Source organism: Dyadobacter sp. CY347 (assembly GCF_021502655.1).
Taxonomy (GTDB): domain Bacteria; phylum Bacteroidota; class Bacteroidia; order Cytophagales; family Spirosomataceae; genus Dyadobacter.
In genome coordinates, this window is sequence record NZ_JAKFFT010000002.1 from 692,057 (window position 1) to 807,399 (window position 115,343).

Sequence of the window (115,343 nt, forward strand, 5' to 3'; positions counted from 1 at the left end):
TGTGCAGCGGCGTGCTGCAGCATTGAATGAAAAGCTTTTGAAGGACTTCGTCTGTGCGGGCTGCGACGATTGGATGGACGCGATCAGGCGTGGAGGCGCTGGTTTCAGTTACACATTAGACTGGGTAAGCTGCTTTGCCTTAGCGGTTAACGAAGAAAATGCCTCATATAGTCGGGTTGTTACGGCGCCTACAAATGGTTCGGCTGGGGTAATCCCGGCGGTGATTCAGTATCACCTTACTTTTTGTGGTGGGACGGAGGAAGATGTATTTAAATTTTTGCTGACAGCCGGCGAAATCGGCAGCATTTTTAAGAAAGGGGCCACGCTTTCGGCTGCTATGGGCGGTTGCCAGGCTGAAATTGGTGTTTCGTCGGCGATGGCGGCGGCGGGATTGGCGCAGGTTTCGGGCGGGACGGTGGAGCAATGTTTGATGGCTGCGGAAATTGCTATGGAGCACCATTTAGGCCTTACATGTGACCCTGTGGGCGGTTTGGTGCAGATTCCCTGCATTGAGCGGAATACAATGGGGGCGATTAAGGCGATTACGGCTTGTCAGCTGGCGTTGCAAAGTAATCCGGATAATGCAAAGGTGTCGCTCGACAATGTAGTGCACACGATGTGGGAAACGGCGCTGGATATGAACAATCGTTATAAGGAGACTTCGGAGGGTGGGTTAGCGGTGAATATTCCGATTAGTTTGAGTGAATGTTAGAGATTCAATAGCAAATGCGCCAATCCGAAATATACGCCGTAACCGATCAGGTCATTGGCTGTGGTGATGAATGGGCCGGATGCTACTGCGGGGTTGATTCCGATTCTTTCCAATAAAATCGGCGTCATGGTTCCCATAAATGAGGCGAGAAAAACGACGGACATTAATGCTGCTGAAACGACTAGCGCTAATTGTATATCGTTGCCAATGAGTAAATTAAATCCAAAAACAATCGTGCTGATGATAATGCCATTGATGAACGCAACGGCAAACATTCTGATCAGGCGCTGACCAACCGTGGTGTCCAAACCTGTCTTATCAGCCAGACTTTGAAGAATAATAGAAGAAGTCTGAATGCCCACATTTCCGCCGGTGGATCCGATAATAGGGATAAAAGCCGCCATGGCCGGGATAATCTTTAAATCTCCCTCAAAAAAACTGATAAATTTCGCCGCCAGAATTCCACCCATCATGCCGACCAACAGCCACGGCAAACGCGCTTTGGTTTGCTGCCAGATCGTGTCATCTTCTTCCACATCCCCAGTAATACCCGCCATAGCAAGCGTATCAGAACTGGCTTGTTCGGTGATAACATCAATCACGTCATCAATGGTGATCCTTCCTAAAAGCTTTCCCTGGACATTCACAACAGGCAATGCATCAAGGTCATAGCGCTGCATCAGTTCAGCAACTTCTTCGGCTGGACGATAGGTTTCTACGAAAATAACATCCTTATCATACAGACTTTCAATGCGTGTATTTTTATGAGCCAGGACGATTTTTTTCAGGGAAAGAAGACCAAGTAATTTGCCAAAATTATCAACGACATAAACAGCGTACACTTTTCCAACATCTTCCGCCTGCTGACGTAATTCTTCAATGCATTGATTTACAGTCCAGTTCACATTGGCCTTTACCAATTCTTTCTGCATCAGACCACCTGCCACATCTTCGTCATAATGCAGCAGATCGAGAATAAAACGCGCTTGTTCGCGGTCTTCCAGCAGGGCAATTACTTCTTCACGAACGCGGATAGGCTGTTCATTCAGCAAATCCACCGCATCATCTGAGTCAAAAAGGTTGACAAAATGCGATATTTCTTCTGACGTGAATGCTTTCAGGAACTCGCGGCGCTCGTTAGGGTCCATGTCCGCAAGGATCTCCGCTCCGCGTTCCACATCCAGCTGCGTGATCAGGAATTTAGCACTCTCAGTTTCCAGCTCCGACAAAAGACCAGTAATGTCTGCCGGAAAAAGGCTCTCCGTCTCTGATCTTATCGAAGCAGAATCTTCTTTTTTAATCAGTTCCTGAATGTGCTCTACGTATTCCTTGGTTAATTCAAACGTCATTGGTCACTTTGCTTTTAGCAATTAGCAGAATGGCTCATGGCCATAGTATATACTTTTTAAAGGCAATTTCAGATCTGCGGCTGCAATTCTTGAGCAAGTTTTGTAAGCTCCACGAATTGCGCTACGCTCAACTGCTCGGCCCGTTTGGTCAGCAACGGATTTTCCGGGAATTCACCGATAGGTTTCAACGCATTCCGAAGCGTTTTTCTCCTTTGGTTAAACGCCGTTTTCACAACCCGGAAAAACATTTTTTCATCACAATCTAATGCTGCAACCGCGTTTCTGCGCAACCGGATCACGCCCGACTGGACTTTGGGAGGCGGATCAAATGCGCCCGGCGGCACCGAAACGAGGTAATCTATATCGTAAAATGCCTGTAATAGAACGCTCAGAATGCCGTAATCCTTGTTTCCCGGCGGGGACGCAATGCGCATAGCCACTTCTTTTTGAAGCATACAAACGATCTCGGGGATCTGATCGCGGATTTGTAATGCGCGGAAAAAGATCTGTGAAGAAATGTTATAGGGAAAATTGCCAATGATGGCAAAAGGCTCGGAAAAATAATCGGCCGGATTGAATTTCAAAAAGTCACCTTCGATGATCCTGGGCGTCAGATTCTCGTAATGTTTTTTTAAGTAGGCGACAGATTCGGTGTCAATTTCGATCACATGCGTGGTGAATGCATCTTTCGTAATCAGAAACTGAGTCAGGACGCCCATGCCCGGGCCTATTTCCAAAACCTTACTGTAACCATTATGCCCGGAGAGGCCGTCAACGATCCGTTGAGCAATATTTAAGTCTTTCAGAAAGTGCTGGCCCAAATGCTTTTTGGCCCTCACTTTGGAGTCGTCGCGCTTTTTATAATTTATTTTCACGAACCAAAATTACGGCTTAATTCGTAGATTTATCGAATAAAGAATAGGAAGGAATCTTAAAAGTGCGATTATCGAGATACTATGGAAATGATCTTGTCCCAGACCGATTGGCAGACTATACACGCTACACTTCAGCATCTGAACCTAATTGGAATTACCTTTTCTCCGGACTTCATCATCCGTAATATCAGTGCGCATGCTTTGATGAAAACGGGCTGGCAGGAGTCGGATTTGGTGGGGCATAGCATATTTGACAAACTGATTCCCAAAGAAGAAGAGCACGAAATAAGGCAGATGCTGGAAGAGGGAATCCAGGGAAAACGGAAACTGGAACAGCGCGAGGTTCCTTTTTTAGCTCAAAAAGGCACATTAAGGACGTTTTCGATCAATAGTGTGCTTATGCATAGCGAGCAGGACGAGGTGGAATGTGTGACCTTGGTAGGTGACGACATTACGCGCCGCCGTCGGATGGAATCGTCCATTGCCAAATCCAATTCGCAATTGCAGGATCTCGTCGATAACACAAGCGATCTGATCCAGCTCGTTGCGATCGACGGAAAATTCATATTTGTAAACAAAGCCTGGCGCGAAGTGCTGGGTTATGGGCTCGACGAAATTGCGTCCATGCGGATGGAAGACATCCTGCACCCGCAGCATAAGGAACAAGCCCTCGCACAATTAAAGTTGATCGAACAAGGCCATTCCAATCCTAATTTCGAGGCGGTTTTCGTGAGCAGGGACGGTAAAAAAGTGTTTGTTGCCGGAAGTGTCAATTGCCGGTTCGATAATGGTAAGCCTACCGCATTTCGCTGTATTTTAAATGATTATACGGAGAAAATAAGGGCTGAAAAGGCCCAAAATCTATATTACAGCATTGCTAACTGGACGGTTAACACGCAAAATCTGGACGATTTTTACCATAGCATTCACGAAGCACTGGGTAAGATCATCGACATTAAAAACTTCTTCATCGCGCTTTACGACCCGAGCAAAAGCTACATTTATTTCCCTTATTATGTCGATCAGTATTTTCAGGGAAATGTGAAGTTTACCAAAAGAAAATTGGGCAATGGTGTGACGGAATATGCCATTGCATCCAATAAACCGCTTTTTTTATCAGGTGAAAAAATAGAAGAACTGGCTAAAACCAACAGCCTTTATTTATACGGTGTAACGCCAAAATTGCTCCTATGCGTGCCCCTGCGCGTAGGCGACCGTGTGACAGGGATCATTGGCGTAAAATCCTATGACGACCCTAACATGTTTGATGCCAGGGATTTGGAGTTGCTGGAATTCATTTCCGGGCAGGTCGCTATGGCCATTGCAAGGAAACAAAGTGAAGAAGAGCTAAGCAAATATCTGGCGCGCTTGAATGCAATTTTCGACAGCAGTTCTCACTTGATATGGTCGGTGAATAAATCTTTGCAGCTGACTTCATTTAACAGAAACTATGCGGATCTTATTCAGAATCAGCTGGGTGTGAGGCCATCGCTGCAATCCAGCGCGGAAAAATTCGGCTGGCGAATGGTTGGTAACAGCAACCGCAGAACGCTGGAAACGAAATACAGACAGGCATTAAAGGGCGAACCGCAATATTTCGAGTTTAAAATAGACCGCAAAGACCAGGGTGAAATGTGGCTGGAATTTTACCTGAACCCAATCCATTATGCAGATGGCGTGATTGAGGAAGTTTCAGGCATTGCGCGCGACATTACGCGCAGGAAAGAAGCTGAGTTATCGTTAAGGCATAGCGAAGAACTTTTCCGGGGGATTTTTGAAAACCTGCAAGACATTTATTGCCGGATCAACCGTTTGGGCGAGATCACCATGATCAGCCAATCGGTGCTGAAAAGGCTTGGTTACCTGCCTAGCGAAGTGATCGGGCACAAAATCCTCGAATTTTTTCCGGACAGAAAACGGATACATTCTGCATTGATCCGGCTGCGGCGGAGCAAGAGCCTGCGTAACTTCGAAATTTCGCTTTACCGCAAAGACGGGACTGAAAGGCAGTTTATGATCAATATGCTGATGTTCACCAACGACAAAGGCAAGCCGACAGAGATCGCCGTTCTCGCGCGTGACATTACCGAATTGAAACGCAATGAGCAGGAATTGCTCAAAGCCAAGGAACACGCGGAACGCTCATTGAAGGTTAAGGAAGGCTTTTTGGCAAACATGAGCCACGAAATCCGTACGCCGATGAACGGTGTGATCGGGATGATCGACTTGCTGGGTGAAACGCCGCTCGATGTGGAGCAGAAGGATTATGTGATGACGATCAAACGGTCATCGGAAACATTACTAAACATTCTGAACGACATCCTGGATCTTTCCAAAATTGAAGCCGGAAAGATGGAACTGCACGAAGCACCGATTGCGACCGAAGAATTGTTGCTCAAACTCGTTTCCCTTTTCGGGCAGACGGCCAAAAGCAAGGGAAATACGCTCACCTATCACATTGCACCCGACATTCCGAAGTACATCATTGCGGATCAGACGAGATTACTTCAAATCCTCTCGAACCTGACTTCCAATGCATTGAAATTCACTGAGAATGGGGCAGTTACAGTGTTCCTGACATTGGTTCAAAAAGACGGATTGTTTCATAAAATCAAAGTGGAGGTTCAGGACTCGGGCATAGGGATCAGTCCGATGGACCGGCAGATATTGTTTACTTCATTTACGCAGCTCGATAATTCTTCACGTAAATCTTTTGGCGGAACCGGACTTGGATTGGCCATTTCCAAGCAGTTGTGCGAGCTGATGCACGGGGAAATCGGCGTGGAATCTACTGTTGGAGAGGGGAGTACATTTTGGTTTACATTTGAAACAAAAGAAACTTCCATCGCCCAGGCCAGCACCATTGTGCAAATGGAGGAAACGCCGATTGAGAATGTTTTCAAGGATTACCATCCCACGATCCTGCTTGTGGACGACAATGCGGTGAACCGGAAAGTGGCCAATGAAATCCTGAAGAAATCGGGTTGTTACGTGGATCTGGCGGAAAGCGGTTTCAAGGCGATTGAAATGGTGGAGGCCAAAAGGAAGGTTTCAGATGTGAGTTACGACATTATATTCATGGATATCCAAATGCCGGATATGGATGGCGTGGAGACTTCCCAGGAACTCAAAAAACGCTTCCCGGATTCTATGCCGCCGATTGTTGCTATGACGGCCTATTCCATGAAAGAAGATCGCGACCGCTTCATGAGCCAGGGCATGGACGATTACATTGCCAAACCGATCCGCGCGCAAACATTGCTCCTCAAAGTGAAAGACTTACTAGGCAATGTGGAGAGCCGCAAGCTGGAATCAAAACAGCGCGAAATTGCACAGGAGATTATTTTGCCGGTTCTGGACAAAGAAATTATCGATCAGCTGAACGGCATAGGCGGGCCGGACCTGGTGTGGTCTGTGTTTGAGGATTTTGTTACGGAATCCAATGAACTTGTTTCGGGTGCGGTGGAGGCTTACGCGACTGGCGACATCAAAACGGTTAAAAGTAATTTGCATACATTGAAAGGAAGTGGCGGAACTGTGGGCGTGGCGCAGGTTGCGGAAATAGCCCGTGATGCGGAATGGCGTTTGAAATCGGATGATACAAGCACACTGGCCGAAGCGCTTCCGCAGTTGGAAAAAGCATATCAAAAGTTCCTGGATTCGTATGAAGGGCTTTTAAAAGACTGGTTGAAGTGAGTTTTTCTCGTCGGGTAAATCCCGGCGTTGATCTATAAGTGCGGTGGTTTTATCGATTGTAGGGGTTTATTGCTGAGCGGGATTAAACTATAATCAAAAAGGAGGCTCTAAACTGCAATAAACCTTTACAGAAACCATGAAAAGATTCGCATCCCTACTCTCGCTGCTGATATTATTATCGTTATCAGCATTTGCACAACAACCAACAGGCCGGATAACAGGCGTGGTCAAAGACAGCGTAACCAACGAGCCGGTCGTTGGTGCATATGTGGCGGTGAGCAGGAACCTGCCGGATGCGAAGCCTGAATATGTAACAACGGATATCGACGGCAAATTTTCCTTTAATGGTCTGGCCAAACAAGCGGCTTACCTGGTAAAGGTTTCTTATCTAAGCTATAAAGATGCTTCCCGCACAATTACATTACAGGATGATATCCAGGATGTTGGCACATTCCAATTGAGTGAAGCGGTTGCCAATTTGAAAGAAATCAAAGTTGTAGGACAGGTTACGGCCATGGAACAAAAGGGTGATACGACCCAATTCAATGCGGCTGCTTACAAAACCAATCCCGACGCAACTTCCGAGGATCTTATCCAGAAAATGCCTGGCATCACCGTCACAAACGGAACTGTAACTGCTCATGGTGAGACCGTTAACAGGGTTTTAGTGGACGGAAAGCCATTCTTCGGGGAAGATGCTGCATTAACATTAAAATCCCTTCCTGCCGAGATTGTTGATAAAATAGAAGTTTTTGATAAACTAAGCGATCAAGCCCAATTCACAGGTTTTGACGACGGTAACGGACAGAAAACGATCAACATTGTAACCAAAGCTGATCGTAAAATGGGCCAGTTTGGTAAGGTTTTCGCAGGTTATGGCTTGGATAACCGTTATCAGGCGGGCGGTAATGTGAGCTTTTTCAAAGGCAATCAGCGTATATCGGTGATCGGGCTGAGTAATAACATTAATATGCAAAACTTTTCAAGCCAGGATCTGATCGGTGTTTCCGGTGTCGGAGGCGGAGGAAGAGGTGGCTCGGGCGGCAATTTCCTGGTTGGGAATCAAAGCGGAATCACCGGGACTAATTCCTTCGGTTTAAATTATGCCAATAAGTTTGGTAAAAAGGTGGATGTTACGGGCAGCTACTTCTTCAACCGCACCGGCAACAGCAATCTGCAAAGTATGCAGCAGCGCTTTATTCTGCCAGGAGATACGGACTCAACGGATCAGATTTACGATGAAAACAGCCGCACCAACAACACCAACGCCAATCACAGACTCAATTTTAGAATTGAATATAACATTAATAAAAACAACTCGCTGATCATTACGCCGCGTTTGAGCTTTCAGGACAATAGTGCGGTGAGTACAAAGGTGGGGCTTAACACATTGAATGGCCTGCGGATCAACAGCCTGGATAACAGCCAGCGGAATGCGACCAATGCTTACAACTTCAATAACGACGTTTTGTTCCGTCATTCATTTGAAAAGAAAGGCCGGACGTTGTCTGTGAATCTGAATACGCAACTGAATGACCGTAACGGCATTGGTAATCTTTATTCCAGAACCATGTTTTACGATAGCCTAGGCCTCGCCGCAAGAGGCGATACGCTTGATCAGGAGAGCTTTACATATTCCAACGGCGTAACATTGGGAGGAAACCTGATCTACACCGAGCCCATCGGCAAAAACAGCCAGTTACAATTCAACTATGGCCTTACAGTAAGCAACAGTGATTCCAAAAAGGAAACTTATAATATGAGTTTTGACGAAAATACGTATTCAGACCTGGATTCGCTGCTTTCCAACACATTTGATAATCGTTATGTGACGAATCGCGCGGGCGTCGGCTATCGTTATCGTAAGAATAGCTGGACTGCGAATTTTGGGCTGGACTTTCAGAATACGGGCTTGTATAGCCAGCAATTGGCGCCCATCAATGCGAAAGTGGATCAGTCATTTACCAATCTGCTGCCGAATTTCATGCTGAGTTACAGATCCAAAACGGGCACGCAATTCCGTACATTTTTCAGAAGCTCAACAAACCAGCCGTCCATTTCCCAGTTGCAGAATGTGATCGACAACAGCAACCCGTTAGCATTAACCGCCGGTAACCCGGATTTGAAGCAGGAATACCGAAACAGTTTTAATGTGCGCTATTCGCTGGCCGGTGCCGAGCGACCTTATAACCTGAATGCAATGGTTTTCGTAACACAAACCAACAATGCGATTGTCAACTCAACATTGATCGCACAAGAGCCGACCGAAGTGGCTAACGGCATTATTCTGGAACGCGGAGCGAAATTTACGAAACCTGTGAATGTGGATGGAAGCTGGAATGCGAGGACTTTCCTTGCTTACGGAAAACCGGTTGCGCCGCTGAAATTGAATGTGAACCTGACAACCGGCTTCAATTATGTGCGTTCGCCGGGTCTGATCAACAACATTTCCAATTTTTCCAACACTTACGCAGTTTCGCAGGGTTTGGTTATCAGCAGCAATGTGAGCGAGAGGCTTGATTTTACGCTTTCTTATTCAGGCAATTACAACATGGTCCGCAATACGATCCAGCCGAATCTGAACAACAATTATTATACGCAGGGAATCACCGGCCGCGTGAACTGGATTTTCGGAAAAGGATTTGTTGTTCAAAGTGATATCAGCAAGCAGTCATACAGAGGTTTGGGAGAAGGTTATAACCAAAATTTCACCTTATGGAACGCAAGCATTGGCAAGAAATTCCTGAAAAACAATGCAGGTGAATTGAAACTGACGGTTTTTGATATCTTGAAACAAAACAACAGCATTACCCGGAACGTGACGGAAACTTATGTGCAGGACGTTACAAACCGTGTTTTGACACAATATGCAATGCTGACATTCACTTACACGCTGAGGAATTTTGGTAAAGCTCCGGCTCCGGAAAACAACCGTCGCAGAGATTTTGACAGCGGTGAGATGCCTGGCGGCAGGGGCGGAAGAGGAGACAGAGGTGGGTTTAATTAAGCATTTACTTAAAACAGGATATTAATGCCAAAAAAAGCCCGGAACGAGGCATCGTCCCGGGCTTTTATCTATCTCTGTTTGAAATTCTATTTTCTGGATGCAAAAGGAATGATCAGTTTCTCACCTCTTTCCGAGAAGTCCTTTGTTCTGCCATTTGCTTTCATAAGTGCTTCCTTGGTAACCCCATATTTGCCGGCAACAACCCTTAAAACATCACCAGGGCCCACTGTATGCACAGCTTGCACCTGAATTTTAAGCCTGGTTACATCCGATTTTAATTCGGGAGTAGAAGCATTCAAACCTTTTAATGTTTCCAATTTCAAATTATAGCGCGATGCAATGCTTGAAAATGTTTCACCGCCTTTCACTGTATGCGTAATTTGCTCACCGCCTACTGAGGACGCCGAAACAGAAGGTGTTGTTTCTTTTTCAGCCTCTTTGGGTTTATCCTTAGCCGCGGCAGGCGTTTCCGTTGCCGGTGTTTCTAATGCCTCGGCAGGTTCGTCGGTAATTGGTTCACCTACACTGGGTTCATCAAGTGTTGAGTCCACTACAACCGAAGTAAGTTCTTCGGAGTTGGAAGAACTGTCGGAAATGTATTCATACCCCACGTATAACATTGCTAATACCAAAAGAACCAACACAAGCAGGGTAACGATAGGGAGGTTGGACTTTTCGGTCGGACGGACATTTCTTTTCTTAGGGAATTCGTCTTCCATAGCCGGTAATCGATGTTTTTGTGGTGCTAATTAATTTTACGAAAATACTAAAGACCTTCTAACTTCCAAGGTGATTTCTCAATTCCTCATTCATCACCGCCACTTTTTCTTTGAGGCTTTCTTTAAATAAATCAAGCCGTTTTCCGACCTCCTGATCGCTGGCTCCAATGATCTGAGCGGCTAAAATCCCGGCATTTCTGGCGCCGTCCAATGCGACTGTGGCAACCGGAACGCCCGAAGGCATTTGCAGAATGGACAGAACTGAATCCCAGCCATCAATCGAATTACTCGACAGAACCGGGACGCCGATAACCGGCAGTGAAGTAAGCGAAGCAACCATTCCAGGCAAGTGGGCTGCGCCGCCTGCACCGGCAATGATCACCTGTAACCCGCGGCTTCGGGCCGATGAGGCGTATTCCAGCATGCGTTCAGGAGTCCGGTGTGCGGAAACGATTTCCATTTCGAAAGCGATCCCAAGCTCGGAAAGTGCATCAGCTGCCTGCTGCATAATTTTCCGGTCTGAAAGGCTTCCCATTATGATTCCAACCATTACTATAACGAAGATTACTTACTGATTACTCTGATATTCTTTTTAACAAAATCAACCTTTCTCTTTAAAGACGCGATATCGGCATCCATAATGGTAATATGGCCCATTTTTCTGAATGATTTTGTAACTGCCTTCCAGTAAAGGAACGGGAAAACCTGTTCAGTAGCCAACAATTTCTCCATTCCTTCATAAACTGCCGGACCTTCGTAACCTTCTTCGCCCAGCAGATTGACCATTGCGGAGGGCCCATACGCGTGCGTACTGCCCAGCGGCAAGTCCAGAATCGCCCGCCAATGTTGCTCATATTGCGAAGTCGCATTGGCGCGAATGGTGTGGTGCCCGCTGTTGTGCGGCCGTGGAGCCACTTCGTTGATCAGGATCTCGCCATCTGCCGTCATAAAAAGCTCCACAGCCAGCAACCCCACGATCTGAAATGCCTCTGCTGTTTTTCTGGCTATTTCCTGCGCTTTTTCGTCAATTGATTTTTCAATTTCTGCCGGAGCAAAAAGATATTCTACGAGGTTCAGTTCGGGATGAAAAACCATTTCCACGGTGGGGAATGTAGTAATCTCACCTTTCACATTGCGCGCCACAATCACCGCCAGTTCTTTTTCAAAAGGCACTGCTTTTTCCAGAAGCCCGGGCTGCTCAAAGGCTTTTTCGATATCCGCTTCGGAGGTTAGGCGCTGCACGCCGCGGCCGTCGTAACCGTCTTTTCCGAGCTTGTGAAATGCGGGCAAAAAGGAAACATTTCTGTAAACATCCTCCCGGTTTTCTGTCAGTATAAAGTCGGCAGTAGGGAGATTATTTTCTTTGTAAAACTGCTTTTGAATTCGCTTATCCTGTATCTGGCGGATTACAGATGGCTGAGGGAAGATTTTCTTGCCTTCCTTTTCCAGTGTTTCCAGAGCCTGAACATTGACTTTTTCGATTTCTATTGTAATGACATCCAGGTTTTTACCAAAATTATAAACCGTGTCATAATCCTGTAATGAGCCTTGCTGGAAGTGAGGGGCAATTTGTTTGCATGGAGCTTCTGCGTCGGGATCAAGGACGTGAATGTCCAGATTCCAGTCCACAGCAGCTTGTAAAAGCATCAGTCCTAGTTGGCCGCCGCCAAGAATTCCTATTCGCGATGAAAGCATTTAAAAGATTCGGTAGTGTCACACAAAATTGGTGTAAAAACCGCTAACATAAAACTGAACGGGGATCTTTTGATAAGAATTCTGCTTTGGTTTCACCAATCATTTCAAAAACCGGATCAATGCCACTTCGACCAGCAGGAAGAAAAGGGCTCCGTATAGGAAGTATTTCCAAAGGTTGGTGCCCATGTTTAGTTGCTGGAAGGCTGTGGAAAAGGCGTCGTCGTCGATGCGGTCGAAGATCTGGACGTTTTTTTGGCCGGCGAAGATGGTCCTTAATTCGTCCGGGGAATAGTACTGTAGTTTAGACTCCGCATTGTTGTGGTTTAATGCGATGATCTGTTCTACTTTGTTGTCTTTTATCAGCTCAAAATATCCTGCATCCAATCCTTCGCCAAGCTGGTCGCCTTGCGGGATTTCCAGTAAAAGCTGGTTGCCGGCAATTCGCTGCACCGGGATAACTTCTGTTTTGTTTTTTCTTAATTTATAAACCGTGTTAGGCTGCGCTTTTTCAACATTCAGACTAATTGGATTTTCATCAAACTTAAAAGATGTTCGCTGCGCGCGGACGCTGGATGCGGCGATTTTATACATGATCGGCACAAAAATGGCATGTTGCGCAATGTTACCGTATTCCGGATTTAAAGGTGCGGCAAGTAGATAAACTTTGCCCGTTCCGGAGGTTACCTGGTTCAGATACGTCTGGCCATTACGCAATGCGAGCACCATTTGCCCAGCATTGGCCCAACTCCACACCGGGGAGGCTGAGGGCAAATTAAGGTTCAGCTCCTGCCGGACAGATTCTTCGAACACATCGCTGAAAAACGGATTGTTACGATCCGGCGCTGCCATGGCAACCGGCGCAGGTTGAGCATTCTGCGTGCCGGTAAGGCCATTGATGCCAACGCGTGACAAAAAACCATTGTAACTTTCTGTATTCGGAGCAGCGGGAGGGATTACGGTAACGCTTCCACCGTTTCGGACAAGCTCCTGCAAATCCTGCGGCAAGGAGCCCGAAAGTGAGGTAACTCCTTCCAAAACAACGAGATCCGTGTTTTTGATCAAGCCCGGATCCACATTGTTGGCGCTGTAACTTTGCAGGGAAAACAAGCTGTCGTTCGCATAGACGTTTTCAATGTAGTTACCGGCTGATTTTTGTCCATAAATGTGCAGCACGCGGATCAGCGGCGAAGCATTGAGCACAAAATAATAGTTGTTGTCAAACGTGACAGGGAAATCATCGAATGTGATCTGGCCTTTTTTATAACCCTTTCCTTTTAAATTAAAGTTGAATTTCGCTGTCGCGCTGCCGTTCGCAGGAACATTCACGGAGGCCGTAGAAGCTTGCGTATTGTCCAGATTCAGCTTTAAAACAACATTACGCGCTGTTTCCGATCCGGAATTGCTGACCTTGACAAAGAGAATGTTATTCTGCAACTCACGGATAAACGGCGTGTTAAGCCAGGCTGAATCCACGAAAACGTTCTTCTCCGCCGCTGCCTGAACGGGCACCAGAAACAGCTGGTTGGTCGTGTCGGTTTTTAATCCCGAAAGATTGCCGGAGGTGCTTTTTTGAAAATCTGAAAACCAGAAAAGCTGATTTTTGCCTGCCTGCTGATGGCGGGACATAAGGTTTTCCTGCCTTTTGTAAACCTGCTCAAAAGTGCGCGGCGTGTTTGATAACCCAATGGTTGTGAGCCTGTCGCGCAGTTTTTCGGACGCATATAGTCCTTGTTCCTGTGCTGAAAAATCGTTGGTGACGAGTTGTAGGGAAGTTGCATTTCTGAAAAGCCCCAGTAACTCGCTCAAACGCGCGTTAGCAATGTCGAGATAGCGTTTGTTGTTGAGCTCGCTTTCCATGCTCAACGAATTGTCGAGATACAGGCTGGTAATGCCTTTGCGGTTTGCGGCAACGTTATTTTGGGCAGGTAAAAATGGCTGCGCAAATGCGAGCGCAAGACAGATGATCGCTAAAATGCGCGCCGCCAGGACCAGCCAATGCTTCACCTGCCTTACCGAACGCGTTTTGGTATCAACTGCTTTTAGAAATGCTACGTTGGTAAAATAGACCTTTTTAGTACGACGGAAATTGAAAATATGAATCGCAATTGGAACCGAAACTGCCAGAAGACCCCACAAAAATGATGGAAAAAGGAAACCCATTTAGTTATGAATATTTTCGTGTTTCATGTTCAACGCAGTTAAGAAAGACAAATTACACTAAAATCTCATAACAGTTTTTTATTTCAACAGCATTCTGATATGTCGACTCCTTTTTTTCTAACTTTGCACTTCATTTTCCGAGGGCATCGTGGTGTTCATCTTGCATAAAGGAAATCAAGAAATTGTTAATTTAAACTGAATTATGGCCAAAGTTTCGGTGAATAAACACCAACCCGTGTATCAAATGCCAACGAACCCTGCGGCGGTCCGTACAAAAAGATACGCATTACCAACCAAGAAATACATTGCCCTTGCCATGCGTTACTTTTTCAAAACGCAGCTGAAATGGGGATTAATACCACTGGCACTCATCCTGATCAACGCCGTATTGAACCTTACCGGCGTGTATCCGAATTTGTGGATCTACATTACTGTGTTCGTGGGGGCGTTGCTTTACGTGCTGTTCTGGCTGGTGCAGTTTACAGGCATTACACAGCTTGCGCAGTACAAGCCCATGTTCGAGAAATTCTCTTATGAGATTGATAACCGCCAGATCCTGATGAAGTTGAACCAGAAGGAGGGAAGCGTAATGAAGTGGGAGCAGATCATGGACGCTTATAAGGATAAGGAAGCTTATGTGCTTGTTATTTCCAAAGGACAGTTTTTGTATCTGCCTTTCAGCATTTTTACTTCCGAGCACGATGTTAAAGTTTTCGAGCGCATTATGAAGCAAAAGGAATTTTTGAAAGCATAAAATTTCAGGTAAATAAAAAATCCCGGTCTGAGCAGATCGGGATTTTTTTATGCTATTTCAGTTGCGCTTGCTGATGATCTTTTCCGAATTTCTTTTCTCCGGCTGTAATCGCGATCGGCAAATGGTTGGGCGCCGGCGGGATCGGGCAGTTGTAGCCATCGCTGTATGCGCAATATGGATTGTATGCTTTATTAAAGTCCAGCACCAATGTGTTGTTCTTTATGTCAGTGGTTTTGAGATCCAGATAGCGACCGCCACCGTAGGATTCGTCACCATTGGTTTTGTCTTTAAAAGGTATGAAAAGATAGTCTTTATACTTTGCAAGTTGCTGTAAGCTAAGACTTCTGTAAACGGTCAATGTTTGCTTTCTGCCATTAATGCGAAATTTTACCTTGCCATATTTTACATAGGTCTTATTTACACCGCTGTAAGTCGGCATTTCGAAAGACTGTCCGCGGCTTTTTTCAAATTTAGCCACAACCCTGTAAGCCGAATCGGGTTCGTAAAATTGTAAAAACGGCAAATCGGCTTCTTTCAAGGGGGAATTGGCAGAACTCAGAAATTCTTCTTTGTATTTCTTTCTGTACTTATTAGTCTCCTTCTTAAAATCCTGCGCACTTGCCAGTGAAACTGCAATCAGCAGTAAACCGAGTGTGTTTAAAACGCTTTTCATACTTGTAAAAGTAAATCCGGTAAAAAATTACCGGATTTTATTAAAAAATATCCGGATAGCCTAGACAAACTAAAATACTGTGCCTATTTCGCTGAGATCTTCCGAATTTTTGATTCGTCAATGTTGAATGCTTTTACAACAGCATTATAATCGTTAAAATCCACAGCTGCATTTCTGCGTTGTACAAAATCGGCTGGGATGATGATCACGCGGAATTCCTGATCTCTTGTATACCGGCTATCTACTGTTGCAAAGTTGACGGTTCCATCCAGGAAAATAGAGAAATCCTGGACAGTGCGGTCAAAATTGTAAGTCAGGATGCCCTGATCCAGGAATGCAGTCTGTGGCAAAGGCCGGTATGCTGTGAGTGGCTGGCCGTTTACATTCTCACTGCCCCAATTGATGTACACCAATACCGCGTCCGATTCAAGCACCTCAAAACCAAGGTCGGCGGCTGCGAAAGTGAGGCCGAACTGATATTTGTCTGCGGCAGTAAAATCCACATCTGTAAGGTCAAATGTATGTCCGAGCGCTTGAACTTCCGGCCCCGGAGGTCCCTGCGGCCCTTCCGGTCCTTTGCAGCTTTGAAACAAAACAGCTACAACCAGCAGAAGAGGCATTATTATCTTTTTCATGATTAAATAGATTAAGTTGAATGATGGTTTTTATTTTGGTTTTTAGATTGCTGCGCAATAATAAAGTTTAATCCCCGATCCGCTATTAACAATCCTTAACTAAAACAGTTGCCGGCGGATAAGGAATGCGCATAGTCTGGAACAGGCAAAAGTGGCCATTTATTGCACATTATATTAATTTAATAATTTGCGTAAATCGGCGATGCTTGTTACTTTTCGATGAAACGATCCGATAACAGAGGGTCTCATGTTAACTTATAAATCAAAATTGATATGATTAATCGTAAAGCAACAGCCGTTTGGAAAGGCACTGGTAAAGAAGGAACAGGGACTGTAAGTACACAAAGCACTGTGTTGGAAAACACGCAATATTCATTTAACACCCGTTTTGCAGAGGGCAAAGGAACAAATCCTGAGGAATTGATCGCAGCGGCGCATGCCAGCTGTTTTGCAATGAAACTTAGCTTTGAGCTTAATGCAGCAGGATTTACAGCCGATGAGCTTAATGCAACTGCTACTGTAACATTGGATCCTGCAAAAGGACAAGTTACAAAGAGCGCAATCGAATTGAAGGCGACTGTTCCAAGCGTTTCGGCTGAACAATTTGCTGAAATCGCTGAAAAGGCGAAAAAAGAATGCCCGATCTCACAATTGCTGAATGCAGAGATCACATTGAACGCAGAATTGGTTTCCTAAGCCAGCATTGCGATTTTGAGTTATCGGGCGAATGTAATTGAGCGCCCGGTAACTCATTTTTTATAACTACTCAATAAAAAGATCGCTGGCGATCCGGTCTGCAAAAAGCTTTCCCGAATCGGTCAAATACCAGTTGTACGCATCTTCCCTGATCCAGTTTTTCGCCGTCATTTGTTGCAGATCCGGTGAATGGATTGAGGAAAAAGACTTACCGGATAGCATTTCCAGCTTCTCCTTGTTCACGCCCCATTTCGTTCGCAAGCCGGTCAGCAAATATTCATTGGTCTGGTCAGCAGGGGACAATGTTTCCACAGTTGCAGGAATGATCTGTTTTTGAATGGCTTCGACATAGCGCGCATTGTTTGCAACATTATATTCACGGCTTATGCCATTATAGGAATGCGCACTCGGGCCTACACCTAAATATGGCCTTTGCTTCCAATAGGAGCTGTTATGCATGCTATAATGTTCATCGCGGGCAAAATTCGAGATCTCATATTGTTCATAACCATTTTCTGCAAGGGTTTTTACAAGAAGCTCGAATTGCTGCGCAGCATACTCTTCATCAATGGGTTTGATCTTCTTCTTTTTTAACCAACTTCCGAATGCAGTTTGTGGCTCAATAGTAAGGCAGTAAGCAGAAATATGTGCAATGTCCAGTGCGAATGCTTTTTGCATATCCTGCATTAAAATGCTGTGATCCGGGGCAGGAATTGCATATATCAGGTCAATTGAAATGTTATGAATGCCAATTTCCTGTGCGGTTCTTACGCAGATCTCGCCTTCATAAGCGGAATGTATCCTGTTCAGGAATTTTAAATGCGGCTCGTGAAAAGATTGTATTCCAATGCTCAGCCTGTTGATTCCTGCATTATAAAATTGCTGCAACTTCTCCCGCTGCAAATCATCCGGATTGGCTTCTAATGTTATTTCTGCATTAGGAGCGACTGTAAAATGCTGATTTATAGTATTAAGCAACCAATGCAGCTCCGCCTCGTCCAGCATTGAAGGCGTTCCGCCGCCGAAGTAAATGGTTTCAATGTCCGCTTTTGGCAGGTAATCTTTTCTTAAAATGATCTCATTGGCAATGGCCTCAACGACAGCGCGTTTGTTGGCTGTGTTTGTGCTGAAATGAAAATCACAGTAATGGCAAGCTTGTCTGCAAAAAGGAATATGAATGTATAAATGCATTATTTGGAATTTTTCTGCCACTCCCAGCCGATCTTCACGCCAGCCCACAAATTATCTTTTGGTGCACTGTTATAATAACGGTTGCCAAAAGCATTGAGGTCGTAACCAAGGCTGTAAATGCCCGCATTAACCTGCTCTGCGGATGCTGAAAGCTCACTGTAAAAATGCTGGCCCCAGCTTTTCTTCCAGCTTATGCGCGCAATCCATTGATTATAAGGCGTGTTTTCAACCGTGTTGGCATCGTTCAGATAAAACGAACTTCCATGCTGATAAGTTACAAATGCCGCGAAGCCATATCTGAAAAGCGCATCCAGGCCGGAAGTCTGCGAAAATTTAGGGATTCCGGGAATCCGTTTGCCGGTCAGATCGACATCCGCTTGCTGGAAATCTTCAAATGTATATTTCGTCGCCGTGCCCGTGTTCCACAATTTCAGCATGACCGGAAGTTTGGGATCAGACAAAATATCATAAGCCACAGTCCATTCCAGTCCATTCTGACGGGTTTTTCCTGCATTAATAAAAAACTCGGCGCCCGCTTCATTGGTCCTCCGAACAATGGTTTCACGCAATCCAAAATGATACAAGCTGATTTCCCCCGTGATCACCTTTCCCGTTTTTCTGATCCCGAATTCTGTATTCATGCCTTTTTCCGCTTCCAGGTCGCGGCGGAAACCACCTGCTGATGGCCGCACTTCCTGCAATGTGGGTGGTGAATAACCGCCGCTGTATGAGGCTACAACCGCCCAGTTTTTGGATATCACCTTGTTTGCAGCAAATCTTGGGACGAAAATGCCGTCGAATTTCCGCTCTTCCTTGCTATATGGAAGGGCGAAGAACCTTTCATATTTGTATTTAAATGTATTGTAACTCGCGCCGGCGCTCAATGTAAGGTCTGTAAAAAGCACTGCTTCCAACTGGCTGAAAACTGAAAGACTGGTTGTCCTGATGTCTTCCACAGTTTGCTGCTTGTCCGCCCGGCCGCCGATATTATCGTAATTCCGCTGCGCAGATTTGCCATATTGCCATTCAAATCCGGAAGTCCAGCTCGTTTTAACATTGCCGATCTGCGAGCGGTTTTGCCAGATGTTCCTTCCGCCTATGCCGTTCTCGTCGCGTTTTTCATAATTTGAAATAAAAGGATTGGCGAAATCCGTGAATGTTAGATACAATGCATTCGATTGCGTCCAGGAATCTGAAAGTTGTAATGTATAATTTCCGCCGATTAATGCGAGTTTCGTGTAAATGGCGGCTTGCTGTGCTTCACTTCCAGGCACCGTAGGGGTTGATTGCCTGGCCAGTTTCGGGTTGCTTTGATATTGCGCCAGGTTAATGCCGCCCGGCGTCTCGTATTTCAGGTCTGAGAACATTCCCAAAATGGATAATGTGCTGCGTTCTCCGAGTCGGGATAAGGAAGTGAAGCGGATCGCATCTCTTACCATATTGCTGTGATCGCGATAGCCATCCTGCTCACTATGACCATATTGTACCGAAATGTCGCCAACCTGAATGGTCGAATTTCTGCTTTGAAAACCATATTTTCCAAAACTTACGCTTTGTTCAATGCGGTTCGTAAAATCATTGTCCGGCTGACTTTGCATCAGCACTACGCCGCCCGTTCCTGCTCCGTAAATGCTGCTTCCCGGGCCCTTAATGATCTCCATATTCTGCACAGCGCCGTAATCAACCGAGTTAAGCGGTGTATTTCCGCTGGCATCCGTGAACGGGATCCCGTTCCAGTAAAATTTCACATTACGCACCCCAAACGGCGAACGGATCAGGCTTCCCCGGACGGAAAAGCGATAGCTTCCCGGCGAACGTTCTTCCATTTTCACGCCGGGAACGGTGTTCACGGCATTGGCCCAGGTATAAGTCGAAAATCTTTCCAGCGAACGTGAAGTGATCAGCCCCACGGTCGCCGTGGTTGTCAGGGGATCTGTTTTGGATTCAAATGCATTCACAGTCACTTCTTCCAGTTGCCTTGCGTTCAGCGAATCGCTTTGCGCCATTGACTTTCCCGGATTAGTAAAAATTAGTATCGATAATAAAAGGCTAGGAATATAAAATTTGCGCATGTTGGGTTGAACGGCTATCAATAAAATACAAAACTGATTATTAAAAGGAATACTAGCAAGCGTTATACCAACCTTAACCTTTAACACAAAGATCAAGTTCTTATCAAATGACCTTAACTGTGAGCATAAAATTCTACAACCACCTTGCTCAACCGCGTATAGTGGTCTGGTAAGATTTTTGATGAGTTATTTTTTGAATGGACTAAACGTTCTTTTTTAATTAAAAATTAAACACCCAATTATGAAAAAGATCACTTTGATGGTTGCTGCAATGATGACCATGGGCATGCTGAGCCTAACAAGCTGCTCCGAAAAAACAAAAGACTCTGCTAACGAGACCGTTGAAGAGGCAAAAGAAGACATGGATGAAAATGTTGACGAAGCCAAATCGGATATCAAAGAAGCTGGCAACGATTTCGAAGCGAAGGTGAAAGAGGATAAAGAATCGTTGAAAACAGAGATAGATGAGGCTGTTGCCAAGCTCGACAAGAAAATAGAAGATGCGGACGCTAAAATGGAAAAAGCCACTGACAAGGAAAAAGCAAAGTGGAGAGACCGCAAAAAAGAATTGAATGAAGAAAAGGAAGACCTTCAAGCTTCCTGGAAGGATGCCCAGAATGAAACCGCTGATAAGTGGGATGCATTCAAAGCTGAAACCAAGGAGAAAATCGCAAAAGCGAAAGCCGATATTAGGGATTAATTGTTTTTATGAGGGTTACGAATTACAAAAATGCTCCCCGCTGAGGAGCATTTTTGTTTTGTAAAGCCCTTTATTTTCTGGGCAAATGGATTTCGGTCATCATACACCGCGCCGAGCCGCCGCCGTTGCCCTCGATGACGCCGAGGTCTGTATGTAAAATACGTGCATAGTCGCTCAATGCTTGCCGTTGGTGGCTGGTCAGCGAGTCATAGGCTTGCGTGGACATGATCAAAAACTTGTCCTGTCTCGTATTTCGCACCATGAGCATGTTCCCTGCAAAATGCCGCACCTGGTCAAATGAGATTTCGATAATGTATTTTTTGGTTTCTTCCAGCGCCGCCCGGACCATTTGCCGCTCGTCGGGATTTTTGATCGCTTCCAGGCAAACGACCGCGAAAACATCGCCTACGCACATGATCACATTGGTATGGTAAACAGGCTTATCATTTTCATCCGAAGCAGAAAAAGCAACAATTTCATAACCCAATGCATCCGCAAAAGCTTCCAAAACCTCCGGATGGGTGCGGGGTGAAAGGCAGGCATATGCAATTTTATAGCGGCGGTCGAGCACCATACTGCCGGTCCCTTCAAGGAATTTGCCTTGCTCTTCGAAATAGCTGAGGTCTACAATTTCCTCAATTTTAAAATCTTCTCTTAACCGTTCTATAATATCCAGCCTGCGTTCAGCCCGGCGGTTTTCGGCCATCATCGGATACAGAACCACTTTTCCGCTTTGGTGGAAAGACACCCAGTTGTTGGAAAAAACAGCGTCCGGCCTCAGAATGTCCTCATTATCATCGAAAATGTGAAGATCAACACCCGCTTTTTTCAGCTGGTCGATCATCAGGTCAAATTCTTCCTTAGCCAGGTCGCCGGCGGTTTCCTGCGTGCTTTGCGCAAATGCTTTCTGCTGAAACTCGTTGCTTTCAGCGGTTTCTGCATTAAAGCCAAATTTTACCGGCCTGATCATCATGATCCGGGAGGTGGATTGGGGTTGGATCTGGGCGGATGAAGTGATTACGCGCATAGGAGTATCGGGAATGGATGTCTAGTGCAATTTACAACTGAAACGCCGCGATTACAATATAAAATTTACTGCGCAGCCACACGCAAAATAGGCATACTCATGCAATGCGAGCCGCCACGCGCCCGTGAGAGCTCAGCGGAAGGAAGCGTGATAAAAGTATCTGTTAATGTCTCCACAGACAACTCGTCATCTTCCAGTTTTTGTATCAAATCCTTAGCACTGATCACATGATAACCATGCTTTCTGAAAGCATCCAGCGTTTTGTCATTCCGGTCGTAACCTACGACCACGCCGTCTTTCAATGCTAAGAGGTTGCAGGAATCCGTCCATTGCTCCCGCTCACCGTAAGGAAACTCATTATCGCCGGAATAAATGAATTGGACAGGTTCGGTAACACCTAAATCATTGACACTAATTGAAGTAAGAAGATCTTCCAGGTTTTCTATCTCGACCGGATTATTTTCTTGACCTTTTACAAACTGCAAAATCCTGAATTCCCTGTTTGTATCCTGCGGGCCAAAAAAATGCAGCACGTCTTGCTTTTTTGCTTCATCACCTAACCTCGCCAGCGAACCCAGCAGGACCCAGACGTTCCTCTTAACCTGCGTGAAAATGGTGTCAATGTGCATGTAGTCCCGTTTTTTCGGAATCTTCACAATGGTAATGGTGCTCACAACATTTTTTTCAAACAGCAATTTCATCACCTGTTGCGCTGCATAAAGCGAGGTCCGCTCACTGCAACCGATCACCAAATGGTTCGGCGCGACCATCATAACGTCGCCGCCTTCGAGCGTGCAGCGGTGGTAATCGCTGGCTTTTTCATCGTCCGGCAACAAGAAGTGGCGTTCATTTTCAGGTATTTCAATGATGCGGCTTTTAATGTCGGCGAACATGGGATGGTAAAAGAAGACAAACTGCGCCAGGATGGATTCCCGCGTCCGCGCATTTTTCGCAGGCTTGTTCAACAAAATATGATCATTGATCACAATGCCGATATCCCGCATGAAAATGAGATTGGGCAGCGGAGCAAAAAGCATTCTTTTATCGGAGTACGAACCCGAAATGAAGATTTTCGCCAGCTCGTGCGGATCGTATCGGTTCAGTTCTTCCTGCGTATGATAGGAACATCTTTCAATGCCGCAAATTGCTGCTGTGAGTTTGACACGAACCTCACCGTTTTCCAAAATTTCTCCCAGCAGTTTTTGAATGTCAACCACACAGTCCGAATCGAAGTATTTTTCGGAACCGGGGATGAAAAAGGAGCGGGTAGGATCATTGTCAACGTTGGCCAGTTTTCCTTTGATTTTTTCCGGGTCGAGGAAGTAAAGCAGCAGTTTTACATAGTAATCATATTCTCCCCGACGCATGGTATCCAGGTGAACGATATCTTCAAAAAGCCAGTCCTGCGCTTTGCTGGGCACCACTTTGCCGAGGCCGCGGTCCGGGCTGTGGATCAGGAGGCGTTTTAATGTGCCGGTTTCGGAAGCCACGTTTATGGTGGTTCCTGCGGTGATTTCTGTATGCATAAATGATTTATTGACGTGTGTTGTGCGCAAAGTAAATGTTTCTTTTCCAATTAAAAACCGGCTTACGGCGTACGTGCTTACAGGCAGGGTTTTAACATTAGAAATATCCAAATCCGGGGAACAAGGCCGCCTTTAAAAAGGTTGTAGATTATATGCAGTATATCACTGCACACATTTACCGCTATTTTCTTTTACGCGCAAAGCGTGTTACTTTTGCGGTAAATTTACCACGAACTGTATTTTAAGTATAAATAAGTTATGCTCTCTATTAATGACTTGCGTGCCTCAATTGAAGGTAAGGAAATATTAAAAGGCATCAACCTGGAAGTGAAACCCGGTGAAGTGCATGCGATTATGGGACCTAACGGGTCTGGTAAAAGCACTTTGGCATCTGTTCTGGCTGGAAGAGAGGAATATGAAGTTACTGGCGGCTCGGTAGTTTTTGACGGAAAAGATATCCTTGAAATGGCGCCCGAGCATAGAGCTGCCGAAGGTATTTTTCTGGCATTCCAATATCCTGTCGAAATTCCTGGTGTTACGACCATTAATTTTCTTAAAACTGCTGTAAACGAAATCCGTAAATATAGAGGCGAAAGCCCGCTGGACGCTGCACAATTTCTTAAAATGGTGCGTGAAAAAGCGAAGCTGGTCAGCATGAACGATTCGTTATTGAAACGTGCTTTGAACGAAGGATTTTCGGGCGGTGAGAAAAAACGCAACGAAATCTTCCAGATGGCCGTGCTTGAACCAAAACTGGCTATCCTCGACGAAACCGATTCTGGTTTGGATATTGATGCATTGCGTATTGTTTCAGAAGGAGTTAACTCATTGCGTTCTCCTGAGCGTGCAACCATTGTGGTTACGCACTATCAACGCCTTTTGGATTACATCGTTCCCGATTACGTGCACGTGCTTTACAGGGGCAGGATAGTAAAATCCGGTCCGAAAGAGCTTGCGTTGGAATTGGAGGAAAAAGGTTACGACTGGATCAAGGCGGAAGTAGAAGCCGTTGGTTAAGAATACATTAAGGATTGAACCTTGATTTTCTTAACATTTAAAGTACCATACTAATACATCAATGAGTACCGAAACAATAGATTTAAAAACCAGGCTGATCGCGGATTTCCATGCCCGCGAGTCCGTAATGAATGGGGAGGCTTCATCGGCTTTTCACCAGAAAAAACGTGCAGCACTGGCTGAATTTGATAAGTTGGGTTTCCCGACAACCAGAAACGAAGAGTGGAAATATTCCAACGTTAAGGATCTGGTCAGCGTTTCTTATAATTTCAATGCAGACAGTTCGCTCGAACTGGCAGACCTGGAAGATTTGAAGATCCCGGCGCAAGATGCGAACATTATCTATTTTGTAAACGGACATTATAATGCCGAGCTGTCCCGCGTCATTTCGACTCAGGATCAGATCACGATCAGCTCACTTTCAGAAGCGTACAAGAGCAATCCAGCTTTGGTCAATACTTATTTTAATGAATTGGTAAAAGACCAGGACGATGCATTTACGGCCTTGAACACAGCTTTCGCGCAGGATGGTATTTTCATTCACATTGCTGATAATAAAGTAGTTGAACACCCTGTAATTCTTCGTTTCCTTAGTGATGCAAGGGTTGAAAATGTAGGTAGCCAGCCGCGGAACATTATTTCTGTCGGTCGCAATGCACAGGTGAAGCTTGCAGAAGCGTTCCGGACATTGGGGACACAGCATTCTTTTACCAATGCAGTTACAGAAATTTACGTCGCAGAAGATGCGAATGTTGAATATTACAAAGTTCAGAATGAAAGCGACAATGCTTACCATATAGGCACGACGCAGGTTCGGATGCTCGACCGCTCGCATTTTTATGCAGGAACGGTTACGCTTAACGGCCGTTTTACGCGTAACAACCTGAACATTATCCTGGACGGAGAACGTTGCGACGCGCATATGTACGGACTTTATTTTCCCGACGGAACGCAGCACGTTGATAACCATACGGTTGCCGATCACCGCAAACCAAATTCCGAAAGCAATGAATTGTATAAAGGGATTTTGAGGGATAAATCGAAAGGTGTTTTCAACGGAAAAATATTCGTTCGCGAAGACGCCCAAAAGACCAATGCTTTTCAATCCTGCAAGAACATTGTGCTTTCTACGGAAGCTACAATGAACACCAAACCGCAGCTAGAAATTTTTGCTGACGACGTAAAATGTTCACACGGGACCACGACCGGCCAGATTGACGAAGAAGCGCTATTTTACATGCGTTCACGCGGAATTTCCAGACCGGAAGCGATGGCCTTGTTAATGTTTGCATTCTGCGCTGACGTAGTTTCGCAGATCAAAATCGAGTCGGTCCGTGAATATCTTGAAAACGTAATTGCTCAGAAATTAGCTTCAAAATAATCGTCTGACATTACTCAGCCCCATCTTATTGCTACCCAACCTGTCATTCATTGGGTTGGGTATTTTTCTAAAATCCCTGTAACAATGAGCAACAACCTTGATATAGCATCCATCAGAAATGACTTTCCGATCCTGAATGAAATCGTGAACGGAAAGCAGCTGGTTTACTTTGATAATGCAGCAACAACGCAAAAGCCGCGTCTGGTTTTGGATGCGCTGTCGGGTTATTATGAGCATTATAATGCCAACATTCACAGGGGAATCCATCATTTGGCAGAGAAAGCAACTTCTGCATTTGAACTATCGCGCCGCCGTTTGCAGACATTTCTAAATGCGCCGCTTTCGGAGGAAATCATCTTTACATATGGAACGACCGACGGGATCAATCTTGTAGCATCCAGTTACGGCCGCACATTCCTGAAAGCGGGTGATGAGGTGATCATTTCCACCATGGAGCACCATTCCAACATCGTTCCCTGGCAGATGCTTTGCGAGGAAAAGGGTTGTATATTAAAAGTAATTCCGATCAATGACGAGGGTGAATTGCTGATGGATGAATATGAGAAATTGCTGACGGAGCGGACAAAATTTGTATCTGTTGTGCATGTTTCTAATTCTCTCGGCACCATTAATCCTGTCAAACAGATCATTGCAAAAGCACATGCCGTTGGTGCGAAAGTGCTGCTGGATGGCGCGCAGGCCAGTTCACATTTGCATCTGGACGTTCAGGACCTGGATTGCGATTTTTATTCATTGTCCCTGCACAAAATCTACGGCCCGACGGGAATGGGGATCTTGTACGGAAAAAAAGAGTTATTGGACGCCATGCCTCCTTACCGCGGTGGCGGGGAAATGATTAAGGAAGTGACTTTTGAGAAAACAACATATAATGAGTTGCCCTATAAATTCGAAGCCGGAACGCCTAACATTGCGGACGTTGTGGCCGCAAAGTATGCATTGGATTATGTGGATACGTTAGGTAAACCGAAGATTGCAGCGCACGAGCACAAGTTGCTGGAATATGCAACGGAAGCTGTAAAGGATATACATGGATTGCGGATAATTGGTCAGGCAAAGGAAAAAGTTAGCGTGCTTTCGTTCGTGATTGACGGCATTCATCATCAGGATATGGGCGTGTTGCTGGATCAGCAAGGCATAGCCGTTCGTACAGGTCACCACTGCACACAGCCTTTAATGCGCCGCTTCAACATTACCGGAACCACCCGCGCCTCATTTGCTGTTTACAACACAATTGAAGAAATTGATCTTTTGATCCAGGGCTTGCACAAGGTGAAAAGAATGCTCGGATAATATCATTAAATTAACCTCCGAATTTTAAACCAAACCTATATACACCTATGCCAAACACAGTACAAGAAGCAAAGCGTTATCTGGATAATGCGAAGGAGATTTTGAAAGAGAAAGCGAAGAAGGAAGACGGATTTTATCAGGATAAAAAATATGTAAAGCTGGCTGGGCATGCAGCTTATACCGGGGTTCTAGTGGCTTTGGACAGTTTACTTGGTAAGAAAACCAAAGGCCGCAAAAGCGTTGAATGGTATCAAAACGAATTGAGCAAGGTTGACAAGAAAGTACTTACGACTTTTAATGATGCTTATGATACGCTGCATCTCGCGATGAGTTATGATGGGAACCGTTCAGCTGATGTATCAAAGACAGGTATAAAGTTGGCAGAGTCACTGATCAATTGGGTGGAAACCAGAACAGCCGTCGCATAATTTTAAAAATACAATGACCATAAACGAGATACAGGACGAACTAATTTCAGATTTTGAATTGTTTGATGATTGGGAGAGTAAGTACGAGTACATAATCGATCTCGGAAAGCAGTTCCCGCCGTTGGAAGAGCAATATAAAACGGAGGACAACATTATAAAGGGCTGCCAGTCCCGTGTGTGGCTGAATGCTTTCATGGAGGGCGATTTGCTGAAATTCGAGGCGGATAGCGACGCAATCATTGTTCGCGGATTGGTTAGCATGCTTGTGAAAGTTTTATCAGGACATACACCAAGGGAAATTGCCAGTGCGGATCTTTATTTCATGGAACGCATCGGATTACATCAGCATCTGGCACAAACCCGTTCGAATGGCCTGGCGTCAATGTTGAAGCAGATGAAGGCTTATGGTGTCGCTTTTCAGGCAAATTCTTTTAATACAGCGAAATAATTCAGATTAGTAAAATTTATAGAAAATGTCAGAGTCAGAGTTAAGGGAAGAAGTTGTTAAAGCCATTAAGACCGTGTACGATCCGGAAATTCCGGTGGATGTGTATGAGCTTGGGCTGATTTACGATTTGAAAATTTTCCCTGTCAATAATGTATTTGTATCCATGACCCTGACATCGCCTTCCTGCCCATCCGCGGGAACATTGCCGGGCGAAGTAGAACAGAAGATCCGTGAAGTGGAAGGGGTGAATGATGTAAGTCTCGAACTGACATTTGATCCTCCCTATACAACAGAAATGATGTCGGAAGAAGCAAAGCTTGAACTGGGTTTCATGTAATTTTCTCCGGTTGAGAAGAATATAATTTTATCATAAACTTTAATTTTTAGAAAATATGTATCCACCACAATTAGTGGCCCCGATGAAAGCTGAACTAGTTAATGTCGGTTTTCAGGATTTGACAACGGCTGAGGAAGTTGACAATTTTATGCAAACTACAAAAGGCACGGCTTTGGTTGTGATCAATTCGGTTTGCGGATGTGCGGCAGGAGCGGCCCGTCCGGGTGTAACGGCAGCTTTGTCTCGCAGCGAGATTAAGCCAGATCATTTGGCAACTGTTTTCGCAGGAGCTGATCTGGAAGCAGTCGCTAAAATGCGCGAATATACATTGCCATATCCCCCGTCTTCACCAGCAGTAGCGCTTTTCAAAGATGGTGAACTAATCCATTTTGTAGAGCGTCATCACATCGAAGGCCGTTCGGCTGAGATGATTGCACAACATTTGCAAATGGCATTTGAAGAGTTCTGCGCGGAAGAAGCGTAGTCTTTTAAAATATGAATGAATATGCGGCTACTTTCGATTAAATTTGAAAGTAGCCGTCTCTTTTTGAGATCTTTTTAAGCCTGATTTTTTATGCGAGGACATCGTTTTTCTAAATTTATACCAGCCGAACAAGGCCCAAACAGCAAGTTTGACCAATTGTTCGACATCTTTCAGCAGTTGTTGTTAATGACTTCCGGCGATGTTTCTGAGGCAATGTCATGGCTTAGCGAACTCGACCGTCAATATAATCTCACCAACGATTCCTACGGTATCGGCGACTTTTTTGATGACCTGAAAAAGAAAGGTTACATCACCGAAGAAAAGCAAGAGGGCGAGAGTAAGCTCATTATGACGCCCAAAGCCGAAAAGAGCATTCGTAAAAGTGCTTTGGACGAGATTTTCGGCAAATTAAAGCGCTCAAAATCGGGTGGCAACCATCACACGCCGCATATGGGTGTTGGTGATGAGCTGAGCAGTGACATTCGCCAATTTCAGTTTGGTGACACGCTGGATCAGATCGCGATGACGGAATCCATCAAGAATGCGCAGGTTAACCACGGAATAGGCGATTTTATGTTGATGGAAAACGACCTGGAAGTCGTTGAACGTGAGCAAAAAACGACTACTGCAACGGTTGTAATGATCGATATCAGTCATTCCATGATCTTATATGGGGAAGACCGCATTACACCGGCCAAAAAAGTGGCGCTTGCACTGGCTGAACTCATCAGAAGTAAATATCCGAAAGACTCGCTGGACATTATCGTGTTTGGAAATGATGCCTGGCAGATCCAGATCAAAGATCTGCCTTACCTGGAAGTCGGCCCTTATCACACGAATACTGTGGCTGGTTTAGAGCTTGCTATGGACATTTTGCGTCGTAAAAAAACGCGAAATAAGCAGATTTTCATGATTACGGACGGAAAACCGACTTGCCTGAAAGAAGGGATCCGTTACTACAAAAACAGTTTCGGCTTGGACCGCAAGATCATCAACAAAACGCTGACCTTGGCCGCACAATGCAGAAGACTGGACATTCCGGTTACGACTTTCATGATTGCGACGGATCCATATTTGAAACAATTCGTGCAGAATTTCACGCAAGTGAATAACGGGCGCGCTTATTACAGCAACCTGCAAGGCTTAGGCGGATTTGTGCTCGAAGATTTTCAGCGTAACCGCCGGAAAAACGTTAAATAATGCTTTCTACTTTTTGCCAGCAGAAATCATGTTGGCAAAAAGTCGGTAAGCTCCGGTTACACCTGCCGGAAGCTCGCGGAAAAAGGACAGTCCCGTGTAAATGTAATGTCCCTTGCCATATTGGGCATATAGCACGCTGCCTTCCTTCAAAGTTTCATCTTTATCATTGGCTGAAAACAAGGCCTGATAATTCTTTTTATCCCAGGTTTGCGCAAAATATAAGCCGCGTTCCTGGATCCAGCCGTCAAAATCTTTCTCTGTTATCTTGTTAGGATAGTTAAGTAAAGGGTGCTCCGGCAGCAAAAAGCGCATTTCCGCATCTTCTTCCGCTACGCGGTCCCTTCCTAGTTCGATATCGTAAGGCCCGATTTGTTTCACTTTTTGTCCGCCCGGAATGGTGTACTGAACGACCATTGTGCCGCCGTTTTTTACATAATCCATTAGTTTGGACTGATAATTAGCAAGATAACTTTCTGTATTATAAGCTCTTACCCCAACTACAATGGCGTCATAAATCGCCAGGTCTTTTGACAAACCTGCTTCATTTAGCATGGTAACCTGGCAGTCCATTTGCCGCAAGGCTGTGGGCACATCGTCGCCGGCTCCGGCAATATAGCCAATGTTCTTAACAGTCGCTTTTACATCAATCTTGGCGAGTTTTGCTTCCGAAGTTGGGAAAATGGTTTGGCTTGGAATGTGCTGGTAGGCAATAGTTTTAATGGATTTATCAAGCATTTGGCCTTCCACGGTCGCGATTGCTTTTAGTTTTACTTCCTGATTATCAGCAGGAGGCGTAATGATGAACGAGAAATATTGTTGCTGATATTTTCCTTTTAAATCAAAGCTTGCAGACTCGGGAACTGATTTCCAGCCTGCCGGAATTTCCGGCCTAACCGATCCTTTTACATTTTTCCGTTGCGCTTCCACGACAATGGTGACTGTTTTGGGTTCCAATGATGAAAATATGAAAACGGGTTCGGTAATGGTCATTGTTACGGCTGGACGGATTTCAAATGGCCGATAAATCTCGCCCTGTGCCGGATCCGTGCTTTTATAGATCCATGGCCGCGAAAAGCTGAACTGCTGACCGCCTATTTCAAACGTAAATTTGGTGACGGTTTCCGGGCGGTTTTCAGGAAACCCAATGTCCTGCTGATTGTCGATTTGAAACAAACCTTTGTCAATGGGTTTTTCCAGCCAGTAAGGTTGCGTTACTTTCAATTTAGCGGGTAAAAGCGGGGTTAATGCAATGGAATTCAATTCGTTATCTTCCAATGGCATATTGAATGTGCTGTCTTTTCCCTTTCCCGTCCATTGCAAGGAAACCAGTCTTACAGGATAATCAGATCTTTTGACAACGGAAATTTTGATAGAAGCCGTATCGCCCGCAACCTGGGAAAAATCGTCCGGATTGGTTTCAAACCAAAGTCCCGCACATTGTAAGATCAGCTCCTTAACCTCTTCTTTTTTGGCTTTAATATAAATGTTGGCGGAATCCAGCTTATTCAGTTCCGCATTGATTTTCAAAAGTCCAGGAACAGATGCGGCTGGCTTGTTTACCGTAAAGTTCTTGATCGCAGCCAAAACCATAGCCTGCACTTTTTCGGATCCTTTTACACGCTTCCAGGAAACATCAATGCCGTCAAACAAGCTTTTTTGTGCAGGTTCTCCGACTTTATGCAAGAAATAATCGATCCTCGCCCCGCGCTGCGGCGCACTTCCAAATCCCTGGCTCCTGTGCTGGCTGCGACTTTCAGCTGCAATTTCAGTATAAGATTTGCCCAAAACAGGATTAAAACCACCGATTTCAATCGAAATGAACGGGTTCTTCTCTTCCGTTGGCTGCTTATTCGTAAAACCGGGGGTGTATGTGTTCCAAACAAGCCTTTTCGCCTGCCATGGCTTAACGAATTTCAGTTGATCCGGGTAAGACTTGGGATCGGCAGCCATACTGAATCCCTGTTCAGCGAGGAATGCGGAAGTTTGGTGATGGCCGTGTCCAGCGCGCGGATCGGGTGGAAAGCGGGTAATGATCACATCGGGCTGGAACTTACGTATCATCCAGATCACATCGCCCAAAACTTTGTCCTTATCCCAAAAATTCAATGTTTCATCACGGGTTTTGGAAAAACCAAAATCATAAGCCCTTGAAAAAAACTGCTGCGCACCATCAATCCGCCGTGCCGCAAGCAACTCCTGCGTGCGGATCACACCAATGTTGTAACCCTGTTCTGCCCCGATCAGGTTTTGTCCGCCATCGCCTCTTGTTAGCGATAAATATCCCGTCCTCACCAGCTGATCTTTTGATAAATACGAAAGCATCAACGTGTTTTCGTCATCCGGATGCGCGGCAATGTAAAGGACGGAGCCTAATACATTCAGTTTCTTAATGTTTTGAAAAATTTCACTCGAAGACTGCGAAGGAACTTGTGCGGAAATTTGGAATGCGATGAATAAAAAGAGGATGGTAAGAATTCGCAGCATATGGGGGATTAGGTTTAAAACTTTTTCAAAAATCAGACGGTCCAGGCTATTAAGTAGTCGTCAAATGCGTCGTAATGCACCTGAACGGACTCATTTATATTTTCCTTTTGAATACAAACCTCAATAATTCCATTTTGGTTGCTGTGAAAAGGATTTGTAATGATATGTTTTTTCAAGTCCAGATCCGCATCTCCTGCATATTTAAATACAGCTTCCTTAGCACACCAGATCAAATGCAGCAAAACGTTGTCGTTCAGATCGGTCCACTGCATTTCGGCATCATTCAAAAAATAATCCGCGCCTTTCGAAATAGAGGGTTTCATTTGTTGTAAATCTATTCCAATAGGCTTAATATCATGCACATATACGCTTGCATATTCGCCTGAATGCGACATAGACAATTGCTTAGCGCGATCCTTTATATTTGGTTTGCGGTGTTCATCATATATAATGATGGGCTGCAAATGGGTCATTTCCTGCAATAAAATGCGGCAAGCCAGCCATTCCTGCTTTCTGCGGTCGGTTTTTTTATCTTCCAGTGCCAGCAATGCCAAGTCGGGCAGGTGAACCATTTCTTTCAGTTCCTGCCAACTTTCCGACATCCGCCATAACCCCAACGTTGAATCATCCGAGATGCTTTTTATGTAACAGATGGCCATTTATTGTTAATTTTGATATTCAAACCGGGCATTATAACTGCATTTGCCCGTCTCTGCTCATTATGTGGCCCAAAAATAAAATTACAAGGAACGTCCTGAAAACCTTTGGCATATTCCTGCTTATCGCAGGCATGCTCTTTGGCCTTTTCATCTGGCGCATCCGCGTGCCGGCTCCCAAACTTGAAAGTAATAAAACTACCGAGAGTTACAAGCGCATCAGGGTTGCCGAGGATCATTATACGGTCGGGAATTGCTGGCTTAAAAAGAATAAGCAGGGAATCTGGGAAATGTATCTCGAAGGGAAACCTTACGAGCGCGGGCTTATCTACGGCATTCTTGCAAAGGAGTTAATGGAAAAGCAGGAAGTCCATTTTGTGAACCAGATTAAAGAAATGATCCCTAGCAGCGTGTTTTTGCAAGTGCTGAAAGGTTTTGTGGGCTGGTTTAACCGTGATATTTACAAATACATTCCCGAGGAAAACCAGCAGGAGATTTACGGCGTTTCGCAGTCATTTTCTGAACAGTTCAACTACATTGGCCCGAAATATTATCGCATTCTCAATTACCACGCCGCCCACGACATTGGCCACGCGCTCACGGACCTGAATATGGTCGGCTGCACGTCTTTCGCGGTTAACAATGCATTGACAGAGGATTCAACATTGCTGATAGCAAGGAACTTCGATTTTTACATGGGCGACGCTTTCGCGGAAGACAAGCTGATCGTGTTCATGAACCCGGATAAAGGCTACAAATTTGCTTCCTATGCTTGGGCGGGACTCACGGGCGTGGTTTCGGGTATGAATGAGAAAGGCATTACGGTCACATTAAACGCTTCAAAATCAGACATTCCCTTTGCAGCGAAGGAGCCGATCTCGATTTTGGCGAGGGAAATTTTGCAATATGCAGGCACAATTGAAGAAGCGACCAAAATTGCGCAGCGGAGCGAAACATTCGTGTCTGAGTCGTTGCTGATCGGGTCGGCTGCTGACGATAATGCTGCCATTATTGAAAAATCACCTCAGAAAATGGATGTTTTTGAATCGGGTAAAGATTATCTGGTTTGTGCTAATCATTATCAGGGAAAATCGTTTGTCGGTGATTCTGTGAACATTAACAACATTAGAGACACGGATTCCAAGTCGCGTTTTGATCGGATGAATGAACTCATGAACCGTTCTTACCCGATGGACGTGGATAAGGCCGCAGCTATTTTGCGTGATCAGAAAGGGGTTAAGGACAAATTTGTGGGCTATGGCAATTCAAAAACATTAAACCAGCTCATCGCGCATCACGGGATTTTGTTCAAACCCGAAAAACAGGAAATGTGGATTTCGACGCCGCCTTACCAGTTGGGGGAATTTATTTATTACAATCTGAATGACGTTTTTTCCGGCAAAGGAACATTCAAACCGAACGAATCGCTGAAAATCCGGCCTGATCCGTTCGTGGCATCCAATGATTACAAGAAATTTGAAGCCTTCAAAGCCACCAGGCAAAAGATCACCAAATATGTAATGCTGGGCGTTCCTTTCGAGCTTTCGCGCGAAGAGGAAGTGGCCTTTGTCGCCAATAACCCGGAAAGTTATCTTACCTATCTGTTTTTAGGGGATTATTTCAAAACAAAGAAAAATTTCAAGAAAGCGATCAGTTATTACCGGGAAGCATTGAAACGCGATGTGGCTTCTCTGAATGAAAGGAATGTGATCAAAGACAAAATTGCTGAAAGTCAAAAAGTCTCCTTTCTGATTTTTAGTTATAAACCTGAATCCCAATGAGCTTTAATATGATCCCTGAAACGCAGGAACAAAAATTAAAACACTTGTTGGCTTATGTTTCGGCACATTCCCCTTATTACCAAAAGGTTTTCCGAAAGCACGGCGTGGATGTGGACAACATTGTTTCGATTGCCGATCTGGCCAAACTGCCCTTCACTACGAAAGACGATCTGGCTGCTGCTAACGATGATTTTTTGTGTGTTCCAAAAAGCAGGATCGCCGATTATGTCACAACGTCGGGCACATTAAGCGATCCGGTCGCATTCTATCTCACAGATTCGGACATCGAAAGGCTTGCGGATAATGAGTCAGAGTCTTTTCGTTGCGCCGGTGGTTCTGAGCATGACATTTACCAGCTCATGACCACCATTGATAAGCGGTTTATGGCCGGGCTTGCTTACTGGATGGGCGCAAGGAAACTCGGTGCCGGAATGATCCGGGTTGGGCCGGGAGCACCATTTTTGCAATGGGAATCGATCCAGCGCTTTTCGCCAACCGTGATCATCGCCATTCCTTCATTTATCCCCAGGCTGATCGACTACGCCGTTGCCAACAACATTGATTTCGCCTCTTCCAGCATTAAATCGGTGATATGCATTGGCGAACCGATACGCAATCCTGATTTTACTTATAATGAACTTGGTAAGCGGATCACTTCGCAGTGGGACGTCAAACTTTACTCCACTTATGCGTCCACAGAAATGGGCGCGGCCTTTACCGAATGTTCAGAAGGAAAAGGCGGACATTTGAATGAAGATCTGCTAATCCTGGAAGTGGTTGACGAGCAGGATATTGTGGTAAAAGAGGGCGGCCTGGGCGAAATTGTTATTTCTACATTGGGCGTGGAAGGCATGCCGCTTTTGCGTTACCGGACGGGCGACTTATGCCACGTACATTACGAAGCCTGTGCTTGCGGGCGCACGAGCCCGCGCGTGGGACCGGTGGTTGGCAGGAAACAGCAAATGATCAAATTCAAAGGGACGACCATTTTTCCGCCTGCCATTTTTGATGTGCTTGATATGGTTCCGGAAATCGAACTTTATCAGGTTGTGGTTTCCAAAAATGAGTATGGAAATGATGACATTTCGATTCAGCTGCCTGACCTTTTGGACACCGCTTTTTTTCGTGAAAAACTGCATTCCCTGTTCAAATCACGCCTTCGTGTAACCCCTTCATTTGCATTCATAACCGCTCACGAACTTAACCTCAGAATATACAAACAGGAAAAACGCAAACCTGAAAAATTGATATATATTTGAAGCCTCTATTACCATAAAAAAATAAAAAAAGAATATGAAAAAGACCATTTACGCAGCAGTTATTGCCATTGTTGCGATCGGAGCAACGGATACATTTGCTCAAAGGGTTGAGCTGAAAAGCGGAGACGTTGCCGTGTTATCAGGCCAGAAAACAGTGAACATTGAATACGATTATTCAGAGTTCGGGGTTGGCAAATTCGCTACGGAAAAAGAATATCTGGATAAAAAATCTGCTGAGTACAATGCCAAAGAAGCAGGCAAAGGGGACACCTGGAAAAAAGCCTGGGTAGACGACCGTAAGAACCGTTTTGAACCGAAATTTGAAGAACTTTTCAACAAAGGATTGGCCGACAAAGGCCTGCAAGCCGTTCAATCACGTCCTGATGCGACTTACACATTGATCGTTCGCACAAAATTCGTGGAGCCGGGTTTTAATGTAGGTGTTATGCGCAAGAATGCATATGTGGATTACGAGGTTGACCTGGTGGAATCTGCTAATAAATCAACAAAAGTGGCGCAAATGAACCTGCGCAATGTTCCCGGTGGCCAGTTTGGCGGCTTTGACTTTGATACGGGCGTCCGGATTGCCGAATCTTATGCAAAAGCAGGAAAATCACTTGCTGCATTTTTGGATAAAAAGCTTTAAAAACCATTCATAGTTACAATTTTAACGTTCCTGATGTTATGAAAAAATTGTTACTTCTTGCATTCGTTCTGTTTAGCGCTGGATTTGCATCTGCCGAGAATACGATGGCCGATCTTTTCAATGGCAAAGCGAAGCTTACTTTCCTGGGCCTGGATTTTACGCAGGCTAAATATGTAGGCAGGATCGGTTTTACGGATCCCAATGCGATTCAAAACCAGCATATGGTCAGCTGGAATAATCTGATCGAAATGGAGCCTAAGAAATTCTCACTTCAAAAAGCATTCAACCTGAAAGACGATCAGTATGTTTCGAAAGTGGAGGATATGGTGAAATTCAACAAGTCGGCCAATGTTGCGGATAATATTACCGAAACCGAAGCGACATTAACCGAGGATCAGGTCAGGAAAGCCGTTTCAAAATATTCACTCAGCGAGAAAGATGGGGTAGGCGTTGTTTACGTGGTTGAAAGTTTGAGCAAAACAGCCGAAAAACTGACGGTATGGGTTACTTTCATCGATTTAAGCACGAAAAAGGTGCTTTATACTGAAAAGGTGGAAGGAAAAGCGGGCGGTTTTGGCTTCCGTAATTACTGGGCTGGCGGCGTTTACAAGATCAATGAGGCCATTGATTCCAAGCTTTATAAAAAGTGGAGCAAGACCTATAAGGTTTAAAAAGTAAACAGAATTGCCTATTTTTAAAGCAAAGTTCATTACCGATACCATAGCATATTGTTTGTAAGCTGTGATTTGTTCGCCAGGTTGGGGAGCGCTTCACAGCTTACTGTTTAACTGATAACCCATACCCGTGCGGATTTTACCTCTCATTTTCCTGGTTCTTATCACCTTATCGTTATCAGGATGTGGGAAAATGCTGTATCGGTCCGCCGCCAAGGCATTTAATAAGGGAATCAAAGAGTCACCCTATGATGCTGTTATCGTTCCCGGCTTTCCGCATAATGGTGATAAGTGGGATATGATCCTGCAAATGCGCATCCATTGGGCACATTATCTCTATTCACAGGGCTACACCAAAAACATTATTTTCTCAGGCTCTGCCGTTGCCACGCCCTATGTTGAAAGCAGGGTTATGGCCGATTATGCACACGCGCTGGGCGTGCCCCGCGAAAACATTTTTACAGAGGAGAAAGCCGAGCACAGCACAGAAAACGTCTACTATTCCTACCGCCTTGGAAAAGACCTTGGTTTTACAAAACTTGCACTCGCTACGGACCCGATCCAAACGAGCTATATGCGCAAGTTCATCAAGCGTTTCGACCTGCCGATCGGGCTTTTGCCTACTGTCATCGACACTTTAAAAATGATGAACCTGTATGAGCCCAAACTGGATCATAAATTGTCCATGCGGGAAGGATTTGTGAAGCTGTCGGACAGGGAGAATTTTTTCCAGCGCTTCCGGGGGACAATGGGCAGATACATTATCTGGCATGAGGAAGACCTTAAAAAGAAAAAGCACAGAAGAAAGTTCAAAGACAGGATGATACCCGCCTCTAGGGCGAAAAATGAACCATAAACGCGTATAATGAAAAAAGAATTGTCGGCAATTGACGCCAAGTATGAAGCACAAAAAATAGCATTTGGTCCCATGTATTTTCAGGCGGTCGTGGCGCTTCGGGAATTGGGCATTTTGCAGTTTATCAGCAGCAATCGAAAAGGTGTCAGCATTGAGACGATTATTGAAAAAACCGGTGTGTCGGAGTATGGCGTTACTTTGCTCCTTGAAGCCGCTGAGGTTCTTGATGTTGTGGAAATGGAAGAGGGGCTTGTTAAAATTACCAAGATCGGTTTTTTCCTATTAAGGGATGAGATGACGCGGGTCAACATTAACTTCATGAATGATGTATGTTATCTCGGCGCCAAAAACATGACCGAAAGTTTCAAAACCGGTAAGCCCGAGGGGTTGAAAGTGCTGGGCGACTGGCCAACGATTTACGAAGGACTTTCGATCTTACCAGAACCAGCCAAGACTTCCTGGTTCGAATTTGACCATTATTATTCTGACAATGCATTTCCGGAAGCATTAAAAATTGTGTTCAGGAAAAACCCAAAAATGATCTTCGATGTAGGTGGGAACACAGGGAAATGGTCATTCGCCTGCTGCAACCATGATCCGAATGTCCGGATTAAAATACTCGATCTTCCGGTTCAGCTCAAAGTGGCAAAGGACAATGCTGCGGAAAGAAATTTGCTTGATCGCATTGATTTTCATCCTATTAACCTGCTGGATCGCTCGCAAGAAATCCCGAAAGGCGCGGATGTGATCTGGATGAGCCAGTTTCTGGATTGTTTTTCAAAAGAACAGATCATTCAGATCCTTGAAAATGCTTGCAATGCAGCATCCGAAAACACGACGCTTTACATTCTGGAACCATTTTTTGATAACCAGGATTTCCCGGCTGCCCAGTATAGTTTGGTCGCAACATCGCTCTATTTCACGATTATGGCGAATGGAAACAGTAAAATGTATCGCGTTGAAGTGATGAAGGATCTGGCCCGTCAGGCGGGATTCGAAATCGTGGAAACTTATCCGTTGATCGGCGATAGCTATCACACTATTTTGGAATGCAGGAAACAGTCCTAGGAACATCCGGGCCTGATCATTTGTTTCAACAATAGTCTACGATTAGTTACATGAAAAGATCACTGATTATAATTCTCGTTTGCCTGACATCCTTGACTGCATTCCGTTTTGTTCAGTCAGATAAAAAGGCTTTTTACAAGGCATTATCGAGCGGGCAAGAAGCTGCTATTGATCAGGCGCTCGCAGATCTTGAAAAGGAAAAAACATCATCCCTGACCAATGCGTATAAAGGTGCATTGACGATGAAAAAGGCGGGATTCGAGAAGGGTGTGAAAGTAAAGGTCAAGACTTTCAAAAAAGGCGCTTTCATGCTCGAAGATGAAATCAAAAGCAATCCGGGCAATGCAGAATACCGGTTTTTGAGGTTAGCCGTTCAGGAACATGCGCCCAAAGTTTTGAAATACAATAAGCAGCTTGACGAAGACAAGCGGGCTGTGATAGCGGGTTACGGTAAGTTGAATAATGATCTGAAATCGATTGTTTCCAATTATGCCAAAGATTCCAAAGTGTTGAAAGAGACGGATTTAAAGTGAGAATTTAGGTAAAAGGATTGTTGATAAATGGGAAAAATATTAGTCGTAAACTACTCGCAAACCGGACAGCTGAATGAAATCATCGACCAGTTTTTATCTCCATTTGATCCGGACCGCATAGAAAGGCACCAGATTTTTCCTGTTACGCCCTACGTTTTTCCCTGGACGACCGAAGAATTTTTTGATAAAATGCCTGAATGTGTTGAGGAAGATACGATTCCGTTAAAACCAATTTCATACACAGCTCAGCAGTACGATCTGATCGTGCTGGGCTATCAGCCCTGGTTTTTGTCGCCATCGCCGCCTGTTACATCGCTGCTCAAAGACCCGACATTTCAGTCAATTCTGCGCGGAACACCGGTTGTGACTGTGATAGGAGGAAGAAATATGTGGCTTAATTCTCAGGAGAGCATTAAAAAGCTGATAAAAAATGCTGGCGGCAAGCTTGTAGGGAATATTCCGCTGATGGACAGGACGTCCAATCTGATCAGCGCATTCACTATTTTACACTGGATGCTAACCGGCAGAAAAGATCGGAAATGGAATATTTTCCCCCTGCCCGGCGTTAGTGAGCAGGATATTGAAAGCGCATCGAAATTTGGCGCAATTGTGAACAGCGCAGCAGCAAAATCGGATTACGGCAATCTTCAAAATGAGATTCTGGGAACTGGTTTAATAGAAATCCCGACGGACATTTTGTTTATAGAACAGCGTGCCAAAAAACTTTTCAGGATCTGGGCAAAATTGATCAAAACAAAAGGAACGACTCCTGCTAAGCGGAAAAGACTTGTGAGTTTTTTCAAATATTATCTGCTGATCGCATTGTTTATGGTCGCTCCTGTGATCCTTTTCGTATATAATTTGCTGATCGTGCCATTTACCGGAAATACGATTAAGAAGAAAAAACAATACTTTTGTGGTGTAGAAACCAAATAATAATGTCAGACGCATATATTACCAGAATTGCCAAGTTTTTGCCGAATGAGCCCGTTTCGAATGAAGAAATGGAAGCATATTTAGGGTATATTAATGGAAAACCTTCGAAATCCAAAGCACTTGTTTTACGCAATAACGGCATTAAAAGCAGATACTATGCGCTGCTGAAAGACGGCACACCCACGCATACCAATGCGGAATTGGCGGCGCTGGCGGTAACAAAACTGTTTGAAAAACATACATCTGAAATAAAGGAAGTTGACCTGATCAGTTGCGCCACGTCGAGCCCGGATCAGCTGATGCCTTCGCACGGTTCAATGGTGCATGGTTATTTGAAAGACACTGGTCCTGTTGAAGTTGTGTCCCCGTCGGGCGTTTGCTGCGCAGGAATGCATGCTTTTAAATACGCTTATATGTCCGTAAAACTGGGCGAAAAGCAAAAAGCAGTTGCGTGCGCTTCCGAAAGGCTTTCCCCCGTCCTGCGGGCTGACCAGTTCGAGGATGAGGTGCAGCAGCTTTTACGACTTGAAAAAAATCCTTATCTGGCATTTGAAAAAGATTTTCTACGCTGGATGCTTTCGGATGGCGCCGGCGCTTTTCTCGTTGAATCTGAGCCGAACCAAACGGGCATTTCTCTTAAAATTGATTGGATAGAGGGTTGTTCTTATGCCAACGAGCAGGAGCCTTGCATGTACATGGGCGCGGATAAGCTGGAAGACGGTTCGCTGAAAAGTTATAAAGATTTTAAAAGTGAACAGGTCCAGGAACAATCTGTGTTTAGTATCAAGCAGGATGTGAAGCTTTTAGGAGAAAAAATCGTTAAATTGGGTTTTGCAAAACTGAAAGATATCCTTGAAAAAAGGGGGATCAGCATGGATGAAGTGAGCTATTTCCTGCCGCACTTGTCCAGCTATTTCTTTGAAAACAAAATTGAAGACTTCTGTAACGAGAATGGCATGCCGATTTCAAAAGAAAAGTGGTATACCAACCTGGTTACCAAGGGCAATGTCGGCTCGGCTTCGATTTATATGATGCTTGAAGAGGTTTTTTACAGCGGGGCACTGAAAAAGGGCGAAAAAATACTTTTGGCAGTTCCAGAAAGCTCCCGTTTCTCTTATATGTTCTGTATGTTGACCGTTTGCTGATCATCCATGAAAAAGGAAGACCTTCCACAAGACCCTGGTGCTCTGGAAAAATTTACCAGGGAAGTATGCTACGTCAAAAATGCAGACGGAAAATACGAAACGGCATTAAGCAGAGGTTGGGAGGTCAAAAAGCAGGCTTTGGACAGCGCCTGGGATGATGTGAATGAGCGGATAGAGGACGCCAGAAAGGCAGTAGCGAATGGAGAGAAAAGTCCTATTTACTACTTCATGGAGCTCAGGCTGATGGATCTTTCGGTCCTTTCGGGTTACACTGGTTTTTTTCCTTTTTTTATCAAAAGACATTTAAAACCGTCCGTTTTCAAAGGATTGAGCGATCGCAAATTGGAAAAATATGCCGGTGCGTTCGATGTTGCATTGCAGGAATTGAAAAATTTTAAAGGTTGAGCCAGTGAATATTGATAGCCATACGGATGAATTCCGCCACGTTCAGACGGCGCATTGTGAGAATGGGGTTACCACGGCATTATTGCGCTATCATGGTCTGGATTTCATGACCGAGCCGCTTGCTTTCGGGATGGGTTCGGGGCTTTTTTATATTCAAATCCCTTTTCTTACTGTAAATAATGGCCCTGCTATTTCTTTCAGGACCATGCCGGGCGCTATTTTCAAGCGGACTTGCAATGCGCTTAATGTGGATGTAACGCGGAAAAAATTCTCAAACGTTGCATCAGCGGAAGCATTTCTGGATAAAAAAGTTCAGGAAGGTGTTCCGGTGGCTTGCCAGGTGGGTGTGTTTCATCTTACTTATTTCCCAAAAGAATACCGGTTCCATTTCAATGCGCATAACCTGATCGTTTTCGGACAGGAAGATAATAATTACCTGATCAGCGATCCGGTGATGGAAGATGTGACCACATTATCCAAGTCGGATCTGAGCCGCGTTCGCTTTGCGCAGGGACCATTGGCCCCGAAAGGACACATTTATTTTCCGGAACGCGTTAAGCCCGTAACCGATGATATGATCCGTAAAGGAATTGTGAAGGGAATTCGTCGCAACGTGCGTGATATGCTTAAAATTCCAGGCAATTTTGCAGGCGTGGATGGCATAAGGCACACGGCGGGGCACATTCGCAAGTGGCGTGACAAGCTCGGGCTGAAAAAAGCAAGCTTGTATCTGGGACAAATTGTTCGGATGCAGGAAGAGATCGGCACAGGCGGAGGCGGTTTCCGTTTTTTATATGGTGCTTTTCTGGAAGAAGCGTCCGCTTACATGCAGGATGACCGTTTGTCCGTTGTTTCTGAGGATTTTACCAAAGCAGGGGACATGTGGCGCGCGAGTGCAATCAAGATGGCAGGCGTTTACAAAGGACGCCTGACGGAACAAAAGGATTTTGATGAAATAGCCGATATGCTGGTGGATATCAGATTGGTAGAAAAAGAAGCGTTTCAAAAACTGTCGCGTATGAGTCTTGGTAAATGAGCACTACGATATGACCGAACCGGTTAGCATTGAAATACAAAACGTTTCTAAAAAATACAAAACCGCCCAGGAAAACAGCCTCACCGACGTCTCCCTGAACATTGCTACATCTGACATTTTTGGTTTGCTGGGCCCCAATGGTGCAGGCAAAACAACATTGATCTCAATCCTTTGCGGCATTATCCCGCCATCAGCCGGAACGGTTCACTTTTACCACCAAAACCAACTTATTACTGAACAGGAACGAAAGAGCCACATTGGTTTTGTTCCACAGGAATATGCTTTTTATCAGGAACTTACACCGCGCCAGAACCTGGATTATTTCGGGGCTATGTACAATCTTAATAAGGAAGAGCTTGAAGCGCGACGTGAGGATCTGCTTGAAATTTTGGGATTGGCCAGGTTTGCGGATAAAAAAGTCGGGTCATTTTCCGGCGGGATGAAGCGTAGGGTTAACCTGGCAATTGGCATCATTCACAAACCTGACATTTTGTTCCTGGATGAGCCTACGGTCGGTGTCGACGTGCAGAGCCGCAATGCGATCATTCGCTATCTACAGGAAATAAATAACGCCGGGACGACCATTATTTACACTTCCCACCACATGTCGGAAGCAGAGGAATTCTGCAAACACATTGCGCTCATTGATCATGGTAGGGTTATTGCTAAAGGGGACCTGACGGATCTGAGGAAAGCGCATGACGCTCCTAATCTGCAATCTTTATTCATCAAACTGACAGGGGAGGAGTACAGGGATTAATATGTTCAAGGTTTTTTCATCATTACGGAAAGAATATCTCCTCCTGATCAATGATAAGGTCGGCTTGGCGCTGATGTTTTTGATGCCGCTGCTGCTGGTATTTATCATTACCATTATTCAGGATAGTGCGTATAAGATGGTGAACGAGAACCAGATCCCATTGCTCGTTGTCAATCACGACGCTGGTAAGGAAGGTGACAAACTCGTTGCGCTTCTGAAACAATCAGGTCTTTTTAAAATCGATTCCCAGGATGCGGTTCCTGAAAAATCTTTAAAATCCGAGCTGTTATCAAGGGGGAAATTGATCGGCTTATACATTCCAAAAACATTTTCTTCCGGCTTAGAAAGCAATGCTGCCGATGTGAGCAACATCCTGATGGACGACCTGGGGCTGGAACGCGATTCGGCCAGCGCGGAAAAGGTGTCCATGCCGACGCTTTCCTTTTATAATGATCCGGTTTTACAGGAAAATTATAGCTTTTCGGTCATGGGCATTATTCAATCTTATATGAGCGTCATTGAAAATTCGCTGATGATCGATCGGATGTACACGACGATGGATCTGGGCGGGCAGTCGGAAGCGTTGAAGAAGAAAATGATTTCCAACCGGGTTAAGATCAACCAGATTGTAGCGATCAATAATAACTCAACCGCCATTCCCAATTCTACACAGCATAATGTGCCTGCCTGGACGATTTTTGCGATGTTTTTTATGGTGGTCTCCCTGGGAAGCAACATTGTAAAAGAGCGAATCAACGGCAGTTTTCTACGACTGAAAACAATGCCGACCACATTTATGCTTGTCATGTTTAGTAAAATGGCCATTTACGTGATCGTAGCGGTGGTGCAAGTGGCACTCACATTTTCAATGGGAATCTGGATCCTTCCCGAGCTGGGACTTCCCAAGCTCACCATTCCGACTAACCTTTTTGCATTTGCCAGCGTGATCCTGATCAGCAGCATGGCCGCCGTGAGTTATGCATTGATGATCGGTGCATATGCACGGACCGAGCAGCAGGCCAATGGTTTTGGGGCCATTTCCATCATTATTTTCGGGGCCATAGGAGGGATTCTCGTGCCGACGTTTGTTATGCCCGGCTTTATGCAGTTTGCGAGCAACTTTTCGCCCTTGCATTGGTGCCTGGAAGGTTTTTACATTCTTTTCCTGAAAGGCGGAAGCTGGCAGGAGCTGAAAAATGTCTTCGCCTTTCTAGGGATATTTATCCTGCTTTGTCAACTTGCCACTTATTTTAAGCTTAGGATGGAAAGAATTATTTAAGTTTGAATTCAGAAAAGAAATTATGGACATAGAAAGTTTAAAACCCGTCATTAAAGGTCAGATTGTACAATATTTGAATTTACTTGACATCAATCCGCAGGACATTAAAGATGACGAACCTCTTTTCGGCGGCGACCTCGGCCTGGATTCTATCGATTCTCTGGAACTGGTTGTGCTTCTGGAAAGAGAGTACGGCATTAAAATCACCAATCCTGCTGAGGGAAGAAAAATCCTGGTGGATGTAAACCATATGGCCGAATATATTTTGGCAAATACAAAAAAGGCTTGATATGAAAAGGGTGTTGGTAACCGGAATGGGCATTATATCAGCCATTGGTGAAAACCTTTCGGAAAATCACGCCAGTTTACGCCAGGGAAAAACGGGTATTACTACCGCTGCGCATTTTGACTCACGTTATGCAGCATTACTGCCGTTCGGTGAAATCGCATGCAGTAATGAGCGACTGAAAGAACTGCTCGGTTTGCAGGATAGCGTGGGTTATACGCGGACCGATTTGCTCGCTACCAAGGCTTTTGATGAGGCGATTACAGATGCAAACCTGTCTTCGGAGCAGCTTTCATCCTTTGATACAGCATTGATTTCCGCAACGACCGTTGGCGGAATGTGCCTGACCGATCAGCTTTACGAAGATGCCAATCTGAAAACCAGCGGTTCGGAATATCTGGAATCCTATAATTGCGCTGCGCACACCATTACATTACTCGAAAAATACAACATCAGAGGATTTTCCGACACCATTAATACAGCGTGTTCCTCGTCTGCGAATGCTATCTTGATGGGCGCGCGGTTAATCCGGTCCGGACGGGCAAAAAGGGTTATCGTGGGCGGCGTGGATAGTCTTGCCAAATACACAGTCAATGGTTTCAATTCACTCAAAATCTTGTCTGATTCAGCGTGCAAGCCATTTGATGAAAACAGGGACGGATTGAACCTGGGAGAAGCGGCAGCTTATCTTGTGCTTGAAGCTGAGGAAGTTGTCGGTGAAAAAAAGGTTTATGCAGAAGTTGCCGGCTATGGCAATGCAAATGACGCGCATCACCCATCGGCTATGTCCGACGAAGCAGTAGGAGCCGTTCTTTCCATGCGGGAAGCCATCGAATCAGCAGGAATTGGATTCGACCGCATTGACTACATTAATACGCACGGAACGGGAACGCCCAATAATGATGAGGTTGAGCTAACCGGAATGACACAATTGTTTGATCAAATCCCGCCTTTTAATTCCACGAAATCTTACACGGGGCACACATTAGGCGCAGCAGGTGCAGTGGAGGCTATTTTCAGCATATTAAGCATTGTGCACGACGAGATTTTCCCAAGCTTACATGTGGAAACCCCTATGAGCTCACACGAGGCAAAACCTGTTGCTGAATTAATTCATGATAAAAAAGTAGCATACGCGCTTTCGAACTCGTTTGGTTTCGGCGGGAACTGCACTTCGCTGGTCTTTGGAAGCGTGAATTAGATTTATTTATGACTGCATCAGTTCGTTTAAGATCTTCTGTGCGGCAATTGAAATGATCGTCCCTGGCCCGAAAATGCCTTTTACGCCCGCATCATATAAAAATTGATAATCCTGCGCCGGGATTACGCCACCGGCAATTACCATAATGTCTTCCCGGCCAATGTTCTTTAATTCCGCGATGAGTTCGGGAATGAGGGTTTTGTGGCCTGCCGCCAGGCTCGATGCGCCTATCACGTGCACATCATTTTCGGCTGCCTGTTTTGCGACTTCCCGGGGCGTTTGGAAGAGCGGACCAATGTCCACGTCAAATCCTAGGTCTGCGAAGCTTGTTGCAATTACTTTTGCTCCGCGATCGTGACCATCCTGGCCCATTTTTGCAACCAGTATCCGTGCACGCCGGCCATCCATTTCTGCAAACCGGTCCGAGAGTTCAAGCGCAGCACGAAAATTTTCGTCATCCGATGCTTCGGCTTGGTAAACACCTGATACAGAACGAATCGTGGATTTATAACGTCCGAATTCTTTTTCCATCGCATCCGAAATTTCTCCTAATGTAGCCCTTTTACGCCCTGCCTCAATGGCCAGCGCCAACAAATTGACAGACATATCCTTTCCACCTTTTTGCCTGCAAGCTTCGGTAATGTTATTCAGTGCTGCCGCAACTTCACCGGAATCGCGTTCCTTTTTTAATTTTTCCAAAGACGCAATCTGTGACAAGCGAACGGCCTGATTATCAATTTGCAAAATGTCGAATGTGTCTTTGCTGTCCGTTTTAAATTTATTTACCCCAATAATAATATCCCTACCCGAATCAATGCGTGCCTGCTTTTTCGCGGCGGCTTCTTCGATCCGCATTTTCGGAAGCCCGGTTTCGATGGCTTTCGTCATGCCGCCGAGATTTTCCACTTCTTCAATCAGCTGCCATGCTTTTTTTGCGAGCTCTTTGGTCAGATATTCCACATAATAGGAGCCGCCCCACGGGTCAACGGCCTTGCAGAGATCCGTTTCATGCTGAATGAAAAGCTGGGTATTTCGCGCAATGCGCGCCGAAAAATCGGTGGGAAGCGCCATGGCTTCGTCCAGCGAGTTGGTATGCAGCGATTGCGTGTGTCCCATCACGGCGGCCATAGCTTCAATGGTTGTGCGGGTAACATTGTTATATGGATCCTGTTCGGTGAGGCTGTAACCGCTCGTTTGGCAATGCGTTCGTAATGCCAGCGATTTTTCGTTTTTCGGACTAAATTGATCTACAATTTTTGACCAAAGCAGCCTTCCCGCCCGCATTTTGGCAATTTCCATAAAATGATTCATCCCTATGCCCCAGAAAAATGACAGTCTCGGCGCAAAATCATCAATAGCAATGCCCGCATCCAGTCCGGTCCGAATGTATTCCAGGCCGTCCGCAAGCGTATAGGCCAGCTCAATGTGCGCCGGTGCGCCTGCCTCATGCATATGGTAGCCGCTGATGCTGATGGAATTAAACTTGGGCATAAAACGGGATGTATAGGCAAAAATATCGCCCACAATGCGCATGGAAGCGGCTGGCGGATAAATGTATGTGTTGCGCACCATGAACTCCTTCAAAATGTCATTCTGAATGGTCCCGGATAATAGCTCTGGCTCAATGCCCTGTTCCTCAGCCGCCAGGATAAAAAAGGCCATCACCGGAATAACAGCGCCATTCATCGTCATCGAAACCGACATTTGATCCAGCGGGATTTGATCAAAAAGCATTTTCATATCTTCCACCGTATCAATCGCAACTCCCGCTTTGCCCACATCACCGGTAACACGCGGGTGATCCGAATCATATCCTCTGTGCGTAGCCAGGTCAAATGCAACCGAAAGGCCCTTTTGGCCGGCCGCGAGGTTTCTTTTATAAAAAGCATTTGAATCGGAAGCCGTCGAAAAACCGGCATATTGGCGGATTGTCCACGGTCGTTCCAGATACATGCTTGCATAAGGCCCCCGCACGAATGGAGGAATTCCTGCTTCGAACGCTAAATGTTCGGCATCTTCAAGATCATTTTGGTCATAAATGCTTTTCAATTTAATCCCCTCCGAGGTAATCACACCTTTACTTGCCCGTTCCTCTGGCTGTGCAGATTCGCTGGTAATAGTTGCCTGAATGTTCTTGAAATCGGGTTTCATGACTTTAATGTGGTTAACACGGATGCCTGAAAGCCTCCTGATTCTTCCATTTCCAAAAACAGTTCCCAAGCCTTGGCGGCCATATCCAGCGACATTTTTTCGAGCATGTATGAGCCCGCCGCGGGATCTGCAACATAGGCCAGTGCACTTTCGTGCGCAAGAACGGAGGATACATTGCGCGCGATCCGTGCTGAAAAGTCACCCCGATCATTCGTTTGTTCATCGTATGGCCTCACAGTCAATGCATTGCATCCGCCCATCACAGCGCTCATGGCTTCGGAGGCAGAGCGGATCATATTGGTGTAGGATGCAGATTCGGCATCATGGAATGTTGAGGTTTGCGCTTGTATAAATGGCGTGCAAAGCTCAGCAGGCAGTTGATAGGCATTTGCAATTTTTCGTAATAAAAACCGGAATGCTCTTAATTTGGCGATCTCCGAAAGGAAGTTGGTGCCTATGGAAATGGCAAAAAGGCCGCGGTTGAATGCTGTTAATGGTGAAATCCCTTTGTCTGTAATCAGATCCAGATAATTAACGGTTGCCGAAAGCAGCAATGCCAGCTCCTGCACTGGCGTCACGCCATTGTTGTGAAATAGGTGACCCTCAACCATATATGCCCGAAATTCACGCATATTCCTGCTTTGGTTCAAAACGGAAACAATAGCGTCAATGCTGTTACCAGATGACTTTCCCGTGTGCATTTCATGGGCGACCGGGTCAGATGCGATGCCGCCTTTCAGATAATAACCTGCGTTTTTGGATATTTCCTTGAAAACGTCTGCAGCGTTTTCATTCGTCTTAAAATAAACAGCCGTATCGCTTAACCGGATTCCGTGAAGTAATTTCGGGAATTCGCAATGCGCGACACTGGCATTTCCAAGATCCAGCATAATCCCATCAGCGCCATTTTCCAGCGCGTGTTTCATGGCTGCATTGGTTTGCCGTGGTTCTGTAAAATTCACCACCGGTAAGTTTTGCCAGCCTGGTATTTTTTTCTGACAAGCCTGCATAGCCGCCATTTTTTCGGGGGCAATATCCGATCGCGTAACGTAAGGATCTAAATGCAAATCGGCTCCTATGATCCAGTCAGACAATGTTTTAAGCCGCCCTTTCAATTCTTTTTCAGCCTGTTTTTCCCAGGCATCTTTACCGGAAGGGCTGAAATTTGAAAATGATAAGGCAGCCATTTCTTGTCGGATCAGGTGAAAGTGAGCGATTTTGCTTGTTAACAAAGCTACAAATTTGAAGTTACTTTTCAGTTGCGGACGTATAGTATCGCTTCCACATCATGCAGATATATACGCGCCTGATTTTATTTTGTGGGTTTGCCGATAGGTCGCCCTGGTATTAAATTGAACGTTGGTTTTAATCTGGAGAGATCAGGTATTTTTATATCTTTGCCGTCCTTTTAAATTTAGACATTCTGAATTCCTCAACTTATACATTGGAAAGAGTTAGCACACATAGAGAAGTAGACCAGATCTGGGATGCCTGCCTGAGAGTGATTCAGCAGCACATTCCGGATCAAAGTTTTAAGACGTGGTTTGAACCGATACGGCCTTTGAAACTTTACGGTAAAGTGCTTACGATTCAGGTTCCAAGCCAGTTTTTCTATGAATGGCTGGAAGATAATTATGTCAATCTTTTAAGGAAGGCATTGGATTACGCCATAGGAAGAGATGGTCTGCTGGAATATTCCATTATCGTGGATAAAGGCAATGACAAGCATCAGCCGCTTACGATGAATGTTTCCACACCTAAATCTCCCAACTCTTCAAAGCCGGATAATTTTGTAACAGACCCGAGGCTCGGGTCCAATCACAGGGATAAGGACCACGATTCGATGAACCTGGATACTTATCTCAATCCGAATTACTCATTTGATAATTTTATTGAAGGCGATTGTAACCGTCTGGCGCGGTCGGCTGGGTTTGCCGTGGCGCAGCGCCCGGGACTCACGTCGTTCAACCCGCTGATGATGTACGGCGGGGTAGGGCTGGGCAAAACGCACCTTGTGCAGGCCATCGGGAACTACATTATGAACCACTTTGATAATAAGCTGGTCTTATATGTTTCTTCCGAAAAGTTTACCAACCAGTTTATCAATTCCATCAAAAACAACACATTACAGGATTTCACCGATTTCTACATGAAGGTGGATGTGCTGGCGATTGATGACGTTCAGTTTTTGTCAGGAAAAGAAAAAACGCAGGATACATTCTTCCATATTTTTAATCATCTGCACCAGCTTGGTAAGCAGATTATTATGACCAGCGACCGGCCGCCGCGTGAGCTGCAAGGCTTGCAGGACAGGTTATTGTCCCGTTTTAAATGGGGATTGACGGCGGATCTTCAAACGCCTGATTTCGAGACGCGTATTGCCATTATCCAAAAGAAAATCCAGTCAGAAGGCATTTCGATTGATTATGACGTGATCGAATACATTGCGCATAGTGTGAATTCCAATGTGCGTGAGCTGGAAGGTGTCATCGTATCGCTCATGGCCCAGGCTTCGCTGACCCGCCGGGAAATAGACGTGGAGCTGGCCAAAAATACATTACGGAACATTGTAATGAATGAGGACAAAGAGGTGACCATTGATACGATCCAGGAAGTGATCGCTGACTTTTTCCAGGTTACCATTGCAGATTTAAAAAGCAAGAGCCGTAAGAAAGAAGTCGTTTACCCGCGTCAGCTGGCCATGTTTTTGGCAAAAGAATATACTGATCTTCCTTTGAAGTCCATCGGCTATCACTTCGGAGGCCGTGATCACAGCACGGTCATACATTCCATACAGAGTATTAACCTGCTGATGGGCGAGACGCCCGACGTGGAAGAGACATTACAAAAGCTGCGCAGTTACTTTAAATGATGATTGGCGTCTAAACAGGTTAAAAGCGTACTTAAAACCTGAATTACCCCATGACGCCATTACTACTCGAACGCACACAGATCTGTGACGCGACCTGGAATGAACACATTCGCAAATCCTTACAATGTGTTGTTTACGCCCAGACATTTTATCTTGATATTGTTTGTGAAAGTTGGAAAGCGCTCATTTGGCCCACATTTGAGCGCCCGGAAATTGTAATGCCCATTCCTATCCGCAGAAAATGGGGTTTTACGATCGTTTATCAACCTATTTTTTGTCAATATCTAGGCTTGTTTTCATTAAAGCCGCTTTCTGGATTACAGCTTGAATCTTTCATTCGCTGTATTTCGGAAGAATTTGTTTACATATCAGCTTATCATTTCAATCCGGAAAACTCAATTAGGCTATCCGCATTGGAAGCATCATTTGCCAATCTAAAATTTACCCAAAAACATACGCACTGGCTTTATTTAAAAGCCGATTATGAGCAGTTAAATGCAGGTTATTCCAAGGATCGAAGGCAAAATTTGAGGCGTAGTAAAGCCTTTAACTGGGAAATGAAGAAAAGCGCGGACATTGACCCGTTGATCAAATTATTCAATGAAAATCAAACAGCGCGTATTCCGGGGGGCGTTGATCCTGGCGCATTCAATCGCTTGAAAGCACTTTTTAAAGCATTGCAGGCGAATCAGCAGGCGGAAGTTTACTACGCTTTTTACAACGGACAAATCCATGCCGGGATACTCATTGTGACATTCGCCGGAAGAGCAATTTATTTGTTCAACGCTGCAGATCAAAGAGGGAGAAAGGGCAATGCCAGGACATTCATGCTGGATCAATATTTCCATGCCCACAATGGTAAAACGCTGATCTTCGACTTCGAAAGCCCGGAGGTTGATTCTATCACAAACTTTTATCTCAGTTTTGGAAGCACTCCGGTTTCATTCTATGCCATAAGCCGAAACGAGCTTTGGTTTCCATTAAAGCAATTTCAAAACTGGCGAAAACGCTTTTTCAGAACCAGACAAGGTCTTTTTTAAGGCCCTTATATGATTTTAAGTCCATTTCCAGTGAACCAATTTTCAGTTCAACTTCTACTTTCAACGGTATTTTGTTGGAATCATCAGAAACCCACAGCTTCATGGCGCCCTCGCCCTTGAAGAACTTGTTGTCTGGAATCAAAGGGTTGATCCTTAACACTTTTGTCTTGCCATATTTGGTCTTAATCACATCTTTTCCAACGTAACGGACACGCAGCTTGTAAACCTCCCCATCAAAAAACGTAGGAACTTCTATAACATCCCCTTCTGAAACACGGTCGAAATTGATCGTTCTTAAATAGAAATAACCGCTGATGATGTCGTGGATGTTGTTGGGGACATTATATGTTTTGGTCTCGTCCTTTACACTGGAAACGGCCTGGTCCCTGTGGTGATTGAACATCACGCGTTCGTCCTTGCGATATTTGTTCTCCTGGATCTGACGCTCAAACATATGCGGCAAGATCGCCGTCGTGTCAATGTATGACCGCCAGGTGTCGCGCACCCGGGAAATAAGATCGAACGCACCTACTGTACGTCCCGAAACACTGACCCGGAAGCAAGGCCGGTTGTTGATCATTGAAACCGATTTTCCTACCTCAACTTTGGCTTCGGCTGCATTGATAAACCCGTAATGCACCCTGTATTCAACCCTTTCGCCCGGCCCGAAGCTCTTGTTATTAATAACCCTGTTCTCAGCAGCCTGCTCTTCAAATTGCCGAAATGAGAAAAAAAGCGAAACGGTGATTAAAGCAATTATAACGATGTACGATCTCTTCATGCTAAAAACTGTAATTATAGAGAGGGATATTTTTCTTTCAAAAAGGCCAGATATTTTTTAATATTTCCTCCAAATTTTTGTTCAAACTCAATTCTAAAAATGTCCTGTTTTGACTTGTAAGTCTGATAACTGATGAAATACGCATTATTGGGCAACTTCCCATCCTGCCAGCGGTTCGCCGCCCGGCGGTTCGACGCCCGGCGGCTCGGCGCGGGCTGATTTTTGTTTGTTAACGTCCGCTTCCCCGAAAGCAGTGTATCGGCGTCTTCAAAGATGCCCGTAATGAGCGCAGTTTTTAATGAGTCATAATGCGCACTGGCTACGGGGTTTGTACCAAATGTTTTATAAAGACTGTCCAGCCGGGCTATCCCCCTAAGCATATGCCCAGAATACGCATCATTGTACTTTTTTAAATATTCGTATGTACGTAATTCCGGGGAGTCCAGACCATACTTATACTTCAAAAAGCGGATCGCGCCCTGGTCCCCGATAAAGCTGGCCAGGTTCTCATTCAGTTCCAGGTTATTTTTCACAAAAAGTGTTCCATGCGTAAGCTCGTGGAGGATGAGGTTGGCCAGACTTCCCACTCTTCTTTCCAGCATACTTGATAGGATCGGATCTTTCAGATAACCCAATGTTGACCATGCAGAAACGTCTCCAATATCTGTATCCAAGCCTTGACGCATGAGTTCGCGCTCCTCGGAGACTGCACGTGTGGAATCAAAAAAACCTTTGTAAGGAAAACTACCAATGATAGGAAAGTGCCATTTATAAGGCTCGATCTTGTATTTTTCAGATGCCGTGATCAGCCAGATCAATGGTTTACCGTGCTGATTGTAGAATGTGGTGTAGTTTTTCGAAGGCGTCAGCCCCAAAGAATCCACGCCGAATTTCTTGATCTCCTCAATCAGCCGGATCCTGGCTTTGAGGGAATCAGGGAATGCAGGGTCATTTAGCACATCGGCCACATCCTCCACATTCATCAGAATCTTCACCTGGCCTGAGGCCTGCATCCAGCCATAGCTGAGCATATCACGGTAGTAAACGCCTGCAAGGACACAAAACACTAGAACGGCAGCGAAAATCTTTTTAAACACAAATGCGGTAATTAGGTAAGAAGGCGGAATGCATCTCTAAAACAGATAATTCCGCTGCAAAATTATGGAAATTAGCCGTTAATTATTTACCGTTTATCCTGATCAAAAGCCGGTGGGTAAATCATTCCTGACACTGAATAATCGAATGTCCTAAGTTGTAAAATCCACTTGATATTATCTGTATTTATCACGTCTGAAATTATATTTTTAAAAGAAAAAGCCGTTGGATTTTTGCTTGTAATTTGGTATTTTTACACAACAAAAAGACCAGGTATCAAGCGGTTTTTGGGAATCAAAAGCCGCTTTTTTATGAACAAACTAAATTATTGTATCCGTTTTTATGGCACAACCAACCACTGATAAAGACAACAAACTTAAAGCATTACAAACCACGCTTGAAAAGCTGGACAAAACCTACGGAAAAGGCACAGTGATGCGCCTGAGCGACAGTAAGGTTTTGGATATTCCTGTTATCTCAACAGGTTCGCTGGGTCTCGACCTGGCTCTTGGGGTAGGAGGCGTTCCGCGTGGCCGTGTTGTGGAAATTTACGGACCGGAATCTTCCGGTAAGACCACATTGTCCATGCACTGCATTGCCGAGGCCCAGAAAAAAGGCGGACTTGCAGCATTTATTGATGCAGAGCACGCGTTTGACAGATCTTATGCTGAAAAATTAGGCATTGATACCAGTAACTTGCTGATCTCACAGCCAGACAGCGGTGAGCAGGCCTTGGAAATTGCAGAACATCTGATTAGCAGCGGCGCTGTGGATATCATCGTTATTGACTCTGTTGCTGCCCTTGTGCCACGTGCTGAGCTTGAAGGTGAAATGGGTGACAGCAAAATGGGTTTACAAGCTCGTTTGATGTCGCAGGCATTGCGTAAGCTGACGGGTGTGATCAACAAAACTGGATGCTGCTGTATTTTCATTAACCAGCTGCGTGAGAAAATCGGCGTAATGTTCGGTAACCCTGAGACTACAACGGGTGGTAACGCATTGAAATACTATGCTTCTGTGCGTTTGGATATCCGTCGTGTTGGTCAGATCAAAGAAAGCGCTGATCAGATCCTGGGTAACCGCACACGTGTGAAAGTGGTGAAAAATAAGGTTGCACCGCCATTTAAGGTTGTGGAATTCGATATCATGTACGGCGAAGGAATTTCCAAAGTAGGAGAGATCATTGACCTTGCAGTTGAGCTGGAGATCGTAAAGAAAGCAGGTTCATGGTTTAGCTACGATGGTAACCGTCTAGGACAAGGCCGTGACGCCGTAAAAGCGCTTATCAAAGACAATCCGGAATTGATGGATGAGCTGGAAGCGAAAGTTCGTGCGAAGGTGAACAACGAGCCGGATGCATTAATCGACACAAGCGAGCCTAATGTGGTAGACGAAGGCGCTCCCCTTTGATTTGAATACAGCTGACTTTATAAATTAGCTTGTTTTACAAATCGCATATAAAGAAAATGCCCGGTGTTTGCCGGGCATTTCTTGTTGTATATCAAAATGGTTTGCGATCGTCATCATCTTCATCGAAGTCGTAATCGTCTTCACCCGGGCCGGAAAACATGCTGCTCACCAGGTCCTGGAACTTCATTCCCTGATCCAGCGACATCTTTCCAATCAGCGAGAATTCTGCCATGCCGTGCAATGCGAATTCCATCATGAACAGTTTTTCTTCAACTCCGGAATAGGCACTTAGCATATCCACAAAATCATCCAGACCGTCAATGGTTTTCAACCGCGCCATATACTCGCGATCGGTCATGTCGCCTGGCATTTCCATTTCGTTGCCTGAGCCAAACCATTCGATTACTTTCGCATACGGATTGATCTTGCTCTTTTTACTCTTCTCAGGATCTGGGAAGAAATTCAAAAACTGCGTGCGGATTGCTTTTCCGATCAGGTTCTGTGCTACGATCACCGGACCTTCAACCTCGCCTTCATAAACAAGCTCAACCTTACCGCAAATCGCAGAAACAACGCCATAAAGGTCTGAAATACGCACATATGTGCTTTCCTCTCCATTGATCAGCGCACGTCTTTCGGCAGTGCTCAAAAGGCTTTCATAAGCAGAGATCGTCAAACGAGCGGAAACGCCGCTTTTGCTATCCACATATTCACTTTCGCGTGCCTCAAATGCAATCTGCTCGATCAATGTTTTAGCAAGCTCATTGACCTTGATCATGCCAATCTGCTCCGATTTAACGATCGCTTCCTGTTCCGTGATCTTCTTGCCCGTTTCAATTGTTTTCGGATAATGCGTCACAATCTGGCTTTCAATACGGTCTTTCAGCGGGGTAACAATGCTTCCGCGGTTGGTATAGTCCTCCGGGTTGGCGGTGAAAACAAATTGAATGTCAAGCGGCAAGCGCAACTTGAAACCACGGATCTGAATGTCGCCTTCCTGCAAAATATTGAAAAGCGCAACTTGTATCCTGGCCTGCAAATCGGGAAGTTCGTTGATTACAAAAATGCCGCGATGCGAGCGGGGGATAAGGCCGAAATGGATTACCCGTTCGTCCGAATAAGGCAGTTTCAATGTTGCTGCTTTAATAGGGTCCACGTCGCCGATAAGGTCGGCTACGGAAACATCCGGGGTCGCCAACTTCTCAGTATAGCGCTCATCCCGGTGCAGCCAGGCTATTTCTGTGTCGTCGCCATATTCCTCCACAGCATCTTTTGCAAACCTGGATAAGGGTTGCAAAGGATCATCATGCAACTCCGAATTCTTCACGTAAGGAATGTATTCGTCCAGAAGATTAATCATCATCCGGGCAATCCGCGTTTTAGCTTGTCCGCGCAATCCCAAAAAATTAATGTTGTGCATCGACAGGATCGCACGCTCCACATCAGGAATTACAGTTTCCTCATAACCCCAGATGCCAGGGAAAATATTTTCTTTGTTTTTAATCTTAACGATCAGATTATCACGCAGTTCCTGCTTAATAGATCTGGATTGATAACCTGCATTTTTAAGTTCACCGAGCGTTTGGATTTCCAAAAGCTCTGAACTACTAAGAAGTGAGTAACTCATGTATTTTAGGCTGATTAACGCGCATACGCTACTGAACGCATCTCACGGATTACTGTAATTTTTATCTGTCCGGGATACTGCATTTCCTTTTCAATTTTTTGCGAAATATCAAAAGAAAGCATCCCTGCCTTTTCATCCGAAACATTATCTGCATCAATGATCACGCGCAATTCACGACCCGCCTGGATCGCATAACATTTTTCAACACCCTCAAATGACAATGCCATGTTTTCAAGGTCACGAAGCCTCTGAATGTAAGACTCCATCATTTCGCGGCGTGCTCCCGGGCGAGATCCTGAAATTGCATCGCACACCTGAATGATCGGGGAGAGAATGCTGGTCATTTCAATTTCATCGTGGTGGGCGCCGATCGCGTTGCACACTTCCGGATTTTCCTTGTATTTTTTAGCAAGCTCCATACCCAATATTGCGTGGGGAAGATCTGATTCTTCCGGCCAGACCTTACCAATATCGTGCAGCAGACCAGCTCTTTTTGCCAGTTTCGTGTTCAATCCAAGTTCAGATGCCATTGTAGCACAAAGCTTCGCCACCTCACGTGAATGTTGCAGCAGGTTTTGCCCGTAAGACGAGCGGAAACGCATACGGCCGATCATCTTAACAAGCTCAGGGTGAAGTCCGTGGATGCCCATGTCGATCACAGTTCGTTCACCGATCTCCACGATCTCGTCATCAATGTTCTTGCGTGTTTTGGCAACGACTTCCTCAATCCTGGCCGGGTGAATCCTTCCATCCTGAACAAGACGATGAAGCGAAAGCCTTGCAATTTCTCTTCTTACCGGATCAAATCCGGAGATAACGATCGCTTCCGGAGTGTCGTCCACAATGATCTCAACGCCCGTTGCGGCTTCCAGAGCACGAATGTTACGGCCTTCACGTCCAATGATCTTACCCTTAATATCGTCGTTTTCAATGTTGAAAACAGACACGCAGTTTTCGATCGCGTGTTCCGCAGCCGTGCGCTGAATAGTTTCAATAACGATTTTCTTAGCTTCTTTCGTAGCAGTAAGACGGGCTTCTTCCATCGCACTTTTGACATACGATCCGGCCCTTGTATCCGCCTCTGCTTTCAATGCGTCTATTAATTGCTCGCGCGCCTGGTCGGCAGTAAGGTTGGCGATTTTTTCAAGCTGGGCAACTTGCTGGTGCAGTGATTTTTCTGCTTCTTCGCGGCGTTTTGTGGCCGTTTCAAGTTGCTGGTTTAGATTGGTTTTAAGCGCTTCAAGCTCATTTTCGCGGCGCTTGTTTGCCTCAATCGTCTGGTTAAGGCTTTGCTCGCGTTGTTTTAGTTTCTGCTCGTTGGTTTGGAGGATCACGCGCTTCTTGTTAGCATCCTCTTCAAACTCGCCTTTCAGTCTCAGGTATTTTTCCTTGGCTTCAAGGATACGGTCTTTTTTTATGTTTTCGGCAGCGCTTTCGGCATTACGGAGAATTTCGGCTGCGCGTTCCTGCGCTTCTTTTTCTTTCTGATCAAAAGATCGCTGAAAGATGTACTTGCCTGCGAAAATCCCCACACCAATGGCGATAATGTCGGACAGGACGAGGATGAAAACTAATGAATTTGACATTTCAGTAATGGTTATATATAGTTGGTTTTACCGACTAAACCGCGTGAAAATGCCGAAGGTGGAAGTATTGAAAGAAGATAAAGAGTAATCCGTATAAAATAAAGGTTTTGTGGTGTTGAGCTTTCAGCCTTCTATTGCGCTGGTAATGGTTTCGTCAAGCTTTTCTACCCTGTTTTTAAAAGCCATCACCAAGTTATCCATTTGCTCCTGGTCCCGTTGTAATGCTACAAGGCATTCAATAGAAGTAAGTGCAATTGCTTCAATGTCACCGTATACTTTTCCTTTTAATTTATGCTGCTGCACGCGTTGCATGAACACCTCATACCCATCCCTGTAGAATTTCTCCTGATCCGCCGGAACGCTCAGTTTGAAACCCCTGTCCAGCAGTTTTATAAAGACAGAAACGTCCGGATTGGGTATGTTATTTTTTTTCATAAGGTATCTTCAAGCAATTCTATGCACTTATCGATCTCTTGTATATATCTTTCAACTGAGTCTTTCAGTTCGGCGATTCCGCTTGTTGGTGTCAGTTTACTAGTGACAATTTTAGCGAAACTTTTAGACTTATTAAAGTCTTTTTCCAAACTAGTGTATTTTTTCTTTATTTCTTTTGCTTCTTCCTTGAGGTGTTGATTGGATGCACGGAGCTCGGCATTTTCACGCTGCAGCTCTGATATTGACCAGCTTAGTTTCTCTTTGGTGTTGATCAGGAACTCGAGTTTTTTCTCAAGGTCGGTCAACTTGTGTTCAATGATGCGCTCGATGCTCCTTTCCATTTTTTGGCCTTAATAATGCTGTCAAACCAAAACTCCTTTATTTCCTGATCACTGCCTCGAATTCCCGCTCGTAAGCGGAAATCAACCGCTGCATGGTTTTGTCAATCACCTTGTCGGTCAATGTTTGCTGATCGTCCTGCAAAATGAAGCTCACCGAATACGATTTCTTTCCTTCCAGGTTCGCCCCTTCGTACACATCAAACACGTTTACCGCGCGCAGAAGCTGCCTTTCGGTTTTATAAGCAATCTGGCGCAGTTCCTCAAAAGTGATTTTTTTATCAACCACAACAGAAAGATCGCGACGCACTTCAGGGAACTTGGCTACTTCTTTATACTGGACAAACGCATCATATTGTTTGAGCATATAGTCCCAATCAAAATCCGCATAAAAAACAGGCGCCTTAATGTCGAGCTTCTTACCAATGGCCGCATTAAGCTGCCCGAATGTCACAACCGGCTTGCGGTTCAATGTCAGTGTTGTTCCAAATTTAAAGATAGCCGCATCCGCCTCGGTTCTCTCCACGTCCTTGATCTTTACAGAAGACAAAACCTGCATCACAAAACCTGCCAGATCATGGAAAACCACTTCCCGCGATTTCTCAAACCAGCTTTCCTGTCCAATGTTGCCCGTTAGGAAAACGGCCAGCCTTTCTCTCTCGACGTATTTTTCGCCGATCTCATTATAGGTTTTGCCAAATTCAAAAAGCTTCAAATCCTTCTGGCGGCGGTTGCTGTTGTAAGCAATGACTTCCAAACCTGAGAAAATCAGGGTCTGGCGCATTATAGACAAATCTTCACTCAGGTAATTCAGGATTTTAACCGGGTTACCCTGAATGCTTTCAGCTAATGAGGCGTGGTAATCAGGCTTCGTGAGTGAATTATTGATCATTTCGTTGAAACCATTTGCTACCAAAAGTTCAGCAACGCGCAGTTTCAATTTTTCAGGATCATTAACAGGGAAATCTGACAGATAATCTGAGCTAAGCGCATCCGAAAGTTCAACCTGGCCGAAACCATAAATGCGCAAAATTTCTTCAATCACGTCCGCTTCCCGTTGCACGTCCACGCGATAAGGCGGCACGATCGCCGTAAAGCCCGTTTCGGTCTGGTCCTGAATTTGAATGTCAAGCCCAGTCAGAATGTTGCTAATAAGTGTTTTATCCAATGATTTACCAATCAACCTGTCGATGTTGCGGTAAGTCATTTTTACCTGAAAATCTGCAACGGGTTCAGGATAAATGTCCGTAATGTTTGAAGAAACAGTTCCGCCTGCGATTTCCTGAATAAGCAATGCTGCCCTTTTTAATGCATATAAAGGCATGTTAGGATCAGTCCCACGCTCGAAACGGAAAGAAGAATCCGTTTTTAATGCATAGCGCTGAGCCGTCTTACGAACCCAGATCGGCGAGAAATAAGCGGATTCAAGAAAAATGGATGTTGTTTCGTTAGTAACGCCCGAAGTAAGCCCGCCGAAAACCCCTGCAATGCACATAGGCTCCGGAGTCCCGTCCGCCCCTGCATTGCAGATCATCAGATCCGAATCCGAAAGTTTCCTTTCCACGCCATCCAGCGTCACAAATGTTGTCCCGGCAGGCACAGTGGTTACAATTACCTTATTACCAATCACCTTTTCGGCATCAAATGCATGCATAGGCTGGCCCAGCTCGTGGCAAATGTAGTTTGTGATGTCTACGATGTTGTTAATCGAGCGGATTCCAATGATTGCCAGTCTTTGTTTGAGCCAATCGGGCGACTCGCCCACTTTTAGTCCGGAAATGGTTAGGCCGCTATATCTGGGCGCTGCTTCTGAATTTTTTACTTCAACTTCAAATGGCAGGCTTTCATTATTGACTGCAAAAGCATCAACGGACGAAAGTTTTATGTCGCGATTAAAATAGGCTTTCAGATCACGCGCAACGCCATAATGCGATGCAGCGTCCGCGCGGTTAGGCGTAAGGCCGATTTCTATTAAATAATCAGAAGAAATGCCAAAGTATTCGCTGGCTGGCGTGCCGTTTGGCAGGTCAGTATTAAGGACTAAAATCCCGTCGTGCGATGTGCCGACGCCTAATTCGTCTTCGGCGCAGATCATTCCTTCTGAAAGCGCGCCTCTGATTTTTGATTTTTTTAAAACCAATGGCTGATCACTTCCGGTCGGATATAATGTCGCTCCCACAGTCGCTACAATCACTTTTTGACCGGCAGCTACATTCGGCGCGCCGCAAACAATGGATAAAGGATTTTCAATGCCTACATCAACGGTCGTCAGGCTGAGACGGTCGGCTTCGGGATGTTTTTCGCAGGTAAGCACCTGGCCGATGACAACGCCTTGCAGACCTCCTTTGATGGATTCAATCTCTTCAATGCTTTCAACTTCCAGCCCGGTTGCGGTCAGTATTTTGCCGATTTCTTCGGGAGATTCTGTTATATCTATTAATTCTTTAAGCCACTTATAGGAGATCTTCATGCGAATGCTTCAAAAATAGGTTTTCAACCGGCAGTTAAGCCGGATTACAAAATTAAGGATTTAAGTCGAACAGCGCCGTCCGACTTGAAATAGTAATTGATTTTTTAATAAAATAAAAAAGGCAAAGGCCGCTTAATTATGGACAGCAGATTCAAGCTGCTCGCCGGCCAGAACGGCCACAGAAAGCGTATTTTCCTTCGGCGGGACCGGGCAGGCGTAACTTTCCTGATATACACAGTAAGGATTATAGGCTTTATTAAAATCCAGGACGATCACATTGTTCTTAATCTCAGAAACGGGATAATCCAGGTAACGGCCGCCCCCATAGGTTTCCTTTCCACTGGTTGCATCTTTAAAAAGAACAGAAATAACGCTCTCATTTTTAAGCAGTAACAGCTTCTGCTCCTGATCGCCGATCTTGAAATTGGCATAACCATACTTTTCATACTTCTCCGAAGTCCCATCTGTGTATTTAACCTCAACTTCCTTGTCATCCTTCATGTAAGGGGAAATGTTGGCCTTAATGCGGTAAGACAGGTCGGGAGCAAAGTAATGCAAGCCGTGGAAGCTTTCTTTATCGGCAATCGGGGAGTCCTCGGTGGTCCGGAACTGCTCGTCTTTGGCTGCGCGCTCTTTGAGAATGGTCGTTTTATACTGCTCGGGATTGCTGGCGATCTGGTCTTCGCTGGCGCCATTGAGGCCCGCACCCGAAAAATTTTCAACAACAAAATAGGCCAGGATCGCAATAACCATGGCGATTGTGCTGTACCGGATTACTTTATTTTTAAACATAGGGCTTCCAAATTTTTGAACGGATCACAAACTTACACCCGAAAGTGTGCTTTGAAAAAGTATAAGATGTTTATTTACTTTTTTATGATAATTTTGAATCTTCGCACCACGCCAGGTTGCGACTTTGGTTGAAATATCCCTAAATTGAGCCTGGCAAATTATTAAACACAATACCTGACCCATCATATGTCATACACCAAACGAGTACTCATTGCCGAAGACAGCTCAGTTATTCAAAATCTGGCAAGGAAGATTCTGGAATTTCAACATTACGAGATCACGTCCGTGAAAAACGGAGAGCAGGTTTTGCAGCTTCTTGAAAAAGAGGATTTCGATATTATTTTGCTGGATATCAATATGCCTGTGATGGATGGAATGGAGTGCGCAAGAAGCATCCGCAAATTGCCTAACGAGAAAAAGGCCAAAACGCCTATCGTGGCTATTACAGGAAACGCCAAGAACTATTCGGAAGAAGACTTTAAACAAGCAGGATTTGACGATGCGCTGATGAAACCTTTGAATTTTGACCGTCTGGTTGAAGTGGTCGCGCATTTGACAGAATAAACCTGATGAGGATTACATTTTTAGGGACCGGCACATCACAGGGAATACCGGTTATTGCCTGTGAATGTGCCGTTTGCCGATCCGATGACCCACGCGACAAGCGTTTAAGGACTTCCGTTTGGATCCAGGTCGATGGCAAATCTTTCGTTATTGACATCGGCCCCGATTTTCGTCAGCAAATGCTGCGGGCCAATGTAAAGGACCTGGACGCAGCCATTTTCACGCATCAGCATAAAGACCATACGGCCGGGCTCGACGATATCCGTGCCTTCAACCACCGCAGCCAGCGCGATATTCCGCTTTACGGAAGGGAGTCTGTTTTAATGCAGATCCAGAACGAGTTTGCCTATGCTTTTTCTGAAAAAAGATATCCCGGCGTGCCGCATTTTGAACTTCATAACATTAATAATGAGCCTTTTGATGTGCAGGGTGTAAAATTCACACCTATTGAGGCTATGCATCATCATTTGCCCGTGTACGGCTACCGGATTGGTGATTTCACCTACATTACCGATGCCAATTTTATTTCCGAAAGAGAACAGCAAAAAATTATAGGTTCCAAAGTCCTGGTTCTGGACACGCTGCAAAAAGAGCCGCATCTTTCGCATTTTACATTAGCCCAATCTCTGGCTCTGATTAAAGAGTTGCAGGTTCCAAAGGCCTATTTGGTGCATATGAGCCATAAACTGGGAAAGCACGCCGACATTGAAAATGAGCTGCCGGCTAATGTTCATCTGGCCTATGACGGTCTGGTGCTTGATTTGTAGATGCGCGATAAGATTGGCACCTTCAACTGTAACGGTCATTCCGCCAGGGATAAGCCGTATTGGAATAACCTCTTAATTCCCAAAATCCAAGCTTGTTTGCAGGCAGAAATTCGATCCTGCTAATCCATTTACTTCCTTTCCAGGCGTAAAGCTGAGGCGTGATCATTCGCACAGGGCCGCCATGATCGCGCTCTAACGGTTTATTGTCAGCCGTATGAACGAGCAAGACGTCGTCTTTCAACGCTTCTTCCAGCGATAAGTTGGTCGTGTATTTATCATATCCATGGCAGAGAATGTGCGTAGCGCTGGCTTTGGGCTGAACAAGAGCCGCCAGATCGGCCAATCGCACGCCTACCCAGGGCACATCCATCCGCGACCAGGTTGTCACGCAGTGGAAATCACTGACGTCCTCCGTTTGTGGCAATGCCATGAAGTCCTCACAGCTTAGGGTCACGGGCGACTCAACATGTCCGTCAATAATCAGTTTCCATTTCTGATGCGAAATATCAGGCTTGAAACCCAGGTCCAGCACCGGCCATTTCTCCGTTCTTACTTGCCCGGCGGGCAGTTTGGGCATGCCATGACGATTTATTTCACCCGTTCCCATCGGTCGCGAATCTGAAACCGAAGGTGTTGCAGACATTTGATGCTCAAAACGCGCCTTTAGCTTCATTCTGGCCTCAATGATCTTATCAAGTTTGCTGTTTTCTTCCATGTTGTTGTTAAAATAAAGATGGCACTGTTACCCTTCACTTACCCACTGCATGACCAGTGCTGTCAGATACCCGCCATATGTGCCGATTGCGTAACCTAAGATAGCAAGTAAAACGCCAACTGTTGCCAGCGATGGATGAAATGCAGCAGCAACCACGGAGGCCGAAGCCGATCCGCCCACATTGGCCTGACTTCCCACTGCCAGGAAAAAGAACGGAATTTTAAGCCATTTACAAACTAAAATCAAAATGACCGCATGGGTCAGGATCCAGATCAGGCCGATGGCAAAAAGCCCGGGATTTCCAGCCACTGCCCCAAGATCCATCTGCATCCCGATTGTGGCCACAAGCACATATAAGAATACGGAGCCGAGCTTTGAAGCGCCCACGTGTTCAAGCTTTCGTACGGGCGTCAGCGAAAGGGCGATCCCGATGAATGTAGCAATGGTTACCACCCAGAAAAAGGTTGATGTAAGGCTGTATTTGTCTAAAAAAGGATAATTTTTTGATAAATAAGGCGTGATCATATCAGCGAGAAAATGGGCTATGCCTGTTGCGCCAAATCCTGCTGCCGCAAGTAATATGTAATCCCGCACAGCTGGCGCTTTCTCATTAGCATTGTGTTGAATATCAAGATGTTGTTTGATTTCTTCGATCTGGCTGCTATCAGCTCCCAGCCAGCGGTCAATGCGCGTGGCGATCCCAGCCCCGTAAATGAGGAAAGCCATCCATAGCTCTGCAATCAGCACGTCCACGGCCACCATCTGGGAAAACAATGCGTCGCTGGGCTGAAAGACCTCCCTTAATGCAGTCTGATTGGCCCCGCCGCCGATCCAGCTTCCGGCAATGGTAGCCAGCCCGCGCCAGACCGCGTCGGCACCTTCACCAGCAACTGTTTCAGGGCTGATTAACCCAACCAACCACAATGCAAACGGCCCGCCTACCATTATCCCCAGCGTTCCAACCAGCATAGCGATCAATGCTTTCGGCCCCAACCGGCTCAGCGAACGCCAGTCCATGCCTATGGTAAAAAAGACGAGGCATGCGGGAAGGAAATATTTGGAAATAACTGGATAGAGCTGCGAGGTCGCTCCATTGACAATGCCGAAGGAGTTAAGCAGGCCCGGAATAAAATAGCAAAGCAGAAGCGGAGGCACTACGGCATAAAACCGCTTCCAGCCGATATTATCCATAGATGCCGTATAGAAAATGGCGGCCAGAATCAGCATTAATAGTCCAAGAACAACAGCGTCATTTGTGATCATTGATAGCGTCTATGGTGAGAATCGGGTAAAATTAGCTTTGTTTTTTGTTTCGACGAAAGGCGTTTGCCCGCCCATCGGGTAAAAGATTGATTCGACGAAATTTAAGTTTATAAAAGTCCTATTTTTCGTAATTTACATCCTGATTTTAGGCGATAACATTAATAATGTTTTACTATGGCGATATATAATTTATCATTAAATGGCAAAAAAGTAAAAGTCGATGTCGAGCCGGACATGCCTTTGCTATGGGTCGTTCGCGATTTTGCCGGGTTAAAAGGCACGAAGTTTGGCTGCGGAATGGCCCTGTGCGGCGCTTGCACGGTGCATTTGAATGGCGAACCGACGCGCTCGTGCCAGCTGCCGGTTTCCGGTGTAGGTAAAAACAATAAGATCACAACCATTGAAGGCATTGGGGATGGCAAGATGAATGTGCTACAAAAAGCCTGGATCGAAGAGCAGGTCCCGCAATGTGGCTACTGTCAGTCGGGCCAGATCATGTCTGCCGCGGCGCTTCTGAAATCCAAACCCAATCCAACGGATGCCGACATTGATGCCGCCATGAGTGGAAATCTTTGCCGCTGCGGCACTTACGACCGCATCAGAAAAGCCATTCACAGGGCTGCCGACGAAATGAAAGTTTCAGAGAATGGCATTGGAAAACGTTAAAAGCAACATCCAGATAACATTAGCTCCCAAGACATTGGAAAATATTCAAACAACACGCCGCGATTTTCTGAAAGCTTCGGGCATAACCACTTTCGGGCTTGCATTGGGCATTTCAGGTTTTACCCGGGACGCTTCTTTGAAAAAGATCACGCCTGCGGTCCTCCGGCTGGAAATCAATCCATTTATTATTATTGACACCAACGGCAACATTACCCTTGTTAATCCCAGACCCGATATGGGCCAGGGCTCCACGCAGGCCGTGCCCTCGCTGCTTGCCGAGGAGCTGGAAGTGAGCCTGGAAAAAGTGCTGATCGTGCAGAGTGACGGCATGGGTAAATACGGCAGCCAAACTTCCGGAGGCAGCAGTTCGGTCCGTGCGCTTTGGTCCCCGATCCGAAAAGCCGGAGCGGCTGCAAGGGAAATGCTTACGACCACGGCGGCCAAACGATGGAATGTGCCCGTTTCCGAATGCCACGCCGAAGATGCCAAGATCGTGCATCCGGCCAGCGGCAAAAGCTTTACTTACGGCGAGCTGGCCGATGAAGCCTCCAAGCTTGAAATCCCCGAAGATCCGAAGCTTAAAGAAGCCAAGGATTTCAAGATCATTGGCAAATACAATAAAAGACTTGATGTGCCTGAGCGCGTCAATGGTAAGGCGGTTTATGGAATTGATGTGGATGTGCCTGGAATGGTCTATGCCAGCATTTTACATTCACCGATGATCCATGGAAAAGTGGCGTCTATTGATGATACGGAGGCAAAAAAGATCAAGGGCGTTTTGCAGGTTATCAAAACCGAACGGACAATGCCGCACCGCACGTCCGAAGCCGTGGCCGTGGTTGCCACCAACTACTGGGCAGCTTTAAAAGGGAAAAAAGCGCTGGTTGTAAAATGGGACAATGGTGATCTGGAAAAAACGCTAAGTACAGCCAATTACTTTGCTGCAACATATGAAGCGGCTAAAAAAGAGGGCATTAATGCAGAGCAAAAAGGTGATTTTACACTAAAATACAGCGCTGCCAAAGATAAGCTCGAAGCCAATTATGAAACACCGTTTTTAGCGCACGCGCCTATTGAGCCCGAAAACGCGATCGCGCATGTGAAGGATGACGGAACAGTGGAAATCTGGGCACCCGTGCAGGGGCCCGACTGGGCGTTGCGTGATGTTTGTGGTTATATGAAAGTAAAATCCGAGCAGGTCAAAATCAATGTTACACTGCTTGGCGGCGCTTTTGGCCGGAAAGCATATCATGACTTTGTACTGGAAGCCTGCCACATTTCAAAAGTGGTTAAAAAGCCTGTAAAAGTGGTCTGGACGCGCGAGGATGACATTTCACAGGGTCCTTACCGGCCGGGAATGCTGAGTCATATGCAAGGATTTGTAGAAAACGGTAAAATTACCGGCTTTCATCACCACGCCATAGGTGAATCCATTGCCGGACAGGTTTTTGGTGACTTAAAAGAAACGGATGCAGACGCGTGGCTCAGCGGTGAGCTGGCTACTGAAAATAATAAATATCGGTTCGACGGCGCTTCCAAAGTAAGCTGGACCCACGTCAAAACGGATATTCCGGTGGTTTGGTGGCGCTCTGTATATGCGTCCAATTTCGGATGGGGCCAGGAGTGCTTCCTCGACGAGCTGGCGCATCTGGCCAAAAAAGATCCATTGAAAGCCAGAATGGAAATCCTTACCGACGATCGTTTTAAGAAAGTGCTTGAAAAACTGGCCGAAAAGGCAAATTGGGAAGAAAAAATGCCCGAAGGCGCAGGAAAAGGGCTTGCCATATTCAGCTCATTCAGCAGCATTTCAGCTTGCTGCATTACTGTTTCGAAAAAGGATCAGGGCGTTAAGATCGATAAAGTGGTTTCTGTCATCGACTGCGGGCATTATGTGAACCCGGATAATGTGAAAGCCCAGACCGAAGGCAACATTGTGATGGGAATTACCGCCGCTATCAAAGACGGCATCACATTTACCAATGGCGTGAGCGACCAAAGCAACTTCCATCAATACAATATCATGCGCCTGAACGAGATGCCTGCCATCGAAATCCATATCATAGACAGCGGCGCAGCCCCGGGCGGAGTAGGAGAGCCAGGCCTGCCACCAATCGCCCCCGCGCTAGGCAACGCAGTCTTCGCCGCAACCGGCAAGCGCTTGCGCAAGCTTCCGTTTGACATTGGTAATCTGGGCTAGTGATTTATTTTTAAATTACTCAAACAACAAAAATGGCTTCCTGATCGCTCGGGAAGCCATTTTTGCTAATATTGAAAGGTCTTATTTCGCACCATCCGCTTTCGCCCTGGCTACGGCATACTCACCGATTTTATGGCCGGATGCTAGGCCTGCTTCGCAGTCGAAGCGGTAATGGATCAGTCCGTAGATTCTTGATACGGAAGCTTCCTGGGCCATGTCGTCGATCTTTTGCTTTTCTTCCGGGAAAATGTGGGCAAGCAGTTCGGCTGCCGCCCCGGAGAATGTTGAGTGTCCCGACGTGTAGGATGGGAAATTAGGTAAGCCCACAGATGTTTTGATTTTTCTGTTCATTTGATTTGGGCGTGGGTAGTAATAAAAATACTTCACATCCCAGCAACATATTCCGGCATCCTGCAATGTTGTGCCCAAAAGCGCCAATGTTCTGGCCGTCCGCACTTCACTGAAAGAATTTTTGTGGCAAAGGTCAGCCGCTCTTCTATGCCAGTGGCCCGGAGGCGTGTAACTGCCCACGCCGTCTGACCAGAAGCTGGCAATGCGCGCCTGATCGCGGGTTTGTTTTTTGGCAATGGCTAAAAGCTCATCGATATTTTCCTGGTATTCCTTGCTCCCCAGGGCTGGCGGCGGACCCGGACGCAGCGTTTTAACGGTTTCTTTGTCAAAATTCCAGGGAGTTACAAAACCATATGTAGGCAGCATAGGCGGGCGCGCAGGCGATTCCTGGCTCACCCAAATTTCAGAAGTGCCGATCTTTTTGGCATTCGCGATCATTTCGGCAGTGGCAGCCTGGTTGTTTGCCGTTCCCATGCCATCCGTTTTGGCTCTGGCCATTACTTTGGCGCCTACTGCTTTTCCCAGTTCGGCACCGGCAGCAATATCACTTTCCACATTCATACCAGCCCATAGGCGGCTGTTTTTATGCTCTGCCAGTTTCTGCTCCAAAAATGGCACTTCTCCCGGAAACATGGCTTTCAAAACCAAAAACGAAGCTTCGGCAACCACCGCATCCTCGGAAGGATAGGATGGAAGATCCGTTACCGGCAAAATGGCCTGCACAGATGCATCGGTTTTGGAAGGCGCTTTGCGGTTGTATTTAAACTTATAATTCCAGGCACTTACCAATGCATCATACTGGGCAACGCTCAGGTAAGCCAGCGCACGTGCCGTGTAAGGCGGGTTAGCAAATGGAAACTTAGGGTCAGCCAGCGGGTTCGCCGGATCAGGCAGCGGATATTTGCCATCCTGATTGGATGCCGGCGGCGTGTTATAGCGGGCAGCCAGCTCACGGCCGATCTCGTTCCAGCGGAAAGTAGCGCCTGCACCCCAGTAATTGACGATATCGCGTTGCTGCGGGGTAATTTTTGAAGTTGTCTCTTTTAATTTTTCAATTTCTGCCTTGTATTCAGCCGAAGTAGCAGCCTTAGGTTCCGCCACTTCCACCTCGCTCGACGAGGTAAGCACATAAGGTTTCCAGTTGCCTGCATCGGCATCCATACTGGAAGGGTTGTTGACAGAAGCCGAGGGCTCGTCGATGGTTTTGTTGCAGGAAGAAATCGCAAAAGTGAGAAACAATCCGCACGCAACCAGAATATTGCTTTTTGAAATATATTGTACTTTCATTGTTATTGATGCATGTTTGGGTTTTTGTCAGCCTTGATATACCTGAATTGGTATAACACGCCCACAGAAAAAGATGTACTCTGGCCAACATTGGTTCCATCCAGAACGTAAGCGGCCCGGGCATTAACGCCGATATTTTTTGGCTGGAATTTGGCATAAACCCCGCCCACAGTGCTTTTCATATTATTGGTCGGAAAAGGCATGTCATTGCGGCGAATGTTATCACCACCGTCACAAGCACCGTATTCGGCAAAAACCTCTGCCTGAATGCCCTTTTTCAAATAACCAAGTCTCACAGATGCATCATAAGCATTGGGAACGGTTACTTTATTGGTGCTATGCAGCCTTCCGTCAGCCAGATAAGAGTCGCGATCGATATCAATGTTGCTGCGGAAAATGTAGCTTCCCGAAGCCGTCATGTAAATGCCTGTTGGCTGATGGCGGTAACTGGCTACCAGTCTGGCTGTTGCAGTTCTGCACTGCATACCAATGGACATCGGCATAAAATCGGCAATGTAATCGCCTGTAGGGATGGACGCGCCGCCAATGGCGTGCAGGGAGAATCCTGATTTGTTGATAAAACGAAATTTAAGCCAAAGGGAAGCGTCCTGAAACCCTTTCTGCCATTTTAGATTGCCAGCGCTGGTCTGCGTCCACACGTAAGGAACGCCCACGATCACATTCAGGTTTTTGGTTACGCCTACTGCCAGCATGGCCATCGCACTTTGGGTTGTGTGTGTGCCAATGTTGAGGTTTTCGCGTTTGAGCTGATTTTCCCAATACTTGTCCCAGGAACTGTGCCCGTAAGAAAGAGCCAGACAGGCCGTATTTTTCGACATATATATGGCGTCGTTAGGCATTTGGGCGAACGCTCTGCCTGTTACGCACAGCGAAATCATTAAAAGCAAAATCAGTGGTTGCTTCATTTTTCGTAAAGAATATTGCATTTGTTTTACTGAGGGGTTGTGCCGCACGCACGGGATCTCCAAAAAAGGATATAGCGCTTTCGCAGGCAATTTTTATAAATGGATAGAAAGGCTTGCGGCCGAAGATTAAAGGTCCGCCGGGATTCAGCCAAGCTCGGGAGGCGGGCTTGTTAGCTGAATGAAGTTGGCTGAATAGATATTTTTCGAAGCAACGCCTGTTGTCAATGGCGCAGGTTCGGCAAATGACACGGGTTGAAAACTTATCTCATTCGTATTTGAAACGTAATTTTTAAGCAGATTTTCCACCATTTTCATGGCTTTGCTATACGGGTCCTCAGGCAATTTCGCATTAGGGTCACTCAGGATCTGCATGGCATTGGCCAATGCGAAAAAATCATCCCTTGCCACCTGGTTGGATTGCAACGTAACGTAAAGCGTGTCGTTTTGATGCAGGACGTTGGTAGGATTGTAAAACTGATCGTTCTGGCGGATAAGTCCTTGCGGAAGATCAGTGATTTGCAGATCACCAGAATAGGGAAGCGATGGCAAATGCATTTTCACAACCATTAGATCATCGTTTGATGAGGAAACGGGTGCTTTTTGGTGGTGATTATCAAAGAAAAGTACAGCGAAAGTCAGCCCGAACATATTGTAGAGCAGCAGAACCAACAATCCTATCGGCAACAGTCTTTTCAATTTCAAGAGGATTTATATCCAAATGTAATCAAGTTAAGTACAATTCTGCAAGTGTTGTTGAAAATACTATTGCAGCAAATGCACTGTAAAAGGCATGATGCGGATTTTTCTTATATTTCAGGCTAAAAAAAGCCGTTAGAGTCCATGAAAAAATCCATGATCAGCCCAATGCCCCAGTTCTTTGACCGCTATATTAATCTGGTTGAAGACATTAACATTTTCGAAGCTTTTGATAAATACGCACCCGATCATGTTTACACGGACATTGCAAAACTCACCAACCTTCAAAACCGCGCCTACGCGGAAGGCAAATGGAGCGTAAAGGATATTCTGCAACATGTCATTGACAACGAACGCATTTCGTCCTACCGCGCCATGCGTTTTTCCAGAAATGATAAAACCACGCTTCCTGGCTATGACGAAGAGCTGCTGGCAGCCAACACCATCGCGCAGCAGCGCAGCATTGAGGAGCTGATGCAGGAATTTAACCAGGTAAGGCAAAGCACGATCTCACTTTTCAAAAGTATGAATGATGAAATGCTGCTGCGCTCCGGCTTCGCCTTCAAGTCCGACATCTCCGCCCTTGCACTAGGTTTCGTCATCATCGGCCACCCCATCCATCACATGCGCGTGATAGAAGAGCGCTATTTTCCGCTGCTTGACTAAGGCAAATTGCTAGTAGCAAACCAATCTAAACCCCAGCCAGCTGATTAATCGCTAACTCCACCTGCGTAACGGGTAGCTGGCAGGTCTTATCATAGCATAGGTAGATGGCTGTTTTTCCGTTGATGGCGGTGCGGTTTTGGAGTAGGGGAAGATTTGAGTGGGTTGTGGTGCCCATTACCAGTTTGTTTGGGACGAAGAAGCGGTCGAAATCTTTTCGCATTTCGTCTGCTTGCGGGCCTGCAATGATGATTTCTGCGGTAGGTGTGGCCCTCACGCAGTATAATGCGGCCCAATTTGTAACCCATTGCACGTCGGCGAGCATGACTTTATCCATTTTGGAAAGCATAGCATCCGAGATCTTCGTGTACTGATCATCATCCAGCATCATTCCCAGCACGTAAAGATTATGCGCCATGATTGAGTTGGATGAGGGGATTACATTGTCAAAAAGCTCTTTTTTACGTGCTATGAGCGTTTCTCCATCAATATCAGTGAAATAAAAGAAGCCTTCACTTTGATCATAAAAGTTCTGGATCGTGTAATCGGCAAGCTTTTGTGCCAGTGAGATCCACTGTTCATCGAATGTGATCTGGTAAAGTGCCAGGTAAGCTTCAATGACGGCTGCATAATCTTCCAAAAAGCCCGTTACCGTTGCCTGGCCGCTTTTATAGCTGTGCATAAGCCGGTTTTCCACCATCATATTATCCCGGATGAAAACGCCCGCGGAGACAGCAAGCTCACGTATATTTTCCTTTCCCAAAGCCCGGTAAGAATCTGCTAAGCCTTTGATCAATAACCCGTTCCAGGATGTAAGCGTTTTGTCGTCCAGGCCCGGACGAATGCGTTCCGCGCGTTTTTCTGCCAGCTTTTTAAGGGCAGCATTGTATTTTGTTTCAAGATCTACGACATTGAGCCTTAATGCACTTGCGGTCTGCAAAACAGGGCGGGTCAAATGCAAATGATTATGGCCTTCTTCCCAGTTGCCGTGGTCTGAAACATTATAAAGCTTGGCAAACCATTCAAAATCATCACCCAGGGTTTGTTCAAGCTCTGCTTTGGTCCAAATGTAAAACTTGCCTTCTACACCTTCACTATCCGCGTCCAGCGCCGAATAAAAACCACCCTGCTCGTTCCGCATTTCAATTTGTAACCATTGAATGGTGCTGATAAGGCGATCGGCATAAAGTGGGTTTTGCGTGAGTGAATAGGCTTCGGCGTAAATGCTCAGCAGCTGCGCATTATCATAAAGCATTTTTTCAAAATGCGGGATAAACCACTCGTCATCAACCGAGTATCTGGCCCAGCCTCCGCCAACATGATCGTAAATCCCGCCTAAGGCAATGCGGTTCAATGATAATTCCAGATGGGCAAGCGCCTCTGGATTTTGGCTTATGTCATAATAACGCAGCAAAAACTTGTAAATCGAAGGCATAGGAAATTTCGGCGCCCGGTCCATTCCGCCTTTTTCAGTGTCAAAGTTTCGCTGCAAATGCTCGAACATCGAGTCAAGCTCGGAAATGTCGTAACCACTATTTTTGGCTACAAGGCCGTATTTTTCTGTATCAGAAACCAGCATGTTTTGTACAAAACCTTCTGCTGAACCGGCCAGCTCGTCATAATGCTTTTGAAAGGCGTTGTTAATGCTTTTCAAAAGCTGCACCCAATTTTGCGGCGGTAAATAAGTCACTCCGTAAAAAGGCCGGCTATCGGGCAGCAAAAAAACATTCAGCGGCCAGCCGCCGCGCACACCCATGGCCTGCACGGCATCCATATATACAGCGTCTACATCCGGGCGTTCCTCGCGGTCCACCTTAATGCAAACGAAATGCGCATTCATCACCTCTGCAATCGCCTCTTTTTCAAAGCATTCCCGCTCCATTACATGGCACCAGTGACAAGCCGAATAGCCAATGCTGACCAGGATCGGCTTGTTTTCTGTTTTGGCTTTGCTTAATGCTTCTTCGCCCCAGGGATACCAGTCAACGGGATTGTGTGCATGTTGTAATAAGTATGGGCTGGTTTGCTGGCTCAGGCGGTTCATAATTGCAGGTGTTATTGATGAATGACCACTTTTTTGGTAATGGTCCTGTTTTCGCTGACAAAGCGGGCAAAATATATGCCAGCAGATAACCTCGGCAAATCGATCCGCGCACGCGTTTCGCCTGAAACGGCTTTCAGCTGCTTACTAAGCACAACCTGGCCTTTTGAATTGAGCAATGAAAAATCTACATCTGTAACACCATTGATGCCATTTAATACAACATTCATCTCAAATTCAACGGGATTGGCATAAACATACGCATCAGACAGGTCCGGCTCAACGCCATTGACCGTATCATTCAGGTCGAATTTGCATAGAAGAACTTCTTTCCCTTTCAGCTTAAGACTTTTAAACCACTTCTGATGAAAAACCACGATCTCGGTTTCGGCATTATCTGCCGCATATGGGTTCTGAGCGGCGATCAGAATGTTACTGCCCTTGACTACGCCGCGCCAGATCGGGTTTTGCAGCTCCATATGGTCGCGCGCTGATTGCGGAATAACCAGCTCATACGTCCCCTCGAACATATCTTTGAAAGCAGACAGCCGGTAAAGTCCGTAAATAAAGCGCTCGTAAGGTTCATAATTCTCCTGCCTGTTTCCTGGAAAGCCTGGATTCTCCCAAAGCCATAAGCCTTTCGCTCCCGAGAAAAATGGGAAAATAGCCGTTGCTTCCGCCACAAATGGCGCAATCAGCGGAGTATTTGGATCATAACTGTCATGAACCCGCATCCAAACAAACGGAATGATGGGTTTATCGCTCCAAGCACGGTTTGCTTCAATGTTAAACAGCAGATAGGACAGATAATCCTTTCCGATCGGATTGTCATAACCATAATAATAGTAGGGCGAAGGCGTCAGGAATTGCTGTGCATCATAAAAGCTGCCGCCGATTTTGCCTGCATTGTCCTGCACCAGATAATGCGTCCGGGCGGGGTTGGTGGTCCAGTCCTGCCAGCTGTTGGCGGTAATGTTCAGCCAGGTGTTGCGCACGGGAACGTCGCTATAACTGCTCAGCGGAGCGGTAACCCCTTTGGCCCGAAGCCGTTTGGCAGCTTCGGTATACCACCATCTCATGTCTCTTTTATAGGTGGCCAGAAAGTCTGCATCCGACAAATTCCGGTAGTTCTGGGGAATCTGGCTATTGGATTTTAACGCGAGAATGTCGCGGTCTTCGCGCTGCATGCGCTCAATGTCCATACAGATGATATCACTTCCCTTCGCTGTTTCGGCGTAGTTATCCCAAAAACTTCGGTAGGCGGCCGTGTCATTTCCCCAGGGGCTGCGCAGGGCATTATCTGCCCAGGGCTGGTTGCCGCTTGATGTGGCAACGCCATACCAGATCAATGCGCGCTTGGCAGCGGGCAATGTTGCAAGCTCCGAGCCGCTGAATGTTGCAAGGTGGCTGAATCCGTGTTTGAGCGGTTGCGACTGCGTATCACCAAAGCGCGTGGCATTGTAAATGATGGTGAAAGGCAGGGTGAATTCCGGAATTTTTTCCCATTCAATCCTATTATTAACCTTGACCGGATTTAGTATATAAGCGGGCTGGCAGTCCTGGGCCGAAACGGACATCGCCTGCGCCAGAACATAAAATAAAGTGGTGTAAAAAACTCTCACATACATATTGGTAAAATGGATCATAAGAATTGACCAGACAAATTCGTTACTTTTGCAGCGTTGGTATTTGATTTTTCCGCGAAACGCTTTCCGAGAAACGCTTTCCGCGAATGGTGCAGAGATTTCAATATATTAATGACAAAGTAAGAAAAGAAATTGCCTGGAACATAAAATATAAAACTGATATGAGACGATTGCTCCTTATTGCCCCTCTTTTTTTGGCCATCCTTTTAATGGCTTGTGATAAAGAAAAAAAAGAGAACCCCAACCCAACGCCGCCGCTATCTGAAAAAGATAAAATCCTGATCAACTATCCATGGCGGATGTCTAATGTAACGGATCTTACGGGCAAAACTATCCCGTTGAATCTGTTGAATACGCAAACGCGGGCTATTAAGGAGGTAATGGACATCCAGTTCCTTCAAAACAATGTTACCAAAGCGATTGATCAAGGCTCAAAGCAAGTGATCAACGGCGGGACATGGTATTTGAAAAATGAGGACAAAACGCTTGACATTAAGATCTCAGGCTTCTCGGGCGAGTTTGGTGTTGAGGAGATTTCTAACAACAAATTAAGATTAAAAAGCAAAATGCCTGTCGACAAAGTCGAGCAGGAAACGATCATGGTTTTCGAGCCTGTGATCAAATAAACGAGCACATTTTGGTATAATTCAATAAAAGCGGCCGGTTAAATCTGCCGCTTTTATTATTTTGTGGCAAATTCAACCCTGAATGAAAAAGAACGATCCCAAAATCATAAATGCCTGGTACATGTACGACTGGGCCAATTCGGTTCACGCGCTCGTTATCGTATCCAGTATTTTCCCCGTTTATTTCAGCGCCACAGCATTAAAGGCCTCAGGAACCCTTTTCACTGATTTTTTTGGATTTCAAATTAAAAGCTCCGTGCTGTTTACCTACACGGTTTCGGCCTCGTTTCTGATCACCGCGCTTTTGATCCCTTTGTGCACGGCTGTTGCCGATTATAGTGGCAAGAAGAAAAGATTTATGAAGTTCTTTTGTTACCTGGGCGCTGTCAGCTGCATGCTGCTTTATTTTTTTACCAAAGACACCCTGGTTCCCTCGGTCATTCTGTTCGCACTGAGCCTTATCGGTTGGAGCGGCAGCATTGTATTTTATGACTCTTACCTTCCTGAAATTGCCACCGAAGACCGCTTCGATTCGTACAGCGCCCGCGGGTTTTCTTTGGGTTACCTGGGAAGCGTGCTGCTGATGCTCTTTAATTTAAGCATGATTTTAGCGCCGGCATTTTACGGCATTACCGATAAAGCGCTTCCTGCACGGATCTCATTTTTTACCGTTGGACTCTGGTGGATACTTTTTGCCCAGATCCCATTCAAGTATCTGCCTGCCAACAAAGCCGCCAAGCAAAAACCCGGAAACTGGATCTTCAACGGCTTCATTGAGCTCAAAAAAGTTTACCGTAACCTAGGTGAGCAGCCCTTTCTGGCCAAGTTTCTGAGCGCATTTTTTATTTACACGATGGGCCTCCGAACGGTGATGTACGTGGCGACGATCTTTGGTGCTACTGAGCTGAAACTGCCATCACAAAGCCTGATCGTAACTGTGCTGCTGATTCAAATTGTAGGCATTGTCGGCTCATTTACATTTGCCTGGCTGTCGGGCAGAATTGGGAACATTTTTGCTTTAATGGTTGGCGTCTCGATCTGGATCGGCATTTGCGCTGGCGCTTATTACACCACCGAAGCCATGGAATTCTATTTTGTTGCCTGCGCGGTCGGCATGGTCATGGGCGGAATACAGTCGCTTTCGCGCTCGACGTACTCCAAGCTGATCCCGGAAAATATTACGGACACAGCTTCTTATTTCAGTTTTTACGACGTCACTGAAAAACTGGCCATCGTTGTGGGTACATTCATCTACGGCACAGTCGAATACCTGACCGGAAGCATGCGAAACAGCATTCTTGCACTTCTGGTTATATTTGTTTTCGGGCTGATTTTGCTTTCCCGCATTCCATCCAAAAAAGCCTATCATTCTTCTTCGCCTTCCTGAATTTGCCCTGCGATAGTGCAATTGAAGCAAGTGATCGAGCTCATTTTCAGGCGAATTACATCATCATACCACATGTGAATGAGGATGATGGAACGGTTTTTTGGTCTAAGAAATTTTCACCTTAAACCGAAATTTATGAAAGCGATCGTAAGAGTAGTTTCATTTTTAAGCCTAAGTGCATTTTTAAGCCTTGCAGCCTGTAACAGCAATAAAGAAGGGGACGGCACTAATGGAAATATGGATTCAACAGGCATGGACAGCCAGACAGAAATGGGGACAGATACTATGTCCACTGATACAGCAGGCACTATGTAACCGAGTTTTTTTTATACCCAAACAGGGGCGCTCATCAGGCAATAACCTAAGTTACAGGAATAAACCTATACAAGTAAGGAGCCTTATGAGCGCCTCCTGTCCATTTCTTCGCAATTCTTTCCAAAATACCCAAGCCCAGCATTTTTCGCTGGAAAGCGGCCCTTATTAATTTTTTATTCAAAATTGTCTCATAAAGTCCTTGCAGCTCACCCATGGTAAACTGTTGGGGCAGGAGGTTGAAGCCAATTAGTTTGTGATCCAGATCCTGCTGAATGGTTTGCAGCGCTTTGGCCAGGATATGCTCGTGGTCCTGCATTAGCCTGGGAAGATCCGTCAGGTTAAACCATTCGCAGCTATCCGAAATGCTATCCGGCGTGGGAAGCGCCTTTGTGAAATCTACAAGCGCATAATAGCCCACGGAAACAAAGCGGCTCAGCAGCCAGTGGTTATCCCCCGGAAAAAAACCACGGGCGGCCATAATTTTTTTAAGCGGCTCTGTATCATGCCGACTTTTATCCCCGAAAGTGTAAAATTGTTCCAGGAAAATATCTTTCAGTCCGGTTCTGTGAAGCAAGATCCGCCTTGCTGCCTGATTCATATCCTCATCTTCATGCACAAAACCACCTGGCAGGGCGAAAAAGCCCGTGTTCTTGTAGGTTAATAACAGCACTTTCAACTCGTTTTTGTGAAAGCCAAAAATGACTGCGTCAATGGCAATTCCGGGTAAATATCCCGTTCCCGTAGGGTTTGTTTCCTGTTTTTTAAATTCCTGATCCATGGCTATACTGGCATTATTGAGGCAAGTAACAAAAAGATTTGTTAACAGGAAGATTTTAAATTATCATTGTAACATATTGATACAATATAAATTTAATGTACGATTTATACTTTAAATGTTACAACATGTTAAACTTTTATTTCATGCCAAGACAGCTATCGCTGGCCATTTTGCTTTGCATAAACACTTCAATGAATGTTTTTGCTCAGAAAACTAATCAGGTAACCGTTGAGAACGGAGTTCTGGAAGGAACAAGGCCGGCCGGATCCGGGCTTTTGATTTTCAAGGGTGTCCCTTTTGCCGCGCCGCCTGTGGGTGAGCTGCGCTGGAAGGAACCGCAGCCAGCCCAGAACTGGCAGGGCGTGCGCAAAGCCGACCAGTTTGGAAACAAGCCTATGCAAAAACCCATTTTCGGCGATATGGGCTTCCGTTCGAAAGATATGAGCGAGGATTGTCTTTATTTGAATGTCTGGACTCCGTCCAAAACCATGAAGGAAAAATTGCCTGTCCTGGTCTATTTCTACGGCGGTGGGCTTGCTGCCGGTGATGGTTCTGAGCCAAGATATGACGGGGAGACATTAGCCAAGAAGGGCATTGTTGTAGTGACATTGAACTACCGACTGGGCATTTTTGGCTTTTTCTCACATCCTGAACTTACTAAGGAATCGCCCAATAAATCTTCTGGAAATTATGGCTACCTGGATCAGCATGCAGCGCTGCTTTGGGTTCAGAAGAACATAGATAAGTTCGGCGGCGATCCTAAGCACGTGACCATTGCAGGGGAATCGGCAGGGTCAATCTCAGTATCTGTACAGATGGCCTCGCCATTATCAAAAGACCTGATTGCAGGCGCAATTGGAGAGAGCGGGGCAGGCATCAACCCGACACTGGCCTCAATGCCTTTGGCCGAAGCTGAAAAGATCGGTGAAGCATTTGCAACTGGCGTAAAAACGGGCAGCTCGCTTCAACAGCTCAGAGCGCTTTCGGCTGCTGATCTTCTCGAAGCAGCTTATACACCCGGCCAAACGCGCACGGCGACTACACCAACCATTGACGGTTACTTTTTACCGAAAACATTGCCTGAAATCTTCGAGGCTGGCCAGCAGGCGAAAGTGCCCATTTTAGTTGGCTGGAATTCTGCCGAAGTGCCTTATCAGGTAGTTTTGAAGGCCGATGCGCCCACGCTTGACAATTACAAGAAAGCAGTTGGCGGCTTATACAATGATAAAGCGGAGCAGGTTTTGAAACTATATCCGGCTGCTTCGGATGCAGAGGTTGTTAAGGCAGCGACGGAGCTTTCCAGTGATCGTTTTATCGTTTACAGCACTTGGAAATGGGCTGATCTGCAAATCAAAACGGGTGGAAAACCAGTTTACCGTTATGTTTTCTCGCGTATTCGCCCGGCGATGTCGGCTGCGATGGGAAATGCAAAAGCAGGCTTCGCCGGTGGTGTAATTAAAGATGATGCGGCCAAAGCGGCGCCCGCAACACCGGTAGCAGTAGGAGCGGCCCACGCTTCTGAAATTGAGTATGCATTAGGGAACCTGGCCAGCAACAAAGTTTATGACTGGACGCCCGATGATTACAAAGTATCTGCAACCATGGTGGATTACTTTGCAAACTTCATTAAAACAGGAAATCCCAATGGCAAAGGACTACCGCAGTGGGACGCGAACACAGGCAGTGCGCCAGTGAAGTTCATGAACATTGATGTTAAAAGCGAGCAGAAAACAGAAAGCGACCGCGACCGCTATTTGTTTCTTGACAAGGAATATATGAAGTGACATTGAAGGGTCAAACGACAAAAGCCCTGCACCGGATCGGTGCAGGGCTTTTTTGCTATATGCCTTGACTGTTAAAGTGTTCTTTTCACTTCACGAAGCTCGAAGCTTTCGATGATGTCGCCCACTTCAATGTCGTTAAAGTTCTTAATGCTCAAACCGCACTCGTAACCGTTTCTAACTTCCTGAACGTCGTCTTTGTAACGTTTCAGCGAGTCGATTTCGCCGGTCAGCAGTACGATTCCTTCACGTACAACGCGTATCTTATTGCTACGCTTCACATAGCCATCGGTAACATAGCAACCTGCAATGGTTCCGATACGGCTGATCTTGAAGACTTCGCGGATTTCGATATTTCCGGTGATGATCTCTTCAATAGAAGGAGCAAGCATACCCGTCATCGCATCTTTGATCTCATCGATCGCCTGATAAATAACTGAGTAGTGGCGGATTTCGATTTGATCCTGCTCTGCCATTTTCTTGGCATTGGAAGAAGGACGAACCTGGAAGCCAATCACGATCGCATCGGATGCAATGGCAAGGTTCACATCGGATTCGGAGATCTGACCCACTGCTTTGTGGATAATGTTCACCTGCACCTCAGATGTTGAAAGCTGCAATAACGAATCGGAAAGGGCTTCAACCGATCCATCCACATCACCTTTAACAATCAGGTTCAACTCACGGAAGCTTCCGATGGCCTTACGACGTCCGATCTCTTCAAGCGTAATGTGTTTACGCGTCCGGATGGACTGCTCGCGCTGGATCTGCTCACGTTTGGTTGCGATATCGCGGGCATCACGTTCGTTTTCAAATACATTGAAACGATCACCTGCCTGCGGGGCTCCGTTCAGACCAAGCAACTGCACCGGCATGGATGGTCCGGCTGATTTCAGCTTTCTACCCAGATAGTCGGTCATGGCTTTCACCTTTCCGTAATGCGATCCTGCAAGGACCACATCACCCACCTTCAAAGTTCCGGTCTGTACAAGAATGGTCGTCACATATCCGCGGCCCTTATCAAGGGATGCTTCTACAACGGCACCTACTGCACGGCGGTCCGGATTGGCTTTCAATTCAAGGAGTTCAGCTTCAAGCAATACTTTTTCAAGCAGCTCGTCGATACCCATACCTGATTTGGAAGATATTTCCTGAGTTTGGTATTTACCACCCCATTCTTCAACGAGAAGGTTCATATTGGCCAGCTCTTCACGAATTTTTTCCGTGTTGGCACCGGCCTTATCTACTTTACTGAATGCAAATACAATAGGAGCACCGGCAACCTGGGCGTGGTTAATTGCCTCACGTGTTTGCGGCATGACGCTGTCGTCAGCTGCGATCACAATGATAACAACGTCGGTAACATTGGCACCACGGGCACGCATCGCTGTAAATGCTTCGTGACCCGGTGTATCCAGGAATGTAACCTGTTTTCCGGTTTTGGTTTTAACACTATATGCACCAATGTGCTGGGTAATTCCCCCCGCTTCACCGCTGGCAACGTTTTCCTGACGGATATAATCCAGAAGGGAAGTTTTACCGTGGTCAACGTGACCCATGATCGTAACGATCGGCGCTCTTTCTTTCAGGCTTTCCTCATCATCGACTTCTTCCTGCACATCATTCTGCACTTCTTCTTCGGCAGAGATGAATGCTACTTCAAAGCCAAATTCATCGGCGATGAAAGTGATCGCTTCCGCATCCAGACGCTGGTTGATTGATACGAACATGCCCATGCTCATACAAACCGAGATTACTTCCTGAACCGTTACGTCCATTAGGGAGGCCAAGTCGTTTGCAGAAACGAATTCCGTTACGCGCAATACTTTTGTTTCGTCTGAATCCAGCCCGTTTGGATCGTTCTGATCTCCACGGTCTCTGCGACGCGTTCCTTTTCCGCCACGACCAACATTTCTGGTGTTTCCACCACCCATGCGGGCCATTGTAGCTTTAATGTTATCTGAAACTTCTTTATCTGAAACTTCTTCTCTTTTAACACCACGGCGGTTATTGCCTGCTGCTCCGCTGCGGTTACCCGGGCCGCTTCTGGCTGCTGCATTACCTGCTGCCGGCGTTGTGCCTGGTGCAGCTGGTGCTCCCGGAGCTGCCGGACGGTTGCCTGTGCGGCTTCCTGCTGGCGGAACATTGGCTTCCTTGGGTCTTGCAGGTGCATTAGGATCAGCTGCTGTTGTTGCAGGACGGTTTTCACCGGCAACCACAACGCCATCACGGATTCTCTTGCGTTTTCTGCGTCGTTTTTTATCTGCTGCTGTATCACTGCTGGATGCAACAGGATCTTTTTTCTTAATCTTATCAGAAGGAAGCTCGATTTTTCCAATCACACGAAGACCACGAAGCTGCTCTCCTTTGGCCTCGATCAGATTATTTTCACCTGCTTCTTCACTTGCAGCGGCAGGCGTCTCGGCCTGAGCTTGTGCTGGTTCAGCAGGAGCTGACGCTTCGGCAACCGGAGCGGCTGCTGGCGCTTCTGTTTGTGGTTTTTCGTCGGGAGTGGACGCAACTGCTGGCTTTTGCTCTTCAACCGCCTTGGTTTCCTGTGGCTGCTCAGCTTTTGGCTGCTCGATAACCGGCTCCTGTGGTTTTTCAGGCGCTTTTTGTTGTACATGCTCAGCTTCTGGCTTTACCTCAGCAACAGGTTCTGGCTTAGGCTCTGGTTTTGGCTCAGCGACGGGAGCGGGTGCTTCTGCTTTTTCAGCAACAACTTCCTTGGGAGCTTCTTTCTTAGGCTCCTCAACTGGCTGTGCCGGCGCAGGTCTTTTTGCGTCTAAATCTATTTTACCAACTACCTTAATTCCAGGCAGGCGGTTCTCAAAAGCAGATTGACCATTTGATTCAGCTTCTTCAACAACAGGTTTCTCTTCTGGTTTAGAAGGACTGTTACGGAAGTAAAGAATTCCATCAACATCACTTTTTACTTTTTCTTCCCTGGTTTCTACCGGAGTTTCAGTCTGAGCTGGTTTAAAGGAAAGGGATGATCTCAGATCATCAGATTTGAAATCTTTCGCAAGAAATTCAATCTGATCAGAATTAATCTTTGTATTCGGGTTACTCTCCACCTTATACCCTTTGGCAGACAGGTGATCCACGATCGTAGTAATTCCTACGTTCAGGATCCGTGCCACTTGGCTTAGGCGCATCATTTTATCTTCTGCCATATTAGCAATTAGTAGAAAAAGTTTTGCATTGGCAGATCTAACCCCTGGATTAAAACTGCCGGTTATTGTAAATTATTCAAACTCTTTTCGAAGAATGTCAAGAACTTCTTCAACCGTTGCTTCTTCAAGATCGGTTCTTCTGACAAGCTCTTCTTTATTAAGTGCCAGCACGCTTTTGGCTGTATCCAGACCAATTTTGTGCAGTTCACTGATTATCCATTCGTCAATTTCATCAGAGAATTCTGTCAGATCGACGTCTTCGTCGTTTTGCTCTTCAATATCTCTGAAAACATCAATCTCCATTCCAACCAGCTTGCCGGCCAGCTTAATATTCTGGCCACCTTTACCGATCGCAAGTGAAACCTGATCGGGTTTAAGGAAAACAGAAACACGCTTGGCATCGCGGTCAATCTGCATTGAACTTACTTTGGCCGGACTTAGCGCCCTGCTGATCAAAAGTTCAAGGTTGTCGGTGTAATTGATAACATCTATATTCTCATTACCAAGCTCACGAACGATCGAATGGATCCTGGATCCTTTCATACCTACGCAAGCGCCTACCGGATCGATTCTATCATCGTAGGATTCTACCGCAACTTTTGCGCGTTCCCCTGGTTCACGAACAACACGTCTTACTGAAATAATTCCATCATAAATCTCAGGAATCTCCACTTCGAAGAGTCTTTCAAGGAAAACAGGTGAAGTTCTTGACAATGTGATCTTTGGGGAACCATTGTTCATCTCCACCTTATGGATCACAGATTTTACGGATTCTCCCTTGCGGAAGCGGTCTTTTGAAATCTGCTCGGTGCGCGGCAGTGAAAGTTCGTTGCCTTCCGAATCGACAATGATCACTTCGTGTCTTAATGTCTGATAGACTTCACCCGTGATCATTTCACCCACCTGATCCTTATATTTCTCGAACATGATTTCTTTTTCCATGTCCTTGATCTTTTGGATCAGCGTCTGTCTTGCCGTTTGAACCAGCCTGCGGCCAAATTCAACCAGCTTAACCTCTTCTGCAACTTCTTCACCTACTTCAAAGTCACCCTGGATCTTGCGGGCTTCTGCGAGTGGTATTTTGTTATAATCCCAGATGTCCTCAGAATTGTCGTCAACGATTTCACGCGTCCGCCACATTTCAAGGTCACCGCTTTCTGGGTTAATGATTACATCAAAATTATCATCAGTGCCGTATTTCTTACGAATCATTGTGCGAAACACTTCTTCCAAAACACTGATCATCGTGGGACGATCGATGTTTTTAGAGCTTGCGAACTCGGCGAATGATTCAATTAATATTCCGCTATCCATTGCTTATGTTATAGATATTTGCTGATACTAAGTTATACATATTATATAATTGATTACAAATCAGAAAAATGGATCTGGCTTGCAACTTTATTTAAAAGAAATTTCTATTAAAGCCTTTGAAATATCGTCAAACGGAATATCCCGGATCAACTCTGCTGGGTCGATGGGTGTTTTCGTCTTCTTTTTAGGTGCAGGTAACTGTAATTTTACAATTTCTTCACTTGCCTCGATCAGCGTTCCTGAAATTACCTCTCCCGTTTTCAATGTTACCTTTAAACTTCTGCCCAGGTTTTTTTGATATTGCCTTAACAAAAGTAAAGGTTGGTCTAATCCAGGCGATGAAACTTCAAGTGTGTAGGCATCTGCAAAAACTTCCAGTTCTTCCAGCTGCTTGGCCAATCTTCTACTGATGGACGTACATTGCTGAATGGTTATCCCTTCATCACTATCGATAAGAATTGAAACTTTTTGACTTACCTTGGAAGGCTTAATGATGATATCTACAAGGAAACAGTTGCCATCCTCAAGAAGGGGTTCCAGCAAAGCTTCCAACTGCTCTTTTATTGTCATGTACGGCTTACTGCAAATAAAAAAGGGGATTTAAGACCCCCTCAATCAATCGATCAAAATAGAATTATTTGCAAAGGTAAAAATATTTTATCATTTGTACAAGTTAAAGCAGATGTCTTCGAAATTCATATCGATCCTCTATTTTTGTCAAAATATGCGATATTTGCCTTAATGAAAGGGTTTAAAAATTTCCTCTGGTTCCTCTACAAGTGTTTTGCGACTTATACCATCCTGATTTACATCATGATACTCTGGGTGCCACTGAAAGGGTGGGTGGCCGGCTTTATGATGATGTCCTTTCCCGTTGTCGTGATCATTCATCTGGTCAGTATTCCAATCTGGTATATTGTTGAAAGAAAACGGGCTTTGCTTCCCCTGATTATGTTCGGGTTAGCCGGAATTTTTCTGAACAGGACCTACGGCTTCGGCCATCAGGCGGATCCTGTGGCGCTGGAAAAGTCATTTTCTGTGATGAATTATAATGTGCACAGCTTTCAGCGAAACGAAGATTTAAAAAATCCCGGCGTAAGGCAAGGCATTCGTGAAATGAAGGCCTGGATGGCTTCTTCGGACGCCGACATTCTTTGTATGTCAGAATATTTCAGCGACCGGGGAAGGCTGTTTAATATTAACCAGACTCTGGATAGCAGCGGATACAGCCATAGCGCCTTTTATAGCAGAAACAACTCTGATAGCCCAACGCATTCGTCCGGACTTGCGATTCTGTCCAAATATCCGATTATTGCCAAAAAGGATACGATTTTTGAAGCTCAGAATGGCCTTCTTCAAGCCGATATCAAAATAAAGGGGGATACGGTTCGTGTTATTGCTGTACACCTTTATTCAATGACATTGAAACTGAGCACTTTGGTCCGCCAAAAGCAGGTGGAAGGTGTCAAGAAGGAGGGCAAGATTACTTTTCAGCGCATGCGCAATGGTTTTATCAGAAGGTCGTCGGAAATGGGCGCACTGGAATCTTGGATCAATGCATCACCTTACCCGGTCATTGTCTGCGGCGATTTCAATGAGATTCCCTATGGCTATGTGTATAGCAAAATGCGGGGCTTGCTTAGAAACGGGTTTGAGGAAAAAGGGGAGGGCTTTGGCTTTACATTCAACCACCTGCCTTATTTTATCCGCATAGATCACCAGTTTTACAGCAGTGACAGGCTTCAAATCCAGGATTTTACGACATTTAATCAGGTAGGCTACTCAGACCATTATCCTGTGATGGGACATTACCAGTTCCAAGATCGCTCGGCAGTAAAGAAGGACTGATATTAATACTGAATCCCAAGACTATCCAGCTCGCTTGTAGAAACGGATGGCGGGAAAATGCCGTTCTGCAACTTGTGCTCAACAAGCTTGCCCGTTTCAAGCGCCGACTGCTCATCCTTAAAACCGCCCGTTCCGGCAATTCCAGGAATGCTAAGCTGCTCGATAATGGGCGTTCCATTGTCCAGAACGCGGTAACCCCAGCCTGATTCACCTTTTACTGTTACAACCTTAAAATGGCGAAAGCCTTTGCCATCTGCACCTATATCTTTTTTTGTAAGAAAGATATAAGTAGCAGCAGCAAAGGCCAGTATGCCTATTATAACAATGATTTTCTTCTTAAAGCTCACGAGGATCAGTTATCGTCCGCGTTCACAGTTGCAGTTGGATCGAATGCCCAGAAATCATCTAAACCATTTGAGCCGGTGCTGCTTCCAGTTCCGAAATAACCCAAATTGCCAATTGAAAATCCTGCTGCATATCCTCTTCCGCCTGATGCTTCAAAGCCAGTAACCTGCGTCCATGTGTTGGTGCCAGGCGTGTATTCCCAAGTATCTGATTTGCCTGCTCCACCCACTACATAAGCTTTTTCATTGATCACCAAAGCAGTTGCGAATGATCTTCCTGTAAATGCATCGTCGGTATTAGCATCAAGTCTTGACCAGGCGCCGGATCCGCTGTTTCCAGCCGGGTCGAAGCTATAAAGATCTTTTACTTCCGTGCCTGCATTGTTCAGGCCGAAACCTACATATGCTTTTCCGCCTACTGTGAATGAAAGCGCGCCTCTGCGTTTTCCACCTGTAAAAGTGGCAACTTCACTCCACTTGTCTGTTTTGTCGTTGTATTCGTAAAAATCCTGGTAGAAACCGCTTCCGTTATATCCAAGGCCTACGTAAGCTCTGTTATCCGTTACAAAAGATGTAGCATACTGACGTGTTCCGCCAAGGAAATCAGCCTTTTTAGTCCATTTGTTGGTTGCAGGATCATATTGGTAGAAATCTTTCTTGTATCCGCCGTCAACGGTTGTAACGCCATCGAAACCTGTTCCAACATATGCCTTTCCATTCATTACAAATGCGGTAGCATCATTTCTTCCTGATCCTTCAAAAGGGGCAACCTGTGACCAGATCTTCGTAGTTGCATCGTATGACCAGAAATCCTTTACTCTTGGCGCAGTTTCGTTTGTAAGCCCTGTACCGATATATCCTTTATTTCCAATAACAAAACTTACTGCACGCGTTCTTGCTGATCCACCAAAATTGGGAATACCTGTTCTGTACCAGTTTCCTAATTTATCTGCTTCGGCGTCATCTTTATTGCAACTAAACTGAACAAATGCGGTTGAAGCAACCAGAAGGGCTAATGAAGTCTTTTTTAAGGTATTAAACATGTAAAAAATATGGTTTGACTAATTGATACAAAAGAAATTGGTGAATAAAGCGGCCCTGAAATCATGCCTATCAGAAGGATTAGTGCTTCAAAAACAGCAGGCGCAATTTGAAATTTTTTGCAAACATAACATCTTGATACTGCTAAGTAAAATTATATGTTACTTTTTGTCTAAAAGTTTAGCCTTCTCTGCTGCTTTCAACGTTTGTAGCATCCGTAATGTTGTCATAAAGCTTCGTTTGGTTTTTGGGTTAAAATAGTGTTGCCCGTTTTTACGTTTGTTAGCCAGGTTTGCCACTGTTTGCCAATGCGGCGCGTAACCATAGTCAGCGGCTTCAGTGATCGTAATCACAGGCATTAATCTCTGTCATTTTTAACCCTTACGTGCTGCTTTGGGTTTTTGTTGCAGCTGGCCCATGCACTTTTAAATTTGGCGCATTTGTCCTGATGATGTTGTAATTAAGATTACATATGATAATTTTGCACTTTTTACTGTTCTTGCACTAAATGAAATTCAATTCGCATTTTCTTAAAAGATCTTCACGGGTTTTCAGATTACTGATCATATTAGCTGTAACAGCCTCCATGTCTGGGTGTGAACCTTGGGGAGACGAAATCGAGGCGATCGTCCAGCCCAATGTTGATGACTTTGCAGTGTTGTTTTCAGATACAACTTCGGTCTCGCTTTCTTCGGTTGGAACCGATTCGGTATTTACCGGAGGACCGGGAAGACTTTTGGTAGGCAGAAATATTGATCCGTATTTTGGAACATTCCAAGCTACTGCTTTTTTTCAACCCACTATTGAAACCGCTCTTGTCATCCCTGAACTAGCTGTTTACGATTCGCTTACACTTTCCCTGAGATACGATAATTATACGCATGGCGACACCACAGTTGCCATGAACATTGCCGTGCATAAGCTGCTGGCCAACATGCTGGACAAAAATGCGTATTACAATACCGATGCGACGCCTTATGAACCGGCTGCACTGGGAAAAATTAAAGTGGTTCCTACGCCACGATCCAGCGGAAGACTTAAAATCAAGCTTTCCGATGTTTTAGGAAAGCAGATATTTACCATGAGCAAAAGCAACCAGCTTCCTAGCAACACGGAATGGATTGACTTGATCAAAGGTTTGGTATTGCTGCCAGGGGCATCTGACAACGGGCCGGTTGTCGGCTTCCGCCTGTTTGATGATCAGACTTCCATTCAACTGCATTACCATTTGACAAGTGATGATGGTATAAAAAAGGATTCTACCGTGATCAAATCCGGGATTGGCTACAATCAGATCCTGGGCGACAGGAAGGGAACGCAGCTGGCCAAGCTTCCTAATACAAAGAGGATCTCGCTGCCATCGGAACAATCCGGTAATATGTCTTTCGTGCAGGCAGGTCTGGGTGTGATGACGCGCGTTGACTTCCCTACTATTAAAGATTTGAAACTAAATCCCTATACGGTTGTCAACAAGGCATTTTTGCAAGTCTCTCCGCTAACGTCGTCAGTGACAAACTTTTACAAGGCCCCCGATACATTGTTTGCTTATCTGGTTGACAAAAACAATGAGTACTTTCAGGGCAGCACGGGTTTTCCCGAGCCTTTAAGAACTTTGAATGGAACCCAGGTTTTTGGCAAATACCAGGTTGATCTGCTAAACAACACTTCATACTATGTTTTTGACGTAGGCGGTTACATTACGACAGTTTTAGGTACAACCGGCGATAATACAACCGGTATAGTGTTCAGGACTTCAACCTTTAATACCCGTACATCTGCCGCGCAGCCAACCTACGATTCAGAATTTACCAAAAGCGCCACGCGTCTTGTCATTGGCAATCAACGAAACAGCGAGCCTGGCGTCAAATTACAGCTTTACTATACTTCGGTGAACGCCAGGTAGGGCTTTTCGATTAAAGAATAGAAAGCGGAGCTGCTCTTTGGGGCGGCTCCGCTTTTGTTTGTACAAGCCTCCACACTTTCCCTTAGGCGCTGTCCATCGCTTATAATTTTGCTTCTGTAAAAATCAATTCTAGTCAATTCAGTTAAGCCTCCTATCACGGAGACTACTTAGACTTCTAAATGTCTTCTCTCAACTAAGCCAAAAATCCTTCAATGCAGGCTTTTTACAGCCCTTTCTTCTTGGACAACTTGTCTGTACTAAACTTCCAATGGCCTTCCAACGGAAATTTCCGTCTATCGCTGCACAGTGAGTTTGTAGAAATACTTTGATTACTATTTAAGTAGTACTACATTTGTGTTACGAAAAAACTTTCTGCCTATACATCGAATATTTACGGTTTCTGTGGCTGGCACAAAAATTTATTTGATCTAGTATCTTAAATTTTTGTAGAATTGCTTTCTCAAAAGGTAGAATAAATATACACGGCAACACAAATTGTTTTTAAACACTATATGGATAACATCTCCGATTTTTCCAGATTAAAATTTTTACACTGGCCTGTTGCCATCACATTATTTTTCTGCTTTTTGACGCTATCCAGCGTTAGTTTTTCTCAACAAACATTAGGCATTACCACCTCGAGGTCCGCTCCGGCTGGCATTGTCAGTTTTAGTGGCGTATCGGCTTCAACTGGAATCGGTGCTACCAAGCCAATTAGCGGCTACGCGAAGATGTATGGCGACAGGCAATTCGTTTTTCCTGTTGGATATGCAGGAGTGTATCGTCCCTTTGTCGCACATGCCGACAAAACATTCGGGGCCTATTTCAAAGAAAGTGCTGAAAACGCCTCATTACCAAGTGGTGCGCCTTTTAATTTATCTTCAAAAGACAGCGCCCTTAGCAAGGTCAGCGCTACTGAGTTTTGGGATATCAATGGAGAAGCCGGAACACAGTTGACATTTACCTGGGACAAAGCCAGCGGCATCAGGGAGTTAACTGAAAGTTCTTTGTCGCGCCTTTCCATCGCCGGCTGGAATCAGTTGACCGGCAAATGGGAGGTTGTTAATTCCTCGATAGATGAATTGGGGATTTTAGGATCTGCCAGCTCGCTTGATTCCGGCTCGATCACAACTACTGCAAGCATTGTTCCAAATCAATATAACATATATACGCTGGCGTCACTTCGCTCGTCATCTTTGCCCAACAGCTTTGAGGGCCGCATGGAGGCTTTCGACTGTGATCAGATAAAGGGCTGGGCATGGGACAAGAATTATCCGGCTTCGAATGTAATCGTTGAATTGCTGGACGCTAATGTTGTTGTGGCTAGTGCGGCAGCGAATGTATATAGGGAAGATTTAAAAAATCAAGGCTTTGGAACAGGGTCATATGGTTTTGTGATGACAGTGCCTGCATCATTAAGGGATGGCAGGTCGCATCAGATTTCGGTCCGGGTTCGGAATTCTTCGTTTGTACTGGCTAATGCCCAGAAGGAACTCAGTTGTTCTTACGCGGGGAAATTGGAGCTGATTGATTGTGTAAACATCAAAGGCTGGGCCTGGATTCCTAATAATCCAAATGCAGAAGGCCTGACTGTGGAGCTGATTGAGAACAACAAGGTCATAGCAACAACGGTTGCCAAGAATTACCGCGAAGATCTGCGTGCTGCGGGACTTGGAACAGGATACTATGGATTTGTGCTGCCAGTACCAGCGGCTTTGAAAGACGGCATCGGGCACACAGTATCCATGCGTATAAAAGATACCAACTTCTTTCTAGAAGATTCGCCCAAAACATTCACTTGCTCCACGCCTCGTTACGATGGTATTCTGGAAGCGGCAAGTTGCAGCCAGCTAAGGGGTTATGTTTGGGATAAAAATAACCCAAACGCGGCAGCATTAACTGTTGAATTGGTCGAAAACAATGTTGTTTTGGCCACTGTCGAAGCAGACGCTTTCCGTCAGGATTTAAAAAATGCCGACAAAGGCAGCGGTAATTATGGATTTACTATGCCATTGCCAGCCGCGCTGCAAGACGGTCTTCGCCATACGATCGTACTCCGGGTGAAAGGCTCTACTTACCAGCTTATCAATACACCCCGAGCCAGTACGTGCGCTGCACCCGTGTTGTATAGCGGTTCTTTTGAGTCGGCAAGTTGTACAGAAATAAAAGGCTGGGTTTGGGATCAGAACTATCCTGCAAATGCTGCGACAGTGGAATTGCTTGATAACGGCACCGTGATTGCATCCGCTGTGGCCAGCGCCTACCGCTCTGATCTGAAAGATTCAGGCAAGGGAACTGGAAATTATGGTTTTGCAATTCCGGCGCCTGCGATATTGAGCGACGGTCAGGCGCATTCATTGAGTGTGCGCATTAAAGGCACTAGTATAATTCTATCTGGCTCGCCAAAATCCATAAACTGCACCATTGCTCCTCGTTACGACGGTATTCTCGAAGCGGCAAATTGCACCCAGCTGAGAGGTTATGTTTGGGATAAAAATAATCCGAATGCTAATGCTTTAACTGTTGAACTGGTTGAAAACAATGTGGTTTTGGCCACTGTGGAAGCTGGCACTTTCCGTCAGGATTTGAAAGATGCGGGTAAAGGCAGCGGAAATTATGGATTCACTCTTCCATTACCAGCTGCGCTGCAAGACGGTCTTCGCCATGTCATTGCCCTTAGAGTAAAAGGCTCTACTTACCAGCTGATTAATACGCCGCGCGCCACTACCTGCGCTGCGCCAGCATTGTATAGCGGTTCTTTTGAATCAGCAACTTGCACAGAAATAAAAGGCTGGGTCTGGGACCAGAACTATCCCGCAAATGCTGCGACGGTGGAATTGCTTGATAACGGCACCGTGATTGCATCCGCTGTGGCTAGCGCCTACCGCTCAGATCTGAAAGATTCAGGCAAGGGAACTGGAAATTATGGATTTGTGATTCCCGCGCCGGCGATATTGAGCGATGGTCAGGCGCATTCATTGAGTGTGCGCATTAAAGGGACTAGCGTGATTCTATCCGGCTCTCCTAAATCAATAAACTGCACGATTGCTCCTCGTTACGATGGTATTCTGGAAGCAGCGAATTGCACCCAGCTCAGAGGTTATGTTTGGGATAAAAATAACCCGAATGCAAATGCATTGACTGTTGAACTGGTTGAAAACAATGTGGTTTTGGCCACCGTAGAAGCGGGCACTTTCCGTCAGGATTTGAAAGATGCGGGCAAAGGCAGCGGAAATTATGGATTCTCTCTTCCATTACCAGCTGCATTGCAAGATGGTCTTCGCCATGTGATTGCACTGCGTGTTAAAGGCTCAACTTACCAGCTGATTAATACGCCCCGCGCCACTACATGCGCTGCGCCAGCATTGTATAGCGGTTCTTTTGAATCGGCAACTTGCACAGAAATAAAAGGCTGGGTCTGGGACCAGAACTATCCCGCAAATGCTGCCACGGTGGAATTACTTGATAACGGCACTGTAATTGCCTCTGCTGTGGCTAGCGCCTACCGCTCTGATCTGAAAGATTCAGGCAAGGGTACAGGAAATTATGGTTTTGTAATTCCTGCACCAGCAATATTGAGCGATGGTCAGGCGCATTCATTGAGTGTGCGCATTAAAGGCACCAGCGTAATTCTATCTGGCTCGCCAAAATCAATAAATTGCACCATTGCTCCTCGTTATGATGGTATACTGGAAGCAGCGAATTGCACCCAGCTAAGGGGTTATGTTTGGGATAAAAATAATCCGAATGCTAATGCATTGACCGTTGAACTCGTTGAAAATAATGTGGTTTTGGCTACTGTGGAAGCAGGCACTTTCCGTCAGGATTTGAAAGATGCGGGTAAAGGCAGCGGAAATTATGGATTCACTCTTCCATTACCGGCTGCATTGCAAGACGGTCTACGCCATGTGATTGCACTCAGAGTGAAAGGCTCTACTTACCAGCTTATCAATACACCTCGCGCTACTACCTGCGCTGCGCCAGCATTGTATAGCGGCTCTTTTGAGTCGGCGAGTTGTACAGAAATAAAAGGCTGGGTTTGGGATCAGAACTATCCGGCAAATGCTGCGACCGTAGAACTACTTGACAACGGCACTGTAATTGCCTCTGCTGTGGCTAGCGCCTACCGCTCAGATCTGAAAGACTCAGGCAAGGGCACTGGAAATTATGGTTTTGTAATCCCGGCACCAGCGATACTGAGCGATGGTCAGGCGCATTCATTGAGTGTGCGCATTAAAGGCACCAGTGTGATTCTATCTGGCTCGCCAAAATCCCTAAACTGCACGATCGCTCCTCGTTACGATGGTATTCTGGAAGCAGCAAACTGCACCCAGCTAAGGGGTTATGTTTGGGATAAAAATAATCCGAATGCTAATGCTTTGACTATTGAACTGGTTGAAAACAATGTTGTATTGGCTACTGTGGAAGCAGGCGCTTTCCGTCAGGATTTGAAAGATGCGGGTAAAGGCAGCGGAAATTATGGATTCACTCTTCCATTACCAGCTGCGTTGCAAGATGGTCTTCGCCATGTGATTGCACTGCGCGTGAAAGGCTCGTCTTACCAGCTTATTAATACGCCGCGAGCCACTACCTGCGTTGCGCCAGCATTGTATAGCGGTTCTTTTGAATCGGCAACTTGTACAGAAATAAAAGGTTGGGTCTGGGATCAGAACTATCCGGCAAATGCTGCGACGGTGGAACTACTTGACAACGGCTCTGTAATTGCCTCTGCTGTGGCTAGCGCCTACCGCTCAGATCTGAAAGACTCAGGAAAAGGCACTGGAAATTATGGTTTTGTAATTCCTGCACCCGCGGTATTGAGCGATGGTCAGGCGCATTCTTTAAGTGTGCGCATTAAAGGCACTAGCGTGATACTATCGGGCTCGCCAAGATCCCTAAACTGCACGATTGCTCCTCGTTACGACGGTATTCTGGAAGCAGCAAATTGCACCCAGCTAAGGGGTTATGTTTGGGATAAAAACAATCCGAATGCAAATGCTTTGACCGTTGAACTGGTTGAAAACAATGTGGTTTTAGCCACTGTGGAAGCGAGCACTTTCCGTCAGGATTTAAAAGATGCGGGTAAAGGCAGCGGTAACTATGGATTTATTATGCAAATGCCAGTTGCATTGCAGGACGGTCTTCGCCATGTGATTGCACTGCGCGTTAAAGGCTCCTCTTACCAGCTGATTAATACGCCGCGAGCCACTACCTGCGCTGCGCCAGCATTGTATAGCGGTTCTTTTGAGTCGGCAAGCTGTACAGAAATAAAAGGTTGGGTCTGGGACCAGAACTATCCGGCCAAAACAATGACCGTTGAGCTGCTTGATAGCGGAACTGTGATTGGGTCGGCTGTGGCCAGCCTGTACCGGTCGGATTTGAAAGATGCGGGCAAAGGCACTGGAAATTATGGATTCGCAATTCCGACACCAAGTGTTTTAAAAGACGGTCAGCCACATTCTTTAAGTGTCCGTATCAAAGGCACAAGTGTAATGCTGTCTGGATCGCCAGATTCTATCACCTGTTCATCATCTGCCCGTATGGCAAGTCCTCAGCAAGAAATTTATGAGCAAAGTAAGGGTGAAAAGGATGCTGTGCCTGACATAGTTGTTGCGCCAAATCCAAGCTCGGGAAAATTCGTCCTTCATTTGGATTTAAAACAATCCTCTGACTGTAACCTGACCATATACAATCTGCTAGGCCAACCAGTATGGAATAAACGTCTGAACGCTGCTTGGCAACTTGAAGAACCAGTCGACATTACCCAACAGCCATCAGGTGTATACATTTTACAGCTTTCAGTAGGAAACAAAACATTCAGTGAACGAATCGTCATCGCCAAATAAGCGTAGCAGATTGCCTGTGAAGGTGATCTGTTACGCCTCCGGGCGTTCTGCTGAATACACGAGTTCAGCAGAGCAGCAAAATTTAGTTCCGATGATTGTTTTTATAAAAGGATTTCAACAATCCCATTACTGCACCATCCTTATTAGATGCAGCGGAAAGCGGGTTGCTTACGAAAGGCAGAAACTCTTGTAAATGATCAAATTCATGACTGGCAAGTGTCCGGTATCCCATAAGCCAATCCGGAAACGACCTCTGCTCAATCTCGGCTGAAAACAATCGAAGAAGGTTTTTATGCCTGGTATCCCTGGCGATCGTATTGTACAATGCTTCTACTTTTCCTTTTTCCCCTTCAAGTACTTGGATAATGCTGCCGTTGCAATAGAGCAGGATGCCTGTAATGTTCAAAGATCCATTATTTGCGTGGCTCTGTGCCAAGATCCCAGAAATTTCATCCTCAGAAAGCAGTCCCACCGAAGAGCTTAGGTAAACAAGTGTATAATCCATTCAACTATATTTTTTGACAATAAGATATGCATGTTTTTTGGTTAACAGATGTTGCGTAGTTTTTATTGTCATAATAACGATTATTAGGGTATCTTTATAGGAATTAATTCTACGTATTAAGCCTTCCACTCTTTCTTCTTCATGTTTTATCCGCGTGATTGAAACTCTCAAGCATTCTTTAATTTACTGTTTAATCATCTTAAAAACCTTTTCCCTGGTTTTGGAAGCTGCTTTGATCAGGTAGTTTCCAGACGAGAAAACCTTCGGGGAAAGCTCGATCTTTTCGGTCTGAGGCTGGCCGCGGGATGTTACTTTCTGTTTAAGAATTGTATTTCCTTTTAAATCGTAAACATGGATATCCACCGTTTCGCCTTTTGTCTCCTCAAATTCAAAAGCAAAATGGTCACGTGCAGGATTAGGGTAAATCTTCCATTGGTTTTCCCTATTAAAATGAACCGGACGGATCGTAGAATAACGGAAAGTGCCGTCCATATCAACCATTTTTAGCCGGTAATAATTAGTAACAGATAGGGCGGGTGAGTGGTCGGTGAGTGAATAGCGCTTTGGTCCAATGGACGAATTGCCTGCGCCGGCTACTTGACCAACGTTGGAAAAAGCTTCACGCATCAGGCCATCCTTGTCCGTTGCGACTTCCACAACGAAATGACTGAAATTTTCTTCACTGGCCGTTTGCCACTCTAATAGAACAGATTCTTTATTTTCTGCACCGGTTTGGCTTTTCGCCGAGAAATCAATGATCGTTACTGGAAAAGGGGTGCCGATGCCCAGGTAACCTTTCGACAACCAGAACTCCGAGAGCGTCTTGGTTTGAAATTCAGCATAATAGCCCTGTTGATAAGGCACGATCTTTACCAATGGACCTGAATGGAATGCCCAGGAATCACTGGTATTGTTTTCCAAACTATTGTCTTCAAGCAGGCCCGAATATCTGGTAACGGCAAGTTCGTAGGCTGAAAGTGGTTTTTCAATGCCGGTTTTATCCGGTGCGGCAAGGAGGCGTTCGGCTTCGGAATCTGTAAAGTAAAGCCGTACGCTTACAGGCTTAGGAAGTGATTGCCGGGACGCGGAAATCTGAAAGCTGCGCGGCAAATAATAATACTGCCCGTAGTAGCTGGGAACCCAGTAGGAGCTGGAGTAAGGATTTACAGTAACATGACCAAGTTTTTGGTTATTTGGATTGACAGATGCAACCGACATATCGTAATATTTCAGGTCGACCCACGCGTTTCCCTGCACATTCTCACTGGTGACGATGCCCGAGCCATAACCAAGTTCATGGATTCGGGACGCGCCGTCGTACAGATGAAAGTCATCGATGGCAAATCCCTCCCAGCCATTTGATGCTTTTGTTTCGAGCACAAATCGAAACCTGACATACCTTTGTCCGGGATACATAGTCGCAGTCGATACATGCCACCGGGTATAATCCTGGTAATTCCAGGCCGCTTGAAAGTTTTTATATGTGTTATACCAATTGACGCTATTGATATAGCCGTCCAGCCTGTTCCAGCTATTACCCGTATTGTACTCGACATATGCCACATTGCAAATATCCTCGTTACAGGTAGCCAAATCGATGGAGGTACTAAAGCTGAGCATGGGTGAGCTCATATTACGGAGATCAAAACATGGCGAGTATAGATAAGAAACGCCCGCTTCCTGACTGGGTTCGGTCAGGTTGGTTTTCCAGGCGTTCACACCGCTGGCAGCGCCATTCACCTTGGTTGAATTGGGAGAGCCGAATTGCCAGGCCGAATTCGGATCAGGGGCTTGCCAGAGGCCCGGACCACTTTCAAAATCTTCCAGATATGGAAATGAAGCGATTGCAGCGGGCGTGTTCTTAACGATCCGGATCGTGTCGTTTTCAGTATCAGCGTCCAGATGTGCATAAACAAATGCTTTCACAGTGTGATCGCCTGCAAGATGAAGGTTTGAATAACAATAGGCTGTGAATAAGGTATCCCGGCCTTGCCTTACCAACGGAATATTCCCTTCAAAAACCGTCACATTGTCTACTTGAATTTGCAACGGAACCTGATAATTATCTGATGATCCATTATTTCGAACCACAACGCGAATTTCGCCGTAACCATTATCACTGCACACGGTTGAAGTCAGCGGCGCTACCTGAACCAGCCGGACATCGCTGGTGGCCTTGAAAAGCCGGATATCATCGATGGAGTAACTAGCCATATTCACAGGGTAAACGGCGGATTTCCGCCAGCTGACTTGGAAGCTCGTTGAGAATTGCTGATCATTTTTAATGAGCAGCTCGCTTACATTGATATTTGCCAGGTAATGGTTTTTATCGATTGGAAATAAAGCTTCTGATGGGTCCTGCAATGCCAGAATCCAGGGATCGGTGTCTTTACCACGAATGTACACGCGCACATCGCTGTATTGGGAGTCGCTATTGTGGTGCCGGAAGCTGAAGGCCAGTCGGATTTCTTCTTCTCGTGCGTCGTGGCCGGCAAGATTGTAGGTGCCATCGACCGCTGCATCGTAGTAATAACCTGCCCATTCGGTGGTGTTAAGCGTAAGGGACTTAGTTCCCGAATAGGCATCCGCTGTTGGTGGAAATGTCTTCAACATGCCACCAGTTTGATCGGTGGCAAAATCGTAAATGTCTGCATTATCGAGTCCGATGCTATTTTTCATTAGCGTCTGCTCGGTCAGGGATTCATAGTCTTCAAAGTACGGCAGTGCGACTACCGGATTTGGCAGGTGCTTGATCGTAAGGGATTTCTGGTTGTTTGAAGCCACAGGATCACCATCCAGCTTTACGAAGAAATGAAAAGCATACGTTCCGGCATTGTGCAGGTCCTCCGTTCTTTGAAATGTATATTCAAAATGGCTTAATGCATTTACACCTGAGCTTACCGTTTCCCAGTGCACCGGAGCGTTGGAATCGCCAATTGAATAGCCAATTTGAAACGGTGTACTAATTCTTTGGTCGTCTAAATTCCTGATTACGACCGAAATGGGCTGGGAGGCCGAAAGCTGACTGGAAGTAAGCATCCGGCCCGACATCAGTGGAGATATGATGGAATCAATAGCAAGGTCAAGATTTGAAATGTCCCCTGCGCACGAGCCATTGTCAGGCTTACGGCTGATGCCAACAGCTCTTCTGCCGGCAATGCCATTGATGCGGGCGCGGACGGAAATGTAATAAGTTGAATCACGCGAAAGTCCAGGCAGGATGTAATTAAGCCCTGACGTCACGGCGACCGGTTTCATTTCGTTTCCTTCAAGCCGCATGACTTCATAATCGGTCGCGCGGTTGACGGCAGTCCATTTAACGGCAGCATAACCTTCACATTGAATGGGTGAAAACGAGATAACAGGCACGCCCATGATTGAAAATGTGCCGCTTTCCTTGACGACCCCCGTTTCATTTTGCACTATCCTGATTTTGGCCAAACCGGTGCTAGCCTCGGGGACTGTCCATCTGAGCTGTTCCGACCGCGCCGTAACCACAGAGTTGATATTGGTCCAGGAGTCACCATTATTGAGGGAATAGGAGATGGCGTAAGTGCTTGCCGGGTTGCCATAACTGTCCCAAGAAATATCAATCGCGTCGCCCCTGGTGAAGTGCTCGTCCCCAATGGGATGTGTAAGCACAATCGATTTTTCAATGATATCATACACGAGGTAATAATCCTGCGGGCCGGAAGGGATTTGGGTGCCTGCCACCGAGAAAGTATAGGTGCCCGAGCCTGGATTTTCGACAACGATCTGCTCTACATTGTTAATCGTATCAACGCCAGCAACTGCTGCCAACTGAGGAGCAGTGGGATCCAGAATCAAAGGAAGAAGAACTTGACCGCCAGGTCCTTTTGCCGACAAATCAAGGTTATTGACCAGCGCCTTACCCTCCGCTATCATAGACATCGGCCGGTCGTTCCAGTACAGCATGACTTTAAGTGCGGTAGTGTTGGCTGGAATCTGAATTTGATGCTCCCCAGAAGCCTGGTTGGCCAGCGACCCGTTGAAATATTGGCCTTTTTCAAGCATGGTAACCGAGCGTAGTAAATTCATCGCGCCAAAGCCATAACTATAATCCGGTCCGGCCAGGCCCCGGTCCGTGGCCCCGTTGCAAAGCAATGCCTTTACCAGGCTGTTTTTCGGATTTTGCTGATTATGAAGCTGGCGGTAACGCTGTGTGAGCAGCGCAATGCCGCCCGCAACCGCCGGTGCAGCCATACTTGTTCCCGAAGCTGCCCGGTAGAGATTATTAGGCATAGTAGAAACAATGGTAGTCCCGGCTGCAATCAGATCAGGCTTAATACGCCCGTCTTTTAAGGGCCCTTTGCTGGAAGCGGTTGAAACCAGGCCAGTGGTTGTCATATTACCTACACTTATACCATTCTTGGAAGACATATACGAATCCAGAACCGTTCCGAAGCCTGCGGGGAGCCCGTTACAAGATCCTGCAAGCCCACTGTTTCCAGCGGCAAAGACCTGCGTCAGGTGCGGTAGTTCATCAGCCTGCTTGTCGACTATAGATGAAATGTAATCGTAATAGCCAAAGCTGTCACAGTTTCCGGAGCCATAGGCAAATGCTGCCACAACCATCCCGAAATTTTTGACCATTGTTGAAGCTTGGTATAAAAGGTTTGATTGCAGCAAAATTGATGCTTTGGGAGCGTAGCCCTTATACATTTCATTGACAATGCCACCGCCGGCCGCAGTTCCGGCCATATGCAGCCCATGCCAGGCATTATTAGGGTACGCTATGTAACCAACTGCCCTTGGGCTTAAATCGATATGGCTTTTGATGTCACCACTGTCAACGATTCCAATCACGACGCCTTCACCGTCGAGCCGGTACCCGGATGGAAGGCCACTGGCCAGGACGTTCGCACGTGATCCAGCCACGCTTTTGTCGTTCAGAGGCTCGGCGGGCGGTGGCACTGCCTCAATATATAGTAGCCAGGGTAGGCTGGCCAGTTCATCTAACCTGTTGATTTCAATTCGGGCCTCGATGATGTGATAGCGACGTCGCGAATTAGAAATGACTTCAATGTTATTTGATTCCAGCTCTTGTTCGACATCCTCGCCGCTGATCGCGCTGGGGAAGTTGATTACTACGTCTATTTTACCCGCCACAGTTACTGCATGTGCAGGCGGATTTGCGCGCAGCAGGTCGGGATGGATTTTATCAGCTGCCGTTAGTTCAACAACCGACCTTGCATCGGCCAGTAGGAGGACATTGGCGTCCAATGTGCCGCTCACCATGGCTGTGTAAGCATTTTCCGGAACATAATCCAGCAAATCGATGCCAGCCTTGTTAAGCCGGTCCACCGCCTGTTTGTCAGGAATGTTATTGAATTGAATGATGACAACCCTGCGGGTTGGAGAACTTTTGCGAAAGGATGCGCTGGTTAATGTTTCAGATAGGTTTGCCGGCGGGACGATGGTGCCGTTTCTTAAATGTAGTTTAGGGTTTGAGCCGTTTTGGGCATAAACAATCGAGTTTAGAAGCACCATGACAAATGTCAGATGCAGCCAGCAAAGCTTTCTGGAACACATATAAAGAAAAGGGGGTAACCTGAGGTTAACTTATTTCCCAAATCTAGCTAATCTTTTCTGTTCGTTAAAACCAATTGATCTGCGCCACAAGTAATTAGCCCGTTCACATAACCACTCCGTTCTTGGGCAGTATTTTCTCAGGGATTTTCGCCGCATCGATGAGCTCCAAAAGATTGATCTCGATTGTTCTCGACAGAGAGGTCATGGGAATGTCGTTCGGGCCGTTCTCGAATGGGTTTTGCATCACGTAAGCAATCCATTCTACATATAGAAAGAGAAATGAAATGATGAAGGTAATGGGAATAGCGATCCGGCCGATACTTTCCACCAGGCCCATAGGAAGCACCAGCGTGAATATAAATATGACAAGCACGACAAAAAAGCTGTATTGAGTGGGGAAAACGGTGTTTTTTATACGCTCGCATTTTCCCATCGCATCGCAAAGCCGCTGCAATGTCTGATCTACATTCTGATAAAGCAGCGTCTCGATTTTGCCCTGCTCATGCAGCTCTGCGAATTTGAACTGGATCAGGTTTAATATCGCATTGGGAATATTGTTCTGATTGGCTACATAATCGTGTTCCGAAGGCTTTAAATGCAAATCGGCGTACACCAAAACCGGTTCTTTGCGCAAGGAATTGGCAAGGGCATAGCACCAGGCAATCTGCAAATGCGTAATGTTGGAAACGGTTTCGTCTTTTTCTGATTTGTTGATTTGGATAAACGTGACAGACTGCCTGATCAGCGTCCGGCTATCGTTGACAATCTCGCCCCAGACTTTTCGTGCTTCCCACCAGCGGTCATAGGCCGAGTTGGTCCTGAAACCCAGCAGCAGCGAAAGTGCTGTTCCAAGAATGGTAATGATTGATATGGGAAAAGAAAGAAAATGCCAGTGCTGATAGCTGAACAGATAAAAAACCAGCGTCGCATAGGCCGTTACGGCCAGCAGGCCGTGCCATATTCCTTTTAGTAGCCGCCAGATTGAAAAGACTTGCTTAACGTACATGTTAGAAGCGTTGAGAACTTAATGTTTGTATAAAAGAGAATGCCTGAAATTTGCGGCGTTCAGCTCGAATATAGCTCAATAAAAAAACAGCTCACAGAAATTTTTCCGTGAGCTGTTTTTTTGAATGCATGATTATACTAGCCTATCTCAGCGGCGGGCGCATCGGGCTGATTGTTTTCGTGTTTCTTTTTGCCCATGGCTAATTTTTCAATTGCCACAAAAAGAACCGGAACCACAAAGATTGCCAGCGATGTTGCTGCCAGCATCCCCCCAAATACGGTCCAGCCGATGGTTTTCCTGGATTCTGCCGCAGCGCCACTTGCAAACGCCAGCGGAAGCACACCCAGAATGAATGCAAGCGATGTCATAATGATAGGTCGAAGCCGGAGCCTGACGGCTTCCAGGGTTGCTGCAACGAGCTCCATACCGCCATCGACACGTTCTTTGGCAAATTCAACGATCAGGATCGCGTTCTTGGCTGCAAGTCCGATCAGTGTGATCAGACCAATCTGCGCATAAATATTATTTGACAAATTCGGCAGGAACGTCAATGTTAAGATCGAACCGAATGCCCCGATCGGAACTGCGAAAAGAACCGAGAACGGGATAGACCAGCTTTCGTATAATGCTGCCAGAAACAGGAAGACGAACACGATCGAAATAGAGAAGATCAATGTAGTGCTGTCGCCGGCTTTGATCTCTTCACTACTCATACCCGAGAATTCGTAGCTATAACCGGCCGGCAGCTTCTGAGCGACCTCGCGGAGCGCGTTAATGGCTTGCCCGCTACTATAACCCGGCTTAGGTGTTCCGTTGATTTCGACAGATCTGTAAATGTTGTAATGGGAAATCAGCGCGGGGTTTTCCACGACTTTGGTTGTTACCAGTGAGCCCAGCGGGATCATATTGCCCTCGCGGTTACGAACGTAGAACTGCTTGATTTTATCCAGCGACGAGCGGAAACTGCTGTCAGCCTGGACCATTACGCGGAAGTTACGCCCGTAAAGGTTAAAGTCATTGACATAAGTACTTCCAAGAAGCGTTGAAAGCGAGCTAAAAACGTCATTGACCTGAACACCCAATTTCTTGGTTTTATCACGGTCTACATCAATCTGGTAACTTGGCGTTCTTGCATTAAAGAAAGTAAAGGCCATGGCAATCTCGGGACGTTTATTAACCTCTCCAAGGAAATTACGCATCACGCCTTCAAACTGCTGAATATTATCCGTGCTGGTGGATTGTTGCAGCTGGAATGTAAAACCTGATGTTGCACCCAAACCTGGAATTGCGGGCGGCGCAATGGCCAGAACGCGCGCTTCTTTAATGTCGGCTGTGCCACTTTGGATGCGTTTAATAACAGCCTGCACGTGATGCTCGGCACCTTTCCGATTCGCCCACGGCTGCAAGCTTATAAACAGCGTACCTACATTGGACTTGTTTGAAAAGCTCAAAACGTTAAGCCCTGCCAAACCACCCGCTACGCGGACCTCGGGAATAGCAGAAACACGCTTCATGATCTCTTTGAGCATGGCAATGTTACGCGTTGTAGAAGTCGCTTCCTGCATTTCGTAGGTTACAAAAAGACGGCCTTCATCTTCCACGGGGATAAAACCGGATGGTTTGTTTTTGAAAAGGAAGAACAAACCAACAAAAAGGCAGACCATCATCACAAGCACCAGCGGAGTGGCTTTGATCCATTTGGCCACACCATTGGTATAACCATTTGAAACTTTATCAAACCAGCGGTTAAAGCGGTCAAAGAATTTTTCGAGCCAGTTCTTCTTATCATTTTCACCTTTGGAAGGTTTCAGCATGATAGCGCACAATGCCGGTGTTAGTGAAAGGGCAACAAAAGCAGAAAGCAAAACCGATACGGCAATGGTGATAGCAAACTGCTGATAAAGCCGGCCTACAATGCCGGGCACGAAACTCACCGGAACAAAAACAGCCGCCAAAATAAGGGCAATCGCAATAACCGGCCCTGAAATGTCCTTCATCGCCTGAACGGTGGCATCCTTGGGCGACATTTTCTTTTCATCAATATAATGCTGGACGGCCTCGACGACCACAATGGCATCATCGACAACGATACCAATGGCCAGTACGAAAGCAAACAGCGTAAGGGTGTTGATCGTAAAACCAAACGGGATAAAGAAGATCAATGTACCAATCAGCGAAACGGGGATAGCAAGGATAGGGATCAGTGTTGCGCGCCAGTTTTGAAGAAACAAAAACACAACGACAACAACCAGGATCATCGCCTCGGCAAACGTTTTCAAAACCTCCTCGATAGAAACTTTTACGACGGTCGCCGTTTCATTTGGGATTACATAATCGATGTCCTTGGGAAATGTTTTTTTCATGTCCGCAAGCTTGTTCATCACGCCTTCATAGGTGGCAAGCGCGTTAGCACCCGGCGCCTGATAGATCAAAACGAAGGCTGCTGGTTTTCCGGCAACAAATGCATTTGCACCGTAATCAAATTTACCTAGCTCAACTCTGGCTACATCACGCAGATAAACAACACTTCCTTCCTGAGGCGAGCTTCTTACGATAATGTCTTCAAACTGCGCCTTGGTATTCAGACGGCTATTGGTCAATACATTATATTCAAAAGTTTGCGTATTAGGCTGCGGGTTCCCTCCAACGGTTCCGGCTGCAACTTGAAGGTTTTGCTCTGCAAGCGCCGCTGAAATATCCGAAGGCGTCATGCGCAAATTGGCCAGCTTCTCGGGGTTTAGCCAGATCCGCATACCAAAGTCGTCAGCCCTGGAAATAATATCTCCAACGCCTTTTACGCGCTGTAATGCGTCTTTAAGATAAATGTTGGCATAGTTACCGATAAACTGCGCATCATGTGTGCCATTGGGCGAGTACAAAGCCAAAACGATCATGATACTTGGCTGACGCTTTCTTACGGTCAGGCCAAGTCGTTTAACGGCATCGGGTAGGGTAGGCTCCGCCACACTCACCCTGTTCTGAACGTCCAGAGCGGCAATATCCACATTGGTACCCACATCAAAAACAACGTTAATGCTGCTTTGGCCGCTGCTGGTAGAGTTACTGGACATATAGGTCATGCCGGGCGTACCGTTGATTTGCGTTTCAATGGGCGTCGTTGTGGTCTGCTCAACGGTCTGGGCGTCTGCGCCGGTAAAGTTACCGCTTACGGTTACGGTAGGCGGCGTTACATCCGGATACTGCGCGACGGGCAATATGGTTAGTGCAATCAGACCTACCAGGACCAGTACGATGGACGTAACAATGGCTGTGACGGGTCTTTTTATAAAAATATCTGCAATCATTTTTACTGGATTATATTATTAGTAAAAGAGCAAAGGATTATTTTCCCTCTTTAATCACTGCGCCTTCCCTGAGGTTCTGAACGCCTTCGACGGCAATTTTTTCTCCTTCTTTCAGCCCTTCTTTAATGATCACGTTTGCTCCCAGAGATGTTCCCAGCACAATCCGGCGCTGGCTTACCTTGCTGCTGTCGCCAGCCACATACACAAAGAATTCACCAAGCTGCTCAGTAACTGCTTTATAAGGGATCACAACAGATTTGCCTGCACCATTATTCAGCACGCGCACCGTTCCGCTCATGCCCGAGCGCAGCCGGTTGTCTTTGTTTGGGAAAACAAGCCTTGTCTTAATGGTCCCTGTCTGCGGGTCTACGGCGCGGTCAATCAGGGCGATTTTACCTGTTGCGGGAAAAATATCGTTTCCGAATTTCAAGGTAAATGTTGAATCAGCGGCCTTTGCGTCTTTCATCAATGTTGAAAAGCGGTAGATTTCTCTCTGGTCAACATTAAAATCAACTGCCAGCTGGGTGTCGGTGGAAACGGTGTTCAAAACAGTTTGACCCGCCGTTATGGCAGCGCCCACTTTGACCATTGAAATGCCAATCACACCATCAAAAGGGGCGGTGACCTTGGTATAATTTACGCTGGTCTGAACAGCCTGAATATTTGCCTTGGCCGCCTCGGCCTGCCTTTTGGCTACTTCCAGGGCTGCATCTGCATTATCAACGAGCTGCTTGGCAACAGCATCGTTTTTTTCAAGCTCGTGGTAGCGATCCGCATCTTTCTGGGCGCGGGTCAGATTGGCTTGCTGCACATTCAGGTTGGCAACGGCCTGGTCGTAATTTGCATTATAAAGCTGCGCGTCAATAGAATAGAGCAGCTGGCCTTTTCTGACGCGGGCGCCATCTTTAAAATGAATGCCGGTGATAAAGCCCGTAACCTGAGGCCTAAGCTCGATTTCGTTCAGCGCCGTTACCGTGCCGGGATATTCGTCGTAATAAGTGGCATCCGCGGTGGTCACCTCTACAAGTGAGACAGGCACGGCCGGTGGTGCGGCGGCTTGCTGCTGCTGCTCTTTCTTATCTCCGCATGAGCTCAGAATGCCCAGAAACAGTGCTGCCGAAAAGTATGGTAATTTATTTGAGAACATAATAGGGGTATTTTTCAATTTAATAGTTCATTTGCCCAAGGGCTTTTTGCACATCAATCTTACTGGCCAGTGTCTGGTAGAGCGCATTGTAATAGCTGATGCGCGCCAGGCGCAGATCCGTTTCGGATGTGACTACTTCCAGATAGGTTTTAATGCCTGATTTATATTGCAGCTGAATCACATCGTAGACCTCGCGGGCCAGATCCATGTTGTCTTTCTGAGCAAGCAGGTTGGTCAGATTGCCCTTGTAATTAGCCAGCGCCTGTGCGTATTCAGCGCTGACATTCATTTGAAGACCTTTAATGTCCCAATCAAGTCGTTTGATCTGCCATTCGGCCGCCCTGGTGTTAGCCTTTCTTTTGCCGCCCTGATATAGTGGAAGCGAAAGCGTCAGCAGTCCAAATGAATTGGGATAATTTTTGTTATAAAGATCGGTAAACTGGTTGTTCTGAAAGTTCAGGTTATAAGCCCCGTTGAGCGAAATATTTGGCAGGTAGCTCCATTTGTTGTATTGAAGATTGGCCTCCAAAAGCTTTTTCTGCGTGCTCAGAAGCTGAAATTCGATGCGCGCGTTCAGATCCAGATTCTGCATCGTATCCAGCAGGATCTCTCTTTCCATCTGCAATGTATCATAGCTGATCTCCAATTGTTTATCAGAAGGATAGCCCATAAGCGATTTCAGATATTCAAGCTTGGCTTTCAAAAGCTCCTCATTGCTCTTCTTGCTGGCTTTGGTGTTATTAAGCGAAATTGTCGCGCGCTTGAAATCAGTTTTATCAGCAATTCCTGATTTATACTGATTTTCAGCATCCTTTAAACTTCTTTCCAAACGCTGAATGTCTTCCTGGGCCACATCGATCTGCTGGGTTGTTGCCAGCACATCATAGAAAGCTTTGGAAACATTGACGGCAATGTCAGTCTTATTAAAAGAGGTGTTTTGACTGGCCGCCAGGAGAACCTCTCTTTTTGTCTGGTTGGCCAAAAGCACATCGCGGTTGAAGATCTGCTGCGATAATGTGAACTGGGCCGCAGAAATGTTGCTAACACCAAGCTTTACAGGGTTACCGGCAATAATGCTGGTTTGTACGATAAAGTTGTGTTGCAGGTTGTAATTGAAATTGATCTGCGGATACCAGTCTGCAAGCCTGCTGCGGATCTGGTTTTCTGTAATACGCTCATCGATCAGCGATTGCTGAACAATGGGCTGGTTTTTAATGGCGTAGTCAACAACCGCCTGCAAAGTTGCCTGCTCCAATAAGGGCGCCTCTTTGGAACTTTCCTGAATGGCCTGAGAAAATATAGGGCAAAAAGAAGTGAGTAAAAGCAGTGCCGAGCTAAGCGCCAAACGCATTGTTTTTTGTGGCTTAGACCAATACTTCATGTAGATTTTTTATTTTATGAAACAGAGTGAATAATGACGCTATCACAGCGCCGTGGTAAAGAATAAGACCCGGTCGTCAGCTGTCGGTAGGAATAAAAGTTCGGCTTGACTGGAAAATCACAGGGCGGGCTAAGGGATACATAAAAGGTTCAGGATGAAAAATTTTGTATACAAATGGTGACATAATGGATGTGAAAACCACTCGCCAGGGTTCTTGGATTGTACTTATTAAGGATTTAAAACCCGGAATAGTTTCACATGAACGGGTAAAAATTTCGGCTGCCGGGCAATCTTCTTCTAATAATCAAAATTTTAAAAGAAATTGTGCACAAATGCGTTGGGTAGCCCGAATGCTGTATGGATTGCAATATTCAGGGGCGGTTACTTAGCATTTTTGGAAGTTACTTATAATGCTTTTACTTCTGCCTGCGGCTGGGGCCAGATCTTTTCGAGAGCCATGGCAAATAAAATAACCAGCACGCAGCCGATCAAATTAAGCCACAGGAAAGCAGTCAGATCAAGCCAGTAGCTGAGAACCACGAAGATTTCCCCTAATATGCTGGCAAAAAAAACGGCCCTGCTCCCGATTTTGGGAAAGTAAAAAGCCACTAAGAATATGCCCAGGATTACGCCATAGAACAATGATCCCAGAATGTTAACGGCCTCGATCATGCTGCCCAGCCGGGAGGCATACTGCGCCACGCCAATGCAAAAAACGCCCCAGAAGAATGTGGCCCAGCGGGAGGCTGCCACGTAATTGAGTGAATCATCATCTTTGTGCACCATCCGCTTGTAGATATCGACAATGCTGCAGGACGCCAGTGAGTTGTAAGCAGATGCAACCGAGCCCATGGATGCCAGAAGGATCACGGCGATCAAAAGGCCAACCATTCCTACCGGCAGATAATCAATCACAAACCTTAGGAAAATGTAATTGACATCATTGATCTCAGCCCCGTTGGCTTTCGACAGCACGGTCCCGGCCTCTTTGCGCACATCCTGAACCTGGGTTTCGATCTTTGCCAGTGCCTTGCGAGAGCTTTCGATGGCAGATTCGTCGTCTTTTTTAAGCGCGCGCGTCAGCTCCATGACATGCGGACGCTTAGCGGCCTGAATGGCATCATGCCGGGTTTCGAGCTTTTTATACTCACCCGCATACTGGGTGTTTCTGACCAGCTGCACTGCCGTTTCGTTAAAGAACAGCGGCGGGTTTGTAAATTGATAAAATGCAAATACCAAAACGCCCACAAGTAGGATCAAAAACTGCATTGGAATTTTCAAAAGACCATTCATGGCCAGCCCCAGCTTGCTTTGTCCCTGAGAGCTGCCCGTCAGAAAGCGGCCGACCTGCGATTGATCCGTGCCAAAATAGGAGAGTTGCAGAAAAAAACCTCCGATCAGCCCAGACCACACATTATAACGGTTATTTAAATCAAATGTAAAGTCGATCAGATTAATCTTGCCCATTTTGCCTGCTACGTGCAGGGCGTCGCCAAACGAGACATCATCGGGCAAAAACCTGACGACCATCACACCTGCAACCACCATCCCAACCGTAATGATGCCCATCTGCTGCAAATGCGTGTGCGAAACCGCGCGGCTACCGCCCGCGATCGTGTAGAGCATAACAATGCCGCCGGAAATAATGTTGGTCCACATAATGTCCCAGCCCAGGATAGCCGAAAGGATCAGAGAAGGCGCGTATATGGAAAGCCCGGTTGAAAGCCCTCGTTGCAAAAGAAAAAGAAATGAAGTGAGCGCCCGCGTCCGAAGATCAAACCGCCTTTCTAAAAACTCATAAGCCGTAAATATTTTAAGCTGACCGAATTTGGGCACAAACGTGATACACAACACCACCATAGCAAGCGGCAAACCAAAGTAGAACTGCACAAACCGCATTCCGTCCGTATAAGCCTGCCCGGGAGCGGATAAAAACGTAATCGCGCTGGCCTGCGTAGCCATTAATGATAACGTAACGTGATACCACGGCATAGACTGACCCGCCAGTAAAAACGATTCCATCGTATGCTTCTCGCGGCTGCGATAAATCCCGTAGGCAACAACAAATATCAGAGTAAGGGAGAGTACAATCCAGTCCAGCGAGCTCATTGAAAGTGTTTCATAAATAAATAGAAGAGGACAATCAGCAGAATGAGCGTGCCAATCAGCAGCTGATAGAGCTGTTTCCAGCTTCTGACAAATGGGGGCAAACCATCACGGTCGTTGGCGACCCCGTCCTGCGCGGACTGGTCCTGCGGAACCCGATCCTCTGGGCTGTTTTCATTTATATTCATTAGAACGGGTCAGGGTTGAGGCTGCAAGCAGCCGGGCATTGTACCACCGGATAGTGTACCATCAGGTGACTTATCGCCGGGTTGCGTACCACTAAGCAGCGTGCCAGCGGTAAAAATAGAACGGTTTTTACATTGTTTTAGCATGTGGAGTGAAAATTGGGATGAACGGGAGATTAGCCAATGTGCGATTTATTCTTGTCGGCTATTATCTTTACCTTTCTGATTATTTATGAACTTTTGCTATCCAACTGTCAAAACCTCAACGTTAACCACTTATATATTGATGTCTACACTTCGACTCCTATCTTCAATTATCATTATACTTATAGGCTCACTACCGGGCCTAACAAAGGACATCGCTCCGCTAGAAATAGCATTTCAAGATGAAACCATTCAAAGCGATACCAATGCCATTACTTCCGGTGGAAAAGCCTGGGTGGAGCTGGCCGGTTATGGTTCAACTGCTTCGCGAACGCCTTTTTGGTTTCATGCAAATCAATGGGGTATTGTACCCACTTCGGGTCAGATACTCAGTCTTCGTGCCGGAGTGGAGGCAAGAAAATTTCTTTCGAAAGATTCCGAGTCCAAAGCTAATTGGTCCGTAGTATACGGAGCTGAGTTTGTTGGAAACGGCGCAAAGCATAGTAAATTCCTGATTCCGCAGGCATACGCCGGTGTGGCTTTCAGAAGCTTTCAGCTTACTGTCGGAAGGCGGAAGCAATACGTCGGATTTAACGACAATGAGCTAGGAACCGGTTCCTATATGTGGTCGGGAAACGCGCTGCCTATTCCTCGCATTCAACTTGGTTTTGAAAATTATGTCCCTTTAATCAAGAACTTCTTCTATTTCAAAGGCTTTTATTCTGACGGGCTCCTGGACGGGAAAAGGCCCGTAACAAGCGAATTGAAATTACATAATAAAGGATTATTTGTTCGATTGGGCAGACCAACCGGAACGGTGCAATTACACGGCGGTTTTAATCATGCAGTGCAATGGGGTGGTAAATCGCCTTACTTCACAGAAAATGGCCAGATGCCGAATGGTCTTGATAAGTATTGGTATGTGATTACAGGCTTTAAGCCAAAAGGGAAGTTGAAAGATGTTTCATCCTTCGACAATACGAACCGAATCGGAAATCATGTAGCTAGTCTTGACTTCGGCTTGGAGCTCAATTTTGAATCTGTTAACATACTTTTCTATCGTCAAAATCTGATCGAAGACGGTTCGCTTTTTTATCTGAATAATTTAAAGGACGGCTTAAATGGCATAACCTTTAAAATGAAAAACAGCGAAGGTAAAGGCTTTTCGATTGACAGAATGACCTTTGAGCTGCTGTATACCAAAAGCCAGGGAGGCAGTGAAGCCGTAGATGGGAATAGCATTCGGGGGAAAGACGATTACTTTAACAATGGCCAGGTAAGGGACGGTTGGTCCTACTATGGAAGGGGGATTGGGACACCTTTCATTACTCCGCAATCGGAAAACAACTGGCCCAGATACGCAGATTTTTTCACCAATAACAACCGTGTTTGGGTGATACATTCAGGGATGAAGGGGAAGGTAGGCAGTGCTTTGTGGACTTCCAAACTGTCCCTATCGAGCAACGAGGGAACTTACGATGTCAAATTGCCAAACAAGATGTACCAGTTTTCGGGCATTGTCGGTCTTGAAAAGCAAGTGGAATGGTTGGGCGGCTCTGTCATAAAAGGCGCAGTTTCCGCTGATGCCGGCGAGTTTTTCGACGATGCCTTCGGACTGATGCTCTCAATCCGAAAGAATCTGTCGTTTTAAATTATTGTTGTTCAACTGACAGCCTTTGCAAACATTCTGCAAGGCTGTCTCTCCAGTAAGGGATAGATATCCCGAATGTTGTTTTAATTTTCGTCTTATCCATTACCGAATAAGCCGGGCGGACAGCCTTGGTAACATATTCCGAAGTCTTAACCGGGTTCAGCCTCACTTGTGTTCCGCTAATATCAAAAACAGCCTTAGCGAAATCATACCACGAAGTGACACCTTCGTTACTATAATGGTAAATGCCGTATTCCGTACTGCCTGATTCAATGATATCCAGAATCGCACCAGCCAGATCAATAGCGTAAGTAGGAGAGCCCACCTGATCAACAATCACGCCAAGCTGGTCTCTTTCTTTGCCCAGCCTCAGCATTGTTTTTACAAAATTATTGCCATACTCCGAATACAACCAGCTCGTACGCAGCGTGAAGTGTTCAGGCAAAATTTCCGCAATGGCTGCCTCACCTTCAAGCTTGGTCAATCCGTAAATATTTTCTGGTTCCACTGGATCTGTTTCAGTT

93 protein-coding genes (2 of these 93 running past the window's edge) are annotated in these 115,343 nt (G+C 45.9%); 46 read left to right on the top strand and 47 right to left on the bottom strand.

Going from position 1 to position 115,343, the window contains the following annotated elements; genetic code table 11:
* Positions 1 to 712, top strand: partial view of an L-serine ammonia-lyase gene (locus tag L0659_RS03700; protein ID WP_235124279.1) — the 3' portion only. It extends 716 nt beyond the left edge of the window; only the last 712 of its 1,428 coding nucleotides appear in the window; its start codon lies off the left edge, out of view; its stop codon occupies positions 710 to 712.
* Here the strand turns inward: L0659_RS03700 and mgtE are convergent.
* Both mgtE and rsmA read right to left on the bottom strand, forming a co-directional pair.
* On the bottom strand, positions 709 to 2,061 hold the full coding sequence (gene mgtE / locus L0659_RS03705) for a magnesium transporter (protein WP_235124280.1): 1,353 nt from the start codon (positions 2,059 to 2,061) through the stop codon (positions 709 to 711). The two genes, L0659_RS03700 and mgtE, sit on opposite strands and share 4 nt — an antisense overlap.
* Positions 2,062 to 2,129: 68 nt before the next feature.
* Positions 2,130 to 2,930 (bottom strand): 16S rRNA (adenine(1518)-N(6)/adenine(1519)-N(6))-dimethyltransferase RsmA, encoded by an 801-nt coding sequence (gene rsmA / locus L0659_RS03710; protein ID WP_235125246.1) that lies wholly within the window; start codon positions 2,928 to 2,930, stop codon positions 2,130 to 2,132.
* Between the two features lie 87 nt (positions 2,931 to 3,017).
* On the opposite strand from rsmA, the gene L0659_RS03715 reads away from it, so the two are divergent.
* Positions 3,018 to 6,632 carry a PAS domain S-box protein gene (locus L0659_RS03715; RefSeq protein ID WP_235124281.1) on the top strand — a complete coding sequence of 1,205 codons (3,615 nt, stop codon included), beginning with the start codon at positions 3,018 to 3,020 and terminating at the stop codon, positions 6,630 to 6,632.
* A gap of 136 nt (positions 6,633 to 6,768) precedes the next feature.
* Positions 6,769 to 9,639, top strand: coding sequence for an outer membrane beta-barrel protein (locus tag L0659_RS03720; protein ID WP_235124283.1), 2,871 nt, complete (start codon positions 6,769 to 6,771; stop codon positions 9,637 to 9,639).
* Between the two features lie 86 nt (positions 9,640 to 9,725).
* On the opposite strand, the gene L0659_RS03725 is transcribed toward L0659_RS03720, so the two are convergent.
* The 4 genes from L0659_RS03725 to L0659_RS03740 form a co-directional block, all read right to left on the bottom strand.
* On the bottom strand, positions 9,726 to 10,358 hold the full coding sequence (locus tag L0659_RS03725; protein ID WP_235124286.1) for a LysM domain-containing protein: 633 nt from the start codon (positions 10,356 to 10,358) through the stop codon (positions 9,726 to 9,728).
* A 58-nt stretch (positions 10,359 to 10,416) separates the two neighbouring features.
* Positions 10,417 to 10,908: a 5-(carboxyamino)imidazole ribonucleotide mutase gene (gene purE / locus L0659_RS03730; RefSeq protein ID WP_235124288.1), complete on the bottom strand. Its 492-nt coding sequence runs from the start codon at positions 10,906 to 10,908 to the stop codon at positions 10,417 to 10,419.
* 14 nt (positions 10,909 to 10,922) lie between these two features.
* Entirely contained in the window at positions 10,923 to 12,053 is a 1,131-nt protein-coding gene (locus L0659_RS03735) for a 5-(carboxyamino)imidazole ribonucleotide synthase (RefSeq protein ID WP_235124289.1), read from the bottom strand.
* A 99-nt stretch (positions 12,054 to 12,152) separates the two neighbouring features.
* Positions 12,153 to 14,213 (bottom strand): BatA domain-containing protein, encoded by a 2,061-nt coding sequence (locus L0659_RS03740; RefSeq protein WP_235124290.1) that lies wholly within the window; start codon positions 14,211 to 14,213, stop codon positions 12,153 to 12,155.
* Between the two features lie 244 nt (positions 14,214 to 14,457).
* Here L0659_RS03740 and L0659_RS03745 point away from each other — a divergent pair, with 244 nt between their 5' ends.
* Complete coding sequence (locus L0659_RS03745; RefSeq protein WP_235124291.1) at positions 14,458 to 14,967, top strand: YcxB family protein; 510 nt, start codon at positions 14,458 to 14,460, stop codon at positions 14,965 to 14,967.
* Positions 14,968 to 15,019: 52 nt separating this feature from the next.
* Here the strand turns inward: L0659_RS03745 and L0659_RS03750 are convergent, their stop codons facing one another.
* Positions 15,020 to 15,640: a DUF1684 domain-containing protein gene (locus L0659_RS03750; RefSeq protein ID WP_235124292.1), complete on the bottom strand. Its 621-nt coding sequence runs from the start codon at positions 15,638 to 15,640 to the stop codon at positions 15,020 to 15,022.
* A gap of 83 nt (positions 15,641 to 15,723) precedes the next feature.
* Positions 15,724 to 16,275: a hypothetical protein gene (locus tag L0659_RS03755; RefSeq protein ID WP_235124293.1), complete on the bottom strand. Its 552-nt coding sequence runs from the start codon at positions 16,273 to 16,275 to the stop codon at positions 15,724 to 15,726.
* 273 nt (positions 16,276 to 16,548) lie between these two features.
* On the opposite strand from L0659_RS03755, the gene L0659_RS03760 reads away from it, so the two are divergent.
* Positions 16,549 to 16,971, top strand: coding sequence for an OsmC family protein (locus L0659_RS03760; protein WP_235124294.1), 423 nt, complete (start codon positions 16,549 to 16,551; stop codon positions 16,969 to 16,971).
* 66 nt (positions 16,972 to 17,037) lie between these two features.
* On the opposite strand, the gene hemW is transcribed toward L0659_RS03760, so the two are convergent.
* Entirely contained in the window at positions 17,038 to 18,162 is a 1,125-nt protein-coding gene (gene hemW, locus L0659_RS03765; RefSeq protein WP_235124295.1) for a radical SAM family heme chaperone HemW, read from the bottom strand.
* Complete coding sequence (locus L0659_RS03770; RefSeq protein ID WP_235124297.1) at positions 18,162 to 20,168, bottom strand: TonB-dependent receptor; 2,007 nt, start codon at positions 20,166 to 20,168, stop codon at positions 18,162 to 18,164. The genes hemW and L0659_RS03770 overlap by 1 nt, the downstream gene beginning before the upstream one ends.
* Positions 20,169 to 20,475: 307 nt before the next feature.
* On the opposite strand from L0659_RS03770, the gene L0659_RS03775 reads away from it, so the two are divergent.
* Positions 20,476 to 20,934: a hypothetical protein gene (locus L0659_RS03775; protein ID WP_235124298.1), complete on the top strand. Its 459-nt coding sequence runs from the start codon at positions 20,476 to 20,478 to the stop codon at positions 20,932 to 20,934.
* A 70-nt stretch (positions 20,935 to 21,004) separates the two neighbouring features.
* Here L0659_RS03775 and ctlX read toward each other — a convergent pair whose 3' ends face one another.
* Both ctlX and L0659_RS03785 read right to left on the bottom strand, forming a co-directional pair.
* Positions 21,005 to 21,961: a citrulline utilization hydrolase CtlX gene (gene ctlX / locus L0659_RS03780; RefSeq protein ID WP_235124299.1), complete on the bottom strand. Its 957-nt coding sequence runs from the start codon at positions 21,959 to 21,961 to the stop codon at positions 21,005 to 21,007.
* A gap of 65 nt (positions 21,962 to 22,026) precedes the next feature.
* Positions 22,027 to 23,487: an arginine deiminase family protein gene (locus L0659_RS03785; protein WP_235124300.1), complete on the bottom strand. Its 1,461-nt coding sequence runs from the start codon at positions 23,485 to 23,487 to the stop codon at positions 22,027 to 22,029.
* Between the two features lie 258 nt (positions 23,488 to 23,745).
* Here L0659_RS03785 and sufC point away from each other — a divergent pair, with 258 nt between their 5' ends.
* From sufC to L0659_RS03825, 8 genes are all read left to right on the top strand, one after another.
* Positions 23,746 to 24,504, top strand: a complete 759-nt coding sequence (sufC, locus tag L0659_RS03790; RefSeq protein WP_026631612.1) for a Fe-S cluster assembly ATPase SufC — start codon at positions 23,746 to 23,748, stop codon at positions 24,502 to 24,504.
* A gap of 61 nt (positions 24,505 to 24,565) precedes the next feature.
* Positions 24,566 to 25,885, top strand: coding sequence for a Fe-S cluster assembly protein SufD (sufD, locus tag L0659_RS03795; RefSeq protein WP_235124301.1), 1,320 nt, complete (start codon positions 24,566 to 24,568; stop codon positions 25,883 to 25,885).
* 84 nt (positions 25,886 to 25,969) lie between these two features.
* The gene (locus L0659_RS03800) at positions 25,970 to 27,196 is read left to right on the top strand and encodes a cysteine desulfurase (RefSeq protein ID WP_235124302.1); all 1,227 of its coding nucleotides are present in this window, start codon (positions 25,970 to 25,972) and stop codon (positions 27,194 to 27,196) included.
* A 47-nt stretch (positions 27,197 to 27,243) separates the two neighbouring features.
* On the top strand, positions 27,244 to 27,624 hold the full coding sequence (locus L0659_RS03805) for a DUF5618 family protein (RefSeq protein ID WP_235124303.1): 381 nt from the start codon (positions 27,244 to 27,246) through the stop codon (positions 27,622 to 27,624).
* A gap of 13 nt (positions 27,625 to 27,637) precedes the next feature.
* Positions 27,638 to 28,072: a SufE family protein gene (locus L0659_RS03810; protein ID WP_235124305.1), complete on the top strand. Its 435-nt coding sequence runs from the start codon at positions 27,638 to 27,640 to the stop codon at positions 28,070 to 28,072.
* Positions 28,073 to 28,097: 25 nt separating this feature from the next.
* Positions 28,098 to 28,409 carry an SUF system Fe-S cluster assembly protein gene (locus L0659_RS03815; RefSeq protein WP_026631607.1) on the top strand — a complete coding sequence of 104 codons (312 nt, stop codon included), beginning with the start codon at positions 28,098 to 28,100 and terminating at the stop codon, positions 28,407 to 28,409.
* A gap of 55 nt (positions 28,410 to 28,464) precedes the next feature.
* On the top strand, positions 28,465 to 28,893 hold the full coding sequence (locus L0659_RS03820; protein WP_026631606.1) for a BrxA/BrxB family bacilliredoxin: 429 nt from the start codon (positions 28,465 to 28,467) through the stop codon (positions 28,891 to 28,893).
* 90 nt (positions 28,894 to 28,983) lie between these two features.
* Positions 28,984 to 30,093 (top strand): VWA domain-containing protein, encoded by a 1,110-nt coding sequence (locus L0659_RS03825; RefSeq protein WP_235124307.1) that lies wholly within the window; start codon positions 28,984 to 28,986, stop codon positions 30,091 to 30,093.
* Positions 30,094 to 30,099: 6 nt separating this feature from the next.
* Here L0659_RS03825 and L0659_RS03830 read toward each other — a convergent pair whose 3' ends face one another.
* The gene (locus L0659_RS03830; protein ID WP_235124309.1) at positions 30,100 to 32,577 is read right to left on the bottom strand and encodes a PIG-L family deacetylase; all 2,478 of its coding nucleotides are present in this window, start codon (positions 32,575 to 32,577) and stop codon (positions 30,100 to 30,102) included.
* 32 nt (positions 32,578 to 32,609) lie between these two features.
* Complete coding sequence (locus L0659_RS03835; RefSeq protein WP_235124311.1) at positions 32,610 to 33,236, bottom strand: 4'-phosphopantetheinyl transferase superfamily protein; 627 nt, start codon at positions 33,234 to 33,236, stop codon at positions 32,610 to 32,612.
* A gap of 62 nt (positions 33,237 to 33,298) precedes the next feature.
* Between L0659_RS03835 and L0659_RS03840 the strand changes: the two genes are divergently transcribed.
* From L0659_RS03840 to L0659_RS03910, 15 genes are all read left to right on the top strand, one after another.
* Positions 33,299 to 35,014: a C45 family peptidase gene (locus L0659_RS03840; RefSeq protein WP_235124313.1), complete on the top strand. Its 1,716-nt coding sequence runs from the start codon at positions 33,299 to 33,301 to the stop codon at positions 35,012 to 35,014.
* Complete coding sequence (locus L0659_RS03845; protein WP_235124314.1) at positions 35,011 to 36,273, top strand: phenylacetate--CoA ligase family protein; 1,263 nt, start codon at positions 35,011 to 35,013, stop codon at positions 36,271 to 36,273. Before L0659_RS03840 ends, L0659_RS03845 begins: the two co-directional genes overlap by 4 nt.
* Positions 36,274 to 36,307: 34 nt before the next feature.
* Positions 36,308 to 36,919, top strand: coding sequence for a hypothetical protein (locus tag L0659_RS03850; RefSeq protein WP_235124316.1), 612 nt, complete (start codon positions 36,308 to 36,310; stop codon positions 36,917 to 36,919).
* 38 nt (positions 36,920 to 36,957) lie between these two features.
* Positions 36,958 to 37,590 (top strand): hypothetical protein, encoded by a 633-nt coding sequence (locus tag L0659_RS03855; RefSeq protein WP_235124317.1) that lies wholly within the window; start codon positions 36,958 to 36,960, stop codon positions 37,588 to 37,590.
* A 196-nt stretch (positions 37,591 to 37,786) separates the two neighbouring features.
* Positions 37,787 to 38,449 carry a YdcF family protein gene (locus L0659_RS03860; protein WP_235124319.1) on the top strand — a complete coding sequence of 221 codons (663 nt, stop codon included), beginning with the start codon at positions 37,787 to 37,789 and terminating at the stop codon, positions 38,447 to 38,449.
* Positions 38,450 to 38,458: 9 nt separating this feature from the next.
* A complete protein-coding gene (locus L0659_RS03865) occupies positions 38,459 to 39,517 on the top strand; it encodes a methyltransferase (RefSeq protein WP_235124320.1) in 1,059 nt (352 codons plus the stop codon).
* A 50-nt stretch (positions 39,518 to 39,567) separates the two neighbouring features.
* Positions 39,568 to 40,050, top strand: a complete 483-nt coding sequence (locus L0659_RS03870; protein WP_235124321.1) for a hypothetical protein — start codon at positions 39,568 to 39,570, stop codon at positions 40,048 to 40,050.
* A 27-nt stretch (positions 40,051 to 40,077) separates the two neighbouring features.
* Positions 40,078 to 40,986: a hypothetical protein gene (locus L0659_RS03875; protein ID WP_235124322.1), complete on the top strand. Its 909-nt coding sequence runs from the start codon at positions 40,078 to 40,080 to the stop codon at positions 40,984 to 40,986.
* Positions 40,987 to 40,988: 2 nt separating this feature from the next.
* Entirely contained in the window at positions 40,989 to 42,131 is a 1,143-nt protein-coding gene (locus L0659_RS03880; protein WP_235124323.1) for a beta-ketoacyl-ACP synthase III, read from the top strand.
* Positions 42,132 to 42,137: 6 nt separating this feature from the next.
* Positions 42,138 to 42,536, top strand: coding sequence for a hypothetical protein (locus L0659_RS03885; RefSeq protein WP_235124324.1), 399 nt, complete (start codon positions 42,138 to 42,140; stop codon positions 42,534 to 42,536).
* Between the two features lie 4 nt (positions 42,537 to 42,540).
* Positions 42,541 to 43,572 carry a BtrH N-terminal domain-containing protein gene (locus tag L0659_RS26390; RefSeq protein WP_235124325.1) on the top strand — a complete coding sequence of 344 codons (1,032 nt, stop codon included), beginning with the start codon at positions 42,541 to 42,543 and terminating at the stop codon, positions 43,570 to 43,572.
* 10 nt (positions 43,573 to 43,582) lie between these two features.
* Positions 43,583 to 44,332, top strand: coding sequence for an ABC transporter ATP-binding protein (locus L0659_RS03895; RefSeq protein ID WP_235124327.1), 750 nt, complete (start codon positions 43,583 to 43,585; stop codon positions 44,330 to 44,332).
* A gap of 1 nt (position 44,333) precedes the next feature.
* Positions 44,334 to 45,611, top strand: coding sequence for an ABC transporter permease (locus tag L0659_RS03900; RefSeq protein ID WP_235124328.1), 1,278 nt, complete (start codon positions 44,334 to 44,336; stop codon positions 45,609 to 45,611).
* 22 nt (positions 45,612 to 45,633) lie between these two features.
* Complete coding sequence (locus tag L0659_RS03905) at positions 45,634 to 45,900, top strand: phosphopantetheine-binding protein (protein ID WP_235124329.1); 267 nt, start codon at positions 45,634 to 45,636, stop codon at positions 45,898 to 45,900.
* A 1-nt stretch (position 45,901) separates the two neighbouring features.
* The gene (locus L0659_RS03910) at positions 45,902 to 47,098 is read left to right on the top strand and encodes a beta-ketoacyl-[acyl-carrier-protein] synthase family protein (protein ID WP_235124330.1); all 1,197 of its coding nucleotides are present in this window, start codon (positions 45,902 to 45,904) and stop codon (positions 47,096 to 47,098) included.
* A gap of 6 nt (positions 47,099 to 47,104) precedes the next feature.
* Here L0659_RS03910 and scpA read toward each other — a convergent pair whose 3' ends face one another.
* Entirely contained in the window at positions 47,105 to 49,249 is a 2,145-nt protein-coding gene (gene scpA, locus L0659_RS03915) for a methylmalonyl-CoA mutase (protein ID WP_235124331.1), read from the bottom strand.
* Complete coding sequence (locus tag L0659_RS03920) at positions 49,246 to 50,436, bottom strand: methylmalonyl-CoA mutase family protein (protein ID WP_235124332.1); 1,191 nt, start codon at positions 50,434 to 50,436, stop codon at positions 49,246 to 49,248. Before L0659_RS03920 ends, scpA begins: the two co-directional genes overlap by 4 nt.
* 257 nt (positions 50,437 to 50,693) lie before the next feature.
* Between L0659_RS03920 and dnaA the strand changes: the two genes are divergently transcribed.
* Both dnaA and L0659_RS03930 read left to right on the top strand, forming a co-directional pair.
* Entirely contained in the window at positions 50,694 to 52,121 is a 1,428-nt protein-coding gene (gene dnaA, locus L0659_RS03925) for a chromosomal replication initiator protein DnaA (RefSeq protein ID WP_233796895.1), read from the top strand.
* A gap of 50 nt (positions 52,122 to 52,171) precedes the next feature.
* Entirely contained in the window at positions 52,172 to 53,161 is a 990-nt protein-coding gene (locus L0659_RS03930) for a GNAT family N-acetyltransferase (RefSeq protein ID WP_235124334.1), read from the top strand.
* On the opposite strand, the gene L0659_RS03935 is transcribed toward L0659_RS03930, so the two are convergent.
* Both L0659_RS03935 and L0659_RS03940 read right to left on the bottom strand, forming a co-directional pair.
* Positions 53,136 to 53,942 (bottom strand): DUF3108 domain-containing protein, encoded by an 807-nt coding sequence (locus L0659_RS03935; RefSeq protein ID WP_235124335.1) that lies wholly within the window; start codon positions 53,940 to 53,942, stop codon positions 53,136 to 53,138. The genes L0659_RS03930 and L0659_RS03935 overlap by 26 nt on opposite strands.
* A 14-nt stretch (positions 53,943 to 53,956) precedes the next feature.
* Positions 53,957 to 55,039 (bottom strand): aminopeptidase, encoded by a 1,083-nt coding sequence (locus tag L0659_RS03940; RefSeq protein WP_235124337.1) that lies wholly within the window; start codon positions 55,037 to 55,039, stop codon positions 53,957 to 53,959.
* Between the two features lie 340 nt (positions 55,040 to 55,379).
* Here L0659_RS03940 and recA point away from each other — a divergent pair, with 340 nt between their 5' ends.
* Positions 55,380 to 56,447, top strand: coding sequence for a recombinase RecA (gene recA, locus L0659_RS03945; protein ID WP_235124338.1), 1,068 nt, complete (start codon positions 55,380 to 55,382; stop codon positions 56,445 to 56,447).
* A gap of 91 nt (positions 56,448 to 56,538) precedes the next feature.
* Here the strand turns inward: recA and L0659_RS03950 are convergent, their stop codons facing one another.
* The 6 genes from L0659_RS03950 to L0659_RS03975 form a co-directional block, all read right to left on the bottom strand.
* Positions 56,539 to 58,074 (bottom strand): sigma 54-interacting transcriptional regulator, encoded by a 1,536-nt coding sequence (locus tag L0659_RS03950; protein WP_235124339.1) that lies wholly within the window; start codon positions 58,072 to 58,074, stop codon positions 56,539 to 56,541.
* Between the two features lie 14 nt (positions 58,075 to 58,088).
* On the bottom strand, positions 58,089 to 59,660 hold the full coding sequence (gene rny / locus L0659_RS03955; protein ID WP_235124340.1) for a ribonuclease Y: 1,572 nt from the start codon (positions 59,658 to 59,660) through the stop codon (positions 58,089 to 58,091).
* A gap of 123 nt (positions 59,661 to 59,783) precedes the next feature.
* Positions 59,784 to 60,095, bottom strand: a complete 312-nt coding sequence (zapA, locus tag L0659_RS03960; RefSeq protein WP_235124341.1) for a cell division protein ZapA — start codon at positions 60,093 to 60,095, stop codon at positions 59,784 to 59,786.
* Positions 60,092 to 60,436: a hypothetical protein gene (locus tag L0659_RS03965; protein WP_235124342.1), complete on the bottom strand. Its 345-nt coding sequence runs from the start codon at positions 60,434 to 60,436 to the stop codon at positions 60,092 to 60,094. Before L0659_RS03965 ends, zapA begins: the two co-directional genes overlap by 4 nt.
* 37 nt (positions 60,437 to 60,473) lie before the next feature.
* On the bottom strand, positions 60,474 to 62,903 hold the full coding sequence (gene pheT, locus L0659_RS03970) for a phenylalanine--tRNA ligase subunit beta (RefSeq protein ID WP_235124343.1): 2,430 nt from the start codon (positions 62,901 to 62,903) through the stop codon (positions 60,474 to 60,476).
* A gap of 132 nt (positions 62,904 to 63,035) precedes the next feature.
* The gene (locus L0659_RS03975; RefSeq protein WP_235124345.1) at positions 63,036 to 63,695 is read right to left on the bottom strand and encodes a DUF1684 domain-containing protein; all 660 of its coding nucleotides are present in this window, start codon (positions 63,693 to 63,695) and stop codon (positions 63,036 to 63,038) included.
* 186 nt (positions 63,696 to 63,881) lie between these two features.
* On the opposite strand from L0659_RS03975, the gene L0659_RS03980 reads away from it, so the two are divergent.
* Complete coding sequence (locus tag L0659_RS03980) at positions 63,882 to 64,259, top strand: response regulator (RefSeq protein ID WP_082215385.1); 378 nt, start codon at positions 63,882 to 63,884, stop codon at positions 64,257 to 64,259.
* Positions 64,260 to 64,264: 5 nt separating this feature from the next.
* Complete coding sequence (locus L0659_RS03985; protein WP_235124346.1) at positions 64,265 to 65,026, top strand: MBL fold metallo-hydrolase; 762 nt, start codon at positions 64,265 to 64,267, stop codon at positions 65,024 to 65,026.
* Positions 65,027 to 65,048: 22 nt separating this feature from the next.
* On the opposite strand, the gene L0659_RS03990 is transcribed toward L0659_RS03985, so the two are convergent.
* Both L0659_RS03990 and L0659_RS03995 read right to left on the bottom strand, forming a co-directional pair.
* Positions 65,049 to 65,741 carry a molybdopterin-dependent oxidoreductase gene (locus L0659_RS03990; RefSeq protein WP_235124348.1) on the bottom strand — a complete coding sequence of 231 codons (693 nt, stop codon included), beginning with the start codon at positions 65,739 to 65,741 and terminating at the stop codon, positions 65,049 to 65,051.
* Positions 65,742 to 65,768: 27 nt separating this feature from the next.
* Positions 65,769 to 67,004 carry a DUF819 domain-containing protein gene (locus tag L0659_RS03995; protein WP_235124349.1) on the bottom strand — a complete coding sequence of 412 codons (1,236 nt, stop codon included), beginning with the start codon at positions 67,002 to 67,004 and terminating at the stop codon, positions 65,769 to 65,771.
* Positions 67,005 to 67,178: 174 nt separating this feature from the next.
* Between L0659_RS03995 and L0659_RS04000 the strand changes: the two genes are divergently transcribed.
* Positions 67,179 to 67,670, top strand: coding sequence for a (2Fe-2S)-binding protein (locus L0659_RS04000; RefSeq protein WP_255726938.1), 492 nt, complete (start codon positions 67,179 to 67,181; stop codon positions 67,668 to 67,670).
* Positions 67,651 to 69,867: a molybdopterin cofactor-binding domain-containing protein gene (locus L0659_RS04005; protein ID WP_235124350.1), complete on the top strand. Its 2,217-nt coding sequence runs from the start codon at positions 67,651 to 67,653 to the stop codon at positions 69,865 to 69,867. The genes L0659_RS04000 and L0659_RS04005 overlap by 20 nt, the downstream gene beginning before the upstream one ends.
* Positions 69,868 to 69,948: 81 nt before the next feature.
* On the opposite strand, the gene L0659_RS04010 is transcribed toward L0659_RS04005, so the two are convergent.
* From L0659_RS04010 to L0659_RS04020, 3 genes are all read right to left on the bottom strand, one after another.
* On the bottom strand, positions 69,949 to 71,505 hold the full coding sequence (locus tag L0659_RS04010; RefSeq protein ID WP_235124351.1) for a phosphatase PAP2 family protein: 1,557 nt from the start codon (positions 71,503 to 71,505) through the stop codon (positions 69,949 to 69,951).
* Between the two features lie 2 nt (positions 71,506 to 71,507).
* Positions 71,508 to 72,431: a transporter gene (locus L0659_RS04015; protein ID WP_235124352.1), complete on the bottom strand. Its 924-nt coding sequence runs from the start codon at positions 72,429 to 72,431 to the stop codon at positions 71,508 to 71,510.
* A 144-nt stretch (positions 72,432 to 72,575) separates the two neighbouring features.
* Positions 72,576 to 73,127, bottom strand: coding sequence for a hypothetical protein (locus tag L0659_RS04020; RefSeq protein ID WP_235124353.1), 552 nt, complete (start codon positions 73,125 to 73,127; stop codon positions 72,576 to 72,578).
* 144 nt (positions 73,128 to 73,271) lie between these two features.
* On the opposite strand from L0659_RS04020, the gene L0659_RS04025 reads away from it, so the two are divergent.
* The gene (locus L0659_RS04025; RefSeq protein ID WP_235124354.1) at positions 73,272 to 73,793 is read left to right on the top strand and encodes a DinB family protein; all 522 of its coding nucleotides are present in this window, start codon (positions 73,272 to 73,274) and stop codon (positions 73,791 to 73,793) included.
* Positions 73,794 to 73,818: 25 nt separating this feature from the next.
* Here the strand turns inward: L0659_RS04025 and L0659_RS04030 are convergent, their stop codons facing one another.
* Together L0659_RS04030 and L0659_RS04035 are read right to left on the bottom strand one after the other, a co-directional pair.
* Positions 73,819 to 75,834: a thioredoxin domain-containing protein gene (locus tag L0659_RS04030; RefSeq protein WP_235124356.1), complete on the bottom strand. Its 2,016-nt coding sequence runs from the start codon at positions 75,832 to 75,834 to the stop codon at positions 73,819 to 73,821.
* Between the two features lie 11 nt (positions 75,835 to 75,845).
* The gene (locus tag L0659_RS04035; protein ID WP_235124357.1) at positions 75,846 to 77,477 is read right to left on the bottom strand and encodes a T9SS type A sorting domain-containing protein; all 1,632 of its coding nucleotides are present in this window, start codon (positions 77,475 to 77,477) and stop codon (positions 75,846 to 75,848) included.
* Positions 77,478 to 77,638: 161 nt separating this feature from the next.
* Between L0659_RS04035 and L0659_RS04040 the strand changes: the two genes are divergently transcribed.
* From L0659_RS04040 to L0659_RS04050, 3 genes are all read left to right on the top strand, one after another.
* Complete coding sequence (locus L0659_RS04040) at positions 77,639 to 78,103, top strand: hypothetical protein (protein WP_235124358.1); 465 nt, start codon at positions 77,639 to 77,641, stop codon at positions 78,101 to 78,103.
* Between the two features lie 82 nt (positions 78,104 to 78,185).
* Positions 78,186 to 79,490, top strand: a complete 1,305-nt coding sequence (locus tag L0659_RS04045; protein WP_235124359.1) for an MFS transporter — start codon at positions 78,186 to 78,188, stop codon at positions 79,488 to 79,490.
* 135 nt (positions 79,491 to 79,625) lie between these two features.
* Positions 79,626 to 79,805 carry a hypothetical protein gene (locus L0659_RS04050; RefSeq protein WP_235124360.1) on the top strand — a complete coding sequence of 60 codons (180 nt, stop codon included), beginning with the start codon at positions 79,626 to 79,628 and terminating at the stop codon, positions 79,803 to 79,805.
* 46 nt (positions 79,806 to 79,851) lie between these two features.
* Here the strand turns inward: L0659_RS04050 and L0659_RS04055 are convergent, their stop codons facing one another.
* On the bottom strand, positions 79,852 to 80,583 hold the full coding sequence (locus L0659_RS04055; RefSeq protein ID WP_235124361.1) for an NrtR DNA-binding winged helix domain-containing protein: 732 nt from the start codon (positions 80,581 to 80,583) through the stop codon (positions 79,852 to 79,854).
* Positions 80,584 to 80,726: 143 nt separating this feature from the next.
* On the opposite strand from L0659_RS04055, the gene L0659_RS04060 reads away from it, so the two are divergent.
* Positions 80,727 to 82,367 carry a carboxylesterase/lipase family protein gene (locus L0659_RS04060; RefSeq protein ID WP_235124362.1) on the top strand — a complete coding sequence of 547 codons (1,641 nt, stop codon included), beginning with the start codon at positions 80,727 to 80,729 and terminating at the stop codon, positions 82,365 to 82,367.
* Between the two features lie 71 nt (positions 82,368 to 82,438).
* Here the strand turns inward: L0659_RS04060 and infB are convergent, their stop codons facing one another.
* From infB to rimP, 3 genes are all read right to left on the bottom strand, one after another.
* Positions 82,439 to 85,540 (bottom strand): translation initiation factor IF-2, encoded by a 3,102-nt coding sequence (gene infB / locus L0659_RS04065; protein ID WP_235124363.1) that lies wholly within the window; start codon positions 85,538 to 85,540, stop codon positions 82,439 to 82,441.
* Between the two features lie 72 nt (positions 85,541 to 85,612).
* A complete protein-coding gene (gene nusA / locus L0659_RS04070) occupies positions 85,613 to 86,854 on the bottom strand; it encodes a transcription termination factor NusA (RefSeq protein WP_026631556.1) in 1,242 nt (413 codons plus the stop codon).
* An 87-nt stretch (positions 86,855 to 86,941) separates the two neighbouring features.
* Positions 86,942 to 87,424 (bottom strand): ribosome maturation factor RimP, encoded by a 483-nt coding sequence (gene rimP / locus L0659_RS04075; protein ID WP_235124364.1) that lies wholly within the window; start codon positions 87,422 to 87,424, stop codon positions 86,942 to 86,944.
* 243 nt (positions 87,425 to 87,667) lie between these two features.
* Here rimP and L0659_RS04080 point away from each other — a divergent pair, with 243 nt between their 5' ends.
* A complete protein-coding gene (locus L0659_RS04080; RefSeq protein ID WP_235124365.1) occupies positions 87,668 to 88,702 on the top strand; it encodes an endonuclease/exonuclease/phosphatase family protein in 1,035 nt (344 codons plus the stop codon).
* 2 nt (positions 88,703 to 88,704) lie between these two features.
* Here the strand turns inward: L0659_RS04080 and L0659_RS04085 are convergent, their stop codons facing one another.
* From L0659_RS04085 to L0659_RS04095, 3 genes are all read right to left on the bottom strand, one after another.
* On the bottom strand, positions 88,705 to 89,049 hold the full coding sequence (locus L0659_RS04085) for a DUF4907 domain-containing protein (protein ID WP_235124367.1): 345 nt from the start codon (positions 89,047 to 89,049) through the stop codon (positions 88,705 to 88,707).
* Between the two features lie 5 nt (positions 89,050 to 89,054).
* Positions 89,055 to 90,089, bottom strand: a complete 1,035-nt coding sequence (locus L0659_RS04090) for a galactose oxidase (RefSeq protein WP_235124369.1) — start codon at positions 90,087 to 90,089, stop codon at positions 89,055 to 89,057.
* Between the two features lie 159 nt (positions 90,090 to 90,248).
* A complete protein-coding gene (locus L0659_RS04095) occupies positions 90,249 to 90,446 on the bottom strand; it encodes a hypothetical protein (protein WP_235124371.1) in 198 nt (65 codons plus the stop codon).
* A gap of 149 nt (positions 90,447 to 90,595) precedes the next feature.
* On the opposite strand from L0659_RS04095, the gene L0659_RS04100 reads away from it, so the two are divergent.
* Both L0659_RS04100 and L0659_RS04105 read left to right on the top strand, forming a co-directional pair.
* Positions 90,596 to 91,990 carry a DUF4270 family protein gene (locus L0659_RS04100; RefSeq protein WP_235124372.1) on the top strand — a complete coding sequence of 465 codons (1,395 nt, stop codon included), beginning with the start codon at positions 90,596 to 90,598 and terminating at the stop codon, positions 91,988 to 91,990.
* A gap of 512 nt (positions 91,991 to 92,502) precedes the next feature.
* The gene (locus L0659_RS04105; protein ID WP_235124373.1) at positions 92,503 to 97,836 is read left to right on the top strand and encodes a T9SS type A sorting domain-containing protein; all 5,334 of its coding nucleotides are present in this window, start codon (positions 92,503 to 92,505) and stop codon (positions 97,834 to 97,836) included.
* A gap of 82 nt (positions 97,837 to 97,918) precedes the next feature.
* On the opposite strand, the gene L0659_RS04110 is transcribed toward L0659_RS04105, so the two are convergent.
* From L0659_RS04110 to L0659_RS04135, 6 genes are all read right to left on the bottom strand, one after another.
* Positions 97,919 to 98,341, bottom strand: a complete 423-nt coding sequence (locus tag L0659_RS04110; RefSeq protein WP_235124374.1) for a BLUF domain-containing protein — start codon at positions 98,339 to 98,341, stop codon at positions 97,919 to 97,921.
* A gap of 183 nt (positions 98,342 to 98,524) precedes the next feature.
* Positions 98,525 to 103,894 (bottom strand): S8 family serine peptidase, encoded by a 5,370-nt coding sequence (locus tag L0659_RS04115; RefSeq protein ID WP_235124375.1) that lies wholly within the window; start codon positions 103,892 to 103,894, stop codon positions 98,525 to 98,527.
* Between the two features lie 103 nt (positions 103,895 to 103,997).
* Positions 103,998 to 104,900: a bestrophin family protein gene (locus L0659_RS04120; RefSeq protein ID WP_235124376.1), complete on the bottom strand. Its 903-nt coding sequence runs from the start codon at positions 104,898 to 104,900 to the stop codon at positions 103,998 to 104,000.
* A gap of 137 nt (positions 104,901 to 105,037) precedes the next feature.
* On the bottom strand, positions 105,038 to 108,205 hold the full coding sequence (locus L0659_RS04125) for an efflux RND transporter permease subunit (RefSeq protein WP_235124378.1): 3,168 nt from the start codon (positions 108,203 to 108,205) through the stop codon (positions 105,038 to 105,040).
* Between the two features lie 37 nt (positions 108,206 to 108,242).
* The gene (locus L0659_RS04130) at positions 108,243 to 109,352 is read right to left on the bottom strand and encodes an efflux RND transporter periplasmic adaptor subunit (RefSeq protein WP_235124380.1); all 1,110 of its coding nucleotides are present in this window, start codon (positions 109,350 to 109,352) and stop codon (positions 108,243 to 108,245) included.
* 19 nt (positions 109,353 to 109,371) lie between these two features.
* Positions 109,372 to 110,733 carry a TolC family protein gene (locus L0659_RS04135; RefSeq protein ID WP_235124382.1) on the bottom strand — a complete coding sequence of 454 codons (1,362 nt, stop codon included), beginning with the start codon at positions 110,731 to 110,733 and terminating at the stop codon, positions 109,372 to 109,374.
* A 185-nt stretch (positions 110,734 to 110,918) separates the two neighbouring features.
* Here L0659_RS04135 and L0659_RS04140 point away from each other — a divergent pair, with 185 nt between their 5' ends.
* Positions 110,919 to 111,122 (top strand): hypothetical protein, encoded by a 204-nt coding sequence (locus L0659_RS04140; protein WP_235124384.1) that lies wholly within the window; start codon positions 110,919 to 110,921, stop codon positions 111,120 to 111,122.
* Positions 111,123 to 111,138: 16 nt separating this feature from the next.
* Here L0659_RS04140 and L0659_RS04145 read toward each other — a convergent pair whose 3' ends face one another.
* Positions 111,139 to 112,842: a sodium:solute symporter gene (locus L0659_RS04145; RefSeq protein ID WP_235124385.1), complete on the bottom strand. Its 1,704-nt coding sequence runs from the start codon at positions 112,840 to 112,842 to the stop codon at positions 111,139 to 111,141.
* Entirely contained in the window at positions 112,839 to 113,027 is a 189-nt protein-coding gene (locus L0659_RS04150) for a hypothetical protein (protein WP_235124386.1), read from the bottom strand. The genes L0659_RS04145 and L0659_RS04150 overlap by 4 nt, the downstream gene beginning before the upstream one ends.
* A gap of 283 nt (positions 113,028 to 113,310) precedes the next feature.
* Between L0659_RS04150 and L0659_RS04155 the strand changes: the two genes are divergently transcribed.
* The gene (locus L0659_RS04155) at positions 113,311 to 114,819 is read left to right on the top strand and encodes a capsule assembly Wzi family protein (protein WP_235124387.1); all 1,509 of its coding nucleotides are present in this window, start codon (positions 113,311 to 113,313) and stop codon (positions 114,817 to 114,819) included.
* 1 nt (position 114,820) lies between these two features.
* Here the strand turns inward: L0659_RS04155 and rfbD are convergent, their stop codons facing one another.
* A protein-coding gene (rfbD, locus tag L0659_RS04160) for a dTDP-4-dehydrorhamnose reductase (protein WP_235124388.1) crosses the window boundary here: on the bottom strand, positions 114,821 to 115,343 show its 3' portion. Its footprint extends 341 nt past the window's final position; 523 of the gene's 864 nt are visible here — the last part of the coding sequence; the start codon falls outside the window, past its right edge; the stop codon is at positions 114,821 to 114,823.

What these genes read in the sequence shown, in the direction of transcription:
- mgtE (WP_235124280.1), bottom strand. Translation starts at nt 2,061, where the DNA reads ATGACGTTTGAATTAACCAAGGAATACGTAGAGCACATTCAGGAACTG.
- L0659_RS03715 (WP_235124281.1), top strand. Translation starts at nt 3,018, where the DNA reads ATGGAAATGATCTTGTCCCAGACCGATTGGCAGACTATACACGCTACA.
- L0659_RS03720 (WP_235124283.1), top strand. Translation starts at nt 6,769, where the DNA reads ATGAAAAGATTCGCATCCCTACTCTCGCTGCTGATATTATTATCGTTA.
- L0659_RS03725 (WP_235124286.1), bottom strand. Translation starts at nt 10,358, where the DNA reads ATGGAAGACGAATTCCCTAAGAAAAGAAATGTCCGTCCGACCGAAAAG.
- purE (WP_235124288.1), bottom strand. Translation starts at nt 10,908, where the DNA reads ATGGTTGGAATCATAATGGGAAGCCTTTCAGACCGGAAAATTATGCAG.
- L0659_RS03735 (WP_235124289.1), bottom strand. Translation starts at nt 12,053, where the DNA reads ATGCTTTCATCGCGAATAGGAATTCTTGGCGGCGGCCAACTAGGACTG.
- L0659_RS03740 (WP_235124290.1), bottom strand. Translation starts at nt 14,213, where the DNA reads ATGGGTTTCCTTTTTCCATCATTTTTGTGGGGTCTTCTGGCAGTTTCG.
- L0659_RS03745 (WP_235124291.1), top strand. Translation starts at nt 14,458, where the DNA reads ATGCCAACGAACCCTGCGGCGGTCCGTACAAAAAGATACGCATTACCA.
- L0659_RS03750 (WP_235124292.1), bottom strand. Translation starts at nt 15,640, where the DNA reads ATGAAAAGCGTTTTAAACACACTCGGTTTACTGCTGATTGCAGTTTCA.
- L0659_RS03755 (WP_235124293.1), bottom strand. Translation starts at nt 16,275, where the DNA reads ATGAAAAAGATAATAATGCCTCTTCTGCTGGTTGTAGCTGTTTTGTTT.
- L0659_RS03760 (WP_235124294.1), top strand. Translation starts at nt 16,549, where the DNA reads ATGATTAATCGTAAAGCAACAGCCGTTTGGAAAGGCACTGGTAAAGAA.
- hemW (WP_235124295.1), bottom strand. Translation starts at nt 18,162, where the DNA reads ATGCATTTATACATTCATATTCCTTTTTGCAGACAAGCTTGCCATTAC.
- L0659_RS03770 (WP_235124297.1), bottom strand. Translation starts at nt 20,168, where the DNA reads ATGGCGCAAAGCGATTCGCTGAACGCAAGGCAACTGGAAGAAGTGACT.
- L0659_RS03775 (WP_235124298.1), top strand. Translation starts at nt 20,476, where the DNA reads ATGAAAAAGATCACTTTGATGGTTGCTGCAATGATGACCATGGGCATG.
- ctlX (WP_235124299.1), bottom strand. Translation starts at nt 21,961, where the DNA reads ATGCGCGTAATCACTTCATCCGCCCAGATCCAACCCCAATCCACCTCC.
- L0659_RS03785 (WP_235124300.1), bottom strand. Translation starts at nt 23,487, where the DNA reads ATGCATACAGAAATCACCGCAGGAACCACCATAAACGTGGCTTCCGAA.
- sufC (WP_026631612.1), top strand. Translation starts at nt 23,746, where the DNA reads ATGCTCTCTATTAATGACTTGCGTGCCTCAATTGAAGGTAAGGAAATA.
- sufD (WP_235124301.1), top strand. Translation starts at nt 24,566, where the DNA reads ATGAGTACCGAAACAATAGATTTAAAAACCAGGCTGATCGCGGATTTC.
- L0659_RS03800 (WP_235124302.1), top strand. Translation starts at nt 25,970, where the DNA reads ATGAGCAACAACCTTGATATAGCATCCATCAGAAATGACTTTCCGATC.
- L0659_RS03805 (WP_235124303.1), top strand. Translation starts at nt 27,244, where the DNA reads ATGCCAAACACAGTACAAGAAGCAAAGCGTTATCTGGATAATGCGAAG.
- L0659_RS03810 (WP_235124305.1), top strand. Translation starts at nt 27,638, where the DNA reads ATGACCATAAACGAGATACAGGACGAACTAATTTCAGATTTTGAATTG.
- L0659_RS03815 (WP_026631607.1), top strand. Translation starts at nt 28,098, where the DNA reads ATGTCAGAGTCAGAGTTAAGGGAAGAAGTTGTTAAAGCCATTAAGACC.
- L0659_RS03820 (WP_026631606.1), top strand. Translation starts at nt 28,465, where the DNA reads ATGTATCCACCACAATTAGTGGCCCCGATGAAAGCTGAACTAGTTAAT.
- L0659_RS03825 (WP_235124307.1), top strand. Translation starts at nt 28,984, where the DNA reads ATGCGAGGACATCGTTTTTCTAAATTTATACCAGCCGAACAAGGCCCA.
- L0659_RS03830 (WP_235124309.1), bottom strand. Translation starts at nt 32,577, where the DNA reads ATGCTGCGAATTCTTACCATCCTCTTTTTATTCATCGCATTCCAAATT.
- L0659_RS03835 (WP_235124311.1), bottom strand. Translation starts at nt 33,236, where the DNA reads ATGGCCATCTGTTACATAAAAAGCATCTCGGATGATTCAACGTTGGGG.
- L0659_RS03840 (WP_235124313.1), top strand. Translation starts at nt 33,299, where the DNA reads ATGTGGCCCAAAAATAAAATTACAAGGAACGTCCTGAAAACCTTTGGC.
- L0659_RS03845 (WP_235124314.1), top strand. Translation starts at nt 35,011, where the DNA reads ATGAGCTTTAATATGATCCCTGAAACGCAGGAACAAAAATTAAAACAC.
- L0659_RS03850 (WP_235124316.1), top strand. Translation starts at nt 36,308, where the DNA reads ATGAAAAAGACCATTTACGCAGCAGTTATTGCCATTGTTGCGATCGGA.
- L0659_RS03855 (WP_235124317.1), top strand. Translation starts at nt 36,958, where the DNA reads ATGAAAAAATTGTTACTTCTTGCATTCGTTCTGTTTAGCGCTGGATTT.
- L0659_RS03860 (WP_235124319.1), top strand. Translation starts at nt 37,787, where the DNA reads ATGCTGTATCGGTCCGCCGCCAAGGCATTTAATAAGGGAATCAAAGAG.
- L0659_RS03865 (WP_235124320.1), top strand. Translation starts at nt 38,459, where the DNA reads ATGAAAAAAGAATTGTCGGCAATTGACGCCAAGTATGAAGCACAAAAA.
- L0659_RS03870 (WP_235124321.1), top strand. Translation starts at nt 39,568, where the DNA reads ATGAAAAGATCACTGATTATAATTCTCGTTTGCCTGACATCCTTGACT.
- L0659_RS03875 (WP_235124322.1), top strand. Translation starts at nt 40,078, where the DNA reads ATGGGAAAAATATTAGTCGTAAACTACTCGCAAACCGGACAGCTGAAT.
- L0659_RS03880 (WP_235124323.1), top strand. Translation starts at nt 40,989, where the DNA reads ATGTCAGACGCATATATTACCAGAATTGCCAAGTTTTTGCCGAATGAG.
- L0659_RS03885 (WP_235124324.1), top strand. Translation starts at nt 42,138, where the DNA reads ATGAAAAAGGAAGACCTTCCACAAGACCCTGGTGCTCTGGAAAAATTT.
- L0659_RS03895 (WP_235124327.1), top strand. Translation starts at nt 43,583, where the DNA reads ATGACCGAACCGGTTAGCATTGAAATACAAAACGTTTCTAAAAAATAC.
- L0659_RS03900 (WP_235124328.1), top strand. Translation starts at nt 44,334, where the DNA reads ATGTTCAAGGTTTTTTCATCATTACGGAAAGAATATCTCCTCCTGATC.
- L0659_RS03905 (WP_235124329.1), top strand. Translation starts at nt 45,634, where the DNA reads ATGGACATAGAAAGTTTAAAACCCGTCATTAAAGGTCAGATTGTACAA.
- L0659_RS03910 (WP_235124330.1), top strand. Translation starts at nt 45,902, where the DNA reads ATGAAAAGGGTGTTGGTAACCGGAATGGGCATTATATCAGCCATTGGT.
- scpA (WP_235124331.1), bottom strand. Translation starts at nt 49,249, where the DNA reads ATGAAACCCGATTTCAAGAACATTCAGGCAACTATTACCAGCGAATCT.
- L0659_RS03920 (WP_235124332.1), bottom strand. Translation starts at nt 50,436, where the DNA reads ATGGCTGCCTTATCATTTTCAAATTTCAGCCCTTCCGGTAAAGATGCC.
- L0659_RS03930 (WP_235124334.1), top strand. Translation starts at nt 52,172, where the DNA reads ATGACGCCATTACTACTCGAACGCACACAGATCTGTGACGCGACCTGG.
- L0659_RS03935 (WP_235124335.1), bottom strand. Translation starts at nt 53,942, where the DNA reads ATGAAGAGATCGTACATCGTTATAATTGCTTTAATCACCGTTTCGCTT.
- recA (WP_235124338.1), top strand. Translation starts at nt 55,380, where the DNA reads ATGGCACAACCAACCACTGATAAAGACAACAAACTTAAAGCATTACAA.
- L0659_RS03950 (WP_235124339.1), bottom strand. Translation starts at nt 58,074, where the DNA reads ATGAGTTACTCACTTCTTAGTAGTTCAGAGCTTTTGGAAATCCAAACG.
- rny (WP_235124340.1), bottom strand. Translation starts at nt 59,660, where the DNA reads ATGTCAAATTCATTAGTTTTCATCCTCGTCCTGTCCGACATTATCGCC.
- zapA (WP_235124341.1), bottom strand. Translation starts at nt 60,095, where the DNA reads ATGAAAAAAAATAACATACCCAATCCGGACGTTTCTGTCTTTATAAAA.
- L0659_RS03965 (WP_235124342.1), bottom strand. Translation starts at nt 60,436, where the DNA reads ATGGAAAGGAGCATCGAGCGCATCATTGAACACAAGTTGACCGACCTT.
- pheT (WP_235124343.1), bottom strand. Translation starts at nt 62,903, where the DNA reads ATGAAGATCTCCTATAAGTGGCTTAAAGAATTAATAGATATAACAGAA.
- L0659_RS03975 (WP_235124345.1), bottom strand. Translation starts at nt 63,695, where the DNA reads ATGTTTAAAAATAAAGTAATCCGGTACAGCACAATCGCCATGGTTATT.
- L0659_RS03980 (WP_082215385.1), top strand. Translation starts at nt 63,882, where the DNA reads ATGTCATACACCAAACGAGTACTCATTGCCGAAGACAGCTCAGTTATT.
- L0659_RS03985 (WP_235124346.1), top strand. Translation starts at nt 64,265, where the DNA reads ATGAGGATTACATTTTTAGGGACCGGCACATCACAGGGAATACCGGTT.
- L0659_RS03990 (WP_235124348.1), bottom strand. Translation starts at nt 65,741, where the DNA reads ATGGAAGAAAACAGCAAACTTGATAAGATCATTGAGGCCAGAATGAAG.
- L0659_RS03995 (WP_235124349.1), bottom strand. Translation starts at nt 67,004, where the DNA reads ATGATCACAAATGACGCTGTTGTTCTTGGACTATTAATGCTGATTCTG.
- L0659_RS04000 (WP_255726938.1), top strand. Translation starts at nt 67,179, where the DNA reads ATGGCGATATATAATTTATCATTAAATGGCAAAAAAGTAAAAGTCGAT.
- L0659_RS04005 (WP_235124350.1), top strand. Translation starts at nt 67,651, where the DNA reads ATGGCATTGGAAAACGTTAAAAGCAACATCCAGATAACATTAGCTCCC.
- L0659_RS04010 (WP_235124351.1), bottom strand. Translation starts at nt 71,505, where the DNA reads ATGAAAGTACAATATATTTCAAAAAGCAATATTCTGGTTGCGTGCGGA.
- L0659_RS04015 (WP_235124352.1), bottom strand. Translation starts at nt 72,431, where the DNA reads ATGAAGCAACCACTGATTTTGCTTTTAATGATTTCGCTGTGCGTAACA.
- L0659_RS04025 (WP_235124354.1), top strand. Translation starts at nt 73,272, where the DNA reads ATGAAAAAATCCATGATCAGCCCAATGCCCCAGTTCTTTGACCGCTAT.
- L0659_RS04030 (WP_235124356.1), bottom strand. Translation starts at nt 75,834, where the DNA reads ATGAACCGCCTGAGCCAGCAAACCAGCCCATACTTATTACAACATGCA.
- L0659_RS04035 (WP_235124357.1), bottom strand. Translation starts at nt 77,477, where the DNA reads ATGATCCATTTTACCAATATGTATGTGAGAGTTTTTTACACCACTTTA.
- L0659_RS04040 (WP_235124358.1), top strand. Translation starts at nt 77,639, where the DNA reads ATGAGACGATTGCTCCTTATTGCCCCTCTTTTTTTGGCCATCCTTTTA.
- L0659_RS04045 (WP_235124359.1), top strand. Translation starts at nt 78,186, where the DNA reads ATGAAAAAGAACGATCCCAAAATCATAAATGCCTGGTACATGTACGAC.
- L0659_RS04050 (WP_235124360.1), top strand. Translation starts at nt 79,626, where the DNA reads ATGAAAGCGATCGTAAGAGTAGTTTCATTTTTAAGCCTAAGTGCATTT.
- L0659_RS04055 (WP_235124361.1), bottom strand. Translation starts at nt 80,583, where the DNA reads ATGGATCAGGAATTTAAAAAACAGGAAACAAACCCTACGGGAACGGGA.
- L0659_RS04060 (WP_235124362.1), top strand. Translation starts at nt 80,727, where the DNA reads ATGCCAAGACAGCTATCGCTGGCCATTTTGCTTTGCATAAACACTTCA.
- infB (WP_235124363.1), bottom strand. Translation starts at nt 85,540, where the DNA reads ATGGCAGAAGATAAAATGATGCGCCTAAGCCAAGTGGCACGGATCCTG.
- nusA (WP_026631556.1), bottom strand. Translation starts at nt 86,854, where the DNA reads ATGGATAGCGGAATATTAATTGAATCATTCGCCGAGTTCGCAAGCTCT.
- rimP (WP_235124364.1), bottom strand. Translation starts at nt 87,424, where the DNA reads ATGACAATAAAAGAGCAGTTGGAAGCTTTGCTGGAACCCCTTCTTGAG.
- L0659_RS04080 (WP_235124365.1), top strand. Translation starts at nt 87,668, where the DNA reads ATGATACTCTGGGTGCCACTGAAAGGGTGGGTGGCCGGCTTTATGATG.
- L0659_RS04090 (WP_235124369.1), bottom strand. Translation starts at nt 90,089, where the DNA reads ATGTTTAATACCTTAAAAAAGACTTCATTAGCCCTTCTGGTTGCTTCA.
- L0659_RS04095 (WP_235124371.1), bottom strand. Translation starts at nt 90,446, where the DNA reads ATGCCTGTGATTACGATCACTGAAGCCGCTGACTATGGTTACGCGCCG.
- L0659_RS04100 (WP_235124372.1), top strand. Translation starts at nt 90,596, where the DNA reads ATGAAATTCAATTCGCATTTTCTTAAAAGATCTTCACGGGTTTTCAGA.
- L0659_RS04105 (WP_235124373.1), top strand. Translation starts at nt 92,503, where the DNA reads ATGGATAACATCTCCGATTTTTCCAGATTAAAATTTTTACACTGGCCT.
- L0659_RS04110 (WP_235124374.1), bottom strand. Translation starts at nt 98,341, where the DNA reads ATGGATTATACACTTGTTTACCTAAGCTCTTCGGTGGGACTGCTTTCT.
- L0659_RS04115 (WP_235124375.1), bottom strand. Translation starts at nt 103,894, where the DNA reads ATGTGTTCCAGAAAGCTTTGCTGGCTGCATCTGACATTTGTCATGGTG.
- L0659_RS04120 (WP_235124376.1), bottom strand. Translation starts at nt 104,900, where the DNA reads ATGTACGTTAAGCAAGTCTTTTCAATCTGGCGGCTACTAAAAGGAATA.
- L0659_RS04125 (WP_235124378.1), bottom strand. Translation starts at nt 108,205, where the DNA reads ATGATTGCAGATATTTTTATAAAAAGACCCGTCACAGCCATTGTTACG.
- L0659_RS04130 (WP_235124380.1), bottom strand. Translation starts at nt 109,352, where the DNA reads ATGTTCTCAAATAAATTACCATACTTTTCGGCAGCACTGTTTCTGGGC.
- L0659_RS04135 (WP_235124382.1), bottom strand. Translation starts at nt 110,733, where the DNA reads ATGAAGTATTGGTCTAAGCCACAAAAAACAATGCGTTTGGCGCTTAGC.
- L0659_RS04140 (WP_235124384.1), top strand. Translation starts at nt 110,919, where the DNA reads ATGGATGTGAAAACCACTCGCCAGGGTTCTTGGATTGTACTTATTAAG.
- L0659_RS04145 (WP_235124385.1), bottom strand. Translation starts at nt 112,842, where the DNA reads ATGAGCTCGCTGGACTGGATTGTACTCTCCCTTACTCTGATATTTGTT.
- L0659_RS04150 (WP_235124386.1), bottom strand. Translation starts at nt 113,027, where the DNA reads ATGAATATAAATGAAAACAGCCCAGAGGATCGGGTTCCGCAGGACCAG.
- L0659_RS04155 (WP_235124387.1), top strand. Translation starts at nt 113,311, where the DNA reads ATGTCTACACTTCGACTCCTATCTTCAATTATCATTATACTTATAGGC.